Source organism: uncultured Amphritea sp. (assembly GCF_937127095.1).
Taxonomy (GTDB): domain Bacteria; phylum Pseudomonadota; class Gammaproteobacteria; order Pseudomonadales; family Balneatricaceae; genus Amphritea.
Map to the genome: position 1 here is coordinate 1 of NZ_CAKZLP010000060.1, position 115,343 is coordinate 115,343.

Annotated in this window: 116 protein-coding genes and 1 tRNA gene (1 of these 117 running past the window's edge); 48 read left to right on the forward strand and 69 right to left on the reverse strand. The window is 49.9% G+C overall.

What is annotated here, in order from left to right; genetic code table 11:
- Window positions 1-24 precede the first annotated feature (24 nt).
- The 12 genes from Q0499_RS14650 to gltX all read right to left on the reverse strand — a co-directional run bounded on the left by Q0499_RS14650 (window position 25) and on the right by gltX (window position 20,032).
- On the reverse strand, window positions 25-624 hold the full coding sequence (locus Q0499_RS14650) for a hypothetical protein (RefSeq protein ID WP_299200507.1): 600 nt from the start codon (window positions 622-624) through the stop codon (window positions 25-27).
- A 12-nt stretch (window positions 625-636) separates the two neighbouring features.
- The gene (locus Q0499_RS14655; protein ID WP_299200508.1) at window positions 637-2,082 is read right to left on the reverse strand and encodes a hypothetical protein; all 1,446 of its coding nucleotides are present in this window, start codon (window positions 2,080-2,082) and stop codon (window positions 637-639) included.
- A 67-nt stretch (window positions 2,083-2,149) separates the two neighbouring features.
- Complete coding sequence (gene brxL / locus Q0499_RS14660) at window positions 2,150-4,228, reverse strand: BREX system Lon protease-like protein BrxL (protein WP_299200509.1); 2,079 nt, start codon at window positions 4,226-4,228, stop codon at window positions 2,150-2,152.
- A gap of 3 nt (window positions 4,229-4,231) precedes the next feature.
- The gene (locus Q0499_RS14665; RefSeq protein ID WP_299200510.1) at window positions 4,232-6,733 is read right to left on the reverse strand and encodes a PglZ domain-containing protein; all 2,502 of its coding nucleotides are present in this window, start codon (window positions 6,731-6,733) and stop codon (window positions 4,232-4,234) included.
- Window positions 6,734-6,742: 9 nt separating this feature from the next.
- On the reverse strand, window positions 6,743-10,705 hold the full coding sequence (gene pglX, locus Q0499_RS14670; RefSeq protein ID WP_299200511.1) for a BREX-1 system adenine-specific DNA-methyltransferase PglX: 3,963 nt from the start codon (window positions 10,703-10,705) through the stop codon (window positions 6,743-6,745).
- 13 nt (window positions 10,706-10,718) lie between these two features.
- The gene (gene brxC, locus Q0499_RS14675; RefSeq protein WP_299200512.1) at window positions 10,719-14,381 is read right to left on the reverse strand and encodes a BREX system P-loop protein BrxC; all 3,663 of its coding nucleotides are present in this window, start codon (window positions 14,379-14,381) and stop codon (window positions 10,719-10,721) included.
- Between the two features lie 30 nt (window positions 14,382-14,411).
- Window positions 14,412-14,996: a BREX protein BrxB domain-containing protein gene (locus Q0499_RS14680; RefSeq protein ID WP_299200514.1), complete on the reverse strand. Its 585-nt coding sequence runs from the start codon at window positions 14,994-14,996 to the stop codon at window positions 14,412-14,414.
- Window positions 14,971-15,765 (reverse strand): BrxA family protein, encoded by a 795-nt coding sequence (locus Q0499_RS14685; protein ID WP_299200515.1) that lies wholly within the window; start codon window positions 15,763-15,765, stop codon window positions 14,971-14,973. Before Q0499_RS14685 ends, Q0499_RS14680 begins: the two co-directional genes overlap by 26 nt.
- Window positions 15,762-16,256, reverse strand: a complete 495-nt coding sequence (locus Q0499_RS14690) for a BrxE family protein (RefSeq protein WP_299200516.1) — start codon at window positions 16,254-16,256, stop codon at window positions 15,762-15,764. The genes Q0499_RS14685 and Q0499_RS14690 overlap by 4 nt, the downstream gene beginning before the upstream one ends.
- A 381-nt stretch (window positions 16,257-16,637) precedes the next feature.
- Window positions 16,638-17,903: an integrase arm-type DNA-binding domain-containing protein gene (locus tag Q0499_RS14695; RefSeq protein ID WP_299200517.1), complete on the reverse strand. Its 1,266-nt coding sequence runs from the start codon at window positions 17,901-17,903 to the stop codon at window positions 16,638-16,640.
- A gap of 124 nt (window positions 17,904-18,027) precedes the next feature.
- Window positions 18,028-18,103, reverse strand: a tRNA-Ala gene (locus Q0499_RS14700).
- Window positions 18,104-18,538: 435 nt separating this feature from the next.
- Entirely contained in the window at window positions 18,539-20,032 is a 1,494-nt protein-coding gene (gltX, locus tag Q0499_RS14705; protein ID WP_299200518.1) for a glutamate--tRNA ligase, read from the reverse strand.
- Window positions 20,033-20,467: 435 nt separating this feature from the next.
- Between gltX and Q0499_RS14710 the strand changes: the two genes are divergently transcribed.
- The 7 genes from Q0499_RS14710 (at window position 20,468) to Q0499_RS14740 (ending at window position 31,236) form a co-directional block, all read left to right on the forward strand.
- The gene (locus Q0499_RS14710; RefSeq protein ID WP_299200519.1) at window positions 20,468-21,877 is read left to right on the forward strand and encodes a CmpA/NrtA family ABC transporter substrate-binding protein; all 1,410 of its coding nucleotides are present in this window, start codon (window positions 20,468-20,470) and stop codon (window positions 21,875-21,877) included.
- Window positions 21,878-21,983: 106 nt separating this feature from the next.
- The gene (locus tag Q0499_RS14715; protein ID WP_299200520.1) at window positions 21,984-22,967 is read left to right on the forward strand and encodes an ABC transporter permease; all 984 of its coding nucleotides are present in this window, start codon (window positions 21,984-21,986) and stop codon (window positions 22,965-22,967) included.
- A gap of 18 nt (window positions 22,968-22,985) precedes the next feature.
- Window positions 22,986-23,885: an ABC transporter ATP-binding protein gene (locus Q0499_RS14720; RefSeq protein ID WP_299200522.1), complete on the forward strand. Its 900-nt coding sequence runs from the start codon at window positions 22,986-22,988 to the stop codon at window positions 23,883-23,885.
- 369 nt (window positions 23,886-24,254) lie between these two features.
- Window positions 24,255-25,628: an FAD-dependent oxidoreductase gene (locus Q0499_RS14725; RefSeq protein WP_299200524.1), complete on the forward strand. Its 1,374-nt coding sequence runs from the start codon at window positions 24,255-24,257 to the stop codon at window positions 25,626-25,628.
- Window positions 25,625-28,171 carry a nitrite reductase large subunit NirB gene (gene nirB / locus Q0499_RS14730; RefSeq protein ID WP_299200526.1) on the forward strand — a complete coding sequence of 849 codons (2,547 nt, stop codon included), beginning with the start codon at window positions 25,625-25,627 and terminating at the stop codon, window positions 28,169-28,171. Before Q0499_RS14725 ends, nirB begins: the two co-directional genes overlap by 4 nt.
- Before the next feature lie 15 nt (window positions 28,172-28,186).
- Entirely contained in the window at window positions 28,187-28,522 is a 336-nt protein-coding gene (nirD, locus tag Q0499_RS14735; RefSeq protein WP_299200528.1) for a nitrite reductase small subunit NirD, read from the forward strand.
- A 41-nt stretch (window positions 28,523-28,563) separates the two neighbouring features.
- Window positions 28,564-31,236, forward strand: coding sequence for a nitrate reductase (locus Q0499_RS14740; RefSeq protein WP_299200530.1), 2,673 nt, complete (start codon window positions 28,564-28,566; stop codon window positions 31,234-31,236).
- Here Q0499_RS14740 and Q0499_RS14745 read toward each other — a convergent pair.
- Complete coding sequence (locus Q0499_RS14745; RefSeq protein ID WP_299200532.1) at window positions 31,233-31,628, reverse strand: diacylglycerol kinase; 396 nt, start codon at window positions 31,626-31,628, stop codon at window positions 31,233-31,235. The two genes, Q0499_RS14740 and Q0499_RS14745, sit on opposite strands and share 4 nt — an antisense overlap.
- Before the next feature lie 86 nt (window positions 31,629-31,714).
- Between Q0499_RS14745 and Q0499_RS14750 the strand changes: the two genes are divergently transcribed.
- From Q0499_RS14750 to Q0499_RS14765, 4 genes are all read left to right on the forward strand, one after another.
- A complete protein-coding gene (locus tag Q0499_RS14750) occupies window positions 31,715-32,401 on the forward strand; it encodes a class I SAM-dependent methyltransferase (protein WP_299200534.1) in 687 nt (228 codons plus the stop codon).
- 272 nt (window positions 32,402-32,673) lie between these two features.
- Entirely contained in the window at window positions 32,674-32,889 is a 216-nt protein-coding gene (locus Q0499_RS14755; RefSeq protein ID WP_299200536.1) for a hypothetical protein, read from the forward strand.
- Window positions 32,890-33,313: 424 nt separating this feature from the next.
- Window positions 33,314-35,242 carry an FAD-dependent monooxygenase gene (locus Q0499_RS14760; RefSeq protein ID WP_299200538.1) on the forward strand — a complete coding sequence of 643 codons (1,929 nt, stop codon included), beginning with the start codon at window positions 33,314-33,316 and terminating at the stop codon, window positions 35,240-35,242.
- Between the two features lie 154 nt (window positions 35,243-35,396).
- On the forward strand, window positions 35,397-36,149 hold the full coding sequence (locus Q0499_RS14765) for a helix-turn-helix transcriptional regulator (RefSeq protein ID WP_299200540.1): 753 nt from the start codon (window positions 35,397-35,399) through the stop codon (window positions 36,147-36,149).
- Between the two features lie 242 nt (window positions 36,150-36,391).
- Here Q0499_RS14765 and Q0499_RS14770 read toward each other — a convergent pair whose 3' ends face one another.
- Both Q0499_RS14770 and Q0499_RS14775 read right to left on the reverse strand, forming a co-directional pair.
- Complete coding sequence (locus Q0499_RS14770; RefSeq protein ID WP_299200542.1) at window positions 36,392-36,952, reverse strand: AAA family ATPase; 561 nt, start codon at window positions 36,950-36,952, stop codon at window positions 36,392-36,394.
- Entirely contained in the window at window positions 36,930-38,228 is a 1,299-nt protein-coding gene (locus tag Q0499_RS14775; RefSeq protein ID WP_299200544.1) for a radical SAM protein, read from the reverse strand. Before Q0499_RS14775 ends, Q0499_RS14770 begins: the two co-directional genes overlap by 23 nt.
- 469 nt (window positions 38,229-38,697) lie before the next feature.
- Here Q0499_RS14775 and Q0499_RS14780 point away from each other — a divergent pair, with 469 nt between their 5' ends.
- The 4 genes from Q0499_RS14780 (at window position 38,698) to tal (ending at window position 41,823) form a co-directional block, all read left to right on the forward strand.
- The gene (locus Q0499_RS14780) at window positions 38,698-39,138 is read left to right on the forward strand and encodes a hypothetical protein (RefSeq protein WP_299200546.1); all 441 of its coding nucleotides are present in this window, start codon (window positions 38,698-38,700) and stop codon (window positions 39,136-39,138) included.
- A complete protein-coding gene (locus Q0499_RS14785) occupies window positions 39,129-39,485 on the forward strand; it encodes a hypothetical protein (protein ID WP_299200549.1) in 357 nt (118 codons plus the stop codon). Before Q0499_RS14780 ends, Q0499_RS14785 begins: the two co-directional genes overlap by 10 nt.
- A gap of 269 nt (window positions 39,486-39,754) precedes the next feature.
- On the forward strand, window positions 39,755-40,840 hold the full coding sequence (gene dusA, locus Q0499_RS14790; protein ID WP_299200551.1) for a tRNA dihydrouridine(20/20a) synthase DusA: 1,086 nt from the start codon (window positions 39,755-39,757) through the stop codon (window positions 40,838-40,840).
- Between the two features lie 26 nt (window positions 40,841-40,866).
- On the forward strand, window positions 40,867-41,823 hold the full coding sequence (gene tal / locus Q0499_RS14795) for a transaldolase (RefSeq protein ID WP_299200553.1): 957 nt from the start codon (window positions 40,867-40,869) through the stop codon (window positions 41,821-41,823).
- A 63-nt stretch (window positions 41,824-41,886) separates the two neighbouring features.
- Here the strand turns inward: tal and Q0499_RS14800 are convergent, their stop codons facing one another.
- The 3 genes from Q0499_RS14800 to Q0499_RS14810 all read right to left on the reverse strand — a co-directional run bounded on the left by Q0499_RS14800 (window position 41,887) and on the right by Q0499_RS14810 (window position 45,853).
- The gene (locus Q0499_RS14800) at window positions 41,887-43,344 is read right to left on the reverse strand and encodes an NAD-dependent succinate-semialdehyde dehydrogenase (RefSeq protein ID WP_363317808.1); all 1,458 of its coding nucleotides are present in this window, start codon (window positions 43,342-43,344) and stop codon (window positions 41,887-41,889) included.
- A gap of 113 nt (window positions 43,345-43,457) precedes the next feature.
- Window positions 43,458-44,666, reverse strand: coding sequence for a CaiB/BaiF CoA-transferase family protein (locus Q0499_RS14805; protein WP_299200555.1), 1,209 nt, complete (start codon window positions 44,664-44,666; stop codon window positions 43,458-43,460).
- Window positions 44,666-45,853 (reverse strand): acyl-CoA dehydrogenase, encoded by a 1,188-nt coding sequence (locus tag Q0499_RS14810; RefSeq protein WP_299200557.1) that lies wholly within the window; start codon window positions 45,851-45,853, stop codon window positions 44,666-44,668. Before Q0499_RS14810 ends, Q0499_RS14805 begins: the two co-directional genes overlap by 1 nt.
- A gap of 436 nt (window positions 45,854-46,289) precedes the next feature.
- Here Q0499_RS14810 and Q0499_RS14815 point away from each other — a divergent pair, with 436 nt between their 5' ends.
- The 6 genes from Q0499_RS14815 to Q0499_RS14840 all read left to right on the forward strand — a co-directional run bounded on the left by Q0499_RS14815 (window position 46,290) and on the right by Q0499_RS14840 (window position 51,791).
- Complete coding sequence (locus Q0499_RS14815; RefSeq protein ID WP_299200559.1) at window positions 46,290-46,709, forward strand: YbaN family protein; 420 nt, start codon at window positions 46,290-46,292, stop codon at window positions 46,707-46,709.
- 244 nt (window positions 46,710-46,953) lie between these two features.
- A complete protein-coding gene (gene metE, locus Q0499_RS14820) occupies window positions 46,954-49,236 on the forward strand; it encodes a 5-methyltetrahydropteroyltriglutamate--homocysteine S-methyltransferase (protein ID WP_299200561.1) in 2,283 nt (760 codons plus the stop codon).
- A gap of 148 nt (window positions 49,237-49,384) precedes the next feature.
- The gene (locus tag Q0499_RS14825; RefSeq protein WP_299200563.1) at window positions 49,385-49,954 is read left to right on the forward strand and encodes a pyridoxamine 5'-phosphate oxidase family protein; all 570 of its coding nucleotides are present in this window, start codon (window positions 49,385-49,387) and stop codon (window positions 49,952-49,954) included.
- Window positions 49,955-50,014: 60 nt separating this feature from the next.
- Window positions 50,015-50,707: a DUF4336 domain-containing protein gene (locus tag Q0499_RS14830; RefSeq protein ID WP_299200565.1), complete on the forward strand. Its 693-nt coding sequence runs from the start codon at window positions 50,015-50,017 to the stop codon at window positions 50,705-50,707.
- A gap of 51 nt (window positions 50,708-50,758) precedes the next feature.
- Entirely contained in the window at window positions 50,759-51,100 is a 342-nt protein-coding gene (locus Q0499_RS14835; protein ID WP_299200567.1) for a 5-carboxymethyl-2-hydroxymuconate Delta-isomerase, read from the forward strand.
- A gap of 40 nt (window positions 51,101-51,140) precedes the next feature.
- A complete protein-coding gene (locus Q0499_RS14840; RefSeq protein WP_299200569.1) occupies window positions 51,141-51,791 on the forward strand; it encodes a hypothetical protein in 651 nt (216 codons plus the stop codon).
- Window positions 51,792-51,937: 146 nt separating this feature from the next.
- Here Q0499_RS14840 and Q0499_RS14845 read toward each other — a convergent pair whose 3' ends face one another.
- The 3 genes from Q0499_RS14845 to Q0499_RS14855 form a co-directional block, all read right to left on the reverse strand.
- The gene (locus Q0499_RS14845) at window positions 51,938-54,139 is read right to left on the reverse strand and encodes a diguanylate cyclase (RefSeq protein ID WP_299200571.1); all 2,202 of its coding nucleotides are present in this window, start codon (window positions 54,137-54,139) and stop codon (window positions 51,938-51,940) included.
- Between the two features lie 110 nt (window positions 54,140-54,249).
- A complete protein-coding gene (locus Q0499_RS14850) occupies window positions 54,250-54,591 on the reverse strand; it encodes a hypothetical protein (protein ID WP_299200573.1) in 342 nt (113 codons plus the stop codon).
- Window positions 54,592-54,593: 2 nt separating this feature from the next.
- Window positions 54,594-54,947, reverse strand: coding sequence for a NifB/NifX family molybdenum-iron cluster-binding protein (locus Q0499_RS14855; RefSeq protein ID WP_299200575.1), 354 nt, complete (start codon window positions 54,945-54,947; stop codon window positions 54,594-54,596).
- Window positions 54,948-55,155: 208 nt separating this feature from the next.
- Here Q0499_RS14855 and Q0499_RS14860 point away from each other — a divergent pair, with 208 nt between their 5' ends.
- The 6 genes from Q0499_RS14860 to Q0499_RS14885 all read left to right on the forward strand — a co-directional run bounded on the left by Q0499_RS14860 (window position 55,156) and on the right by Q0499_RS14885 (window position 58,990).
- A complete protein-coding gene (locus Q0499_RS14860) occupies window positions 55,156-55,521 on the forward strand; it encodes a hemerythrin family protein (RefSeq protein WP_299200577.1) in 366 nt (121 codons plus the stop codon).
- Window positions 55,518-55,784: a hypothetical protein gene (locus tag Q0499_RS14865; RefSeq protein WP_299200579.1), complete on the forward strand. Its 267-nt coding sequence runs from the start codon at window positions 55,518-55,520 to the stop codon at window positions 55,782-55,784. The genes Q0499_RS14860 and Q0499_RS14865 overlap by 4 nt, the downstream gene beginning before the upstream one ends.
- A 213-nt stretch (window positions 55,785-55,997) precedes the next feature.
- Window positions 55,998-56,555: a hypothetical protein gene (locus tag Q0499_RS14870; protein WP_299200581.1), complete on the forward strand. Its 558-nt coding sequence runs from the start codon at window positions 55,998-56,000 to the stop codon at window positions 56,553-56,555.
- Between the two features lie 227 nt (window positions 56,556-56,782).
- Window positions 56,783-57,115 (forward strand): DUF1840 domain-containing protein, encoded by a 333-nt coding sequence (locus tag Q0499_RS14875; RefSeq protein ID WP_299200583.1) that lies wholly within the window; start codon window positions 56,783-56,785, stop codon window positions 57,113-57,115.
- 259 nt (window positions 57,116-57,374) lie between these two features.
- The gene (locus Q0499_RS14880) at window positions 57,375-58,355 is read left to right on the forward strand and encodes an amidoligase family protein (protein WP_299200585.1); all 981 of its coding nucleotides are present in this window, start codon (window positions 57,375-57,377) and stop codon (window positions 58,353-58,355) included.
- Entirely contained in the window at window positions 58,328-58,990 is a 663-nt protein-coding gene (locus Q0499_RS14885; protein ID WP_299200587.1) for a gamma-glutamyl-gamma-aminobutyrate hydrolase family protein, read from the forward strand. Before Q0499_RS14880 ends, Q0499_RS14885 begins: the two co-directional genes overlap by 28 nt.
- A gap of 10 nt (window positions 58,991-59,000) precedes the next feature.
- Here Q0499_RS14885 and Q0499_RS14890 read toward each other — a convergent pair whose 3' ends face one another.
- From Q0499_RS14890 to nifH, 21 genes are all read right to left on the reverse strand, one after another.
- Complete coding sequence (locus Q0499_RS14890) at window positions 59,001-59,477, reverse strand: NifB/NifX family molybdenum-iron cluster-binding protein (protein WP_299200589.1); 477 nt, start codon at window positions 59,475-59,477, stop codon at window positions 59,001-59,003.
- A 132-nt stretch (window positions 59,478-59,609) separates the two neighbouring features.
- Window positions 59,610-60,818, reverse strand: a complete 1,209-nt coding sequence (nifS, locus tag Q0499_RS14895) for a cysteine desulfurase NifS (protein ID WP_299200591.1) — start codon at window positions 60,816-60,818, stop codon at window positions 59,610-59,612.
- A 2-nt stretch (window positions 60,819-60,820) separates the two neighbouring features.
- Entirely contained in the window at window positions 60,821-61,765 is a 945-nt protein-coding gene (nifU, locus tag Q0499_RS14900; RefSeq protein WP_299200593.1) for a Fe-S cluster assembly protein NifU, read from the reverse strand.
- A gap of 35 nt (window positions 61,766-61,800) precedes the next feature.
- On the reverse strand, window positions 61,801-62,124 hold the full coding sequence (locus tag Q0499_RS14905; RefSeq protein ID WP_299200595.1) for an iron-sulfur cluster assembly accessory protein: 324 nt from the start codon (window positions 62,122-62,124) through the stop codon (window positions 61,801-61,803).
- 180 nt (window positions 62,125-62,304) lie between these two features.
- A complete protein-coding gene (locus Q0499_RS14910; protein ID WP_299200597.1) occupies window positions 62,305-62,727 on the reverse strand; it encodes a hypothetical protein in 423 nt (140 codons plus the stop codon).
- Between the two features lie 47 nt (window positions 62,728-62,774).
- A complete protein-coding gene (locus Q0499_RS14915) occupies window positions 62,775-63,161 on the reverse strand; it encodes a hypothetical protein (RefSeq protein WP_299200599.1) in 387 nt (128 codons plus the stop codon).
- Between the two features lie 50 nt (window positions 63,162-63,211).
- Entirely contained in the window at window positions 63,212-63,535 is a 324-nt protein-coding gene (locus Q0499_RS14920) for a (2Fe-2S) ferredoxin domain-containing protein (RefSeq protein WP_299200601.1), read from the reverse strand.
- Window positions 63,536-63,605: 70 nt separating this feature from the next.
- The gene (fdxB, locus tag Q0499_RS14925) at window positions 63,606-63,908 is read right to left on the reverse strand and encodes a ferredoxin III, nif-specific (RefSeq protein WP_299200603.1); all 303 of its coding nucleotides are present in this window, start codon (window positions 63,906-63,908) and stop codon (window positions 63,606-63,608) included.
- A gap of 79 nt (window positions 63,909-63,987) precedes the next feature.
- Window positions 63,988-64,194, reverse strand: coding sequence for a CCE_0567 family metalloprotein (locus tag Q0499_RS14930; RefSeq protein WP_299200605.1), 207 nt, complete (start codon window positions 64,192-64,194; stop codon window positions 63,988-63,990).
- 49 nt (window positions 64,195-64,243) lie between these two features.
- A complete protein-coding gene (locus tag Q0499_RS14935; protein WP_299200607.1) occupies window positions 64,244-64,714 on the reverse strand; it encodes a NifX-associated nitrogen fixation protein in 471 nt (156 codons plus the stop codon).
- A 126-nt stretch (window positions 64,715-64,840) separates the two neighbouring features.
- A complete protein-coding gene (locus tag Q0499_RS14940) occupies window positions 64,841-65,311 on the reverse strand; it encodes a NifB/NifX family molybdenum-iron cluster-binding protein (protein ID WP_299200609.1) in 471 nt (156 codons plus the stop codon).
- Window position 65,312: 1 nt separating this feature from the next.
- Window positions 65,313-66,698: a nitrogenase iron-molybdenum cofactor biosynthesis protein NifN gene (gene nifN / locus Q0499_RS14945; protein ID WP_299200611.1), complete on the reverse strand. Its 1,386-nt coding sequence runs from the start codon at window positions 66,696-66,698 to the stop codon at window positions 65,313-65,315.
- Between the two features lie 3 nt (window positions 66,699-66,701).
- Complete coding sequence (gene nifE / locus Q0499_RS14950; protein ID WP_299200613.1) at window positions 66,702-68,114, reverse strand: nitrogenase iron-molybdenum cofactor biosynthesis protein NifE; 1,413 nt, start codon at window positions 68,112-68,114, stop codon at window positions 66,702-66,704.
- Between the two features lie 204 nt (window positions 68,115-68,318).
- Complete coding sequence (locus Q0499_RS14955) at window positions 68,319-69,077, reverse strand: 4Fe4S-binding leucine-rich repeat protein (RefSeq protein ID WP_299200615.1); 759 nt, start codon at window positions 69,075-69,077, stop codon at window positions 68,319-68,321.
- Window positions 69,070-69,342 (reverse strand): DUF6129 family protein, encoded by a 273-nt coding sequence (locus Q0499_RS14960; protein ID WP_299200617.1) that lies wholly within the window; start codon window positions 69,340-69,342, stop codon window positions 69,070-69,072. Before Q0499_RS14960 ends, Q0499_RS14955 begins: the two co-directional genes overlap by 8 nt.
- Window positions 69,342-70,049: a dinitrogenase iron-molybdenum cofactor biosynthesis protein gene (locus Q0499_RS14965; RefSeq protein WP_299200619.1), complete on the reverse strand. Its 708-nt coding sequence runs from the start codon at window positions 70,047-70,049 to the stop codon at window positions 69,342-69,344. The genes Q0499_RS14960 and Q0499_RS14965 overlap by 1 nt, the downstream gene beginning before the upstream one ends.
- Window positions 70,050-70,062: 13 nt before the next feature.
- A complete protein-coding gene (gene nifT / locus Q0499_RS14970; RefSeq protein ID WP_299200621.1) occupies window positions 70,063-70,275 on the reverse strand; it encodes a putative nitrogen fixation protein NifT in 213 nt (70 codons plus the stop codon).
- A gap of 15 nt (window positions 70,276-70,290) precedes the next feature.
- Window positions 70,291-70,443 carry a hypothetical protein gene (locus Q0499_RS14975; RefSeq protein WP_299200623.1) on the reverse strand — a complete coding sequence of 51 codons (153 nt, stop codon included), beginning with the start codon at window positions 70,441-70,443 and terminating at the stop codon, window positions 70,291-70,293.
- Window positions 70,444-70,483: 40 nt separating this feature from the next.
- Window positions 70,484-72,055, reverse strand: a complete 1,572-nt coding sequence (nifK, locus tag Q0499_RS14980) for a nitrogenase molybdenum-iron protein subunit beta (protein ID WP_299200625.1) — start codon at window positions 72,053-72,055, stop codon at window positions 70,484-70,486.
- A gap of 126 nt (window positions 72,056-72,181) precedes the next feature.
- On the reverse strand, window positions 72,182-73,663 hold the full coding sequence (gene nifD, locus Q0499_RS14985) for a nitrogenase molybdenum-iron protein alpha chain (RefSeq protein WP_299200627.1): 1,482 nt from the start codon (window positions 73,661-73,663) through the stop codon (window positions 72,182-72,184).
- Window positions 73,664-73,833: 170 nt separating this feature from the next.
- On the reverse strand, window positions 73,834-74,706 hold the full coding sequence (gene nifH, locus Q0499_RS14990; protein WP_299200629.1) for a nitrogenase iron protein: 873 nt from the start codon (window positions 74,704-74,706) through the stop codon (window positions 73,834-73,836).
- Window positions 74,707-75,225: 519 nt separating this feature from the next.
- Here nifH and Q0499_RS14995 point away from each other — a divergent pair.
- Both Q0499_RS14995 and Q0499_RS15000 read left to right on the forward strand, forming a co-directional pair.
- Entirely contained in the window at window positions 75,226-76,071 is an 846-nt protein-coding gene (locus Q0499_RS14995; RefSeq protein WP_299200631.1) for an SIR2 family protein, read from the forward strand.
- 263 nt (window positions 76,072-76,334) lie between these two features.
- Window positions 76,335-76,805, forward strand: a complete 471-nt coding sequence (locus Q0499_RS15000; RefSeq protein WP_299200633.1) for a transposase — start codon at window positions 76,335-76,337, stop codon at window positions 76,803-76,805.
- A 229-nt stretch (window positions 76,806-77,034) separates the two neighbouring features.
- Here the strand turns inward: Q0499_RS15000 and Q0499_RS15005 are convergent, their stop codons facing one another.
- The 16 genes from Q0499_RS15005 to nifL form a co-directional block, all read right to left on the reverse strand.
- Window positions 77,035-77,403, reverse strand: a complete 369-nt coding sequence (locus Q0499_RS15005) for a 2Fe-2S iron-sulfur cluster binding domain-containing protein (protein WP_299200635.1) — start codon at window positions 77,401-77,403, stop codon at window positions 77,035-77,037.
- Window positions 77,404-77,596: 193 nt separating this feature from the next.
- The gene (locus tag Q0499_RS15010) at window positions 77,597-77,917 is read right to left on the reverse strand and encodes a DUF3144 domain-containing protein (protein WP_299200637.1); all 321 of its coding nucleotides are present in this window, start codon (window positions 77,915-77,917) and stop codon (window positions 77,597-77,599) included.
- Between the two features lie 11 nt (window positions 77,918-77,928).
- The gene (locus Q0499_RS15015) at window positions 77,929-78,201 is read right to left on the reverse strand and encodes a BolA/IbaG family iron-sulfur metabolism protein (RefSeq protein WP_299200640.1); all 273 of its coding nucleotides are present in this window, start codon (window positions 78,199-78,201) and stop codon (window positions 77,929-77,931) included.
- The gene (grxD, locus tag Q0499_RS15020) at window positions 78,198-78,518 is read right to left on the reverse strand and encodes a Grx4 family monothiol glutaredoxin (RefSeq protein WP_299200642.1); all 321 of its coding nucleotides are present in this window, start codon (window positions 78,516-78,518) and stop codon (window positions 78,198-78,200) included. The genes Q0499_RS15015 and grxD overlap by 4 nt, the downstream gene beginning before the upstream one ends.
- Window positions 78,519-78,553: 35 nt before the next feature.
- Window positions 78,554-78,970, reverse strand: a complete 417-nt coding sequence (locus Q0499_RS15025) for an ankyrin repeat domain-containing protein (protein WP_299200645.1) — start codon at window positions 78,968-78,970, stop codon at window positions 78,554-78,556.
- 55 nt (window positions 78,971-79,025) lie between these two features.
- A complete protein-coding gene (locus tag Q0499_RS15030) occupies window positions 79,026-79,340 on the reverse strand; it encodes a rhodanese-like domain-containing protein (protein ID WP_299200647.1) in 315 nt (104 codons plus the stop codon).
- The gene (locus tag Q0499_RS15035) at window positions 79,337-80,977 is read right to left on the reverse strand and encodes a nitroreductase family protein (protein ID WP_299200649.1); all 1,641 of its coding nucleotides are present in this window, start codon (window positions 80,975-80,977) and stop codon (window positions 79,337-79,339) included. Before Q0499_RS15035 ends, Q0499_RS15030 begins: the two co-directional genes overlap by 4 nt.
- A 3-nt stretch (window positions 80,978-80,980) precedes the next feature.
- Entirely contained in the window at window positions 80,981-81,586 is a 606-nt protein-coding gene (locus Q0499_RS15040) for a nitrogen fixation protein NifQ (protein ID WP_299200651.1), read from the reverse strand.
- Between the two features lie 51 nt (window positions 81,587-81,637).
- The gene (locus Q0499_RS15045; protein WP_299200653.1) at window positions 81,638-82,051 is read right to left on the reverse strand and encodes a hypothetical protein; all 414 of its coding nucleotides are present in this window, start codon (window positions 82,049-82,051) and stop codon (window positions 81,638-81,640) included.
- A 4-nt stretch (window positions 82,052-82,055) separates the two neighbouring features.
- Window positions 82,056-82,334: a 4Fe-4S dicluster domain-containing protein gene (locus tag Q0499_RS15050; protein ID WP_299200655.1), complete on the reverse strand. Its 279-nt coding sequence runs from the start codon at window positions 82,332-82,334 to the stop codon at window positions 82,056-82,058.
- A gap of 10 nt (window positions 82,335-82,344) precedes the next feature.
- On the reverse strand, window positions 82,345-83,853 hold the full coding sequence (gene nifB, locus Q0499_RS15055; RefSeq protein WP_299200658.1) for a nitrogenase cofactor biosynthesis protein NifB: 1,509 nt from the start codon (window positions 83,851-83,853) through the stop codon (window positions 82,345-82,347).
- 427 nt (window positions 83,854-84,280) lie between these two features.
- Complete coding sequence (locus Q0499_RS15060) at window positions 84,281-84,490, reverse strand: hypothetical protein (RefSeq protein WP_299200660.1); 210 nt, start codon at window positions 84,488-84,490, stop codon at window positions 84,281-84,283.
- A 223-nt stretch (window positions 84,491-84,713) separates the two neighbouring features.
- On the reverse strand, window positions 84,714-84,890 hold the full coding sequence (locus tag Q0499_RS15065; RefSeq protein WP_299200662.1) for a hypothetical protein: 177 nt from the start codon (window positions 84,888-84,890) through the stop codon (window positions 84,714-84,716).
- Between the two features lie 125 nt (window positions 84,891-85,015).
- Window positions 85,016-85,798: an EAL domain-containing protein gene (locus Q0499_RS15070; protein WP_299200664.1), complete on the reverse strand. Its 783-nt coding sequence runs from the start codon at window positions 85,796-85,798 to the stop codon at window positions 85,016-85,018.
- Window positions 85,799-86,256: 458 nt separating this feature from the next.
- Entirely contained in the window at window positions 86,257-87,879 is a 1,623-nt protein-coding gene (gene nifA, locus Q0499_RS15075) for a nif-specific transcriptional activator NifA (protein ID WP_299200941.1), read from the reverse strand.
- A gap of 9 nt (window positions 87,880-87,888) precedes the next feature.
- Window positions 87,889-89,481 (reverse strand): nitrogen fixation negative regulator NifL, encoded by a 1,593-nt coding sequence (gene nifL / locus Q0499_RS15080; RefSeq protein ID WP_299200666.1) that lies wholly within the window; start codon window positions 89,479-89,481, stop codon window positions 87,889-87,891.
- A gap of 316 nt (window positions 89,482-89,797) precedes the next feature.
- Between nifL and rsxA the strand changes: the two genes are divergently transcribed.
- The 8 genes from rsxA (at window position 89,798) to Q0499_RS15120 (ending at window position 96,325) form a co-directional block, all read left to right on the forward strand.
- Complete coding sequence (gene rsxA, locus Q0499_RS15085) at window positions 89,798-90,370, forward strand: electron transport complex subunit RsxA (RefSeq protein WP_299200668.1); 573 nt, start codon at window positions 89,798-89,800, stop codon at window positions 90,368-90,370.
- Between the two features lie 107 nt (window positions 90,371-90,477).
- Window positions 90,478-91,002 (forward strand): RnfABCDGE type electron transport complex subunit B, encoded by a 525-nt coding sequence (locus tag Q0499_RS15090; protein ID WP_299200670.1) that lies wholly within the window; start codon window positions 90,478-90,480, stop codon window positions 91,000-91,002.
- 10 nt (window positions 91,003-91,012) lie between these two features.
- Window positions 91,013-92,479, forward strand: a complete 1,467-nt coding sequence (gene rsxC / locus Q0499_RS15095) for an electron transport complex subunit RsxC (RefSeq protein WP_299200672.1) — start codon at window positions 91,013-91,015, stop codon at window positions 92,477-92,479.
- 5 nt (window positions 92,480-92,484) lie between these two features.
- On the forward strand, window positions 92,485-93,543 hold the full coding sequence (locus Q0499_RS15100; protein ID WP_299200674.1) for an RnfABCDGE type electron transport complex subunit D: 1,059 nt from the start codon (window positions 92,485-92,487) through the stop codon (window positions 93,541-93,543).
- A gap of 19 nt (window positions 93,544-93,562) precedes the next feature.
- Entirely contained in the window at window positions 93,563-94,234 is a 672-nt protein-coding gene (gene rsxG, locus Q0499_RS15105) for an electron transport complex subunit RsxG (protein WP_299200676.1), read from the forward strand.
- Window positions 94,231-94,917: an electron transport complex subunit E gene (locus Q0499_RS15110; RefSeq protein WP_299200678.1), complete on the forward strand. Its 687-nt coding sequence runs from the start codon at window positions 94,231-94,233 to the stop codon at window positions 94,915-94,917. Before rsxG ends, Q0499_RS15110 begins: the two co-directional genes overlap by 4 nt.
- Entirely contained in the window at window positions 94,914-95,180 is a 267-nt protein-coding gene (locus tag Q0499_RS15115) for an RnfH family protein (protein ID WP_299200680.1), read from the forward strand. The genes Q0499_RS15110 and Q0499_RS15115 overlap by 4 nt, the downstream gene beginning before the upstream one ends.
- Before the next feature lie 107 nt (window positions 95,181-95,287).
- Complete coding sequence (locus Q0499_RS15120; RefSeq protein ID WP_299200682.1) at window positions 95,288-96,325, forward strand: IS110 family transposase; 1,038 nt, start codon at window positions 95,288-95,290, stop codon at window positions 96,323-96,325.
- A 593-nt stretch (window positions 96,326-96,918) separates the two neighbouring features.
- Here Q0499_RS15120 and Q0499_RS15125 read toward each other — a convergent pair.
- Window positions 96,919-97,110, reverse strand: coding sequence for a DUF3185 family protein (locus Q0499_RS15125; protein ID WP_299200684.1), 192 nt, complete (start codon window positions 97,108-97,110; stop codon window positions 96,919-96,921).
- 122 nt (window positions 97,111-97,232) lie between these two features.
- On the reverse strand, window positions 97,233-97,634 hold the full coding sequence (locus Q0499_RS15130; protein ID WP_299200686.1) for a GFA family protein: 402 nt from the start codon (window positions 97,632-97,634) through the stop codon (window positions 97,233-97,235).
- 397 nt (window positions 97,635-98,031) lie between these two features.
- Between Q0499_RS15130 and yghU the strand changes: the two genes are divergently transcribed.
- The 5 genes from yghU (at window position 98,032) to Q0499_RS15155 (ending at window position 101,520) form a co-directional block, all read left to right on the forward strand.
- On the forward strand, window positions 98,032-98,904 hold the full coding sequence (gene yghU, locus Q0499_RS15135) for a glutathione-dependent disulfide-bond oxidoreductase (protein WP_299200688.1): 873 nt from the start codon (window positions 98,032-98,034) through the stop codon (window positions 98,902-98,904).
- A 690-nt stretch (window positions 98,905-99,594) separates the two neighbouring features.
- A complete protein-coding gene (locus Q0499_RS15140; protein ID WP_299200690.1) occupies window positions 99,595-100,140 on the forward strand; it encodes a flavodoxin in 546 nt (181 codons plus the stop codon).
- Window positions 100,141-100,285: 145 nt separating this feature from the next.
- On the forward strand, window positions 100,286-100,906 hold the full coding sequence (clpP, locus tag Q0499_RS15145) for an ATP-dependent Clp endopeptidase proteolytic subunit ClpP (protein WP_299200692.1): 621 nt from the start codon (window positions 100,286-100,288) through the stop codon (window positions 100,904-100,906).
- A 6-nt stretch (window positions 100,907-100,912) separates the two neighbouring features.
- The gene (locus Q0499_RS15150; protein ID WP_299200694.1) at window positions 100,913-101,188 is read left to right on the forward strand and encodes a DUF6156 family protein; all 276 of its coding nucleotides are present in this window, start codon (window positions 100,913-100,915) and stop codon (window positions 101,186-101,188) included.
- Window positions 101,189-101,256: 68 nt separating this feature from the next.
- Window positions 101,257-101,520, forward strand: a complete 264-nt coding sequence (locus Q0499_RS15155; RefSeq protein ID WP_299200696.1) for a DUF3144 domain-containing protein — start codon at window positions 101,257-101,259, stop codon at window positions 101,518-101,520.
- Between the two features lie 88 nt (window positions 101,521-101,608).
- On the opposite strand, the gene Q0499_RS15160 is transcribed toward Q0499_RS15155, so the two are convergent.
- A complete protein-coding gene (locus tag Q0499_RS15160) occupies window positions 101,609-102,802 on the reverse strand; it encodes a benzoate/H(+) symporter BenE family transporter (RefSeq protein ID WP_299200698.1) in 1,194 nt (397 codons plus the stop codon).
- A gap of 122 nt (window positions 102,803-102,924) precedes the next feature.
- Between Q0499_RS15160 and Q0499_RS15165 the strand changes: the two genes are divergently transcribed.
- Together Q0499_RS15165 and Q0499_RS15170 are read left to right on the forward strand one after the other, a co-directional pair.
- Window positions 102,925-103,497 carry an XRE family transcriptional regulator gene (locus tag Q0499_RS15165; protein WP_299200700.1) on the forward strand — a complete coding sequence of 191 codons (573 nt, stop codon included), beginning with the start codon at window positions 102,925-102,927 and terminating at the stop codon, window positions 103,495-103,497.
- A 104-nt stretch (window positions 103,498-103,601) separates the two neighbouring features.
- Complete coding sequence (locus Q0499_RS15170; RefSeq protein WP_299200702.1) at window positions 103,602-103,817, forward strand: dodecin; 216 nt, start codon at window positions 103,602-103,604, stop codon at window positions 103,815-103,817.
- A 99-nt stretch (window positions 103,818-103,916) separates the two neighbouring features.
- Here the strand turns inward: Q0499_RS15170 and rluF are convergent, their stop codons facing one another.
- Window positions 103,917-104,810 (reverse strand): 23S rRNA pseudouridine(2604) synthase RluF, encoded by an 894-nt coding sequence (gene rluF, locus Q0499_RS15175; protein ID WP_299200704.1) that lies wholly within the window; start codon window positions 104,808-104,810, stop codon window positions 103,917-103,919.
- A 340-nt stretch (window positions 104,811-105,150) separates the two neighbouring features.
- On the opposite strand from rluF, the gene Q0499_RS15180 reads away from it, so the two are divergent.
- From Q0499_RS15180 to Q0499_RS15190, 3 genes are read left to right on the forward strand one after another with little or no spacing between them, the layout of a single operon-like run.
- The gene (locus Q0499_RS15180) at window positions 105,151-107,154 is read left to right on the forward strand and encodes a hypothetical protein (RefSeq protein ID WP_299200707.1); all 2,004 of its coding nucleotides are present in this window, start codon (window positions 105,151-105,153) and stop codon (window positions 107,152-107,154) included.
- Between the two features lies 1 nt (window position 107,155).
- Window positions 107,156-107,425 (forward strand): hypothetical protein, encoded by a 270-nt coding sequence (locus tag Q0499_RS15185; protein ID WP_205210064.1) that lies wholly within the window; start codon window positions 107,156-107,158, stop codon window positions 107,423-107,425.
- A 29-nt stretch (window positions 107,426-107,454) separates the two neighbouring features.
- Window positions 107,455-107,994 (forward strand): hypothetical protein, encoded by a 540-nt coding sequence (locus Q0499_RS15190; RefSeq protein ID WP_299200712.1) that lies wholly within the window; start codon window positions 107,455-107,457, stop codon window positions 107,992-107,994.
- A gap of 98 nt (window positions 107,995-108,092) precedes the next feature.
- On the opposite strand, the gene Q0499_RS15195 is transcribed toward Q0499_RS15190, so the two are convergent.
- From Q0499_RS15195 to Q0499_RS15205, 3 genes are all read right to left on the reverse strand, one after another.
- Complete coding sequence (locus Q0499_RS15195) at window positions 108,093-109,469, reverse strand: FAD-binding oxidoreductase (RefSeq protein WP_299200715.1); 1,377 nt, start codon at window positions 109,467-109,469, stop codon at window positions 108,093-108,095.
- A gap of 258 nt (window positions 109,470-109,727) precedes the next feature.
- On the reverse strand, window positions 109,728-110,174 hold the full coding sequence (locus Q0499_RS15200) for an adenylyltransferase/cytidyltransferase family protein (RefSeq protein ID WP_299200717.1): 447 nt from the start codon (window positions 110,172-110,174) through the stop codon (window positions 109,728-109,730).
- A 72-nt stretch (window positions 110,175-110,246) separates the two neighbouring features.
- Window positions 110,247-110,900 (reverse strand): CDP-alcohol phosphatidyltransferase family protein, encoded by a 654-nt coding sequence (locus Q0499_RS15205; protein WP_299200719.1) that lies wholly within the window; start codon window positions 110,898-110,900, stop codon window positions 110,247-110,249.
- A gap of 603 nt (window positions 110,901-111,503) precedes the next feature.
- Here Q0499_RS15205 and Q0499_RS15210 point away from each other — a divergent pair.
- Entirely contained in the window at window positions 111,504-112,370 is an 867-nt protein-coding gene (locus Q0499_RS15210) for a metallophosphoesterase (RefSeq protein WP_299200721.1), read from the forward strand.
- Between the two features lie 65 nt (window positions 112,371-112,435).
- Here Q0499_RS15210 and clpX read toward each other — a convergent pair whose 3' ends face one another.
- The 4 genes in view from clpX to Q0499_RS15230 are tightly spaced (at most 6 nt apart) and all read right to left on the reverse strand, a layout consistent with a single transcriptional unit that may run on beyond the window.
- Window positions 112,436-113,728: an ATP-dependent Clp protease ATP-binding subunit ClpX gene (clpX, locus tag Q0499_RS15215; RefSeq protein WP_299200723.1), complete on the reverse strand. Its 1,293-nt coding sequence runs from the start codon at window positions 113,726-113,728 to the stop codon at window positions 112,436-112,438.
- Entirely contained in the window at window positions 113,725-114,603 is an 879-nt protein-coding gene (gene nifM, locus Q0499_RS15220; protein ID WP_299200725.1) for a nitrogen fixation protein NifM, read from the reverse strand. The genes clpX and nifM overlap by 4 nt, the downstream gene beginning before the upstream one ends.
- On the reverse strand, window positions 114,596-115,099 hold the full coding sequence (locus tag Q0499_RS15225; protein WP_299200727.1) for a nitrogen fixation protein NifZ: 504 nt from the start codon (window positions 115,097-115,099) through the stop codon (window positions 114,596-114,598). The genes nifM and Q0499_RS15225 overlap by 8 nt, the downstream gene beginning before the upstream one ends.
- Window positions 115,100-115,105: 6 nt before the next feature.
- A protein-coding gene (locus tag Q0499_RS15230) for a nitrogenase-stabilizing/protective protein NifW (RefSeq protein ID WP_299200729.1) crosses the window boundary here: on the reverse strand, window positions 115,106-115,343 show its 3' portion. 89 nt of this gene lie beyond the right edge of the window; 238 of the gene's 327 nt are visible here — the last part of the coding sequence; the start codon falls outside the window, past its right edge — the gene reads right to left on this strand; the stop codon is at window positions 115,106-115,108.

Genomic DNA, 115,343 nt, shown 5'->3' on the forward strand with positions numbered 1-115,343 from the left:
GGTTTACTGCTTCCTTTTCGGGATTTAAGACAAAACAACGAAGTTAGACCGCATTTGGTAACTTAATCGCAGGTTCCCTAGGCACTCGTTTTGTGATTGTGCGACAGCATATTGACCAAACCATAACTCTCCGTCATCACTTATATACACAGAAGATACGAGCATGTGATCACTCACTTCAGGCTGATCGCCAGGAATGCCTAACTCGAGCACCTCTATCCGTTCTGGTTCAGAGCCTGTCTCATCAGCAACCAGGGTCGCCTTAGACATTGCAGTACCGAAATCTAGGCAAACACGTATCTTGGTTTCTTCGATAGGATATTTCAAGACATCGAGCTTAACAGATGGATGTGAAGTAATTTCGTTAGGATGCTCTTTCACTACGTCAGCCAGCGATTCTTCGAATTTCGTTTCCTCGGCAGAACTCGTTTTGCTAGTCTCTTCTATATCAGGCTCAGGTATTATAAAAGCAACTTCTGAGCTATCGAGAGATATGATCGCTAGTTGCAGAGAGGACAACTCCTTAGACGTTAACAAGCCAGGTAAAGTGTATCGTCCACGATCATCCTCAACGATGCGCTCTAGCAGATTGCTAATAATGACCTTTGCTTCCACTGCTTTCATGACTACTTCTCCTTAGTCTTTAATCGGCTCAACCCACGCTTTCACGAGTGTTTTGATCCGCCCTGAAAAGTCTTTTTGAACCCCTTCTCGAACCACCTTGACCATACGAACACCAGATTGATGTCCACCAAGCATGTCATGTTCCATAGCGTTATATTCGATCCGAGCCCCCTTTATATCAGTGAGCTGAAGTTTGCGCATGCGCGCAAGTTGTTTGGCTATACGGTCAATATTGACGTACCCGTTGGCAGCGCTCTTTACAGACGCGGCTAGCACTGGCTCAGAAATACCCAGAATAGGTACTACAGCACTATTGAGCTTTGCCATTGGGGCTTGAGCTCCGGATACTTCGATCATCAAGGAGCCTATTTGCTGGTCGACAGAAACATCGACCTTATGTTCTGGAGATCCCTCTTCCCTTTTCTTCTTCCCGCCTGATGCCCACCAATCACGTATGCCAGGATCGATGTCTTGTGCCAGCTCAAGTCGCTTTTTGAGAGGTAGACTAATGTTGCTTCTACTGCCATAAACCTCAGACAAAAGTGAGAGAAAGGCATCGTCGGTCTTATTTTGTCGAGCTAGTACAAGAACCGTTTCAAGGAGGCACTCTCGCAGGCCAACAACCTGAGCCGAGCGCCGAATATAAGTATCCCAAATGGAGCGCCCTAGAACACGTTTGAGTACGCTTAGAACAGAGTAAGATTCAGACAACAACGCGAATGAAAAACGAAGCTGAATTACTCTCAGAAGTAGCTCTAAAACGGCATCGGCGATGTCACCGAACACTTGATCTTCGATACTATCGCGCGTTAGCTGTAGCGTGGAAACCAGCTCAGCAAGTTGAGGGCCTGGTGATGCTCCGCATTCTCCTTTCCATTCGTTACAAACTTCAACGAGGGATATCAGAATACGTCGGACACGTTTTGCACGAGATTCAGGGTTCTCAATCAATGAGAGTGACTTGACATACAGAGCCAGAGAAGAGAAGAAATGCGATAGTGTTCCGCTTTCTCTCAGTGCCGCCTTCAAAAGCTCCTTTCGTGCTTTCTCAGCCGTATCAGTATTGATTGCCTCAAAAAAGCAGTATTCTGTTACCCAGTTCGCTGACATATTACTGATAGTAAGTGCAGCATAATAGCGTTCATCGCCATCAGCCAAAACATCTAAAGAAACCGGTGATTTATCACGAAATAACTGTTGTGCACCATTTAAAACGGTTTCAGAGCGTTTGCGGGCCACGTTTGCAAGACGTCCCAACATTGCCAAAGCCAACAACCTATCAGCATCTGAAACCAAAGCTGAGCGTTCCAGAATAGAATCGACAAGGACTTTAAGTTTATCTCCATCAATTGCGGCATGAATACTTCGCTCTGCCATCAGCTTTGTTAGCCTGTTATTGAGCTGTTTAATATCCTGTGCCGAAACCAATGACTCTAACAACTCACTTTCTGAATTCATTTCCCCTCCCTGATCCGTGCTTTTATCGATGAAAATGTCGATACGGACTCTTTGCGAGCTATTTCCTTTACGTTTTGAAAATATCTACTTTAGTTTCCAAACACTTTCGTAGTGATAAATCATTAACCCCTACGCTAAACCAAGTATCAGGCTTTTGAAAGAAGTCTAATCCACGGCCAATTTTCACTGTCCATCCATTATCGATACGAATTTCCCGATCATGTAAGTTTTCGTTCACCTTGATATCCAATTCAACATCCAGTTCCAACAGGCTTTGCTTAACGTCTTGAAGGCGTTCGGCCATTTCCTGTACGTTTGTCTGATCGTCGTAACTGGTAATCAGCTGGATTTTCTTCACCGTAGGCTGTTTTAAGATCGTCTCACAGAAGCGAATGAAATTTTGTACCTGGTGGGTTGCACGAATATAGGGATCTTCAATCACAACTGACTTCGCACCTGCAAGGTACGGCACAATGATGGACTCATAACTGTAACCAGTGGAATCATAGGTGATCGTGTAGTGCTGCTCTTTAAGCTCGGGAAGTACTGGTTCAAAAGCCACAGAAGTATCTTGAGCTGCTACTGGCTGTTCAGGTGCTACTTGAGTCGAGGGGGCCGCTTCAGGCTTATGGCTTTCACCTTCGTCAAGCGTCGTTGAACTAACACCGGGTTTATTCGGATTAAGTGTGGCCTCTGCTCCAATGCTTTCAGGGCAACTAACTACGACTTCCTTACCTGCAGTATTAAAGAACGATAATCCAATATTTATGAACTCATCATCGGGTTTACGCTTGTTCATTTGTTCTTTAACGCGGCGGCGACCTTCTATTGCATACACTACATATTCTTCAAATTCCTCATCCGAGCATTGTCCATGAGGGTGAAGCATTTTTAGAAAAGCAGCCACAGTCTTTTTGATGCCCTTCTCGTCTCGACCTTCAACACATCCACCCAATTTAATGCGCTTATTTGCTTCCTCGTAGCGATTGGTATGTTTTAATTGGTAGTGAAAAGCTTCAGCTAAGTAATCTGTTATAAACCCGTAGTTATCCGTTAGAAATTCAGAGCTGTTTTTTGGCATTTCCCAGCCCGGCATGTACATACAGAAGCGATCCATAACAGCTAAATCAAACTCCTTAGGTAACGGCTGAAACAAATCGTACTCGGTGGAATTAACCACCTGTTTCACACCCAGATCGAGATTACCGATGAAAGCCATACTGGCATCGGCAATAACTTCAGCACCACGGGAAAAACGTCCATTAGCCATAAAGTCTTTCATGATCTGAATGGTATCCGGGTCTTTTACACGCATATTGCCAACTTCATCAAAGGCGATGGTATCCCAGTACCCTACTAGGCCTACTTTTCTCCTGGCATTGTTGTAAAACAAAGATGCGCTGCTGGTCTGACCGCCGGAAATCAACGTGGAGTAAGGGGAGAATTCACTGTAAAAATAAGACTTACCCGTCCCCCTGGGCCCTAACTCTATAAAGTTGTAATTTGCCTCTACTAGGGATGCCAGTCGCGCTAAGAAATGAAACTTAACCCGCTTAGTAAGTTTGGTTGGCTCCAGGCCAACAGAACGCATAACGATATCCAGCCATTCATTACGGCTGTAACTCGCCCGCTTTTCACAATATGCGTCATAGTCAAAACGACTTAACTGAATGGGTCGAAGATCTTCTATGTAGAAAGCATAGTCGTCTTCTTCAATCTCATTATGACAAAGAGTCACTTCCGCCCAAATACCGCCTTCCAGCAGGCGGTCATTGTTTTTATAGAATTTTTCACCAATGGCAATACGTTGTGAGTTGAAGTTCTCTAGGCTTGCCCAATGACGCTTCTCCTTCTCTACATAGCGCACATGTACTTTATCGATAAACTTATGGCGACCTTTGGTGGCTACTTTTGATTGAGCAGCATTGGCTTCATCAGGCCGCACATAGTTGTCGTTAAGAGTTTCTAGAACGGCACTTAAGCCTTCCTGAATTTCATCTTCGTCATCGCTGGCACAAAAACGCGCTAACAAAAACTCCAGCACAAAGGTCGGTACGTTAGTGCCCTTTTTGATACGGTGTAAGAGATCCTTTCTTACCGCCTTACCTTCAAAATGTTCGAGTAACTTTTCGTCTAGTGCGTCCATAAGCTACATATCCAAATAATTTGTTTTGAGTTTAATGTGCGTAAATTCGGCCAACGTGTTTGGATTAAGTGCTTTGATCGTAAACACACCCTCGAAATCATCATCCATAATGATAGTAATTTTCTGGCTATCACCACACTGCAAGCTCACTGTACGAGTTGCAGCATTAACTACACCACCAATCTTCGCTTCTCCAATGACATCACCGGCGTCACTGTGTGCTTCTAGTAAGATCTCAGGTTGAGCAAACATATCATCACTGGTGACAGACAGCTCAACCACGGGCCGGCGGGACGTGATAACTTTAGCGCCATTTTTGTAACTCAAAGACACAACGGCTTGCTGCGCGACTTTGGTCTGCCCTTTCAATTTCACTTCCATCACCGGCACCACGCATTCTTGCAAGGATGCGCCACCGTGAAAATAGAGTTTACCTTTGCTGTAAGCCGCCATGGTGCTGGGGCCTGCCAGATGACTGTAATCTCCTTTGATGCCCGCTTTACTAGCAGGTATTACAAAATGATGATGGTCAGCATTACCACTACCGAGCGCGATACGCTCATGGGTGAGGTACCAATCTCCGGCAGGTTTAGGGCAGACATCCCCCTCTGTTGCTTGGCGGTTCATAAAGAAGCCATGGTCAGTAGCGATGACTACGTGATTAAAGCCCTGGCTTTGCAACATGCTGATCGCCACACGTAGGTTCTTTAATTCTCGTAGAATGACACTGGGGGCTGTTTTAGGCGTATTTTCAAATTGGGTATCAATCTCAACACTACGCAACACGGCCAGTTCTACTGACTTTTTAAACTTGTGGTTATTATCGATAAAGTCATCGGCACGCATTTGAGCAAAACGGCTACCAAAGCGCTTTTCAAAAACACCCATACGTTGTGGTACCGTGCTTACCGGTATTTCACCTAACATAGGCGCCATGCCAGCATCGCCCTTTTTAATAGACAACTCTTTACCTGCACCAGGTAACAGACTGGCCATACCGATTAAGGTAATACTCGGCAAACAAGCATAAGCCGGTTTTAAGGTAATTTCGAATTCATCCTTGAGTTGTTTTTCCAGCTCCAGGCCCAGTTCAAAACGTAAAGCGTCTACCATTAAATAGGCTACACGCTGTCCACTGGTTTGCAGCTTGGGGGCAACTATCTCATCGAAAACATCTGCATTGTATAACCGCCCTTGAGGTGGCCAACCGGTATCGGCCAACTGTTTGGTAAAGAGAATTTGTACTTTCTCTGCAAGCTTACGGTATTCGTGGCGGGCCTTATCGATCACAGGTGTTAGTAAACCCTGGGCATCCCAATAGTCGGTGACCGCCTGTTCAAACTCGCGCTGCAATCGATCAGCTTCGCGCAAGCTGGTGAGGTAATAATCCAGCAACGCCGCTTGGCTGCCACTGTGCTCTGGCAGCTCACGCAATAAGTCGCTACAAGATTCAATTAAGCTTTTAGCCGCCGCCACCAAATCCCACTGGGTTTCATTCTCACCGCGATTACTCCATATAGAGGCTTTACGCTGAGATAGAATATCGTTCAAACTATTCAGATCATTGGATTCAATGGCTTTGATCGCCACTTGCAAGAAGGTACGCTCTTCAAAGGGAAAGGTATCCCTAGCTCCTAAATCGTCAACAGATTGGCAAATCTGCTCTAGGTTTAAATCCCGCTCAATCTGTTCGGCATAGTGAATATAATCTTCCTGTTTACGCAGATCTTGGCGAAGGCCATCACACAAAATTTCGATAATAGGTTTAGCGGCAGAATGGGCTTTGGGCACACCCGCCAAACTCTCGGGTAATTCGCCGGGCAGATCAAACACAAATTCACTGAACAGGACAAAACGCCACAACTCTTCGCTGATGCTTTTCCATTTCTTACCACGAGTAGTGAGCGTTAAACCCAACACCTGATCGAACAGCTGCTTAGCTTCAGCCGCCCAGGCTTCATTGCTATGCAATTCAGCTTTTTGCTTCTCATCGGGCACCATCAATGCGCTGACAATTTCCGGGGAAGATTCAACTTTAAGTAATGCACGCAGGGTAGGCCACTGCAAACCACCACCAATACCATTAATCACAGCAAAGCTTGGATTTGAGTCTTGTTCGAATGCCTTTCTCACTTCAGTTTGATGATCCGGCTTGGCTTTTAAACAAAGGTTTAAATAGCTATCGCCATCACCATTTGGGAAGCCCTCACCGCAGGCACTGTAAACACTGAAAGGGTCTTTCTGTTTATCTTCGTCTGTAACAGGCATACCAGTCGGTACGTAAATCAGTAACTTTTGACCTCCCTGGCCAAAACTAGCCAGGGTTTGCAATGCTTGCTCACGGCTTTCGATACTAGATTCTGATGTATCAACTATAGTTAAGGCCGCTGACGCCATCGATAAACAGATATCGCGATAGCAATGTCCAGCGTCGTAAACCACTAATACACGTTGATCCAGTCGCTTTTCGAATACTTGAGTTGAAAGGTATTTTTCAATATCCATGTTAGCGACTTATCCTTGTGCGATCTTATTTTTGATATAGGCATCAAGTTCAGCCTCAGTCATTTCTTTAGGTTGCCACTTTAGCTTAGTGCCTTTTCCTCTTGCTCCGGACACCTCGATCTCTTCCCAAAGATCATCTTCTACTCCATGAGAAATAGCCATACTCCGATCCTCAAAACAACGCTCAAGCACTCGATTAGGCCAAAAATTGAACGCCATTTTAGACCAATCATATTTACCGTCTTCAAGATCTTTCCACACAGCATGCAAGTTATCTTTCCATGCAGTAAGTTGAAAGTGCTTAAACAAAGGAGCAGCACACAACAGCACGCCATCGTCAAAATTTGGTTTATAAACACCCGCCAATAATTCCAAGCCATCTTTGAAATCTTTTAGCTCCACCTCAAGGGCAATTAAATCAGAAAGCCTTCTCTCTTCTTCCCCTCCCTTACTTTCCATCTTCCTTAAAAGATTTACTTCTTTTACAACACTTTCAATCTTTGGTTCCAGTAAGTTATTAATGCAAAAATAAAGCGTTTGAGAATTAATGCGCGGATAATACACCCATAAAGTGTAGCTACTGGACTTTGTACTTAATGGCCAATATATAGGTGCAGATCTTTTGCTCAGGCTGTATTTTTTTAGATGATATGCAAAAAATCCATTTGGTTTCTGAATGAAAGACTGAACATTTGATATGCCTGCCCGCTCAAACTCCTCCGACGGATCATTTTTGCAGTATTTAGATGCTTCGCACATAACAAGATCTGACAAGTCTTTGCTTACACCAAATCCCATCTCAATAACTGAAGCCCCTTCATCCACACTTATTAGGTTTACTGGGACATCAGGGCAGTCCAACAAGTCGATGATCGATTCAGATATATCAGCCCAACGACCAAATACTTTACCAACAAAATAAGATAAAAAATCATATTGGTTGGGCCTATATTTCATTAAAGTCGACCTGATTGCGCCCTCGAACCTCTCCTTCCATTTGCTCAGCCCAGCATCAGGAAATGAATAAATACTTAGAGAAATTCTGTCAATATCTTTATAGCCCGATATCAAGCTCTCTATCGCAAGATCGAACTGACATTGATATTCCTCCAATTGCTTATCAAAGGACTCATTACTTCTGATAATACCTACAAAATACCGCGATGTTTCTGAAGCAGAAAAACAATTCCTAACAACACTGACTAACTTCTTAGATATTTCAGATAATTCATCCCCCATAAACTTGGGAATTATTGGCAAAGGCGTAGGTGAAATCACGCCGGCTTGATACAGGGATGCGCTATCCATCCTGCCAAGCCTAGTTGAAATTATTTCATTGACCACAGAAGAATTAAGCAACGCTAATATAGAAAACAGGTCAAGATCATCACTTACGTATATTCCCATTCCAGCTACACCGGGGATTGTATTGCGAGGCATAATACCTGGCGAGAACCGGCTGGTTCTATACGAAAATGTATACCCTTCCTTCATGTAGTAAGTCGAATTCCTAGTTACTGAAGATTTATGTGATGAAACCTCATGTCCTTTATTCGCCCAAAACACTTTCAAATGAACATCTGAACAAAAAGGGCTATTATCACCCCCCTTAGAATACGGAACCCAGCTAGGTTTTGAGTCCACTTCAAACCAAGTTCGAACAAACCTAAAGTCATCACCAGACTGTAAACCGACTTTAACATTAATCCCGCTTTCACTTAGGGAGGGGTTATTGTTTATCGCTTTAAATAATTTACGGTGCAGCCAATATGAGAATGGGAAAGCATTTAGAGATAAAAAGCTTCTGGCATCAAGAAGATAGACATCCTCGCTCTTCCGAGTACCATCAAAGCCAACAAGCGAATTAATATTTTTTGAAAACAGCGAGTCTTCGATGTTATCGCTATTCTCAAGTACATACATACTCGTTTCAACCATAGCGTCATCAAGTACTCCAGCCCCCAGCTCCACCCAACTAGAAACTGAGGCATTATTCAAAATATACTCTCGCCAATTCTTAGTAGTTACCCCAAAAAAAATCGCTCTCGATGAAATACATCCGAGTCGCCCACCCTCAAACTGCATCGAGAGGCATCGCTCAACAAATGACGAGCTAATCTCGTGCCCTCCAGATGTAAATTCACTATCAGCAATGACCTTGTGACGCTCAGAAAACTCACCAAATGGTGGATTCATCAACACCACGTCATATTTCTTCCTACACAGATCAATAAAAGCAAATCCCTTTGCAGCATCGGCAGCAAACAAACGTTTTTGACCTAAACCAGACCCTGTAGCGGCTTCTGCGTAAAGCTCAAGTTGCGAAAGTATTAATTGCTCCGCTTCTCCCCAGAAATTTTCGCTAACATCACCAAAGTTGTAATAACGCTTACCTTCACGCACTTCCCATTTATTACCACTAAACAAGCCACCTTGAACTTCCAGTACTTTTTCGTCTTTTTGAGATTTGGCATCATCGATAGCCACTTGAATTTCTTCTTCTATCTTTAAAAGTGTTCCTGCCTCACCTGCCAGTTGCATTTTATCGAAGATTTCTTCTACTAACTGCCCTAAGACTCGTGGCTGAATTTGGCTTGTGAATTCTTTTAGAAGTTGCGTTTCACCCGGCATAGGCTCGGCACAGACAATGTTAGAGCGTTGAATTTTCGGTCGTTGGTTAGGTTTAATCGCATTATCAGACCATGACTTTTGTGCACGAAGCCAAAGGGAAAGGCCTGCAATTTGCGCTGCACGGGGATCGATATCCACACCATGGATATTGTGCTCGATGATTAAGCGAGGAACATCAGCTAAATAATTCTCTTTTGATGAGTAGGCCTCGTGAAGTGCATCCTTTGGTACAGCGCCCTCTTCAATAAAGAATATTCCTCTACCTTTTTCCGCTTCAATATCCCAAGCTTCTGTGTAAATCTGCTCGAAGAGGTCGAATGCATAAAGGCCAAAATGCATTGAACCACAGGCCGGATCGAGCATTCTAATATCACGGGGATCTTTGATTGGACGATGCTCTATATAAACCGTTTGTTGAAGTAACTCTGCCTGGCTAAGCTCGGCTGTATCTTGCTCATCCTGCTTTGGTGCTTGTTCGCCGACCTTGAGAAACATCTCATTGGGGCGTCGCACAAGGTACTGGCAGCTATCTACCAATGCCGTATTGCCCTGAGTCATTTCATACCAGATTCTCCCTAAGGTATTATCGGTAAGAAATTCCACAACGTATCGGGGGGTAAAGAATTGGTTACGAACAGCAAGCTCACGACTATTACGTGGCGCTTGCGATTCGTCGCGCATTTTTTTGCGTTCTTCTTTAGAATTAAAGTATTGATAAATCCAGCCAACTGTCTCATCTTCAGCCCAAAGCATTTCAAGTTCGGCGTGATTAATCAGACCCAGCAACTCCAACAGTACGGTTTCACGGGGGAATAAACGACCTTGATTAGAATAACGATCAAACAATACCGCTAAATCTAAACTCAGCTCATCAAACACACTAAACAGATAGTACTGGTAAGCTTTACCAGTTTCTCCCAGGCTGCTGCCAGCAATACGCTGATATAGCTGAAAACCTTTTGATTGATAGCCCTGGCTAATAGACTCCATCAAAAATTGACGGGCTTCTGCCATACGCAGTGCCGCTAAGCGATTAAGTACGGTAAAGGCCTGCTCGCGCACAACACGATCGAGTGCTGCTATAACTAGTTTTTTATTTCTGTGCGGCTCGGTTTCATGGCTAGCCGCCAGATAGTGCCCTAATGTATCGCGTAATAAAGTAGCGGTCTGTTGTTCACTGGGGCTTAGCGCCGGTAAAGCACTAAGTTCTGCGATAGCACCCGTGACTGGATCTAACCCATAGGTGTTTTGCAACTGCTGGATGAACTCTTCACTCAGTAATTTACGAGCGTCACCAACAAATTTTTGTAAGCGATTTCGGGTTACTTGATCAAATGCCATTTTTTTCCCAGCCCTATTCGTTACTATCAGAAAATTCGAAGATGATATCTATTTCATGAAATCCTTCTAATTTCTGCTTCACTTCTTGCAATTGATCTATCACAGAATCAATAGCGTCTTTGGATTTAAGGCTTTTCGGCACCGGAATTTTTTGACTGTAAACTTTCGGTTTAAAGATCCCTTTTTCTTTTTCCTTCTTTTCTTTTTCAGCAATTTCTTGTTCACGTTGCAGGCGACGATTTTCAGCCGTCTGCTTTACTGATTGCTGCAATTGGCGTAGAGAGGTAGTAATTTCATAATCTCTGTTCAGTAAGGTCTTAATACCGCTCAAGCTTTGTTCGACTTCACCGCTAAATTTCTCCAACTGGCCTAACAAGCTATTACGCTCATCAGCTGTTAACTCTTCCCAACCGGGGCTTCGGGGCAGTTCTTCTTGTTTATTTTTTAAGTTCTGTTCAACATCTTGATTCATCTTGCTAGCCGCATCGGCCACACGCGCTTTGATGTTACCCAGCATGGTGGAAAGATCAGCTTGATATTTATGAAAATCTTCCTGTTGTAAGCGCTGCTGTAGCTGCTCAAGATCACCTGCCAACTCAGACTTCAATTCACCGGGGACGCCTGAATTTGGCAGGCCTTTTATGCCCTTACACTTGGAATCCAGCTCTAATAAGGTGGACTCCAACCCATAATCCAAACTAATTTTAACTTCAGCCGCCCATTTTAGATTGCTGTATAAGGGTGATTCTTCAGCCCCCATACGCTGAGTGGCATCAGAACAATCATTAAACAACACATCTCTAAGCACTTGTTGCAACTCTTCAACTCGGCTTTGACCTGGCGCATTAAGGCGATTGAGTTTTTCGCCTAGTGAGCCAAACTGTTGCTGAAATACCGGAAAGTTTTTCTGCGCGGCTTTGCTGATTTCTTCCTCAAGAGGGATGATCATATTCCCATCGGCAATGACCTCACCCAAGCGCTCAGCAGCCAAGGCACACATTTCATTGGACGGCCTATCGTCACGCAGCGATATCCCCACATTGGCAAAGGATTTGTTAGTCTTGAAGGCATCAATTGCTTGCTGACCCACACTGGTTAACTCGCGCCCTGCGATTTTCAATTTAATCTCGCCAGCGCTGAGCATAGCCGCCAACATATAGCGGGTAGTATCTATAGCCCAGCCAAACTTGGGGCGACTAAAATCTTCACAGATTTTTTTGCCATCGACCGTGCCATAGCGGTCTATGTAGTCACGGATGCTGATCAAGCCTTTATTGTTTTCATCAATAGTGAAGCTACCACTCGCGTCTTTAACGACTAGACCTAATGGATCCGTTTCACTGGTTGCACCACTCAAACCAGCCTTTAAAAACTTTTCAGCCAAGACTGTTTGAGCACGATACGGAGCTTCGTTGTAACGCTCGTAGACGCGATCAGACACTGTTTTAAGATGCTTTTTACTTGATTCCAATAGATCTTGCGCAAAGGTATCCACGGCGGTATTAGTGCCACGAAATACAAAAGAGCCTGATTGCAATGAGCGCTTGAGGATGCGTTGCAACTCGGGCACAAGCTTACCCTGTGCGCGGTCAACTTCCGCATTACAGTATTCTTTCACTTCTTTGTCGGCATCGTTGCGGTGGCGGCGAGCAATTTCTTCGCAACGATAAATATTGGCCAGCAGCTCATCAACCTCTGGGGATTTTCTCCCTAATAAATAAATGGTGTTTTGATTGGCCTTTTCACGAGAGTCCGTAACCAGTGCTGCCATGTTATTGTCGTATTCACTGGGATGAACAAAATCTATAAGCGTTTGTACGGGATTTCTCTCTCCTGCTAGCCCACTGGGTAGGCCATTAGGGTTTTGCAGCTTAAGGCCTGTCTCTACGCTTAAGGAGCCTTCAACTTGAACTTTAGGCAGAGGTGATAAACACCCTCTTAATGTTTCGCTAAGAATTTTACGCAACTCGATAGTTTTGAGGCCTATCTCATTACGCGCACGTTGTATCTCTGTAAGTTTTTCGCTAATAAAACCCAGATAGCCATCTTGCTCACTAAATGGAATATTAGCTTCATTGATTAATTGATCGACCGCCGTATTGAAAGTAGCTTCATCTTGCGTTTGGGTAATGCTAGCTTGCATCAGCGCCATGGTGTTTTGACGTGTGACTGGTAGATTGGTAAGTATCTCCAGAACAGCAACAGTTTTGGCAATGTTGATGTGTATTTCACTATCATAGAAATTGGAGCTTTGTACTTTACCTACGGCTTGATGCTTTGTGGGAAAAGCACGCTTAAGATCTTTTTCAAGTGCATCGTAAAGTGTGACGGTATTCACCAACATGCCAACATTTTCATTGGCTATAGGCTGCCCATTCGCACCTTCTATCAAAACATCTTGAATAACCTTAATCGCAGAACGAAGACCGATACCGCCAGTGGATTTTGCAAGCTGTCCTAATAGGGTTAAAAGTACCTCAAAATGCGCTGGTAAGAATGGGTAAAGATTGATGAAGCTAGTTTTATCAAAGTCAGCTTCATAGACTCTTGCATCTTCCAACTTGGTGGCGTGTCGCAAGCCCTGACCGTGTTGATCGAATAACTGCCCTAGCTGATCTTCACCACTGTGTGATTTTCCCAGTAATCGCCGGTAACAGATCTCTTTAATATCACTGGATTCAAGATTTATTTGAATGGGGAAACGGTCTTTAAGTTTATAAAGTTGCGCTGAGTTTAGTGCTGCTCTTTCATTATCTTCAGTTAATGTTTGCTGTGCTGTACCAATCAACCATACTTTTCCATCACCAATGTTTTTCAGGTTTTTGGCTAAGCCGTCCAGGTTTAAAATGAGGTTATCGCGAGACCCTACATATTGGCCCACTTCATCAACAACAAAGATGATGTGCTCTTTACCTGAGTGCTGCCGTGCGATATCAATCATCTCAGCCACGCGATCATTTTCGAAGCGTATTATTTCGCTTGATTCAGTGGAAAATGCGGTATCTGTTCTGAATAACTGTGGATACATCTCGTGCGCAATGGCAGGAATCAAACCATCCACAACTAGCTCATCATTTTGTAAAGCTTTCCATTCTTCGCCTTCAGTGTAGCTTTTGAATAACTCCAAAAATTCGTCGTATCGCCCTTCTTTTTGCAACTTACGCTCAAAGGCTGCCACCTTGAGATTGCGCGAGTAACCCGCCCATTGCAGTACTTTGTAGTAAAGCACGGTAGCCACATCTTCCATGGTGGCACCGGCAACCTGCTCTGATGCAAGATCTAACATTACTACCGCGGCAGGGAATCGCTTAGATACTGTAGTGAGCAGTGATTTCGTTTGAGATTTGGTTAGACGATCTTTAAGATGATCTATAAAGGGGCGGCCATCAACTTCAACGGAATCATCAAATGCCAAGCCCAGATATTTGGTAAAGGAGCTTTTACCTGAGCCATAGAATCCCGACACCCAGACACCGACCTCATTCTCGCCACCCTGCTCCATAGCTAATTGCATTTTTGAGAGCAGATCAAAAAAGTGCTCTTCGATGCTATCAGTAGCCACATATTCGGTAATTTCCGATTTGAGACGTTTCTCAGCATCAGCACCGTAGGTGATCACTTTTTCGATTGCGCGATCAATGCCTTTCGATGGATCGAAGAGTTGTTTAATTTGCATAGCTATTCCTTGTTATGTTCTTCCACTGGTTCAACCACCAACATGCATGGACCGGTAGTTGCCATCTTCTGGGTAAAAGCCCAGGAACTTTAAGCGGGTTTGCCCTGTGCGTACGCCGGGATACAAAAATACGGTTGGCACGCTAAAGCGGCCCTGCAGTTGACTCTCTACTGAGCCAATTCTCATATATGGATGCAGTGCTTCTAAGTCGGTGACTAGTAGCAATGCTTTTTCGTCACCTTCTAATTCATTGAGCTTTTGCTCTAATCGAATTTGCAGGCCTTTCTCTTTATCATTGAGTGTATTGGCCAGGGAGTTATTAGTTTTTGTCCATTCCTGAGGTGCAGCGGCATCTTGTTTGAGCCATATATTACGACGAAAGGCAGGCACCGATTGGAGGATATCATTCACATGCTCAGCAATGGAAAATGTGTGTACATTCCAACCCTGCTTTTGCAGCATCTGAATCCATGCTTTGGTTTGACGTTTTACCTCGATGATCTGCTTCGGTGAAAACACCAAATAGTAGATAGGCTCAAAACTAGCGTGCTGAAACTCTCTACCCTGCTTGATGCGGGTAACGAGCTCATCAAAGTCCTGTTTCAATGATGACATCTACGACCTCTTCCATGGTTTTATACGCCCAGCTAATAGAGACAACATCAGCGGCAGTCTGAATGATCCAGAATTTATGAACACTCAGACGCTTAAGTTCATCGCGAACGTCTTCTGACTCTAGGCCAAAGAGTTGCCAGTCTGGGTGATTAATTAGGTTGTTATCAGCTATGCCCTGTAGGTGGAGGTCATAGGCAAGAATAATGGTGGCGCAGGGATCTATGCGGATCGGCGTTATTTGGCGCGACATTCGAGTTAATGGCTGCAACAATTGGTAGTCAACACAGACGCTCAACAAGTAGGACGACAAACGCTTGATGGTTGTTTCTGACCAGAGCTTTTTAGTTTTACCGTCATAGGTGGCGCGTTGTACGAACTCTGTTGAGTCTTCGCCGCTAATTTCTGTATAACCCGATGCGTAGCGTTCCCAGTACAGCTGGGTAACGAAATCTCGCAAGATAAGGTTTGCCCTAGAGGTATAGATAAAAAATAATTGATTTAAGGCTCTAGTAGAGATTCGATGGTTAAGTGTCTGAAGCCACTTAACAGGCTGGTGGGCAGAATTTAAATATCGCGGGCCAAAGCACTCCGCCACTATATTGCGAAGGCGACGAGCAGTAACATTGGGAAATTCACCCGAATCTAGGGCAGCATTAAACAAGTCTTGGGTACCCATGTCTAATTGCCACAGACCTAACAGTGTTTGGGTTTCTTCAATAAGTCCTAAACCTGCTTGTAGCTGTGTTGTGTAATATACCTGTTCCGTCACGCCTGACCTCGGTAATAAGGATAAACTGCCTGCTTATTTGTAAAGCCACTTAAATACGCTGCAGCCATGTGCCTCATCACTGATTGGTTGATCTCACCCTGATCAAGTAATAATGGTCCTATACCCTGCATTGTATCTCCACAAGCAAGCTCTTGTAGGAGTATATAGGCATCATCTTCTGACCCTATACTCTCTATAATGGTTGCATCTTTTATCAGCGACTGACTAATATCGTGCTCAACATTTTCAGGCAGCCGAAATAGATGAAAGACATCCCCGACACCAATATGCTCATCATGAGTAACTTGTGCCGCCGCACTCGCTCCGCTAACTCGCGCTAAAACGGACGTTTTGGGGAATACGGGATTGAGAAACGCCTCACCTGAACGAGACAAAAAAGTGCTTAGCCACCAGCTGTGCCGGCCCTTTTCACCTAGAAACGCTACACATGTACGTAGTCTAACAAGGTTGTTAGTTAAATCCGGTGTCATATATTGTCCTTAATTGCGGTGCAGCACCCTGATTATTCTACAGATTACCCAAGCATTACACTCGACAGCATCATCTATCAGATGTTGCTGGCCTGACAAATCGCGTCATCAATGATTAATTACTTTCTATCTTAGGAAAAAAACTATTCCCAAGACAACTCAGTCACTTCCGATTGAAATTTAATAAGTTACTGAAATAGTACAATAATGCGCAAGAACATCCCACGCTAGATCAACGCTATAAAGGAAAAATACTTACAATGGGAACTAATCCCCCCAAGTAACCGTTAAATTTGATCCGCTATAGCTCGATACAGGCCTTAACTGCAGCTTCCACTAGATAGGGTAGCTAGATTATCTCAAGCTACTAGGGAGGGACAACTACCCTGCCTTTGCCCTTAACTCATCAAGATAGTCCGCCCAGCGCTGCATCATCTTCGTCCGTTGCGGCAAGTGAGCTGTACGATTGTAAGCACGGCCTAGTGGATCTTTTACTGCATGGGCGAGCTGGTGCTCTATCAACTCCACTCGCTCTTCTAAGACCTCATCAAGCAGGGTACGGGCCATTGCCCTAAAGCCATGGCCCGTCATTTCTTCTTTACTGATCCCCATATTCCGGAAAGCTGACAATATGGCATTATCACTCATAGGACGACGAGGACTTCTTGCTGAAGGGAAAACATACCCATCCCAATGACCGGTCAAAAGCTTTTGCTCTTCCAAAATTTCAATCGCTTGACGACTGAGTGGAACTATATGGTCTACCCCCATTTTCATTTTCACTGCGGGTATACGCCACACTGCTTTTTCTAAGTCTATCTCTTGCCATTCAGCGTGCCGCAACTCTTTGGGTCGAACAAAGACTAAAGGAGCAAGCTGTAGCGCTGCACGCACCGTTGACGTTCCTTCATAGCTGTGTAGCATATTTAAAAACTTACCTACCTTGTCAGGCTCGATAATTGCGGAAAAATGCTGTGTCTTATGCGTCGCCAATGCTCCTTTCAAATCTGGAGTGATATCTCGTTGCGCTCGCCCTGTCGCAACGGCATAACGAAACACCTGGCCCGTGACCTGTTTTATCCTGTGTGCACTTTCCGTCGCTCCACGATTTTCTACACGACGCAGTACAGCCAACAATTGTGGAGGGGTAATATCATCCAGGGGCAGGGTCCCTATATAGGGCAGAAGATCTCGCTGAATAGCACGTAAAACCTTATCGGTATAGCTAGGCGACCAATTGGCAGCTTGTTGCTTATGCCACTCTAGCGCAATGTTCTCAAAGTTATTCAGCTGCGCTTCTGTCTGAGCAGCCTTCTTAGCCTTTTTCGCTTGAGAAGGATCTATGCCCTGCTCTAACTGGTCTTTCGCCAAATCAGTCGCTTTACGAGCTTCCTTGAGTGTAATTCTCGGGTACATGCCTATCGATAGGCGCTTCTCTTTACCGGCAAAGCGGTATTTGAGTCTCCAGCATTTTGAACCAGCAGGCGTTACTTCCAGATACAATCCTTTGCCATCACTCAGCCGGTATGCCTTCTCTCTAGACGTCGCTTGTTTTATTTGCATATCAGTCAATGACATACCGCCTCCATTATCGATAGTGGGGGCATTTTTCATGAGCATCGAGTAATTTTGAGAAAATGCCCCCATTAATGCCCCCTAAATACCCCGGATGTGGGGGCACTCTATGGGACTACTCTGGACACAGTATAAACGAAAAAGCCCGCAATATGCGGGCTTCTAGGACAATTTGGGACTTTCTGGAATAGGATTTTGGTGGAGCCTAGCGGGATCGAACCGCTGACCTGTTCGCTGCCAGCGAACCGCTCTCCCAGCTGAGCTAAGGCCCCAAAACCAAGTGGCGGCTATATTAATGGCGACGCTATCGGGTGTCAAGCAATGACGTTGACTATTTTTCGGGTCAAATTTTGTTGATTATTAAGCGGTTATTTAAGCCTGCATTATATTGTTAAAAAGGATTCATCTCAGGTTTCGGTGGAACAGAGAATACCCCGTGGTTTTAATAGAACACCGCGTGCAGATAGATAGTGTTTGAGCCGGTAATGCTAACGCTTTCTGTAGGAAGTGCGCAGGCATGCCCTTTGGGTACCTCGTGCCGAGGTCAATCGCGACGAGGTACCCAGAGGGCATGCTAGCGTCACTCCTACAGGAGATACTGATTTATCGCGACGGGTGCGTCGCTCCCACAGGGGAATGAGGAGGTTAGACTTTTACTATTAAAAAAGCCCTGCGAGGCAGGGCTTTTCGTGTACAGAGGAGCCTGATCAGTTCAGGGTTTCAGCCAGCGCGCGGTACTCTTTTTCCCAGACTTTTGCTTCTTTCTTAGACGGGCCACCGACGACGCCCTGTGCATGACGTACCCGGGCACGGCTCATGTCCGCACCGAGGATCTGCATGGAATCCACTACCGAGACACTGGCACTGGTGCCGGCGATAGCGACAAACAGCGGAAACAGGAAGTCGCGAACTTTATAGCCCATCGCGTCACCCAGCGCTTTACACTGGGCAAACAGGTGGTCTTTATTCCAGTTCTGCTCAGTGTCCAGCATCCAGGATGCAAACTGCAGGATGCGGCGGATATCGTCTTTCTGCAGGCTCTTGTGGGTAAAGCTCTCTTCAGTGATCGGCAGCATACCGGAGAGCAGAAAACCCGCCACGGGCGCCACATCGGAGAACTTCTCCACCCGCTGTTTGATCAGCGGAATAATCTGCATCAGATATTCCGGGTTCAGCGCCCACTGCTGGAACGCCGCAGCAAACTGCTCATCAGTCAGCTCTTCACGAATCCACAGACCGTTCAGCCAGCTGAGTTTTTCCTGATCGAAAATAGGGCCGCCCAGGGAGACACGGTTGATATCGAAGTTTTCGATCATCTCTTCAATCGAGAACTTCTCACGCTCATCGGGCATCGACCAGCCCATGCGCGCCAGATAGTTGATCAGTGCTTCGGCCATATAGCCCATGCGCTGATAGTAGATGATGCTGGTCGGGTTCTTACGCTTGGACAGTTTTGACTTGTCCGGGTTACGCAGCAGCGGCATATGACACAGCTTAGGCATCTCCCAGCCGAAATAGCTGTAGAGCAACTGATGCTTAGGCGCAGAGTTGATCCACTCTTCACCGCGCAGTACGTGGGTGATCTCCATCAGGTGATCGTCGACCACGTTAGCCAGGTGGTAAGTCGGCATGCCATCGGATTTCATCAGAATCTGGCAATCAACCTGGGCCCAGTCCACTTCGATAGATCCACGCAGCATGTCGTCAAAGACGCAGACGCCCTCTTCCGGCACTTTCATGCGCACAACATAGGGTTCACCCGCCGCTTCACGCTTCGCCACTTCATCAGCTGGCAGTGCCAGATCGCTCTCTTTCAGCGCGCTTTGCAGGCCCTGTTCACGACGCTGATTACGCAGCTGATCCAGCTCCTCTGCGGTACGGTAGCATTTAAAGGCACTACCGTTGTCCAGCAGAATCTGGGTGTACTTCGCATAGATCTCGCCCCGTTCGCTTTGACGGTAAGGGCCATGAGGACCCGGCTTGTCCGGGCCTTCCGCCCATTCCACCCCCAGCCAGCGCAATGAATCCAGAATCATCTGTTCAGATTCAGCGGTGCTGCGGGTCTGATCGGTATCTTCAATACGCAGGATAAACTCGCCACCGTGCTGACGGGCGAAAGCCATATTGAACAGGGCGATGTAGGCGGTGCCTACGTGCGGATCACCGGTTGGAGACGGTGCGATACGGGTACGTACGGTCATCAGAAAATATGCATCCAGACTGATTAAAAGGAAGTTACAACGGAATTGCTGCGCATTATACCTGCTCGACTGGTATGCGCCTACCGTAATCAGTGTTCTCGGTTATCGATGTAAACAGCCCGGCAAGCAGCCTTCTGTTTTGTGCCATCAGAGCGCAGAGCAGCGCACTGCCCCCCAAAAGCAGCACCGTTAAAGTGCACTTTAACGATCCAGATTGAGATTATTTTAAACCGTTAAATTTTAACCCACTGTTTTATATAATCTTTATAAACAGCGGCATGTTATCTGCTTTAAGGTTGGCAACAAAAACAATTTTCAGGAATCGGCTGTTGCCGGTTTCACACATGACAACGACGTCTGCTCTTACCGATAGTTTTATCGGCAGGGGCAGGCGTTTTTTTTTTGAGCTTTTTACGCAAATCCAGGAGCCACACTATGACTCACACACTGCTTTCTAACATGATAAAGCGCCGCACACTGCTGCAAAACGTGGTTAAAACCTTGGGGGCGGTTGCGGTCGGCAGCCTGCTGACGCTGAGTTCTGCCCAGGCAACCGTGGGCGAACCGGAAAAAGAGGAGCTGAAGTTCGGCTTTATTAAACTGACCGATATGGCCCCCCTCGCCATCGCCTATGAAAAAGGTTACTTCGAGGATGAAGGCCTCTATGTGCAGCTGGAAGCTCAGGCAAACTGGAAAGTGCTGCTGGACCGGGTGATTGATGGTCAGCTGGATGGCGCACACATGCTGGCAGGCCAGCCGCTGGGGGCAACCATCGGTTTCGGTACTCAGGCACATATCATTACCGCGTTCAGTATGGACCTGAACGGCAACGCCATTACTGTTTCTAACGACATCTGGGAACAGATGAAACCCTATGTGGATAAAGATGCCGATGGCAAGCCGGTGCATCCAATCAAAGCGGACGCGCTGAAGCCGGTGGTTGACGCTTATAAAGCCCAGGGCAAGCCTTTCAAAATGGGCATGGTGTTTCCGGTATCCACCCATAACTACGAGCTGCGTTACTGGCTGGCCGCCGGTGGTATCCACCCCGGTTATTATGCGCCAATGCGCGGCGATACGGCCGGACAGATCGATGCGGATGCTCTGCTCTCTGTGACGCCGCCACCGCAGATGCCCTCCACCATGGAAGCCGGAACTATTTTCGGCTATTGCGTTGGCGAGCCCTGGAACCAGCAGGCGGTGTTTAAAGGCATCGGTGTACCGGTCATCACCGATTATGAGATCTGGAAAGACAACCCTGAGAAAGTGTTTGGCGTATCCAAAGCCTGGGCTGACCAGTATCCCAACACCCACATCCGCGTGGTTAAAGCGATGATCCGCGCAGCCAAATGGCTGGATGACAACAACAACGGCAACCGCCCTGAAGCGGTCGACATTCTCTCCCGTCCGGAATATGTCGGTGCGGATTACGATGTTATCGCCAACTCCATGACCGGTACCTTTGAATATGAGAAGGGTGATAAGCGCGAAGTCCCTGACTTCAACGTCTTCTTCCGTCACAACGCCACCTACCCTTACTACTCAGACGCTATCTGGTATCTGACCCAGATGCGCCGCTGGGGCCAGATCGCTGAGCCCAAGTCTGATGAGTGGTTTATGGAAACCGCGAAAAAGGTTTACCGTCCGGACATCTATGCGATAGCGGCCCAGGAACTGATTGCTGAGGGTAAGCTGAAGGCCAGTGAGTTCCCTGATTTTGCCACTGAAACCGGCTTCAAGACACCGCAGACCGGGTTTATTGATGGCGTGACCTACGACGGCCATCAGCCGAATGATTACCTGACTAAATTTAAGATCGGCCTGAAACCTGATAGTAAAATTTAAAGTACGGCGCGGGCATTCCTGCATACGCTGAGTGCCCGTCTACAGCATCAACGCCCCCGAAAGAAAACCAAAGGGTCGCGGGTGAGCGACCCGTTGGAGAGTAATTATGAGTAGCATCGCACTGAAACTGTTAAAGCCATTAGGCTTACCCGATAAGCTGAATCTGGCGTCCCTGATCAAAGCGCTGGTCGTGCCTATGAGCGGTATTCTGATCTTCCTGTTTATCTGGAATGTCGGTGCCCGGAATATCCATACCTCACTGGGGGAGTTTCCTGGCCCCACACAGGTATATGAGCAGGGCCTTAACCTGCTGGATGAACATAACAGAGAGCGTCAGAAAGAGGCAGACTTCTACCAGCGCCAGGATGATCGCAATGCTAAAAAGCTGGAGAAAAACCCCGAGGCAGAGATCAAAATTCGTGGATATACCGGCAAAGCGACCTTTATCGATCAGATCGGCACCAGCCTGATCACGGTGTTAGCGGGCTTTTTTGCAGCATCACTGATCGCTATCCCGGCGGGCATTGTGATAGGCCTGAATAAAACTCTCTACAGTGCTTTTAACCCGGTGATTCAACTGTTCAAACCAGTGTCCCCACTGGCCTGGTTACCCCTGGTGACGATGGTGGTCAGTGCCGTATATGTCAGTGATGATCCGATGTTTGCGAAATCCTTTATTACCTCACTGATCACCGTTTCGCTGTGCTGCCTCTGGCCCACTCTGCTGAACACTGCTGTCGGTGTCTCTACCATCAGCGCCGACCTCAACAATGTCAGTAAGGTGCTGCGGCTGTCGTGGTTAACCCATGTGATCAAGATTGTTATCCCCTCCGCTATCCCGATGATTTTCACCGGTCTGCGGCTGTCACTGGGGATCGCCTGGATGGTGCTGATCGCCGCCGAGATGCTGGCGCAAAACCCGGGGCTGGGTAAGTTTGTCTGGGATGAGTTCCAGAACGGCAGTTCCAACTCACTGGGACGTATTATGGTGGCGGTGCTGGTGATCGGCCTGATCGGTTTTATGCTCGACCGCATCATGCTGATGCTGCAAAAGAAAGTCTCCTGGGATAAGACCCAGGAATTACGTTAACCGGTAAGGAGAAAGATCATGGCAACTAAAACACATCTGGAGCTTACCGGTGTCGATATCGATTTTCCGACGCCCAGCGGCCCGTTCAAGGCACTGAGCAATGTTAACCTGAAGATCGAACGGGGCGAGTTTGTCTCCCTGATCGGTCATTCCGGTTGTGGTAAATCCACCGTACTGAATATCGTTGCCGGTTTGTATCAGGCCACCCAGGGCGGCGTGCTGTTAGATGGCAAAGAGGTGAATGAGCCCGGTCCGGAACGGGCCGTGGTGTTTCAGAACCACTCCCTGCTACCCTGGCTGACCGCGTATGAGAACGTTGAACTGGCGGTAAAGCAGGTCTTTAAAAACAGCAAATCCAAAGCGGAGATGAAGGAGTGGATCGAGCACAACCTGCATCTGGTGCATATGGATCATGCGATGCATAAACGCCCGGATGAGATCTCCGGCGGGATGAAACAGCGGGTGGGTATCGCCCGGGCGCTGGCGATGGAACCCACCGTGATGCTGATGGATGAACCGTTCGGCGCGCTGGACGCCCTCACCCGTGCGCACCTGCAGGACTCGCTGATGGAGATTCAGGCCGACCTGAATAACACCGTGATTATGATCACCCACGATGTTGACGAGGCAGTATTGTTATCTGATCGCATCGTGATGATGACCAACGGCCCGGCGGCCACGGTGGGTGAGATACTTGAGGTGAAACTGGAACGCCCACGACATCGTCTGGCGCTGGCGGATGATCCTGAATATAACCACTATCGCGCTGCGGTTTTGAGCTTCCTCTATGAGAAACAGAGAAAGCCGGTTGAAGGCAATGCAGCTCCGGTGGCAACGGACACGAAGCAGAACTCAGTTGCAGCGACCGCAGAGGAAACCGCGGCAAAGACGGTGCTTGCGGATGAACAGGCCGCCTGACTAAAACGCTTTGATGATCAATTTCAGCCCGGCAACTGCCGGGCTTTTTTTCGACTGGCTGTTTACTGCACTTATCTCGTTCCCACGCTCCTGCGTGGGAATGCATACGCCCCCTGAAGTTACCTTTCTGTGCACACAAAGCAACAATCGCCCCAACACAGTGCAATAAACCGGGGGGATTTGATTAGAAAAACAACTTAAATAAATTAACATATTGATTTATATATGATTTTAAATTTCAGGCACACTCCCTGCTATATACAGAGAGCCTATCTTAGGCTTCTCATATTTTTTGGACAATGGTGTTCATCCTCCAGTACTTCGCACTCGTACTGGTCGGTGAATGCCATTTTTTTTTGGATTTTTTTTATGCCCAAAGCAGATCTTATCATTATCGGTAACGGCATGGCCTGCGGTCGGTTGCTGGACGAGATTCTGAAGCGTGATGCGGATCGCTTCCGCATCACCGTCTTCGGCGCCGAAGGCTACGCCAACTACAACCGCATTATGTTATCTCCGGTACTTGCCGGTGAGATCACCGCAGAACAGATTGTCACGCACTCAGAGCAGTGGTATCGGGATAATCAGATTACCCTGCACAGTGACGATCCGGTGATTGAGATTGATGCAGAAAACCGGACGCTGACCTGTCAGAGCGGCCGCCTGTTCAGCTATGACGCACTGGTATTAGCCACCGGCTCTGAGCCGATCATTCCTCCGGCGGCCCGCAACTGTGATCTGGACGGCATCCTCAGTTTCCGTAATCTGGCAGATATTGACCGGATTATGCAGAAAGTCAGTCAGATTCGTCATGCAACGGTGGTCGGTGGCGGATTACTCGGTCTTGAAGCCGCCTGGGGACTGCGTCAACAGGGGCTGGAAGTCACCGTCATTCATCGTGGCGGCTGGTTGCTAAACCGGCAGCTAGACCCGGCAGCTGGAGAGTTGTTAAAGCAGTCACTGGAATCACGGGGTATCCGCTTCCACCTCAATGCTGAAATCCACCAGTTTGATACTAACCCGACAATATCTTCTGATGAGAGCTCTGCCCTGCGGTCCGCAGGCTCAAAAAGCAAAGCATCTCCACCCCCTAAAACCCTGCAGAAAATCACCCTCAGCGACGGCACGGTGATCAACACCGGGCTCGCCGTGATCGCCATCGGTATCTCCCCCAACCACCAGCTGGCAAAGATCAGCGGACTCGATTGCGACAGAGGGATTCTGGTTAATGACCGGATGCAGAGTTCTCATCAGAATATATATGCCCTGGGCGAATGCACCCAGTTTGGCAACCATACCTTTGGCCTGGTCGCCCCCCTGTGGGATCAGGCTGCGGTACTGGCTGACCAGCTGTGTCTGACAAACGATAGCCGCTTCAGTGTCCAGCCCTGCGCCACCAAACTGAAGGTGTCCGGCATCGACCTGTTTTCTGCTGGCGAGTTTCTTGACTCCCCTGAGACTGAATCGGTGGTCTGTCAGGACAGCAGCAGCGGTGTTTACCGCAAACTTATTTTCCGCAACCAGGTACTCACCGGTGCTGTGCTTTATGGCGCAGTTAACGACGGTAACTGGTATTTCGAACTGATTCAGCAGTCGCAGCAAATACAACATCTGAGCCCGGACCTTATTTTTGGCCGACGCTATTGCGACGCTGAATTAATCACCCCATTCACCCCTGCCGGTGTCGAAGAGATCCAGACTTCAGCACCTGAATTACGTCTGGCAACAGGAGCAACCCTATGAGCAAAACAAAACTGGTTATCGCCGGAAACGGCATGGTTGGCCATCAGTTTCTTCAAAGCCTGGCAGACAGCGGCCGCTTACATGATTTCGACGTCACCGTCTTTTGCGAAGAAACCCGGCTGGCCTATGACCGGGTGCATCTGAGCGCTTACTTCTCCGGTGCAACCGCAGAAGATCTGGCGATGGGGAATGCTGACACCTACCGTAACTGGGGACTGACTGTACTCACCGGTGAAACCGTCACCGGGATCGACAGAGAATATAAATCGGTAACCACCGATAAAGGCCGCGAACTGAGCTACGACAAGTTGGTGCTGGCAACCGGGTCCTATCCGTTTGTGCCTCCGGTTCCCGGTCATGACCGCCCGCAGTGCCTGGTGTATCGAACCATTGATGATCTCGATGCCATCGCCGCCGCCGCAAAAAACTCTAAAATCGGCACCGTGGTTGGGGGTGGTTTGCTGGGTCTGGAAGCGGCTAAAGCGCTAACCGATCTGGGACTGGAAACCCATGTGGTGGAGTTTGCTCCACGTTTGATGGCCGTGCAGCTGGATAACGGTGGCGGCGCGATGCTACGGCAGAAGATCGAAGCACTGGGTGTGAAAGTGCATACAGAGAAAAATACTCAGCTGATCGATGCTGGTGAGCAGTGTTTCCACAAGATGAACTTTGCCGATGGTGAAGTGCTGGAAACCGACCTGATTCTGTTCTCTGCCGGCATCCGCCCCCGTGACGAACTGGCGCGTCAGAATGGTCTGGAGGTCGGTGAGCGTGGCGGTATTGTGATCAACAACGTCTGCCAGACCTCTGACCCGTCTATCTACGCCATTGGTGAGTGCGCCCTGTGGAACAAGCAGATCTTCGGCCTGGTCGCACCCGGCAATCAGATGGCGAAAGTGGCGCTGTCTCATCTGCTGGATGGCAGCGATAGTTTCACCGGCGCCGATATGAGCACCAAACTGAAACTGATGGGGGTTGATGTCGCCAGCATCGGCGATGCCCACGGCAATACGCCGGGATCACGCAACTACACCTTTGTCGATGAGCGTGCCGAAGTTTACAAAAAACTGGTGGTGTCAGAGGATGGCAAAATTCTGCTGGGCGCTATTCTGGTGGGCGAAGCTGAACAGTACGGCACCCTGCTGCAATATATGCTCAACGGTATTCACCTGCCGGAATACCCGGACACCCTGATTCTGCCCAACCGGGGCGACGACAAACAAACCGGCCTGGGGGTTGCCGCACTGCCAGAAACCGCGCAGATCTGTTCCTGCCATGATGTCAGCAAAGCCGATGTCCGCATGGCGCTGGATAGTGGCTGTTGCACTCTGGCCGATGTCAAAGGCGCCACCAAAGCGGCCACCGGCTGTGGCGGTTGCTCTGCCCTGCTAACCGATCTGGTGAATCACGAACTGGAAGAGATGGGTGTCGAAGTTAACCGCGACCTGTGCGAACACTTCCCCTATACCCGTCAGGACCTCTATAACATCATCCGCATCGAAGAGATCCACAGCTTTGATGAACTGCTGGAAAAACATGGCCGTGGTCACGGTTGTGAAATCTGCCGTCCAGCGGCGGGTAGTATTCTGGCCTCCTGCTGGAACGATTATATCCTGACGGAAAACAACGTCAGCCTGCAGGACACCAACGACACCTTTATGGCGAATATGCAGAAGGATGGCACCTATTCGGTGGTGCCCCGGGTGGCGGGCGGCGAAATCACCGCCGATAAGCTGATCGTGCTGGGTCAGGTAGCGAAGAAATATAACCTCTATAGCAAGATTACCGGCGGCCAGCGGGTCGACCTGTTTGGTGCCCGGCTGGAGCAACTACCGGATATCTGGCAAGAGCTGATCGACGCTGGCTTTGAAACCGGGCACGCCTACGGTAAATCGCTGCGTACTGTTAAATCCTGCGTTGGCAGTACCTGGTGCCGCTTTGGTGTGGATGACAGTGCCGGTCTGGCGATCGATCTGGAGAACCGTTACAAAGGTCTGCGCGCACCGCACAAAATCAAATTTGCGGTGTCCGGCTGCACCCGTGAATGTGCTGAAGCACAGAGTAAGGATATCGGCGTGATCGCCACCGAAAAAGGCTGGAACCTCTACGTCTGCGGTAACGGCGGCATGAAGCCCCGCCACGGTGACCTGTTTGCCACCGACCTCGACCGGGACACACTGATCCGTTACATCGACCGCATCCTGATGTTCTACATCAAAACCGCCGACCGTCTGCAGCGCACCTCCGTGTGGATGGAAAACATGGAGGGTGGTCTGGACTACCTTCGCCAGGTAATTATCAGTGACACGCTGAACCTAGCCGAAGAGCTGGAGCAGCAGATGGATCATGTTGTCGATACTTATCAGTGCGAGTGGAAAACCACCCTGGAAGATCCGCAAGCACTGAAGCGGTTCCGCCATTTCGTTAACTCCGACGCCCCTGACAGCAACATTGTATTCGTCGAAGAACGCCAACAGATCCGCCCGGCGACCCCCCAGGAAAAAGCTGAAATCCAGGCTGAACCGATCAAACTGGTCAGCTGAAACGAGGACGATAAGATGACTACACACGCCCACTGGACTGCCGTATGCAGCCAAAACAAACTGGTGCCCGATTCAGGTATCTGTGCCCTGATAGATGATCAACAGGTTGCCCTGTTCTATGTCAAAAAAGAGCAGGCCGTGTTTGCCATTGCCAACCATGACCCGTTCAGCCAGGCGAATGTGCTGTCACGGGGCCTGATCGGCTCTAAAGGGGATAACCTGTTTGTCGCCTCACCGGTTTATAAACAGCATTTCTGTCTTAAAACCGGTCGCTGTCTGGATGATGAAACCACCCAGATTCAAACCTGGCCTGCCCGGATTGAGAATGGGCTGGTCGAAGTCTTTTTCTAAAGCTCTTTTTTTCAAACAACGTCACCCAGGAAATCGTATCAATGACCACGGCAATCAGCCCGGAAACCTGCGAGGTAAAAACCACCTGCCCTTACTGTGGAGTGGGCTGTGGTGTTAATGCCAGGGTCAGTGATAACCGGCTGATTGCAGTCAGCGGCGACAAGCACCATCCGGCCAACCTCGGCCGTCTCTGCGTCAAAGGCTCAGCCCTGCATGAGACCACAGACCTGCAGGGAAGATTGCTGCAACCACAGATTAAGGGACAACCCGCGTCATGGGAACAGGCAATCAATAAAGTCGCCCAGTGGTTTAAGGAGATCATCGCAGAACATGGCCCCGACTCAGTAGCGTTGTACCTTTCAGGCCAGATTCTCACCGAAGATTATTACGTCGCTAATAAGCTGATGAAGGGCTTTATCGGCTCGGCTAATGTCGATACCAATTCCCGCCTCTGTATGTCCTCCGCAGTGGCGGCCCACAAGCGGGCATTCGGTGCCGACCTGGTGCCCGGTTGCTATGAAGACCTGGAGCTGACCGATCTGTTGCTACTGGTCGGCTCGAATACTGCCTGGGCACATCCGGTGGTCTATCAACGGATTGTGGCGGCCAAAAAAGCCCGTCCAGAGATGAAGATTGTGGTGATCGACCCTCGTCAGACCGCCACCTGCGATATTGCCGATCTGCATCTGTCACTCAAACCCGGCAGCGACGGTTATCTGTTTACCGGCCTGCTGAGTTATCTGGCGGACAACAGTGCCCTGGATGCCTCCTTTATCAACAACCACACTGAAGGCTTTGACAACGCCCTGCTGGCGGCGAATCAGCTGACCGGCAGTGTGGCAGAATCCGCCCAACTATGTGGTCTGAATAAGACCGATCTGGGTCAGTTATATGACTGGTTTAGCCGCACTGAAAAAGTCGTCACCCTGTTCTCTCAGGGGATCAATCAGTCCTCCTCCGGCGTCGATAAGGGCAATGCGATCATCAACTGTCATCTGGCCAGCGGCAAGATAGGCAAACCGGGTGCAGCGCCCTTCTCCATTACCGGGCAGCCGAATGCGATGGGTGGCCGGGAGGTCGGCGGGCTGGCCAATCAGCTGGCGGCACACATGGATTTCAGTGATCCCGCCAATATCGAACTGGTTGAGAGCTTCTGGGAAGCACCGCAGATCGCCCGTAAAGAGGGCCTGAAAGCGGTGGATATGTTTCAGGCTGTCCATGATGGGCACATCAAAGCGATCTGGATTATCGGCACCAATCCGGTGGTCAGTATGCCGGACGCCGATTTCGTCCGCGAGGCGCTGCAACGCTGCGAGTTAGTGGTGGTGTCCGATTGCATGGAGAAAACCGATACCACCGCCTGCGCCGATGTACTGCTGCCCGCCACCGGTTGGGCAGAGAAAGATGGCACTGTAACCAATTCCGAACGGGTGATATCCCGGCAGCGGGGCTTTCTTAAACCCGCTGGCAACAGCCGCCACGACTGGCAGATTATCACAGCAGTCGCCAGAGCGATGGGCTTTGAAGCAGGCTTTCGCTTCAGTTCACCCGGGGAGATCTTTGCCGAACATGCTGCATTATCCGGCTTTCACAACAACGGCAAACGCTGCTTTGATATCTCGGGCCTGTCAGCACTTTCAGAACGCGAGTATGACCAGCTGAAACCGGTCAGATGGCCCTGTGTTAAAGGTGAAAAACACAATCCCGTCAGATTATTCAGTGATGGAGAGTTCAACACCCCCTCCGGCCGGGCGCGGATGTTGCCGATCATGCCGGCAGCACCGCTGAATCAGACCTCACCAGCGTACCCTCTGATTCTCAATACCGGTCGTATCCGTGACCAGTGGCACACCATGACTCGCACGGGCAAAGCCAGTCGACTGCTGAATCATATCGACCAGCCCTTCGTCGAGTTATCAGCGGATGACGCAGAGACATACGGAATCATTGAGAATGATCTGGTCGAGGTCGCCAGCACACAGGGGCGCTGTGTGGTTCGCTCAAAGATAGCCAAAGGACAATCAGCGGGCTCACTGTTTATGCCGATCCACTGGAACGCGCAGTTTGCCTCTCAGGCACGGGTAGACAGTTTGTTTGCCTCGATAAAAGACCCTATCTCCGGTCAGCCAGAAGCTAAGCACTGCCCGGTCACTCTCCGTAAACTGAATACGGCTTGGCAGGGGGTGCTGATCAGCGATAAAGCGCTGACTGAGCTACCCTGTGAATATTGGTGCAAAGTGCCGCTGGAAAAGGGATTTCGATATGAACTCGCGGGCTTAACCCTGCCGCAAAACTGGCCCTCATGGCTGGAGAGTCAGCTTGAGATTGGCACTGACCGGATAGAACTGAACTCATCAAATAACTACCGTCTGGCCTGCTTTAACGCGCAACAGCCACAACTGCTGTTTTTCGCCTCCAGCGACAGGGTATCAACACAAGCACTGCCAAACAGCGCCTGGCTGAGTAAGCAGTTTACTCAGATCACCGGCACAGCGGCTCAACGGATGTCACTGCTGGCCGGAAAGCCAGTGGATAGCAGTGATGACGCTGGCGCTATCATCTGCAGCTGTTTTGAAGTGGGGGAAGACACCATTCGCCGGGCGATCAGTCAGGGAGCCAACTCCACCGAGCAGTTGGCAACGCAGCTGAAATGTGGCAGTAATTGCGGCTCTTGTCTGCCGGAGATCAGAGCGCTGCTCAGCTGGTTTCGTTAAAACAGCGCTTTGACGACATCCAGATAACCATTATCCCAGGCGACACCGGCCCACACCACCCAGGTCATATTGAGCATCATAAACACCGCAGCAGACCCCATATCTTTGGCCCGCCCCGCCAGTTCGTGGTATTCCGGCCCCCAGCGATCCACCACCGCCTCTATCGCTGAGTTAACAATCTCAAACGCCAGCACCAGAAAACAGCAGGACAACAACAGTGCCAGCTGAATACCGGACTGAGCCAGCCAGAAAGCCGCGGGCAGCATAACCACAAGCGCACAGACCTCATAGCGAAAAGCAGGCTCTTCCTGCCAGGCCGCTTTAATCCCCTGCATGGAATATTTCGTGGCAAAATAGAAACGTTTAACACCGGTACGCTTAATCTGATGCATCTGAATAGCAACTTTTAGTTTGCGAAGTCGGCATTAAAACATGAAAATAATGACACTACTATGGTCAGCGGGACACTGTAACAAAGATGCAAAAAACCACTGAATATCTGCGCCACCACCACGGTGGTGATGGCGATAAAGCCGCCGAAAAAACCGTTCAAAGCTACGCTAAAAATCATGATGCGGATTTTCGGCAGTTCTGGGACCGTCATTGCGCCGCGCATCTGTCTGATCAGGCATCAGTGATCGATCTCGGCTGCGGCACCGGCCTGTGGCTCAACGAACTGGCACAAACCTATCCACAGGCAAAACTGACCGGTTTTGAGCTGGCCCCCTACATGCTGAAGCGGATGGACAATCTGGCAACCAATGTAGAGATCATCAGTGATGACCTGAACAACCCTACAACCGAGTTGGCGGATAACTCGGTGGATATCGTTCTGGCGAATCTGTTAATACATGAACTGCACCAGCCGGTTACGCTGTTCTGTAAACTGCGCCGCTGGCTGAAACCCGGTGGCGTTTTCATCCTCTGCGATATGGTGCGCCAACCTTTGGCGGATTATCTGCAACATCAATATGCCGATATCGACCTGGCGAGCCAGACACCCGACTACGACGTATTAGTGAACGCCTTTCAGCATTTTCAGGAGCATAATCGTTACCATCCGGACGATCTCATACAGTTGCTGCAGCAGTGTGGATTTAAAATCGCCGCCGCCGATACCTTTAAAAATGGCCGTGCGGTCAGAATTGCTGCAATATCAGTTTAAAAACAAATGGTTTGAGTGCTATAGTTAGCGTCTGCGCAACCCGATCAGAGACTATTTTCAGCGCTGATTCAAGAGCTGGCTCAATTACTGACTTAAGAGCTGACTTAAGAACTGACTTAAGAACTGAATTAAGAACTGACCTTAAAAACTAGCAACAATAAACACCTCTCTGACAAGCTGTTGCGCAGTCTACCAAGGATGTATTTTTGATCTGCAACCACTGCAGAAGCGTATGGAATAGATCGTTTCTCTCAGGAAAGTTAAAATATCCGATGCTTAGTAATGAAGTAGATGAACAGCTGAGTCATCTCAGTCTGGAACAATTAAATAATCTGCTGGAAAAAGTTAAACTGAAAACCGCAGAAAAAAAGCAGGCCATCAAAGCTGCCAGTAAAGCGCCTCCCCGTACCCATAACGACATTCAGAAACTTGCTGAACTGCAGGGCCTCGATCTGAGTGGTCTGATGCGGGAAATATCAAGACGTTAACCGCCAACCAGGCCTTGTAACTGACCTTGTAACTGACCGCTGATAAAAATACTGCTCTACATAACTAATTTCTCAGTATGGTCTTGATGATAAACACGATAGACCATCAAACAACGACTTGATTTAATTAGACTCATTAAATCAAGTCGTAAAATCGTAGCGACTCAAAAGCACAATACTGGCCGTCCGGACAGGGCATACCTGTGCCCGGAATAAATGATTGATGCCCTGCTCTGATCGCGGCCTCGCCGCTCGCTCGAGCGGCCCTGTTGATAGTCATCACTCAAGCGTCCCCATTTTTAGGGGACAAGCTCACTGAACTTATCCACGTAAACTCTCCATCATCAACAATTGATGAATGCCAACACCCGACATACAAAAACAATACTGGCCAGCGAATACGCCGAGCTAAGAGGATTATGTGATGCAGTATCATCTCAATGGGTTTAAACCCGGCAACTACCAAATTGCAGACTCAGCCCGGCAACCCGCCGCTGCGCCACCGATTGTAAATATGCCCAAAGAAGTGGACGTTTTAATTGTCGGCTGTGGGCCTGCAGGCCTGGCGTTGGCAAGACAGCTATCAGAGTTCACAGACATTACAACCTGTATCGTTGAGCAGAAACCCGGGCCGCTTCTATTTGGCCAGGCTGATGGTATCTCCTGTCGCACAATGGAGATTATGGAAGCCTTTAACAGCAGCGAACTGCTGGTTAAAGAGACCTATCAACTACACCAGAATGCATTCTGGGAGCCGGATGCCCAACACCCCGAGAACATTAAGCGTACCCACAAAGTGCGCGATGCACGACTGGGTCTCTCCGAATTTACTCATGGGGTTGTTAATCAGGCACGGCTACACGATATCTTGCTCGAAGGCATGGCGAACTCGGTAACGCACCTTATTCCACATTATAACCGTCGGCTGCTTGAGCTGGAGGTTGATAAAAGTCTCACCCAGAATTTGAGTGCACACCCCATCAAGGCCACCTTTGAACGCAACGATGCAACGCAATCATCCAGCGTCGAGACCATTAAAGCACGCTATGTTGTCGGTTGTGATGGTGCACGCAGTGCAGTGCGTAAAAACCTGGGAATTGAACTACAGGGCGACTCAGCTAACAAAGCCTGGGGCGTGATGGATGTTCTGCTGGTCACGGACTTCCCGGACATCCGGGTGAAGAGCTTTATCCAGTCCAGAGACAACGGCGCGGTAATGATCGTCCCCCGCGAGGGTGGCTACCTGGTCCGCCTCTATGTCGAGCTTGATCTGCTGGACAAGGGTCATAGAGCGTCCGAGCTTAATCTGACTGTCGACAATATTATCGCCAAGGCGAAACTGATCCTGAACCCTTATCAACTGGAGGTTAAGGAAGTTGCCTGGTGGTCAATCTACGAAGTGGGTCAGCGTGTTGCTGAGAGTTTCGACGACACCCCGGCGGGTAACCCACAAGGCCTGATTCCGCGTGCGTTTGTGGCCGGAGATGCCTGCCATACACACAGCCCCAAAGGGGGTTGGGGGTTGAATACGTCGTTGCCTGACACCTTTAACCTGGGCTGGAAACTGGCCGCTGTGTTGCAGGGCAAGTCTGATCCACGGTTGCTGCAAACCTATGAAGCAGAGCGTCGCAAAGTCGCCTTTATGCTGATCAATGCCGACCGTGAAATGTCAGCCCTGGTCGCCACGCGCCCAACGGCAAACAAGGATTCACAGCCGGTCAAAAAGAGCACGGCAGATATTGAGCAATTCGTTGCCCGCCAGAATGGATTTATTGCCGGGACATCGATTAGCTACGATCAATCCTATCTCTGTACCGGTCACGAAAACCAGCACCTGGCAACCGGCTTTCATATTGGTGAACGCTTCCATTCAGCCGTTGCGGTTCGGGTGGCGGATGGCTGCCCGGTGCACCTGGGCCACCTGAATAAAGCTGATGGCCGCTGGCGTCTCTTTATCTTTGGCAATCAGCAATCTCCTCTGGAGGCAACCTCCGACTCAGGCAGATTGGTCGACTTCCTGGCAAACGCTGAAACCTCACCGGTGCAGAAATATACGCCTGCAGGTTCGGACATCGACTCGGTGATTGATGTTTATGCAGTATTCCAGCAGCAAGATCTGTCAATCGAATCGATGCCTGAATTCCTCTGGCCTGCCAAGGGCAGGTATGGTTTGAGAGATTACGAAAAGATATTCCGCACTGACCAGGGTATGGATATTTTTGAGCAGCGGGGTATCGATCGTGCCAGCGGTTGTATGGTGGTGCTGCGACCCGATCAGCATATTGCCACTATCGTCCCGCTGAATGCTCATGATCAACTGAGTGCGTTCTTTAATGGTTTTATGATTTCATAAGGTGACGACTAAAGCGCCTCTCAAGCAATCATTTCGGAGGCGCCAACCCACTCACGAAGAGACACTGTAATCAAAAGGTTGATCAAGCCCTGCTGCGTGAGTTAATTCAGCTGTAGCACTATACTTGGCTTTATTTCAGCTATCAGAGGTCAACATGCACAGCTCTCGAGATATTTGGCCAGATATAGCTGTGCAGGTTGCCGGCTGCATAGACCGGCTCGGCAGCGGTGAGTTTTATCCCCGCTTCTTTCAAATGATGAAAACCCTCGCCCAGATCGATCAGTATATGGTGTTCGAATTCTCCCCCAATGGGGATTACGCGACCTGTCGACTGGCGCATAATGTCGAGCATCCGGATCTGGGACTCCAGCTGGCTTCCCTCTACCTGGATGGCGCCTATCTGGATGACCCGATGTTAAAAGAGCTGAAGCAGTCCGTCCTCTCTCAAACGGACGCAGCACCCTACCGCTTGTTGGCGAAACGGCAACTGCCTCCCGTTTATCGCCGACGTTTTTTTAACGTCCCCAACTTCGATACCAAGTTCTCATTAGTCGTACTGGACCGAACAAGCCAGCATATCTTTTATGTCAACTTTTACAGCAAGAAAGAGGATGGCTTTGCTGAAGGTCAGCTTGACTCGCTAAAACAAATATCCTCACTGATAGGGTCGTTACTGTTAAAACATTTTCGTGATGAGCGTAAACAGCGCGGCATGATTAAATCCCTGCTCGCCTCGGGCCTTTCGGAGCGGGAAGCTCAGATCTGCAATATGATCCTGCAGGGCCATACCGCGAAATCAATTGGCAACGAGCTTGAACTGTCAGAATCAACCGTCATCACCTACAAAAAAAGAGCGTTCAAAAAGCTAAAGATCAATCGAAAATCCGACCTGGTCCGGTTTGTGTAATGAGAGCCGGACAATATCTTGCTTCCGGTGTGACAATACCATGATGTAATCATAGTTTAGTCTGAACTAATGTAGCTGAGACGCCAGATTTATCAATAGAAAACCTGAAACAGATCATTGAAGTTCTTACAAAATAATAATATCACCAAGAACTATTGACGATCCGGCCTACCCCGATTTTTCGGGATAAGCCAGCAGGAATTTTGACGTTAAGGTTTTCCTAAAAAATAGTACTTAATAAATTAGCTTAGATGACTTTGAATACATGCATAAACCTGCGCAAGAGCCTCCTCTTCAGTCAACCCACTCAAATCTAGCTCCGTATCAATACGTTGCCGTAACTCAACTAACACCCGTTGACGAAAAATAGGATTCAATGTTTCCAAATCTTCATCGCTTGCCCCCCTCTTAATCAGGCGACTCTGGCGCTCCTGTTCGTCCAACGTCAGTAAAATAGTTAAATCAGGTTTTATAGATTTAGATAAGGACGCATCCAGGTCCATAGCTATACCTCGCGCTACGGCATAAGCAATTGTCGAAGCACTATAGCGGTCCATTACTACGTTTTCTCCGACTTGCCGAAAACTTGAAGCCTTTTCTCCTTCAGCTTGCACGGTAGCAGCATAGAAAAGCGCTCGTGCTATTTGGGATTGGCCCAACCCCTTGATGATTTTCTCTCGAATAAGCTGAAGCTCTGATCCAGGAGTGCTCATAAAGTTATAGTCATAATGATGGGCTAGCATCTTTGCCAGAGTTGTTTTGCCGACACCATCTAGTGCTTCAAGCACGATAAAAAATGCCATAATTCGATCCCTCCGGCTCATCAATAATACAACGTATGTTCGAAGCGTCTGCCAATGCTTTCATTTGTAGATACTCAGCGTGATTAAAGCTATTACTGGCGATGACATGTGGAATAGTTTCGTCTGTGGACTCCACTAACCCGAAACATTCTCTCTGTTTATCGAGCTCTGTTCCTCGCAAAATCATGAGAGGCCATGCGCGAATTTCTGGCACACCCTGACTCCGGCACCAGGCCAAAGAGCGCCCAAAGCTCTCGACAGTTTGTTCAGGTAACCCGTATATCAATGAAATTTCGAATGGGATGTTACGTGCTTTGAGTTTGTGAATAACTTTCTCGGCTATATCAAGTCGATTTGGCCTACCTATTAGCTTCCCCTCCTCTTGAATTGCAGTTTGTAAGCCAAACTCCAGCACAACTTCCAGTCCTTCAAGAGCATCCAGAAACTCATCTTTTACAGATTCAAACCGGCATTGGAGAGCAAGCTGAGCTGTCAACCCGACATCTCGAAATTGATTAAGAAGTTCAACGGTTCTAGGAGTGTCCAGATGAAAAATAGGATCCAAAATAGATATTCGTTTAACACCCGATTTAGCAAATAAATTCACTTCGTTCTGGATCCGAATAATATCTAATTGCTGCTCTTTAGTTTTAAAACGGCTTCCCGACTCTCTGTGTTGACAGAAGGAGCAACGGAATGGACATCCTCGCATTGTTTCCCAGCGTATGCTCTTCCCTGGGATCAGAATTCCTGTTAGCCACGGTGATGGTAAATCATTTAACGAATGCTCCGCTTTTTCGCCAAGGTCTTTTGTTCCAGAAAAATGAATACCTGCACTCGAGTGTATGCTTTCTGTCGCTAAGGAGACCATCGCTTTTTCGCCATGACCTCGAACAAATATATCGGCATAAGGGTAGTTTAGTTCCAACTGCCCTACCTCCATGTAGGAAATTTGTGGTCCTCCCAATACCTGGGTTGCGTTAGTTACTGTCCGTACAGACTTCGTCAGTTGTTGTGTCTGCTGTTCATTCCAGATAAAAGCACCGATACCAACCAAGCATTCATGACCTAAAGACTCCAATTCATTGATGGTTTCTAATACTCGCCGTTCCAGCGATAAATAGTCAAAATCAGGACTGTTAACCGCATCTTCAATGACTTGATACGGAATTTCTGCTGCTTTCAAAGATGCAGCAATTGATGCGATTCCAAGACTAGAACGCCCGTCCTGTGGACGTTCCCAATCTAATGAAACAAGAACAATATGTTTTTTCATGATCGCACCTCACCACGCATCTGCTTTGGTTAGATGCCAACCATAGTTATGGCAGCATTCGTAGACGCTTAACCGCGCACCACGCTCGTCATAGATACAATTAGCGCGTTTAATCGCCGCTTTATAGGAAAGATACAATTGCTTAGGCCGCCCATTACGATCTTTACAAGAATTACAGGTTTGACTAGGTGTATGCCGACTTTCAGGACATAAATGCCAGTGACCACAATCCTCACATGTATATGGAACCATAGAGTTTTGGTAGGTATTCAGTGCATAATCAGCAGCATGCACTGCTTCACTCTGAGTGAAGTAGGTTTTTAATGGATCACCAGTACGTTTGCTGGTGCAGTTATTGTAAGTCATTGCGTTATCTCCAAAGATTCAATCAATCTGTTTTGTGAAGTACAGATTGATATTGCAACACCCTTTGGGGACATCGTGGGACAGCAGAACAGGGACAAGTTTTATGTCTGAAGTTAGTAATGATTGCTTAACAATCACCTGTCCATCTTGCGATGGGGAAACTCGTATTCGTGCTATTGGAAATAATGCTGGCATCTGCAAAAGCTGCCAGACGAACTTATATGGCCGCAAATTCAAGCAAGTCAAACAACTATCGCAGGGCTTGATTGCTTTAGGTTGTCTTCTTGGTGGTGCCGGTATCAATGAGGTAATGACAGAAACTAGATTACCTGCGTTAGCGGAATACCGTTTGATGGATCTCTGTGTTAATGGTGATAGCAGGGTTTTGAAAAAGTCTATATATTCCAACAAACAGGAAATATGCAGCTGCATTGTCACAAAGGCAGTTGAAGATATAGATCTTACCTGGAAGGTTGTTTCCGCAGAACGATATACAAAATGGCTATTTGATTCGATGAAAGAGGCAGCCCCTCAATGTCGATAATTTCCAAAGAATCAGAGCGCGCTTCACCCGATGATATGAATGAACTTAGATCAGCACTGAAACATGCTGGTATCGATATCAGATCCTTTTGTGAATATTTAGCTGAGAGACTTGCCGAAGTTGGCCATGAAGAGGAGTCGATAGGAGAAAAATATCGAGGTTGGTTCAAGTCTGGACGATTTCCTGAAAAACAATTGTTAAAACAAATGTGGGAGCTTTTGTCTGAGCATGATGACTTCATAAAGTCTCAACAGGTTAAGCCTAATTATGTAAGAGGTATCATTGACAGTGAATTGGAACATGCATTAACCGAGCTTTCTAAAAATATTACTACTCAGTTAAAGTAGTCTTTTCTGAGGTTGGATATTCTCCAGACGACTGATCTTCTTGTTTATCAAAATATGCCTGCGACCCGCCCAAGCCTCACACCTAAACCCCATGCTCAGCAAGCCGTCGTTTATCGAATGTTTTGCTTTCCTGATATATAATCCGCCCTTTCCGCAGATTAAGAATCTGAGTTTTATATGCATGAGATTCTTCCACTGCGGCATGGGGTGTCAATAGTCAGCACTTAGTGCTCCACGAGCCAGTGCTCCATAAAAAAATGGCGCATTTAATGGAGCATTTAATGGAGCACTGCATCCCCCCAAACACCCTAAAACAACCCAATCAGACCAAAAACAAGCCATTGAAAACACCAGCCAAAACAAGCCACAGCCCAGCAACCCCGGGGATTAAGCCGGATAGACGCTTTACCGTTGCGCCCATGATGGAGTGGACGGACCGGCATTGCCGTTATTTCCACCGGATTATCAGCCAGAACGCGGTGCTTTATACCGAGATGGTGACCACCGGCGCGCTGATTCATGGCGACCGGGAGCGGTTTTTGCAGTACAGCCAGCCGGAGCACCCACTGGCACTGCAACTCGGTGGCAGTAATCCCGACGACCTGACTACCTGCAGCCAGATGGCCGAAGAGTTTGGCTATGATGAGGTTAACCTCAATGTGGGTTGCCCCAGCGACCGGGTACAGAACAATATGATCGGGGCCTGCCTGATGGCCCACCCTGCTCTGGTTGCTGAGTGCCTGGAAAAAATGCAGTCAGCCGTGAGCATTCCGGTGACGGTGAAACACCGGCTGGGCATTGATGATATGGACAGCTATGAAGAACTTCATCATTTCGTCTCAATTGTCCGGGAATCCGGCTGTAAGACCTTTATAATCCATGCCAGAAAAGCGATACTTCAGGGGTTAAGTCCGAAAGAAAACCGGGATATACCACCGTTGAACTATGACTGGGTCTACCAGATAAAACAGGCGTTTCCCGATCTGGAAGTGCTGATAAACGGTGGCATCAAAACACTGGATGAAAGCAAAGCACATCTGCAACATGTTGATGGTGTCATGATCGGCCGGGAAGCCTACCACAACCCCTATATGATGGCTGAAGTAGACAAACTCTATAACCCGGACGCGGCAGTGAAAACCCGCTTAGAGATTATTGAACAGATGTACCCCTACATTGAGGAGCAACTGAGTCAGGGTTGCTATCTGGGCCATATTACCCGCCATCTGCTGGGCCTGTTTCACGGCCAGCCTGGCGGACGTCAGTTCCGCCGTTATCTGAGCGAAAATGCTCACAAGGCCGGTGCTGATGTCGACGTTTTGAAACACGCGGTTGCTAAAGTAGCTGCGTTCTAAAAGATTATGGAATAAGGAATATAACAATGGAAAGCCAGCTGGATCAGCTTAAAAAGATGACCACCATTGTTGCCGACACCGGCGACATTAATGCGATCCGCGATCTGAAACCGGTGGATGCAACCACCAACCCCTCCCTGCTGCTGAAAGCCAGTCAGGACCCGGCATACCGCCCCTATCTGGAACAGGCCAAAGCCTGGGCGCTGAGCCAGGGTGGCAGCGATGCCGAACAGCTGGCCAACATGACCGACAAGCTCGCGGTGCTGGCTGGCTGCGAAATACTCTCGCTGATTCCGGGTCGTATCTCCACCGAGGTGGATGCACGCCTGTCGTTTGATACCCAGGCAACGATCATTAAAGCGAAAAAACTGATCGGTCTGTATAACGAAGCGGGTATCGCTAATGAGCGAGTGCTGATCAAGATCGCCTCCACCTGGGAGGGGATCGAAGCGGCCCGCCAGCTGGAAAAAGAGGGTATCAACTGCAACCTGACACTGCTGTTTGGTTTCGCTCAGGCGGTGGCCTGTGCCGATGCCGGAGTGTTTTTGATCTCGCCTTTTGTCGGCCGAATTCTTGACTGGCATAAAGCCAACAGCCCTGAAGGCACTGATCTCAGTGGCCCGAAAGATCCCGGCGTACTCTCCGTCAGCCGGATCTACAACTACTACAAGCAGCACGGTTATAACACCGTGGTCATGGGTGCCAGCTTCCGTAACAGCGAAGAGATTCGTCAGCTGGCGGGCTGTGACCGTCTGACGATCAGCCCCGGGCTGATCGAAGAACTGGCAGAAACCAAGCTACCTCTGGATCAGAAACTGTTTGCCAGTGATCCGCTATGTAATGAAGCGAAAGTTGAAAACAGCGAACAGGCGTTCCGCTGGGCGATGAATGAGGATGCGATGGCCACCGAGAAACTGGCTGAGGGTATTCGCAATTTCGCCGCCGACCAGGTGAAGCTGGAGCAGTTGCTGAGCCAGCTATAACCTGGCCGCTATAAAACGAAAAAACGCATCCGATGGATGCGTTTTTGTTCACCGGCTTGCGTCTTACAACCCGCCCACCAGGGTGTATTTGATCTCCAGGTAGTCATCCATGCCGTACTTAGAACCTTCCCGGCCGGTACCCGACTCTTTGACACCACCGAACGGTGCCACCTCGGTTGACAGAATGCCATCGTTAACAGCGACCATGCCGTACTCCAGCGCTTCAGACACGCGGAAGACACGGGCATAATCGCGGGTAAAGAAGTACGCCGCCAGACCAAACTCAGTGTCATTAGCGATCTGCACCGCTTCCTCTTCAGTGTCAAAACGAAACAGCGGCGCTACCGGGCCAAAGATCTCTTCATGGGCCAGACGCATATCCTGGGTGATATCGGCAACAATGGTCGGTTCGAAGAAGTTGCCACCCAGTGCGTGGGGTTTGCCTCCGGCAATAATGCGCGCGCCTTTCGCCACCGCATCATCAACCATCGCGGTCACTTTATCCAACGCAGCCCGATTGATCAGCGGCCCCTGCTGGAACTCACCTTGCGAACAGTTGCCCACCTGCAGCTTAGCCACCTCTGCCGCATAGCGCTGAGCGAACTCTTCATAGATACCACTCTGAATCAGCAGACGGTTAGCGCACACACAGGTCTGACCGGAATTACGATATTTAGAGGCGATTGCGGCGGGAATCGCTTTATCCAGATCCGCATCGTCAAAGATGATCAGCGGTGCATTACCACCCAGTTCCATCGAGGTTTTCTTCACCGTGTCGGCACACTGACGCATCAGCTGTTTGCCTACCGGTGTGGAACCGGTAAAGGACAGTTTGCGCACCACTGAGCTATCGGTGAGGGTTTTGCCCACTTCGATTGGACGCTTAGTCGTTACAACGTTGATGACGCCTGCTGGAATACCAGCGCGGTCTGCCAGCTCCATCAACGCCAGCGCCGATAGCGGCGTATCTTCAGCGGGCTTGATAATCATGGTGCAGCCCACCGCCAGTGCCGGCGCACATTTACGGGTGATCATCGCATTGGGGAAGTTCCAGGGGGTGATCGCTGCCGTTACGCCAATCGGCTCTTTGGTGACGATAATGCGCTTGTCCGCTGCATGGGACGGGATAACATCACCGTAGGCCCGTTTGCCCTCTTCCGCATACCATTCGATAAACGATGCGCCATACAATACTTCACCGGCGGATTCTGCAATCGGTTTGCCCTGTTCAGCGGTCATCAGAATAGCCAGATCGTCTTTGTTGGCAACGATCAGTTCAAACCACTTACGTAACAGCACTGAACGCTCTTTAGCGGTTTTCTTTTTCCAGCTTTTAAAGGCGATGTCAGCGGCCACGATGGCGGCTTCGGTTTCTTCCGCTCCCAGGTCTGGCACGGTGGCGATCTGCTCACCGGTGGCTGGATTCAGTACCACATTGGTTTCGCCGTTCAGTGCATCGATCCACTGACCGTTTACGTAGGCTTGTTGCTTTAACAATGAAGGGTCTTTAAGGGTAATCATATGTGACTCCAAAAACAGCAATGCCGCCCGATAGTGATATCCGGGCGAGCATCAGAATACAGAACTATACAATTTAACTATAAACAAGCATCTTAACGGTCATTCACTGAGTATCAAGCGACAACCTTTTGTGCTTTTAATTGTGCGATCTCTTGTTCAGACAACCCCAGTCCGGCCAACACCTTATCGGTATGCTGTCCCAGTGTGGGTGGAGCCGCGTTGTACTCTATCGGGGTGTGCGAAAATTTCACCGGACTGGCAACACCCGGCACACTTCCACAGTCTGGATGAGGCAGATCAACCTGCATCTGCCGATGTTTCACCTGCGGATCAGCAAACACTTTATCCAGCGTATTGATCGGCCCGCACGGCACACCGTGTAGCCCCAGATTTTCCAGCCACCAGTCACTGCTATGACTGCGCATCATCTCAGCCACCAGCGGCGTCAGCTCGGCACGATTTTCAACCCGCAGCGAGTTGGTGGTAAAAGCCGGGTTATCCGCCAGCTCCGGCGCACCTGCCAGCGTACAGAATTTGGCAAACTGACCGTCATTGCCCACCGCCAGAATGATGTGACCATCAGCTGTCGGAAACGCCTCATAGGGGACGATATTCGGATGGGCATTCCCCAGACGTACCGGCGGCTTGCCACCCACCAGGTAGTTCATCGCCTGATTCGCCAGCGTCGCCACCTGTACATCCAGCAGTGCCATATCGATATGCTGGCCGATACCGCTCTCGTTCCGATGCAGCAAAGCAGCCTGAATAGCATTACAGGCATATAAGCCTGTCATCACATCCACCAGGGCGACGCCGACCTTCATTGGCTGACCATCGGGATCTCCGGTGACGCTCATCAGACCGCCCATCGCCTGGATCATAAAGTCATAACCGGCCCGTTGCGCATAGGGACCGTCCTGACCAAAACCGGTGACAGAGCAGTAGATCAGCCCGGGATTAACCGTTTTCAGGCTGGCATAGTCGAGACCATATTTTTTCAGGCCACCGACTTTATAATTCTCAATAACAACATCGACCTCAGCCGCCAGACGCTTAATCAGCGCCTGCCCCTCAGGGCTTGTCATATCAATCGCAATCGAGTGTTTGCCCCGATTCGCCGCATGAAAATACGCTGCGTCCGTGGGGTTACCATCCTGGTCCTTCACAAACGGAGGCCCCCAGCCACGGGTATCATCACCGCAGCCAGGACGCTCCACCTTAATCACTTCGGCTCCGAAATCTGCCAGCATCTGGCCGGCCCAGGGGCCTGCCAGAATACGACTGAGATCGAGTACTTTGATATGACTCAGCGCGCCAGCCATCAGAAGAACGCCTGAATGCCTGTCATCGCACGACCCAGAATCAGGGCGTGAATATCATGCGTACCTTCGTAGGTATTCACCGCTTCAAGGTTCATCACATGACGAATCACGCCAAACTCATCGGAGATGCCGTTACCGCCGTGCATATCCCGGGCAACCCGGGCGATATCCAGAGACTTACCACAGTTGTTGCGCTTCATCAGCGAGATCAGTTCAACCGGGCAACGATTGTCATCCATCAGACGGCCCATCTGCAGACAGCCCTGTAGACCCAGAGAGATCTCAGTTTGCATGTCAGCCAGTTTCTTCTGCACCAGCTGGTTTGCAGCCAATGGACGCTGGAACTGAATCCGGTCAAGGGTGTACTGACGGGCAGCGGTCCAGCAGAACTCAGCCGCACCCAGTGCTCCCCAGGCGATACCGTAACGGGCTTTGTTCAGACAGCCAAACGGACCGGCCAGTCCTTCAACATTCGGCAGCAGGTTTTCGTCAGGCACAAACACATCCGCCATAACGATCTCACCAGTCACAGAGGCGCGCAGAGAGAACTTACCCTCAATCTTAGGCGCACTCAGTCCCGGCATACCTTTTTCCAGAACAAAACCGCGAACCACGCCGTCCAGCTTCGCCCAGACGACAAACACATCGGCAACCGGCGAGTTGGTAATCCACATCTTCGCGCCTTTGAGGATGTAACCACCATCCACTTTGGTTGCGCGGGTTTTCATGTTATTTGGATCAGAACCCACATCCGGCTCGGTCAGACCAAAACAGCCGATCCACTCACCTGATGCAAGTTTAGGCAGATATTTCATGCGCTGTTCTTCACTACCGTAAGCGTAGATCGGGTGCATCACCAGTGAAGACTGCACCGACATAGCCGAACGATAACCACTGTCGACCCGCTCAACTTCACGGGCAACCAGGCCGTAACATACATAGTTAACTTCTGAACCACCGTACTGCTCTGGTAGCGTAGATCCCAGTAAGCCAAGTTCACCCAGCTCCTGCATAATTTCGGTGTGGAAAATCTCGTTACGGTTTGCTTCAGTCACCCGCGGTAACAACTGACCCTGACAGTAATCACGAGCGGCATCACGTACCATGCGCTCCTCTTCGGTCAGTTGAGTTTCCAGGGAGAACGGATCTTCCCAGTTAAATGCAGGCTTTGTAGAAGATTTGCTCATGGAACACGCCTCTTGCTTCTCGTTGTGTGCAGCCACCGCTTATGACAGCGATTTCCAGCAGCTTTCATTGGAATAGTGGCAGCATAATGTTCATTATTTTTTACAAAATCAAGTAGCGTAAACCACTATAGTGATATCGATTTTGTCCTTATAACGATATTAACGCTCACTGTTATCACAGGTATATGCCCCAACCGGGGGAGGTCTGAAAATCGAACTCAATCATGCCTATCTGCCATTCAGTATAGCGGCTGTGAAAGGCGAACAGGTACGATACGCTGTGTCCGACACTGCCTGGGCTTATGTTTAAAATACCGATCGCTGTCACTACGCCGCGAGAAACCATAGCTAACAAAGCATCTGACTAAATGACAGCATAGATCTGTTATGAGCAGATCTGCTAGGATGAACCTATTGAGGCCATTGAGAGTAACCTGTGCATCAGACACTGATCCGAGCGTTTTACCTGATAGGCGGCTTTATTTTCGTTCTGTTAGGCATCATAGGGGTATTACTGCCACTGGTCCCGACCACCCCTTTTCTACTGCTTGCGGCATTCTGTTTTTCCCGCAGCTCGGAACGTCTGCACCAGTATCTGCTCAACCAGCGCTGGTTTGGTCACTATATTCGTGACTGGGAAGAGCACGGCGTGATACCACTCAGAGCTAAACTGTTCGCTACCAGTATGATGCCGGTGATGATCAGTTACCCACTACTGTTCCTCAGCTTTCACCCCGGTTTAAAAGCGCTGGCTGGCGCCACCGTTGTCTTTGCCCTCTGGTATGTGTGGAGCAAACCATCAGAACGACCGATGACAACGGAGAAAAAAACGGATACTCCGCGGAATACCTCTTAACCAGTATCGTTACAATGACGCTCAATACAGTCATTGATAAAACAGTTGTCTCTAAAGCGATTGCTGACAACACTATTGGTTATAAAACTGCTGGTTATAAAACACACTGTATTAATTATATTCAATAATTTGTGATTTTATATCAATTTACCTCATATTAAATCAACCCCATACTCCTCTCCATTGTCAGGGCAACACATGTCATGACAGATATATCTAAAGACCGAACTATCAACAGGAGAAGATGGTGAAAACACATATTCCGGGCTTTCCCCGTATTGGCGCGCAGCGTGAACTGAAATTTGCGCTGGAAGACTACTGGCATGGAAAATCAACCCGCAGCCAGCTGGTTGAAGTGGCTAAGACGTTGCGAATGCAAAACTGGAATATACAGGCCGACAGCGGTATGGACTTCGTCACCGTCAATGACTTCTCCCTGTATGATCAGATACTGGATCACTCCGTACTGCTGGGGGTGGTGCCTCAGCGTTTCAGGGATGGCAGTTGCGACAGTTTTGATAACTACTTCCGCATGGCCCGAGGGCGCGCACCCTCCGGTAGTGCAACCCGTGCCTGCGAAATGACCAAATGGTTTGATACCAACTACCACTACCTGGTACCGGAGCTATCCGCCAATCAGCAATTTATTCTCAATCCGGAAAAACTCCTGGCAGAGATTGCCGAGGCGCAGCAACTGGGGCATCGGGTTAAGCCGGTCATCCCTGGCCCGATAACCTATCTGTGGCAGGCAAAATGCGCTGACCAGGCGTTTGACAAACTAACGCTGCTGCCTGCCCTGCTGGACAGCTATAAAGGCCTGCTGCGGTTGCTGGCCCGCAAGAACATTGACTGGGTGCAGATCGATGAACCCGCGTTGGTGCTGGAACTGTCCCCTAAATGGCAGGAAGCCTATCGCGAGGCGTACCAGACACTGAGCACCTGCGATACCGGTCTGAAACTGCTGCTGACCACTTACTTTGGCGCACTGGAGGACAACTTTGACCTGACGGCTTATCTACCGGTAGATGGCTTCCATCTGGATGCGGTGCGTGGCGGTGATGAATTTATTCGTTTCAGCGAGCGGCTGCGTTCTGATCAGGTACTCTCGGTGGGAGCCATCGATGGCCGTAATATCTGGAAAGCCGATATTACCGCGCTGGCCGAGCGCCTGGCACCGGTAGCCGCGCGCTTAGGGGAAAACCTCTGGCTCTCCAGCAGCTGTTCACTACTGCATGTGCCGGTGGATCTGGAACAGGAAACCGGTTTTGATACTGAACTGCGCAGCTGGCTGGCCTTCGCACGGCAGAAGCTGAATGAGATCAGCCTGCTGCAACGGACTTTACAGGGCGAGCACTCCGATCAGTTAGCGGAAAATCTACGGGATGTCACCGTGCGCACGAAATCCCAGCGGGTTCATCGTATCGAGGTGAAGCGCCGGGTTAACGGACTGAGACCGCAGGATGGTGAACGAGGTCTGCCCTATGCTGAGCGGGCTATCAAACAGCAGCATAAACTGCAGCTGCCCGCGTTTCCGACCACCACTATCGGCTCGTTCCCACAGACGGCGGATATCCGTTCGGTCCGGGCCCGTTTCCGCCGGGGCGAACTGGATGAGATCGCCTATACCGCCATTATGCAAGCGGAAATTAAGGACTGTATCGAACGGCAGGAGCGCTATGGCCTGGATATGCTGGTGCACGGTGAACCGGAACGTAACGACATGGTGGAATACTTTGGCGAACAGCTGGAAGGCTATACCACCAGTCAACTGGGCTGGGTGCAGTCTTATGGTTCCCGTTGTGTTAAACCGCCGATTATCTACGGCGACATTCTGCGCAAAGCAGCGATGACCGTCAGTTGGAGCCGTTATGCACAGTCGCTGAGCAACAAGCCGGTTAAAGGGATGCTCACCGGTCCGGTGACCATGTTGCAATGGGCATTTGTGCGCGATGATCAGCCCCGTTCGGAAACCTGTCTGCAGATCGCCCTGGCGCTGCGGGATGAGGTGGTCGATCTGGAACAAGCGGGCATCGCTGCGATTCAGATCGATGAACCGGCGATTCGTGAAGGCCTGCCGCTGAAGCAGTCTGAGTGGGATTTCTATCTGCAATGGGCGGTCTATGCGTTCCGCGTGTCTGCCAGCGGGGTACAGCCGCAAACCCAGATCCACACCCATATGTGCTATGCCGAGTTCAATGACATTATTCAGGCCATTGCCGATATGGATGCCGATGTCATCACCATCGAGACCAGTCGCTCTAATATGGAACTACTGGAGGTGTTTACGGAGTTTAACTATCCCAACGAGATCGGTCCGGGTGTCTATGATATTCATAGTCCGAATACCCCCACCGTGGAGCAGATTCAGTCACTGATTGAAAAAGCCGCCACCCTAATTCCGGCGGAACGGCTCTGGATCAACCCGGACTGTGGTTTGAAAACCCGAGGTTGGGAAGAGGTTGCCACCAGCCTGATCAACATGGTCGCGGCAGCTAAAATCCTGCGGGAACAACGACTGGCGGCATAGTCAGGTCCCGCAAGCAACAACCTCAACACAAGGCTGGGAAGCGATTCCCGGCTTTTTTGTTTCACATCCCTTTTCTGTTTCACATCAGCGCAATCATCTGATATTAATCTGCTAACAGCCTGCAAACGCGGTGTTAAAGGAGAACAACATGGGTCAGCAATTCTCAGAACTATCGGATAAACATAGTGAGTTTATCGCTGCACAGAAAATCTACTTTGTCGCAACCGCGGCAGCAACCGGACATGTGAACCTGTCCCCCAAAGGCGGAGATTCCCTGCGGGTGATCAACTCAACCACCCTTGCCTGGTTAAATCTGACCGGCAGTGGCAATGAATCTGCAGCTCATGTGCTGCAGAACTCGAGAATGACCCTGATGTTCTGTGATTTTGCAGGTGCACCGCTGATTCTCAGAACTTACGGCGACGCCCGGGTGTTACATCAGACTGATCCTGAATGGCAGCAATACTGCGAGCTGTTTCCCACTACAGTTGCCGCCCGACAGATATTCGTACTGGATATCAGCCTGGTCCAGTCATCCTGCGGCATGTCAGTGCCCTTTTTTGCTTACCAGGGCGACCGTGATGCGTTAGCTAACTGGGCGGAGAAAAAGGGCAAAAGCGGGATCGAGGCTTACTGGTATAACCGCAATCAGCAGAGTATTGATGGTTTCGACACCGGGATTGTCGAGCGCTCCGGGATCAGCGCACCTGAAGAATAGGGGTGCTCTCGAGGGCGTTTCTCAAGGGCTTGTGTCCGGAGCTTATGTCAGGAGCGAAATGTGATTAAAGTCGGTAATAACATTTGGATTTTTGAAGGTGCGGCCGTGCCGTTTTTTACGCTGCCCTACAGCACGCGGATGACTGTGGTCAGGCTCGCCGATGATGAGCTATGGATACACAGTCCAATCGCCTTGACAGATGAGCTGATCCGTCAGATTGACCAGTTGGGAACTGTTAAATATCTGATTTCACCCAACCCGCTGCACCACCTGTTTATCCAGGCCTGGCAAGATCGCTATCCCGAGGCACTCACCTTTGGCACAAAAGCCCTGCAGCAAAAACGCCCGGAGATCTGTTTTGAAGGAATTTTCACCCCACATTTTAATGCCCCCTGGGCAGAAGATATCGCACAACTGTTGTTCACCGGCTCCCCTGCTATGGAAGAGTGTGTGTTTTTTCATAAACCTTCGGCAACACTGATTGTCACCGATCTGATCGAAAACTTTGCCCCCGAGTCATTCACCCCACTGAAACGCTGGGTGGCCTCTGCCGCAGGCATTTTAGCCCCCAACGGCAAGATGCCCCTGGACTGGCGACTGAGCTTTATGTTCAGCAAAACGAAAGCGAAACAACATCTGCAAAACATCTTAAGCTGGCACCCCAAAAAAATCGTTATGGCCCACGGACAGATAATCAACAGCGACGCAGAACACTTTTTAAAACGTTCTTTTAACTGGCTGAATATCGACTGAGACTCATTGCGCTCGCTTGTCACGCCCTGATTTTATCCGGAGATTAACCCCTTGCCACACTGTATAGTTGAATATTCAGACACACTCAGATCCCGGCTTTGCCCATCGACGCTGATGCAAACCGTTTATGAAGGCGCGCTTAAATCGGGGCTGTTTGAAGGGCCTGATATTAAAACCCGGGCACTGGCCTACGAAGATTTCCTCACCGGAGCAGAGCCCAGACCGTTCATCCACGTAACAATACGTATGTTAAGCGGCAGAACAGATGCGCAAAAACAGCATTTATCTTCTACAGTATTAAAGGGGTTAGCAGGTCTGAATCTAACTGGAATATCGTTAACAGTGGAAGTGGACGACATTCACAGAAATAGTTATGCCAAATTGCTTGTCTGACGTTAGTAGCGCCAGACTTTGCTTACCCTGAGAGGTCTGTATGTTAGCAGGTCATATTGGTGCAGCGCTGGCCATCAGCCATCTGGATCGGCGCGTTAATTTAGGTGTACTGGTCGCGGCATCACTGCTGCTCGACCTGTTGCTCTGGAGCTTTATTCTGTTTGGCTGGGAATCGGTCATGGTTCCTGATAATTATGCCGAACAGCATCAACTGAAATTCAATTTCGCCTATTCTCATAGCCTGTCTGCTGCGGTTATCTGGTCAGCAATGGCGGGGGCCGCCTCGTTTCTGTGGTATGCCGAACATAAAGGCTTAGGCTTTCGTGCCGTCTTTATGGTTTCGGTAGCAGTATTATCCCACTGGCTTCTGGATTTTACCGTGCATAATCCCAACATCCCGTTATTGGGTGAGGCCTCTTTCAAAGTCGGCCTGGGGCTCTGGGATAACATGCCGCTTGCGCTTTTATTCGAGGGAGGCATACTCGTCAGCGGACTTTTCCTGTTCCTTTTCGCTGCCAATATCTCAGCCCTTAAAATGAGCGCTATCACCATTATCTGCTTGCTGGTACTTGCGACCACGGTAGTTAGCATGACGATTGCCCCGGCGCCCCCGTCAACGGTCACATTAGCGGAAAGTTCGCTGGTGATAATCCTGGTTACCTGTCTGCTGACCGGGTGGCTGGCGAAGTAAGCTATGGAAGTAAAGCTATAAAACCACGTGTTATCAGACGCTCGGTGCTTTTTATTATAAGCACTTACATAAGCACTTACATAAGCACTTACATAAGCACTTATATAAGCACTGTTATCAACACTTTTATCGACACCAGGTCAGTACTAAGTTGCCAGGTCTCTCTCGCCCTGTAACCCCTGATTGGTCTTCAATTCAGCGGAATAAAAGCACAGTGTTTCAGCGTTCTTTTTAGCAGCATACATAGCGATATCCGCTGCAGCGATCAGCTCAACCCGGTTAGCGCCATCCTGTGGAAAGAAGGCTACGCCGATGCTATTTGATAGCTCTATTTGTGTCCCCGCTAACTCAAACGGATCGATCAGTGACGCGGTCAGTTTTTTTACAATAGCCGTTACATCATCGTCACTGGGACTGCCTGGCAATAACAGCGTAAACTCATCGCCACCTAATCGGGCCAGGGTGTCACTGTCGCGCAGCACCCTGCTAAATCGCTGACTGACCGCCTTTAGCAGCTGATCACCGACCTCATGACCTAAACTATCATTGACCGCTTTAAAACCATTCAGATCCATATACAACAGTGCCGCAGTGGAGCTGTTGCGCCGACACAGCGCTAACGCATGCTCAACCCGGTCAAGAAATAAACGTCGATTAGGCAGCCCGGTCAGTGCATCATGAAAAGCAAAATGCTCCAGCTCTGCGTTGGCCTGTTTCAGCTCATCGGTACGCAGGCTCACCAGTCGGCTCAAACGTTCATGATAACCAAAGGATGACAGTACAATCAGCACTGAGAGAGAGCCAAACAACACTTCAGCAAGTAGAAAATTCAGACTATCGCCAACCTGAAGTGCGGTCACCTCACTGGTACTGAGATGCAGATTAAAGGTCCACTGGTGATTTGCGAAACCCATGTCGAACTGATGGTTCAACCCCACCCCGGCAGCAATATCTTTCATGATAGCTGCGTTGCCAAACACTCTGTCTGCCGGGTTATCATTTTCGTATACATAGAGATCGATATAATCCAGCCGTTGACGGATCTGTGTATTGTTAAGAATTTCAGACACCAGAAAGACGCCGACAACAAAGCCTTTCAGAGACTCAAGCCCTCCGAGTGAGCTACCCCCCGGATCAACCTGCTGAACCACCGGAGAGAAAATCAGAAACCCCTGCTTATCATTTTTAGCCTGTACCAGCTCAATAATATCGGTCGCGGTATCTTCCCGGGTCACCCTGGCCTGCAACAAGCTTTGCTTCCGGGATTCATCGGAAAAAACATTGAAACCTAATGCCGGATTATTGTTTCGGAACGGTTGAATATACTCAACTACCACCAGCGGGTCCGTTGGCAACAGAGGTTCACCTTTAATCTTAAATGCCGGATCGACCTCCAGCTGTGCATGCTTTTCAAACGCAGCCACGCTGTCCTGGTCGATTACAATATTCCAGGTGATCGCTAGAAAACCGGGAAACTCATCAAGATAAGGCTGGCTATACTCGGCAAATACCTGCTGATCTATCTCGTCGGCCTGCGCCAGCCGACTGCCCAAACGATTCAGGGCATTGATATAGCTACTCATATGCTCTTTCAGGGTATTTTCAAGCGCTTCTGAGGTGAGTTCAAAATTATTTTCTGTCTTCGCCACAACAGCATCTTCAATATATTGCTGCATCATCTGAAATACGGTGATCAGGGTAAACAGAGGGATTGATAGCGACTTCAGCTGGCGAAACCAGATAGTTTTAGTAGGCTGACGGATAAACATCGCCAACAACAGTGGCGTGACCAGAATGACACCGAGAAAATCACCGATCCACCAGACCAGCACGTTATTCAAGTAAACCTGAGTAGACTCCGTACTTTGACCAAAGCTCAATGCAGCATTACCCACCACGGCGCTGATCAGGCAGGAGATCAGGGCGATGCCGATAAACCCCACCACCTGAGCGTATGAAGGCGCATCGAGTATGTTGATTCGCCGACGTCGCAAAATCCGTTCATTGGCCCACGCCTGAGTCATCGACCCCAGAGCGATAACCCCTGAGGTGAGAACAACCTGCAGCCCCAGTTCACCATGATGCCAGAAATAGTTGACTGAATTAAACAGCAGAGAGCCTAGCAGAATGACAGGCAGGAAACGTTTGCCATAGATCAGACACCCCGCCAGCGCCACACCCGCAGAGGGCCACAAAGAAACGATCTGTGCCTGTGGGCTAAAGTTGGAAAAAAAGAATGCTAATCCAACATAGAGTAAGATAAGAATAAGATAAGTATTTCGGCCTACCGAAGAGCGCTGAACGTTCAAAATGCTGACGATGCTCCATATAGCTTGGAAACGAGCCATTCTATAGCTACCCCATAGTACGTCTATGGCTCCGGAATAGCCCTCATACTATCGGATACAAGAAACCAAAATGGGTAATGTAAGTCTATAAAACTTAAATATGATACGGTTTAAGCGCCACCCAGTAGCCCAAGTTGGCGAATTCGGGCTTTAAACGCCTTCATCACCGGACGGGAGATCATCGTTTCAGCCAGTAACCGCTGTTCATACACCTGCAGCTTAACCGCTTCATCCTCACTGTGTCGGGCGGTTGCGATCAACCTATGCACGTCAGGCTCCAACAGTGTGTGATGAAACGCTTGAACCCCGTCATAAAGCGCCGCCATGACGGTTTTTTCCTGCTCCGCCATCTTGCATTTACCATCGATAATTTTCAGCATCACCGTAATAGCACAATCCACTTCAACCGGGCTGAGTTGATGCTTCGATAGCCAGTGTTCTATATCGGTCATGGTCAGCTCCAGTCAGACGTTTGTACATAGTGCAGCAGCGACGCTTCAATCGCTTCATGCCCGTAATCGCTCACAGAGTTGACTCCGATCCGCTTTAACTTCTCCTCCGGCCCGTCGCCGATCTTAACCACGAACACCGCATGACAATCTTTAATCGTTTCCAGAATCAGCTCCATCGCGGATCTGTCGCCGGTATGCCCCTGACAGTAGTGGTCTACCGCCCGCCGCTCAACAAACTCACAGTGATCTGCGGATACACGATAGATTAAAAATGCCTTGGTATGACCAAAATGCAGATTGATCGAAACAGCATCTTTGCTGGCGACGGCCATGAGTACGGGTGACGATTTCAGCATCGGCTCAAACCTCTGTGACTGAGTTGTTTTTCAGCTGCGCTAAAGCCTTTATAACTAAAGCCTTTATAAAAAGCGCATGGGAAAAGAGTATTTGCAAAAGCTATACCAGCCATCCCTTTATTGGCGTGCAAATTGCTGAAGTTGTCTGACTAGCGATTAAAACTAACAATTCAGACGACAGACGATGTCAGGGTTAAAGGTTTACCTCATGCAACATTTGAATCATGCAGAAATTGACCGTGATCATCAGCACTTTGCTGACATCACTACCCGGTTGAAAACCTCAAATACCGACCAGTTCAAAACACTGTTTAGTGAACTTCTGAGTCATACGGAAAGCCACTTCAAACGCGAAGAGCAGTTGATAGAACAGTACCGTTACCCCGGAAAAAGCGAGCATTGCGGAGAACACAACCGCCTGCTGACTGAGTTGCGTCAGTTCAATCAACGGGTGCAGCAGGGCCGTCTGAGCCTGGCCAGAGCCTATATAAATGAACGCGTTGATGCGTGGTTACAGCAACATATTAGCAATATGGATGCCGCGCTGGTTAAACACATAGAGAGCCATTCATGAATACCGTGCTGAACACCGAGCTTAACCGGATTATTCAACTTGAGGATGGGCTGGTCGCATTAGCATCGCTGTACCACAACCCCATGACCGGTGACCGGATTCTGAAGCTGGAGCTGAACTACCACAACCAGATTATCGGTGCGAAAAGCTTTACCCTGCAGGGTTTCAGTTTCGAAGAAGCGGAGCTACTGGTGAAAGAGTTGCCGAAAAATCACTACATTATGCGCGAAATTGATGAGTTTCTGGCGGGTGATATGGATTAGAGATTGTCATAAACATAACAAACTTTAAAACGAACGGCTGCAGTGAAAACAACAAAATGTGGTGGTTTTGCGCTCCATTATGGAACAAAACCAAGTTGGAAAATTTTTCCTCATATAAATCATAAAGTTAAACACAGAACCACCTTAGGTACGCTAATTGCAGATTATAGAAAAATTCTATGAATACGGTTTTATATACTCTGGAGTAAGCAAATGTTACTTGATCAATATAAGCAAGATGGCCTGTTCTTTAACGTAAACTTTCTCGAATCAACGGATACACCGATGCAAGCCTATCGGGGTGAACTGATTCTGGTCGAAGGTGAGATTGGCGATGACAAAGGCCACTCCAAACCGCCCGTTGATGTTATGCGGGGTGTTTTTATACTGGCAGACGACAAGATCAGAATGATCGGCGGTGTCGTTGACTCGATGGACTCACTCCCCTCCCTGATGGAGAAATACAGTGCCGATTTTGCCAGCGATATCAGTGCACTGATCTATGTGGTCAATCTGGAAAAGCCGGTTGTGACCGAAGTTTCCGGCTTTAACCTTATCCTGATTCCGTTGGTTCAGGGTGTGCCATGGAACGAGACGATGGAAGAGCTGGCGATCGAGAAAAGCGATCTGAAAGGTCAGTCTGCAGGTAACAAGCTGATCACAGTCTACGAAGAGCTGAAAGGCTATAAACCCAAATTCCCCAGCGTGGATTTTGAAGCAGCGATGGCGATGATCACCGATGCCAAGCGCGAAGGCTGGGGTGCGGTTTAACCATCAGCACAGGGTTTTATGTTCTGATCAATTCAGCAGACGTTGCACCGCGTCAGCCCTGATCGGAACACCTTCAGTCATCAGGTGCTGCGCTAGTAGTCTGCCTGATATTTTTACCATCGCGCTGAAACAACGTATCTCAACGAGATAAAACGTTAAACAGACGATTAATCACCGCGTGTCCCATCGAATCAACTATAGTGTTCCTATACTCAGAGGAACTCATTATGCTTATTACCTTTTCATCGCCTGCCTGCGCCAACATAACGATGTTTGAAAAGACTGCACTCAACCTGCTCAGATTGATGGGTCACAGCACCCGGGTACCCGGCGCGATCCTGGCAAAGGATATCCCGGCTGCGCTAGCCCGGTTAGAAACAGCGCTGGCTAATAACAAAGAGAATCCAGAATCAAAGGGTTCAGATGCAGATGATTACGATGAAGCGCCTGTCACACTGGCTAACCAGGCTTTCCCGATGATCAGCTTCCTCAAGACGGCCGATAAAGAAGCGACTGACATCATGTGGGATATCAGTAGTAAGCATACTATCGGCATCTGACCTTAACGCGCACCTGAGCAGAGTCTGAGTGATATTTACAACGCTGGGCTGAAGAGGGTTAGGCTACACACTATCGGCTATAACCTTTCCGTTGGCCCCCTGCCATGCCAATCCGTTGGTTAAATCCTTTGTTATAATTCTCATTGCACGATTTACTCACAATCGATGACTGATCTGATGCAGGTATTAACCCGTAAAGATGAGTAAGCCCCTGATGAGTAGCCCCCGATTAAAAACAGGAAAACAGGAATGTTAACCTATGGAGAGAACAATCACTTATAAATTACCCCCCTGCACCACCAACGCTGAAGGGGCTGAGCGCCGGGTCGGCTTCGAACTGGAGTTCTCAGGTCTGACGCTACAGCAAACCTCAGATATCGTCAAAAAGACTCTGGGAGCAACCCTGCAATCTGCAACGGCTGCAGAACATAAGTTACATGCGCAGGGTCTTGGCGACTTCAACATAGAGCTGGACTGGAACTATCTGAAGCAAAAAGCAGCAACGGCCGGTGAAGAAAACCGCGAATTACTCGATTTGATCAGCGATGCCGCCAGCCTGCTGGTACCCATTGAGGTTGTCTGCCCCCCTATTCCCCTATCCCGACTTAGTGCCCTTGATCAGCTGGTGACAGCGCTGAGAAACGCGGGCGCAATCGGCACCGAGGAATCGATCATTGCGGCTTACGGAGTGCATATCAATGCCGAGATACCAAGGCTGGATGCGGCGAACCTGTATGCCTATCTACGGGCATTCTCACTGCTACAGTGGTGGCTGGTCGAGGCGCATGAGGTCAATACCAGTCGCAAAATCAGCCCCTATATCGATCTCTATCCGGAGAAATATGTCATTAAACTCATCTCGGGGCCTCCCCCGGATATGGATACCCTATTTTCTGACTACCTGAAGCACAATGGCTCCCGTAACCGGGCACTGGATCTGCTGCCACTGCTGGCTGTGATCGACGAAAACAAAGTTCGCAGCCGGGTGGACGATCCAAAAATCAACGCCCGGCCAACGTTTCATTACCGTTTGCCCAACTGCAATATTGAACACCCGGACTGGTCTTTGGCGCTCTCCTGGAACACCTGGTGGATCATTGAGCAGCTGGCAGCCAGCCCTGAGCTTCTGGACAAGCTGAGCCGCGCATTTCTTGAGGCCGGGCAGCCACTGTTCGGTGTCAGTCGTAAACAGTGGACAGAGTATATTGATCAATGGCTAACAGACCACGCATTGGTGTAACCGGCACTGCCCGGTTCTGGTCCCCGGGTTGGTGGTGTGCCGCGCTCGCCCTGCGACTGGCAGGAGGCATTCCCGAGCGGATCAGCGTACGCCACCCTCCCACTGGCAAACCGCTGGATGGCCTGCTGGTCGGCGGCGGCAATGATATCAGCCCGGAGCATTATCAGGGCGATATTGAGAAACCGGTCAAAAGCGACCCGGCGCGGGATGAGTTAGAGATCCGCTGGATCAAGACCGCGCTGGATAACGATATTCCGCTGATGGGTATCTGCCGGGGGGCTCAACTGATCAATGTCGTTTTAGGCGGTACCCTCTACCAGGATATCCGCAACATCAGACAGCATACCTATAACCGTCCCGGATTATTGCCAACTAAACAGGTGAAAATAGCAGCAGAATCAAAACTGGCGAGTATATTTAAAACGCAGCATCTGAGAGTTAACAGCTTGCATCACCAGGCGATAAACTCCACCGGTAAAGGGCTGAAAGTCGTGGGATATGACCTGGATAAGATCACCCAGGCGGTCGAGTCAGAGCAGCATAAAATCATCGCGGTGCAGTGGCACCCGGAATATCTTATCTATCTGCCATCCCAGTTCGCCCTGTTTCGCTGGCTGGTTAACAACTCAAACTGAGGCCAGTGTTCTACTCGTCCCAATCATCATCTGCCATGGTCGCGAAGCTATCGCTACTCTGCTTATGTTTCTGATTGATGATATTTTGCAGCCAGAACGCTTTCTCGCCAGCCAGTTGCGCCTGAATCGAATCAAGCAGTTCATCGACATCCGGGCCGCCTTTCACCTGCACCGGGGTGATCCCCAGCGAGATCAACTGACGGGTGGCGGAACCGCCAATCGAACCGCAGTAGACCATATCAGCACCTACCAGCCACTTCAGTTTCGGTTTGAGCTTATCCTCATTACCATCCTGAGCAGCGGATGCAAAACTCTGGCTGGCCAGCAGGGTCGCCGAGTGGCTATTAACCGAGTAGACGAAGAATCCCTGCGCTGAGCCGAAATGCTGATCGACCATATCACCCTCCATGGAGGCAAAGGCGACAATCAGATCTTCATAGTGAGTGACAGCGTCAGCAATACTTGAATAAGAGAGACACGCAGTCATGATGACCTCCCGCTAAACGCAGCGCACATCTTAATTAAAATGCGCTTAGTTAAAATGAGTCTGGTTAAAATGAGCTTAAGTTGAATATTGAGTTAAGCAGGGAGGGTTCGAACCCCTCCCTCAACCAAACCGTCAGGCATAGACAGGTGCAAACGCCTGTTCAGGGTTTTCAGCCGGACCATCACCTTCCCAGTAAGGGGAAAGCTTACGCAGCTTGGCAACGATCTCCGGGACTTCAGCTATAACCCGCTCAACCTCTTCCATGGTGTTGTAGCGAGAGAAAGAGAAGCGCACCGTACCGTGTGCAGCGGTGTAGGGAATCCCCATCGCCCGCATTACATGGGAAGGTTCCAGAGAGCCGGAGGTACAGGCAGAGCCACTGGATGCGGCAATCCCAACCTTGTTCATCAGCAACAGAATCGCCTCACCCTCGATATACTCAAACGCGATACTGGCGGTATTGGGCAGTCGATTATCCACGTCCCCGGTCGCAAAACTGTAGGGAACAGCAGCCAGGATGCCCGCTTCCAGACGGTCCCGCATCGCTTTAACGGTGGTGTTTTCAAACGCCATATGCTGCATCGCCAGTTCACAGGCTTTGCCCAGTCCGACAATCGCTGCGGCATTTTCGGTGCCTGCACGACGTCCACGTTCCTGATGACCACCGCGCAGCAGCGGACGGAAACGGGTGCCTCGCTTAAGGTAGAGCACACCGATACCTTTCGGCGCATGCAATTTATGGCCGGACACGGAGAGCATATGAATATTGCTTTCCTGCAGATTAATCGGCAATTTACCCACCGCCTGCACCGCATCGGTATGGAACATAATACCGGCCTCATGGGCCATATCGGCCATTTTTTCGACCGGGAAGATGGTGCCACTTTCATTGTTGGCCCACATCACACTGACCACCGCAACGTTATCACTCAACAGACTGGCATACTTATCCAGATCGAGACGGCCTTTGCTGTCCACTTCCAGCTTATGTACGGTATAGCCTTCGGTCTCAAGGTATTCACACAGAGTCAGCACCGCCGGGTGTTCAACCACCGTGGTAATGATCTCTTTACGTTCCGGTTGCGCTCTCAGTGCTGAGAGAATCGCAGTGGAATCCGATTCGGTACCACAGGAGGTGAACACGATTTCGGAATCATGCTCGGCACCCAGAAGTGTCTGCACCTGCTGGCGGGCTTTTTTCAGCGCAAAGCCGACCTTATTACCAAAATTGTGCAAGGAAGACGGGTTGCCAAACTGCTCACAGAAAAACGGCAGCATCTCCTCCAGCACCTCGGGAGAGACCATAGTGGTGGCGTTGTTATCCAGATAGATATCATTCATGGTTAACCTCCTATACCGACCAGTTTGTCAGCCTTTTTCTCAACCTGAACCAGACGTACAAACTCACCCAGTTCCTCAATCAGTTGCTGCTGGATACCGCCCAGGGTCATCGACGCCATCTGACATCCCATGCAGGCACCGGTCAGGTTGACATAGATAGTGTTGCCATCAATGTCCATCAACTCACAATCGCCGCCATCGGCCTGCAAGCGTGGACGCACCGCTTCAAGCACCCGCATAATGGTGCTGATGCGCTTAATATCGGTTTTCGGTGCAGCTTCAACAGGCGCCGCCGCAGCAGGTGTTGCTGCAACAGGTGTCGCTTTGCTCTTCGCCGCAATCGCACTGCCCACGCCACCGGCAACAAACGCTTGACCGCTCTCAGCCATCACCCGGGTGAGAACGTTCTCAATCCCTTCATGACAGGCAGAACAACCGCCACCCGCTTTGGTGTAGTTAGTCACCTCTTCAACGGTGGTCAGGCTATTGGCCCGGATGGTGTCTTCGATCATCACTTCATCGATGGCAAAACACTTACAAATCAGTGCGCCCTCTTCGTGGTCATCGCTCCACACTTCACCCCGATAATCAGCAACAGCCGCCTGCAGCGCTTCACGTCCCATCACGGAACAGTGCATCTTCTCAGGTGGCAGACCATCAAGAAAATCAGCAATATCCTGGTTGGACACTTCCAGCGCCTGATCCAGTGTCATCCCTTTGATGATCTCTGTCAGTGCGGAGGAAGATGCAATGGCAGAGCCACAACCAAAGGTCTGGAAGCCGGCATCGAGAATAATCTCAGTGTCAGGATCCACTTTAAGGGTCAGCCGCAGTGCATCGCCACAGCTTAATGATCCAACTTCACCGGTCGCATTGGCATTTTCAGCTGCCCCGGCATTCTTGGGGTTGTAAAAATGTTCTTTAACTTTTTCAGAATAATCCCACATATCGAATTCCTCTTATCTCTGTTACCGGTCAGTTGTTAACCTGCGAAGGATTTACCACAGTTGCAGCTTTCTGTTGCGTTCGGGTTTTCAAACTTAAACCCGGACCCCTCAAGGCCATCCAGAAAATCAACCGTTACACCGCTGAGCAACGCAGCACTCTCGCCATCGACAAGAATTTTTACACCGCTACACTCAATAATCTGATCCTCTTCAGAGCTCGCCTCTTCGAGTTTCATACCGTACTTAAACCCGGAGCAACCTCCTCCGTCGACCCGGATACGCAAACCAAAAACATCTTTATCGGCCTGGTCTATAAACCGGGAAATAGCACTTATTGCGCTCTCTGTTAGCTGAATCATGGTCTCGTCCTCATCAATCCGAGTGTTCAGTTATAAGCAGTGCAAGCCGAATGCCACCGAGGATAAAAAATAAAAATCCTTGTTTTTCAAATAGTTGATCTAGATCAAAAACAGATGGGTTAGAGGACAGTATGACAATTGAGGGGGTTTTGTAGGAAGTACGACAAAGCAAAACAGGGTTTAGTCACCCAACAGACACTCATAGGCTTTTTTAAACAACAGACGCTCAACCACCGGCACCTTGAGTAACTCCATCAGCGAGATGAAGCCGCCATTCGCCTTAGGTTGTGGCAGGTCGGTGGTCATTATCCGTACCAGCGCCACCGGCAAGGGCACGTCAGGTGTTTCAATCCAGGCCAGTTCCGGTGTTACCACTTCAAGTAGCGTGGCGTCGACACCGAGATATTCAGCCAGCTTCTGCAGATGCGCAGCCGGATGCGGTATCACCGTTGCGGGTGTTTCGCCAGCATCAATCAACGCAGCCAGTGCCGGTAAACCGTTGGGCAGGCAGCCGAATGCCTGTGGCTCTGACCGGTCGATCCAGAACGACAACCGAGCACTGAGAGGATTCAGATGCACCAGAATAATTTTCAGTTCGGTCATAAAGTCCCTGCTATATCCATATTACACACTGTTTCAGATGTACTAACTCAGAGCATCGGCAGCGGCGTCACTTCCGCACGAAGGCTTTGCGGGTCAGAGCCCCACACCGACACTGACTCCGCCCAAAGCTGGTCTTTGCCAGGCCAGGGGCAGATAAGATCAATTTCCAGCATCATCGAACCGTCACAGTTGATCACCAGCCAGCCACGCCGCTGGCTGGAGGTATCAGCCCAGCGACCATTAAGGGTCGCTGTGCCGTTCAGCGGCTCAGGCTTAGTTTCCAAGGGCTTAGTTTCAAAGCTGAACTGACTCAACGGCGGCAGAACAGCACTGTCAAAGCCCGCAGTCGTGAGAGTCTTCACCGCGGTTTCCATAGATGAATCCAGCAGCTGACCATAGTCCACTAACAGTTGTGTTACCGTCGATTCGCTCATCTGTATGACCTGAACCCTAATTGCTGATCAAAACCCCTGACCGGCATCGGTTACCACAGTTCTTCCGGTGCCAGCAGCGCGGTAACCGGCTCGCCGGCAATCAGGTGCTGCTCAACAATCCGGCTGACATCCTCAGGTTTAACCCGGATATACAGGTGCGATCCTGGATAGACCAGCACATTAGGGCCGCAATCACAGGGTCCCAGACAACCGGTTGCCGTCACCGCCACTTTGGTGAACAGATTCCGTTTTGCTACCTCTTCTGAGAGCATCTGGGTAATCTGTGCAGCACCTGACGCGCCGCAACTGCCCCGGGGGTGTCCCTCGGGCCGTGTCTGGTTACAGACAAACACATGAATCTCTGGTTTTGGCATGACACCACTCCTGTTTTAGTGAACCACTGACTCAAACACTCTGATCAAACACTCTGATCAAACGCTCGGATCAGGCCGCTGCAGCCTCATGACTGTGACATTTTTTAGGACACACACGCAGACATGACATGCAACCAATGCAATCATCCGCATCCGCGATGGACATCACTTTCATCTCGTCATCATCATCCCAATCGTCATCATCATCTTCAGCCAGCGCTTCAGAACGTTCCACCAGTTCAAAGACATCCCGGGGGCATACCTTATAACAACGGCCACAGCCAATGCAGGTTGCCTGGTTGATCTCGGTAATAAAATTGGGCGTCCATTCGCTCCCTCCCCGGGTGCGGCCCTTGATAAGATCTGCTGACATCCCTTCTCTCCTCAAAATTAAAAGCGCCTATTAAACGTGCTTATTAAACGTGCTTATTAAACGTGCTCATTAAATGTGCTTATTGCTGCACAGCGTCCAGCTTCTCCTGAGCCTCTTTCCAGGCCAGGCAGGCGGCTAAGGTTTTATCCGCCAGTTCGGGTAGACGCTCATAATCGGTCCAAAGCTGATCTTCAACCAGGTCATGCATCTGTGATGCCCACTCAGTGGCTATTCGCTTTGCCTTACGCGCATCTTTTTGCAGACCTTTCAGCGCATCATCTGTCATTGTTTCTGCTCCTGTCACGATACGAGCTACCGTAAAGTAGCTCTGCCTGTTATGCCTGTGCGGCCGCTTTAAAGGTTTCGATTGTCGCCAGCGCTTTATCGATCAGTTTGTTAGCTTCCTCATCGAGTTTTTCCAATGACTCGAAGCCAAACCGGTGAACATCGCGCAGCACCTTATCCGCCACCACCAGCTTACCGACCATGATCAGTGCCCGGCCAAAACCTTCATGGCTGAGGTTGATCATCGGCGCTGCCATCATGCCGCACTCCTGTTCAATCCGAACAGACAACGCGTTGTAGTACGCCTTCACCCTTGCGACCACGATCTCATCAGGATCGCCAACCACCGGAATCTCGCGACGGCGGGCTTTAGTCAGAATCATCGGATCGAGCACTTTCTCATCGCTCCAGTCATCGTAGGTGCCATAACTGTCAACAGCCCGCAGCTGAACAATCATCTGCCTGACGAAAGGGCTGCTCATCAGTTCATTACCCGGCTCAATACACAGCGCTTCATTCATAATATTCTCCGAAAATTTCAGTGTTCGTTTGCAGCTGTTAGTCAGCCTTTTCGATCGCTTGTTAACGCCGCTTTCGCAGCTTAATTCTTGCCCGCTTGACTCTTACGAGCTGTATTTTTACGAGCTTTATTCTTCCCAGCTGTCCGCTTCTGAATAGCCGGGGGGTGGTTTCAGCAGTAGCTGCTGCCGGGCAATCGCCTTTGCCAGCCAGCTACCCGGGCCCCGTTCAATCTCCCGTTGTAACGCGCCCAGCAGTTGCGAAATATACGCCTCTTCCGATACTCTGATCGGTTGAATCCCTTTCGCAATCAGCCGCAGAATCGCCGCGGCACCACAGGCATAGCTGTAGACTGCAGCGCAGCCTGAAAGAAACTCAATGCGCGCCTGCAGGCGATCCTCTTCACTGGAATCCAGCGTAAACTCCGCAACGGACAGCAGATCACACCGGTCTGTGGTTACCCCGTAGATTGAGAAGGATCGTGCCGAACCAAAATGCTCGTTGACGGTTTCCCCATCGTTTGTCGCAAACGCGACACGAATCATATAGGGTGTCTTTTCCTCCCGGATAACATTCAGATGGCGGGACATGTGAACCATGTCAAACTCCCTGCTGCTGCGGTCTTTTACTGTGTTCTTCATCACGTTTCTGCGATAAAGGCGAATAGTAAGTGGGGATCTCTTCGTGCTGACTCAGGCGCATATTGGCAATATCAAACAGCGCTTGCTGAATGCCCCGATATCCAATCCAGACCCGGTTAAAACCACCCAGATAATCGTACTGGGGAAAACCAATTCTCAGGTGCGGCACATGCAGTCGCTCAGCACACTCATGCAGATGGCTGTTACCAATAAGGAACTCAGCGTGATGCTCCCGTGCCTGACGTTCGAGATCTTCAAGGTCGCCTTTCTTCACGGACTCCAGTGCGAGCTGATCCAGTGCCGGGCCTTTATCCGGGGTGACCGCGGCCACCACTTCGCCGCCCATTGCGGCAATCAGATCATGCATCGCCAGTAACAGATCAGGATCAGCCGCAATACCGACCCGCAGCTGTCCGAGCATAAAGTGGGTGTCCAGCATCGCATCCTGTAACTGACGACGCTGACGACGCCAACGATTGGGCACCGGTAAACCAGAGAGTTCAGACAGCGCCATAAACCAGTTATCAACCTGCTTCATAGTATGCAGATGAGGGAAAACCTGGCTGGGAACCGCCGTTTTCTCCTCCAGTTTTTTACCCGCCAGGGCCAGTGAGGCGCCGATCACCAGAGTGGCGCAGCTCTCGCCGGCTAACGCCAGCTCATCCATAGTGAGCCCACCGGTGGTTAGCGCGCTATATTCAGCTTCCGGCAGATGACCATCCAGCGAACGGGATAGATCGGGGATCAGCAATGGTCGCAGACCAAAGCTTTCAATAGTGTCGATAATAAATTCAAGATCACCCGGCGTCAGGTGGCAGCCACACAGTACATTCACCTGACGGGCACGGCTGCCAGCCCGTTCAGAGGGTTCCACCAACTGATCGATAATGGCACTCACGGCAGCGGCATAACCGGTTTCAAAACAGCCGCTAAAATCCGGAGTATTTACTTTAACGACGGCAACTTTTTCATGCTCAGGGAAGCGGCTTCTGAACTCGTGGATCGCCAGCCCCATGTCACAGCCCTGAGTTTCTGCCAAACCGGTGGAACAGACGCCAATAATCGCAGGAGACTGTTTTTCGGAGATCGTCTTCAGCGCTTCAACCACATTTTCATCCGCCCCCATCACCGAGCTGACCTGATCCATTGCGGTGGTTTGCAGCGGGATCGGCTCGCGAAAATGGCGCACAAAGAACACCTTGGCAAAGGCGGTACACCCCTGACTGCCATGCATCAGCGGCATCGACCGACTGAAGCCGAGAAACGCCAGGGTTGCCCCCATGGTCTGACTGGCTTTCAGTGGATTGACCGACATCGCTTTTTTGCGTTTTTCCAGAATAGCCATGGCCTACACCCCCTCTGCGATTAACAGTTCAGCCTCACTGGGCATCTCATCCCAGGGTGCCGGGTCGCGGACGGCGGACCAGATAGGGCTTTCAATGGTAATGGCCAGCTGTTTAACCAGCTCCAGCATTCCGGAATAACCGGCATAGCCAAACTCCCGCTCCTGATTAATATCCAGAAACGGAATCCGCGCTTTCAGGGCGGTATAGAGGTTACGGCCACCGGCAATAAGAATGTCAGCTTTGTATTCATGGACGATACTGATCAGTTCCTTCGCACCACCCTCGTCGATCATCTTGGTGTCTTCACCCATCAGTTCACGAATGCGGGCTTTATCCTCTTCGGTGGATTTCTTGGTACCGGTAGCCACCACCACCATGCCCAGATCCTGCAACGCAGACACCACTGACCAGGATTTAACACCGCCGGTATAGAGCAGCACCCGCTTGCCCTGTAACCGTTCACGCCAGGGTTCCAGCGCGGTTCTGACTTTCGCCTCCTCCCGCGCAATCAGCGCTTCGGTGCGTTGGCTCAGATCGGGGTCATCAATAAAACGGGCAAAATCACGCAGCGCCTGGGAGGTATCGGAGATGCCATAAAAACTACCTTCAAACCAGGGCGTGCCATATTTGTCCTGCAGTTTGCGCGCAACATTCACCATCGCCTTGGAACACACCATCATATTCACTTCGGCGCGATGCATCGACTGCACTTCATGAAAGCGGGCATCCCCGGACAGGATACAGAGCACGCGGATTCCCAGCTCATCTAACAGCGGCAGTACATGCCAGAACTCACCGGCGATGTTGTACTCACCGACCAGATTAACGCTGTGAATTTTAGTGCCAGGGATAAGCGGTTCGGGGTCGGGCTCAGGCTCGCGGGTGCCGATCACATGTTTTACCATCGCCTCGCCCGCAATACGGTTGCCGAGATTTTTGGTGCCATAAAAACCGGCCCCATCGACAGGAACCACCGGCGTGCCCCACTGTTCGGTGGCGGCTTTACAGACAGCATCAACATCATCACCCACCAGCGCGGGCACGCAGGTGTTATAGACAAATACAGCGGCGGGATTATGTTGTTCAACGGCCTGTTTAATCGAGTGGAACAAACGCTTCTCGCTCCGTCCCATAATGACGTCCTGTTCGGTCAGATCGGTGGTCATACCGATGCGATACAACTGTGGACCACTGGAACGGGTGCCGCGGTTATCCCAGGAACTGCCGGCACAGGCGATCGGCCCATGGACAATATGCGCAACATCGGCAATCGGCAGCAACGCGATCTGGGCACCATCAAAGGCGCAACCACCCGCCGACGCACCGGGCATCGGTTTAGCACAACCCGACTTCTCTTTTTTGTTGTGCTCACAGGCCGGCTCATCAAGTAGTTCGGCAATATCTTTTGCTTTCATTTAAACCTCCGGATCTGTACAGGCACACTGCTAAAAAAATATTCTATATAGAGCAATGCAACAGGCGTACCACAGATAACCTATTGATTTTAAAAGACCCGAAAAACGCATTGTCATAAACACGACAAAACACACACAATTCTGCTGTTGCCCTGAGAGCCCTGCACTGAGAGCGCTGCCCTAAGAACGTTGACCTGAGAACGGTTAGTCCAACAGTGCCTGATCAACATCCCGGCCAGCCAGACGATCCTGCACCAGACAGCGAACCTCCTGATCCGGGTCATCGACCAGCCCGCAGAGCATCTCAACCGGCGCACGCATGGCGGCGGTAAGCCGTACCGTCCAGTCGGAATCTTCCAGCAACAGCTCCATCTCATCCGGGGCCAGATGCTCGGCAACGATGCGTCTGACTTCCGCTTCAGGATCGCTGACCATCAGACCCAGGCTGACCTCTGGCAATCGCTTAGCAACAATTTTTCGCACCTGTCGATCCGGATCACGAATCATCCGAAACAGACGCCCTACCGGCATCCGTTGGGCAACATAGGCACGCACCAGATAATCTTTGTCATCAGCCATCAGCTCCAATTGATCAGGACGGATACGATCGGCAACGGTAATCCGTACTTCACGATCCTCATCATCCATCAGCCGGTATAACTGATCCCGGGGTAAGCGATAGGCCACGGCCCGTCGCACCGCTTCATCGGCATCATCGATCATCTTTTCCAGATAGGGCAGCGGCGAGTAACGCACCGCAATCGCCCGTCGTTCCCAGAAGTTGTCCCGCAGAAAAGTCACTGCCAGTTCAGGATTGACCCGCAAAAACCGGTCAATCTGGCGGCCGCTCTGGGCAACCACACAGATATCTCCCGGAACACAGCGGCCACTGAGCAGCAAACTGGCTTTAAAACGACAGCTACGACAATCCGCCAGGGGTGTCTGATCACCGTCTTCAATCATCGTCAATCACCTCTGCAATCACCACGCCGCTTGAGCTGTCAGGATCGTTACTCAGGCAGGAACAATGATTCTCGGAATTCACCAGATAGAGATTAAACTTACGGCTCTCGCGGTAAGGCTTTGCGGTCGCACCAATATCATCCTCAAAACACCAGCTGAAATGGAGCCCAGGGTGTTTCACTTTCAGAGCAGATATTAGCTCTTCGCCAATATCTGACTCACTGACATAGTCGAAGATTTGAGTTAACTGCTCCTGGGTAATCATTATTCGACCTCCTCACTCTGAGCAAACCGAATCCGTTGTTCAGGCGCAACACCCATCACCTTCGCCAGCCAGGGCGGAGGATTACCGGCAATCACCGACACCAGATTTGTCATCATCGCGGTACAATCACCCCCATCCGGCATCTTGATAGGCAGCACACCGGTACGGATCACTTTTGCCGCAGCGGGACCACCCACCGACACTGTATATAACAGCTGACAATCTTCGATCAGACCCGCACGGATAATGTTCTTATCTTCAGCATCTTTAGGAATAATCGCTTCCCGGACTTCAACCAGTCGGTACTCTTCACCTGAAACCTGATAGATAAGATAGCGGGAGCAGGAGCCAAAGTGGCCATCCATCGCGGTCGCGTTGTTTGATGCGCAGGCAACCCGTATTGAACCGGGCATATCACCTTCGCTATAAGGAGTCGTTTCAGGTAACGGTTCTGCGTCAACGGAGACGCCGATACCCTTCAACAGATTGACGGCCTTTTTCATAAAACTGACCTCAATGTCATCCAGTTCACCTTCGGATGCCATTCGCAGTTTATTGACCTTCAGCCGCGCCAGTTTAGTCTCTGTGATTGGCATACCAACCGCGTCGATCAGAACTGTCATCAGGCGCCTGGCATCCGTATCGGGCAAAGCCCGTGCTGCCAGACCTATTCGTAGTGCAACTTCATTTGATATTTGAGCTGACATGTTAACACCCTCCTCAGCCTCTTCGAGCACGCAGGGTGATCGGAAGTTTAGGCATGGCATCGAGTGGTTCTATGAAATATTTTGTGCCATCGGTCATCTCAATTAATCCGCCCCATTTGTCGGCAGATTCAAATTCGATTGTTGAGATCTCATCTTCCTGATCTTTTTTAGCAACATAGAGGGTCATCTTTCCCTCATTATCCTTTCTTATCATCACACTAGGCATCGTTACTCTCCAATATCAGACGGCCCGGGGCAGCACCTGCCCCGGAAAGGATGGACTGATTGAATATGAATGCTTCACGCGCTTAGGGGAAATACCAACCGGATGACCCGGATTGCGCTGGGCAATCCGGGTCACGTTAATCCCGGTGAGTACAAGCCGTATCGACATCAGACTCGCACAGGCCATCGACGATCAACATAACCCGGGCTTAACGTACCAGGTCGTAGTTGAAGTCAGTGGTCTGCATACCACCGGTTTCATGGTCAAGACGGTCGAGTACAGCGTTAACAATGGTTGTTAACATCTGCATTCCACCTTCATAACCCAGGGTAGTCTGACGATGCAGGTGATGACGGTCGAAGATCGGGAAGCCCAGACGGATCAGCGGCACCTCGAACTCTTTACCCTTGTACAGAGTATCCCGTGTGATCTCCTTGCCATACGAGTTACCGATCAGGAAGTCAGGCTTGTTGGTAAAGCACAGCGAACGCAAGTGCCACAGATCTTTACCGATATGAACTTCACAGTCAGCGCCGAACGGAGATTCAGCAAGAATTGCTTCCACTGCTTTCTTCCAGCGTTTGTTCGCATGGTTACACAGAATATGTGTTGGTTCAGCACCCAGTTCCAGCAGGAACTTGGTCAGACCCATAACAAAGTCAGCGTCGCCGTACAGAGCAAATTTCTTACCGTGCAGCCAGGTGTGAGAGTCGGTCATCGCATCAACCAGACGGCCACGTTCGATCTCCAGAGTCTTGCTGATAGGCTTACCTGTCGTCTTAGACACAGCCATCAGGAACTCATCAGTCCAGTCCAGACCCATTGGAATATTCAGTGCAGGCACTTCATGTTTCCAGGTCAGGGTGGCCAGCTTCTTAGTCTTAGTCAGTTGCCATGGCTGAAGCAGGATAGTGTTACAGGCGTTAGGTGCATCCTTGATCTCATCCTGAGTGGTACCACCGGAATACATGCGGAATTCACCGTCTGCAGGGGTGTCCAGTACTTCAGTCGGATCAGACAGCAAAGAACAGTCAACATCCATATCAGCCATCATGCGCTTCATCACCCGGAAGTTACCCAGGTAGGTTTCAAAACCCGGCACCAGGTTGATCTTACCGTTGCTACCCACAACCTTGTCTTCCATGTAGTTGAGGGTGAAGTAACGTGCAATCCCTTCAAACATGTTGTCCCAGCCGGTAGTGTGGCTGCCGACAAAGCTTGGTGTGTGAGCAAAAGGAACCGGGAAATCTTCGGCAATATGACCCTCTTTACGGGAGTTCCCGATAAAGGCGTTAAGGTCGTCACCGATAACTTCAGCCATACAGGTAGTCGATACTGCAATCATGTCTGGCTTGTACAATGCCTGAGCATTTTCCAGACCGTCATACATATTTTTCTGACCACCAAATACCGCCGCATCTTCAGTCATAGAGTCAGATACGCAGGATACCGGCTCTTTAAAATGACGGTTAAAGTAGCTGCGGAAGTAAGCAACACACCCCTGAGAACCGTGTACATAAGGCAGAGTCTTTTCAAAACCCAGTGCACAGAGTACTGCACCCAGTGGCTGACAAGCTTTAGCAGGGTTAACGGTCAGCGCTTCACGCTTGAAGTTAAGTTCCTGATACTCTTCAGTCGTCGTCCACTGAAACACTTCATCGATCTTGTCCTGAGGATGTTTTTCCTCAAAGTTATCGCGCTTTTTAGCCAGCATGTCCTGGTAATCATCTTCCAGGAACAGCGGATAACTTGGTTTGATATTATCAACTGATTGACTCATTTGAATCTCTCCTCCCGCGCCACTAATCTGTGAACATACGGGTTAACATGGGGTAGACGGTTCACGGCGCTAAGTATAAGAATGGATCGTTATATACCGTCGCCACCGCGAACCTCTGATATCAACTTAAGCGCTTGCAGCGACTGCTTCTTCAGTAGTCTCTTCAACCTGCCAAGGCGCCTGAAGCTTCTTCCAGCAAGGGTTATTCAGGGTCATATCCATATCGCGGGCAAAGATAGCGAAGCCATCATAGCCGTGGTAAGGACCGGAATAATCCCAGCTGTGCATCTGACGGAAAGGAACACCCATCTTCTGGAAGATATACTTCTCTTTGATACCTGAACCGATCAGGTCTGGCTTAACCTTCTTAACAAACTCTTCGAATTCGTAACCGGTTACGTCATCGTAAAGCAGTGTCGCGTTGCCCATCTCTTTGATGGTGCGGTCGTAGTCATCGTTATGAGCGAACTCATAACCCGTACCCACCACTTCCATACCCAGATCTTCATAGGCTCCGATAACGTGACGCGGACGCAGACCACCGATATAAAGCATGACGCGCTTGCCTTCCAGGCGAGGACGGAACTTCTCGATGATGGTGTCGTACTGCAGTTTGTACTTCGCAATAACCTCTTCAGCTTTCTGCTGAATAGACTCATCGAAGAACGCAGCAATCTTGCGCAGAGACTCATCAGTCTTAGTCGGACCGAAGAAGTTGTACTCCATCCATGGGATGCCGTACTTCTCTTCCATGTGACGAGAGATGTAGTTCATAGAACGGTAGCAGTGAACCAGGTTCAGCTTAACCTTAGGCGTCAGTTCCATCTCAGCGATAGTACCGTCACCGGACCATTGAGACACAACGCGAAGACCGATCTCTTCCAGCAGGATACGGGAAGACCAGGCATCACCACCGATGTTGTAGTCGCCGATAATCGCTACGTCATACGCAGTTTTCTCGAAGCTATCGTCATCGTCACGCTTATCCAGCGCCCAGTCACGTACCGCATCGTTAGCAATGTGGTGACCCAGAGACTGAGACACACCACGGAAACCTTCACAACGGACAGGGACCACGGTTTTACCGGTTGCAGCCGTCGCTTTCTTCGCTACCGCTTCGATGTCATCACCGATCAGACCGATAGGACACTCAGACTGAATGGATACACCCTTATTCAGCGGGAACAGTGTTTCCACCTCTTCCAGAAGCTTAGACAGCTTCTTGTCACCACCGAATACAATGTCTTTCTCCTGGAAATCAGAGGTAAAGTTCATGGTAACGAAGGCGTTGATACCGGTCGTACCGATATAGTAGTTACGACGACCGTTACGGGAGTACTGACCACAGCCAACAGGACCGTGAGAGATGTGGATCATATCCTTGATAGGACCCCAAACCACACCTTTAGAACCTGCGTAGGCACAACCACGAACGGTCATAACACCTGGCAGAGACTTCTTGTTGGAGGTGATACATTTTTTAGACTGCTCAACTTCGTGATCGTTAACCGCAAGATGCTTTTCACGATCTTTCTTAGCTTTAGCAGGATAGACTTCCAGCACTTCCTGAATAAGCGCTTCAGTCTCGTCGCGTGACATGGTAGACATATTCTGTCTCCTCAACATTTGGAAAGCTCGAATAAGTTCAATGTATTCTCTGCAGATACAAGACCAGCCAGAGACACCAGATACTTATTCGCTCCTTCCATTAGGTTTGCGGGTAGAAGCTAATCCGCTCCATACCCGTCAATAGCAAAACCACGACTCAGAAAAGTGAATTACTCTTCTGTAGCGGTTTTACCAATAATGCTTTCGTCTTCTTCATCCATCAGACCGAAGTCCATCAGCAGATCCTCAAGTGAATCCATAGTGATCGGCGTAGGAATAACGAACTTAGTGTTGTCGATGATCTTCTGAGCCAGTTGACGGTACTCGTCAGCCTGCTTCGCATTTGGATCGTATTCGATAACAGTCATACGGCGAATCTCAGCACGCTGTACAACGTTGTCGCGGGGAACGAAGTGGATCATCTGAGTGCCCAGCTGACGAGCCAGCTCCATAATCAGCTCGTCTTCACGGGCTGTATTACGGCTGTTACAGATCAGACCAGCCAGACGTACGCTACCGGAGTTAGCGTATTTCACGATGCCTTTAGAGATGTTGTTAGCAGCGTACATCGCCATCATCTCACCAGAACAAACAATGTAGATTTCCTGAGCTTTGTTTTCGCGGATTGGCATCGCGAAACCACCACATACCACGTCACCCAGTACGTCGTAGAAGACAAAGTCCAGATCTTCTTCGTAAGCACCTTCTTCTTCGAGGAAGTTGATAGCGGTGATTACACCACGACCCGCACAACCCACACCTGGCTCAGGACCACCGGACTCAACACACTTGATATCGCCGTAACCGGCTTTAAGTACATCTTCCAGTTCCAGATCTTCAACCGTACCTGCCTCAGCAGCCATCTCCATGATGGTGTTCTGCGCTTTAGAATGCAGAATCAAACGGGTAGAATCCGCTTTAGGGTCGCATCCTACGATCATTACTTTTTTACCTAATTCAGCCAGAGCTGCTACCAGGTTCTGGGTAGTAGTCGACTTACCGATGCCGCCTTTTCCGTAGATTGCACATTGACGCATAGCCATAATCTTGCTCCTCAGCGTTAGAACTTAGATTGCCTGAGCCAGACAAAAAGCACCTGACTCGAAAACTCACATCCACTGTTGCGAAACTTGTACCAACCGACCAAAAAACATTTAATTTATTGATTTATAAGAATTTAAATAAAATCAAGGCGCTACAGTCTTTGTTCTAATACTGTGAAAGTAACAACAATTGGCGGATTTACTGTTGTAATGCCAACAATAAAAATAGGGTTTTGTCAGACTCTGTTATGTCAGATTTAAAACATTCACCATCAACAGACACTCAGATAAAAGAAACAACAGCGGCTAAAATTCACTAAGCCACGGTTTTATAACGTCAGAGTAAAAGATATCACTCAAACAACCCGGTTCAGCCTCACTGAAAGCCCACGGTTTCCCTGCTGGCCTGACAATTGCAGTAGCTCTGGTTAACTCAATTTCTCTTCATCAGGCTCTGTATCTGTTGCACATATAAATACAGAGCAAAGAGATTCAATTAATCAGCCACGGGTGAACATTATGTACAGTGAATTAATAGACGGACTTAAATCGGGAAAGATTGTCCCCTACCTCGGGGCGGGCGCCCTTGCAGATGTAACTAATGTCGAAAACCACACACCGATGCCTGCCGACAGTGACAGTCTGATTCTGGCGATGAACGGTGGTCAGCCGATGGCCCCGCGTCTGATGTATGAATTCCCACGCGCGGCGATGAACCTGGAAAACAAAAAGGGCCGCAGTTTTATCACGCGCTTTTTTAATGACACCTACCTGAATAAAAAATGGACCACCGCCAGACTCCATCAATGGCTGGCAGATATAAACCCAGGCTGGGTGGTGGATATAAACCGAGACACCCAGTTAATCGATCTCTATCAAAATCGTCAGCACATCCTGATACAGGGTCTCTCCCGCGTAGCAGGCACAGACTACCGCTATAAGATATTTAACTTTGATGGTGAGACATACACCGAGATCGAACAGAGCAAAGTGATGGCCGGCCTGCCTATTCTCTTTAAACCGCTGGGCTGTCCGGTGCCCGAAGCCAACTTCATCGCCTCCGATGCTGACTTTGTTGATTACATTACCGAACTGATGGGTGGTTTCGCCGTACCAGAATTTATTAAACTCTACCGGCAGAACAAACAGTACCTGTTTCTCGGCATGCGCTTCACCCGGGATACGGAGCGGATGGTGATGGGTGACATCATCTACGCCGCCGATAGTGAACAGGCGGGCTGGGTATTCATTGAAGAACCGACCGATAAAGAACGCCGTTTCTGTAAACTGAAGAAAATTCAGATTATCGAAGAGCCCTGGGAAAACTTTCTTGAAGCCGCGATGGGCGAAGCTGAAGTTGCCTGACAAATATCCTGGCCCGGGAAAAAAATCTATGTGACCAACTTCAGTGTTCTCTGTGTAAATCTACTTCGTGCATATAATGATTCACCACAGAGGACACCGAGGGCACAGAGATAAAGCGATCACGGATAGTGGAATAAATACCCTCTGTGGATAATCTGTCTCGTTCCCACGCTCCCGCGTGGGAATGCATAAGGAACATGCATAATGGGTCGAAGCCGCTATAAAGTCACCGAACCTAAACAACCCCACTTCGTCACCCGACGGTGTTGCACTGGATTCCCGTGTTCACACGCCCTGACACCGTCAATGTTCTGCTCGATGCCCTGCGCTTTTTAAGTAAAGATGACCTCAACGTTTATGCCTGGGTAATTTTAGAAAACCACTGTCACCTTGTTCTGCAAAGCAATGCATTGGATCATGACATAGCACGACTCAAATCATGGACAGCGAAACAACTGATTCAATATCTTGCAGAGCACAATGTCAGGCAAATTCTGGATCAACTGGCTTTTTATAAAAAACCCCATAAAACTGACCGGGCTTATCAATTCTGGCAGGAGGGCGTGCATCCAGAACTGATTCAAAATGAAGAGATGATGCGGCAAAAGATCGAATATATTCACCAAAATCCGGTCAAACGAGGTTATGTGGATGAAGCCGTACACTGGCGATACTCCAGCGCAAAAGATTACGCCGGTGCTGCTGGATTATTAGAAATTTGTCGGGCATGGTAGCAAGGTATGCATTCCCACGCGGGAGCATGGGAACGAGTGAACCGCTTTTTCTAACCTAAGCGCTATCGAAACCATCTTACAAGCTCGTTTTCACCCGGTTAATAAAGAAGGCTTTTTCTAACCACTAGCAAGCGAAGCGTCTAACCACTAGCGACTCTTCCCCCCTGCCCATAAAAAAATCGGAAGAATGCCTCCTTCCGATCTTCTTATATGACAACTAACCGTTAAATCAAGCGCCGCCGGGCTCGCCGGTAAACTCTATCAGCAGGTCTTCATCGGTCACGATGGTCTGGCACGCCAGACGGTAGGTTGGAGGCAGGTCTTTCACCTCTGCACGCTCCTGTTCTGACTTTGGCAGTTTGCCGATCGATTTCAGTACGTTTTTCTCTTTGTCAGTCAGTGCCATACCTTTGACACGGAAACCATCAAGGTGAGTCACCTTAACCAGGCAGGAACCGCACTGGCCATCTTCGCACTCACGTGGGATTTTAACATTGTGTTCCTTAGCAAGCCCCAGCAGGGTGTTACGCTTACCGGCAACCGCTTCTACCTTCATGTTTTTCGACATAATCGGTGACGTGAAATAAACATTGGCCATAGGATAGCCCCTCATATATATATTAATGGAGACTGGTGTACAGCAAGAAACGAACCATAGATTAATCTATTGATTTTAAATGAATAAAAATTGAGCAACACTGAAATTGGCGGGTTTAAGACATTGTTTTTTGTAGCAGAAAGCACTTCAGCGCCAACCTCTGGCTGGCGCTGAATGTAGGACAACTAACAAATCAGCCATTGGCAGCTGAGGTGTCCTCTTTCGCTTTACCCATATACTCTTCAAAGTTAGCGACATACTCCTGCAGGTTGCCATCATAGAGTTGACGGAAACGGTCGGTAAAATACTCAACCGCTTTCGGGCGTTTTGCCTCTAACTCATCGGCACTGGTGACACTGCTCGCGGCAATGTAACCGTTGTAGCGGGCTGCCGCATAGATAAAGGCGACACTCGCCTTATGCTCGCCGTATTTTTCGCCCATCTCATTGGCGATCTCGATCAGTTTATTGGTGACATCCAGAAACTGCTCATCAAACAAGTTTTCATCATTCATTAGATCTCTCCTCAGTCGTTTTCCAGTTGCACCAGAAACTGATTCTGCAGATCAATAAACTGCTGCAGGGTGTAAGCTTTAACGGTTAGCGCATGCAATACGCCGCTTTTCAGTTGCTGTTGAAACAGTTTTAACACGCGCTTCTGTCGCTCAACCGGAGACACCCCGGCAAAGGACTCACTGATAACCCGCAGGGTCAGATCGCACTCTTCGCCGCTGATATCCAGCTCAGCATCGGGAAACTCAGCCATGACAATCTGACTGACCTGCTCTTTGCTAATCATGCCGGTTCCCCGACCTGATCAAGCATCGATTTCAGGCTGCCATCCGCTGCCATTTCGCAGACCACATCAGAACCACCCACCAGCTCACCCTTGATGAACAGCTGCGGAAACGTCGGCCAGTCGGAAACAGAGGGCAGCTTTTCGCGGATAAAGGGTGATTCCAGAACATTGATATAACTATAGGTTGCGCCCAGCTCTGCCAGCGCGTTTACCGCATTGCGGGAAAAGCCGCATTTTGGCTCTTCCGGGGTGCCCTTCATATAGAGTAAAACCGGATTCTCGGCTAACTGTTTACGAATTTTCTCTTCAGTATTCATCGGCTTATCTTCCTCTTACTCGTAATCAAAAATCGTTATTTAACATTATGCTGACGTAGCAACTGCATGATCTTCCTATTGGCGGCCAGCTCCAGCGCGGTGAAATCATCCAGTGTCATCAGTGAGGTATCGGCACCGGCGTTTAATAGCAGCTCAACCACCTCGGCTTTACCCGCCGAGGCGCTGTAAATAAGCGCGGTCGCGCCATTGTCATTCTGGTTATCAATATCAATACCTTCATTGATGAGAAACTGCACCGCCTTCGGGTTATTACTAAAGCAGGCAAACCAGAGGGCGTTATTACCATCGCTGTTGCGGGCATTGATAGCGGTGTCAGGTAGTTCTTCCTCTAAGCCCACCAGATCGCCATAACGGGCCGCTTGCATCAGCAGGGTTTGCTGACTGCGTGGTTCGGTATTAAACGTTTGAAAATTTACGGCTAAATCATTCATCTTCCCTCTCCTGTTCAGATGCTTCTGGTTAGGTGCTCCTGGTCAGATAGTTTTTTTAGACCTCAGTCGTGAGCTGTTTTTTCCAGGCGGTGAATCCACCCTCGACGCTGTAACACTGCTTAAAACCGAAATCAGCAAACATCTTCGCTTTCTCAATGCTGGCATGACCGAGATAGCAATAAACCATCACCGGGCGTTCTTTCGGTGTCTTCATCAGCAGATGTTCCTGGTTATGCTCACCCAGTAGCATCGCTTTAGGATGGTGGCTGCTCATGTAATCCCGCTGATCTCTTGAATCCAGTAGCAGCACATCCTCATTTGCCAGCAGCGCTTCAGCTTGCTGAATTGAAATCTGTTGAATCTGTGTCATACAAATCGCTCCCGCAGATGGTAATAACCGGATAATTGAGTGATCCGCTCATCGCGCAGCGGCTCACCCACCGCAAAGCCATATAGCGCCTGTAAGCTTTGGCTTTTCAGACCGATCAGTTCATGGATAGCGTCATCGAAAAAGCATCCGATGCCGGTACCGCTATAGCCCTGAGCGGTCGAGTGAAGATAGATCTGCTGCCCCAGCATTCCGGTCTCTTCATAGAGCTGGGGACAGACTCGGCCCTGACTGTTGTTCATCGGTGAATCAAATTCCGCCAGAAATATCAGGGTAAAACTGCTGCCCGCAGCAATCGCTTGATTACAGCAGAGCTGCCCTGCGGCTTTACGGGTATTGGCGGTTTTCATCCGCCAGGCTGTTGCGATTCCGTTAAGCTCAGCATCGTCCCAGGGCTGCCAGCGTTGCAACTCCCGGAGAAACAACCGGGCGCCCTCTTCCGAGCGGGGAATCAGATAGATTCCCGGCGCCAGCCCCTCGACTGAGTGGATAAAGCAGAGCAGATGCACCTGTGGCGAGTCCGGCAATAGACGGCTGCCTCCGGATTGCAGCGCGGCCATCATCTGTTCAAATAGCTGACGCGGATAAGCACTTTCTGCGGCATAGGCCTGACCACTGCGACGTGACAGGATCAGTTTCCAGGGGTCCGCTTCTGCCCCGATAAAATCGCCAGGCAGATCGTCACTCTGGGGAAAATGCCGCACAGCGGTCACGGCAACCTCCAGTTGCTCTGCGATGGCAAACGGCTGTTTCCATGTTTGCAGCGGCGGCGGTGCCAGTCGGCTTGGCTGCCCACTCCAGTTAATCGCTGCGCTGCTGGCGAGTTTTTCCAGCACCGTTGCGGCAGCGTTTTCTGAATAGGTAAAGTGAAGCTGACACACCCATTGAGGATATTCCTGCTCGACCTCAGCATATTCCGGCCGGTTGAGTCCGCAGAGCTGCGATAACAGGGTGCGGGCAGTCGAGATATCCACCAGACTCCAGCCCAACAAACCCGCAACCGCCTGACATTGAGCCCGCTGATGCCCGGCATCCAGCCAGCAATAACGCAGTGATCTGACGCCATATTTCCAGGCTTCCCGTTGTAAAACGCTGGTCTGGATCAGATAGACCGCGCCTTCAACATGGTCAGGCAAAAGTGATCGTAGCGTCAGCCGGTGATGAAAAACGTCGTAGTGATATAGCCCGGCTTTGCAAAAACCGGTCGATGGCAGTAACAGGTAAAGCTCTCCCGGATGCAGATTGCCACTGGAGGGAACCACCCTCAGGGACCAGCGATCAATACCGAAGGTTTTCCACGCTGACAAACCGGCGCTAAAGCACAGAAACAGTGACAGCGTTTCCAGTGATAACTGCTGTGACGGGGCATCCCCGCAAAACAGATGGCTCACGTTAACGTTTAGATAATCCGCATCCGCAAACGGCAGATCGATATAAGTGGCCTGTGCGAAATGTCGAAACGGATCAGGCTGATCATCCCAGTCAAGGGTTTCCGGCCCGGCCGCATAGCCTTGCAGGTGATGTTTCGATAGCTGATGGTAGGCCAGCAGGGGTTCTGACAGATCATCTAAAAGATCATCTGTCTGCATTCCGGCGGCGCCCTGCATCAGGCTATCCACTGTTCAGGCCTCGGGTCCGAAACAGTCCGAGTAAACAGCACACTCTTCACAACTGGGGGCGCGGCAAACATAGTTGCCGCCGGTTTCACACAGCTGCTTATAGAGAAACCGTTTCCACTTCATATCCTTTGAATTTTTCGCCTTGAGTTGTGGATAGGCAAACGCCATCATCTCTGACAGCCAGTCACGATTTTCAAAGCCCAGGTCACGCCAGAGATGATCTCCACCTAAACAGCCGGTGGCAATAATGACCGACAGCACCGGATCAACGTCCGGATTGCGCCAGCTTTCGAGTAACACCGTCAGCTCTTGCTGTTCATCCAGTCGCAGGCTGAGTAACTCACTGCGGGTATCGCTGCGCTCAACGACGGCAGCGGGTACTTTGGTATGCAGAATAAACCAGCGCTGCATCTCAGAAAAAGAGCGCTCGATCAATGCCTCAAAACCGCGTTCTCCCAGACCCAGATGCAACGGCAGACAACCCCGCCCCTCCCGCGCAGCCAGTATCAGCCTGACCAGATAACGGTCAGCTTCATCGCTGGTCGTGACACCCAGCAGCTCTGTATAGAGTTCCTCAGACACCTGAGATTGGGCTGCTTGCATTGACATATCCCACCTTTCTTTTCACACGGGCTGATTTACACGCCCTTTTTACTCGCCCTATTGACACGCTGTGGCGTGCTGGCTGCGGGGGCAGGTTTCAATATCCCCATCGGGCATTTCGCTTAAACCGATCAGTTGATCCAGCAGCGCTGCATCAAACCCCTGCAAACAGCGACCGTCGATCTCCATCAGCGGTCGTCGAATCAGCAACGGGTCGCGACACATCGCCGCCAGTATCTCGCCGGGCCGGTTCAGATCCAGTTCCACATCCCCTGATTTCAGCCCCGGATGGGTCTTGTTTAGCCAGCTATCCCGAGTTTCAGCGTGCAGAAAACGGCTCAGACTGACTGTGTCCCAGGGGTGCGTTAACAGATTGCGCTCATCAACCTGATGACCGGCAGCCTGCAACAGTTTTTTCTGCCGGGTGTTGTTAATACAGCCCGGCTTTTCGTAGAAGATTACCGTTGCCATAGCGTTAGCGTGCCTGAATCTCTTTCAGCGCATCATCCTTCAGCTCTGGCTTAATACCTGTCAGAGAACCTTCCGGATTGATCGGGTCGCCAAAAGAGTTGAGAATCGCCCCCTCAATCGGGCAGATACTGGCGCATTGCGGATCGGCATAATCACCTTCACACTCGGTGCAGTTTTTACTCTCGATCAGGAAGTGCGGTTCAGCACTGACGATCGCATCACTGGGGCAAACATCAAGACAGGCCCAGCAGTTAACACAGCTTTCTACAATACTTAAAGCCATCGTAATCTCCTTACACTTCTGCCCGTTTCAGCTCGGTTTTATCGTCCAGTTTGCCTGCGGTGATCATCTCCTGATACACAGACATCACCGCCTCTTCAATCGGCTCCATCGCGTACTCACCGTTCGGTGCAATACCGGCGTCTTCCAGCAGACCCCATGGTTCATAACCGATCTTCGAGCAGAGTACGGCTTCGCATCCGGACAGCGCACGGATGCTGCCAGCCAGAGCACTCTCTTTCTCGCCGCAGGTATCATTGCCGATACAGTACTGATCCACCTTACGATGACCGATAAAGCGCACACCGTTACCGGAAGCTTCATACACCAGAAACTCAGTCGCATGACCGAAGTGCTGGTTAATCACCCCACCACCGCTGGTCGCTACAGCCATCAGCACCGGACGGAAACTCTTGTTCGCAGCAACCGGACCGGACGGCACTTTAACCCCCGCCAGTCTTTCACGCTTAAGCTGCTTCTCCGCCAGTTCAGCCTCAATCCCCTTATGCACAATCGCGCGGGTTTTCATGGCGGCATCGTAATCGATATCCATCGCATCGATCTTATCCAGAGTAAATTCAGAGCCCCGGTCTTCACCGAGCATGCCCACCGCGTCCGCACGACACTGACGACAGTGACGCATCATATTCATATCGCCGGAACAGGCATCCTGCAGATCCTGCAGCTCTTCATCAGAAGGCCCACGCTGTCCCATCACCCCATAAAAGGTGCCATGCTCCTCTTCAGAAATAAGCGGCATCACGTTGTGCAGGAAGGCCCCTTTCTCTTTAACAATTTTACTCACCACCTTCAGGTGTTCATCGTTTACACCGGGAATCAGCACCGAGTTCACTTTCACCAGAATCCCTTTGGCCACCAGCATCTCCAGACCTTTCTGCTGCTGCTGAATCAAAATTTTGGCCGCGGCTTTACCGCGAATACGACGGTTGTTCCAGAAAATCCAGGGATAGATTTTTGCCCCGACTTCCGGATCGATACAGTTGATGGTGATGGTGACGTGATCGATGTTATGTTTGGAAAGCTCTTCCACATGCATCGGCAGCGTCAGACCATTGGTCGAAACGCAGAGTTTAATATCCGGCGCTTCTTCACTGAGGCGGCGGAAGGTCTCAAAGGTACGCTCAGGGTTCGCCAATGGGTCGCCAGGGCCAGCAATTCCTAACACAGTCATCTGCGGAATATTCGCTGCCACAGCTTTGGTTTTCTTCACCGCCTGATCCGGGGTTAACAGTTCAGAGACAACACCGGGACGGGACTCATTGGCACAATCATATTTACGGTTACAATAGTGACACTGAATATTACAAGCGGGCGCCACAGCCACATGCATACGGGCAAAGTAATGATGCGCCTCTTCTGAATAACAGGGATGATTTTGCACCTTCTCACGGATTGAATCAGGAAGGTGGCTCATTTGATCATCACTACTACCACAGGCACTGGCGCTACAACCTTCAGCGGTAGCCGGGGCTTGATCAGCATTTAAGACGTTCAATTCCATCAGTGTTTCTCCTCTGCAGCCTGAAGGCTATCAATCAGATTCAGTTACTATGGGGAGACCACTGCAAACCGCGCGCCATTCACTACATCATTGAATTTAAAAGAATTTAAGCTAAAGGGAAGAGAGTTTTTTTGTCATAATCTGGACAGATCAGAGCTGATTGTCGGGTCTGCTACATTCACTTAAACAGGACGGCAAAGCCCTCCCCCCGACAGCAAAGGTTTTCTGTTATAAGTCTGGACTTCCCAGAAGACCCGGAAGGTCAGGGATGGGCGAACAGGCCTCCAGCAGAGCCATCGCGGTGATAAAGAAGAGATAATTCAACGGATACACAGATCAAAATCTTGAGCAAAAATTAGAAAATAGCTTTCTGGCAGCAATGCAGCCTAGGGTAAGAAAATTATCTGCAGTGACGCTTTAGCTTAAATCAGGCCATTGTCCGGTACTGTAAAATCAATGCGATAATATCATGGTCACTGCATACCGCTTCCATTGCATCATTCATCGTACGCCGCTGTGGTAGTGATATGTTGAACTTATTTCGCAGGACTTCATTAACCTGCTGGTCGGAATTCGGATCGAACTCTTTGCCAGCAAAATTACATATCCGCTGCAGGGTAAACGCTTTAGTCGTCATTAATACAATATCCAATCGTGTGGGTGTGAATCGTTGAGTGTGTGAAGATAATCGCCTTACTCCGACAGAAATCATAAGCAGCAGACAGGAAGTCGTTGCCTCAGGGAGAAGGATAAACAGATATAAAACGGGTTAGATCTAAATCTATATTAGCAGGATATTTATAAAATGACTGCGCCCTGTTTTACTGGGCGCAAAAAAATGTCAGCTGCTGATGTTGTTGTTACCTGGCCTGCGGTTTTCCTAATACTATATGACGCGGGCCGCCGTTATTCTCACGACCAGAAACACCTTTATCGATTTTCTGGATCTCTCCACCGGCCTTAAGAAAGGCAGCAGTCTGCTCCGCAATTGAATCATGGGTCTGGTTCGCCGCTGCTTTTTTAGATTTAACTGCCATAAGAAGAGCTCCGTTTGAGTGGTGGCGGAGCATTATACCATTCTTTAGCCCACTCAGGGGATCTTTATGCCAGACCATACCTTTCGGGATAAATAAATCTATTTTACAGGATGTTAACCGCTTTTTTATTTGTCACTACACGAGATCGATTGGAAATTAACAGCGGGTAAACTTTCAAAGCCGGGTTTAGCAAGCAGATACCCCTGCATCAGTTCCACACCAGCATCCTGTAACCAACGATACTCTTCAACGGTTTCAATGCCTTCGGCCAGTGGCGTGATGTTAAGATCACGGAAGATATTTAAACAGTGGGTAATAATTGACTGCCGTACTTTATCTGTGTGTATATCCCGAATCAGAGCCATATCCAGCTTAACGATGTCGGTCTGAAAATCGGCTAATAAATTGAGCCCGGAATATCCTGAACCAAAATCATCTGTCGCGGTTTTAAACCCGAGTGATTGATAGTACTCAACGATACGCTTGATATGGTTACTATCTTCTATCTTTTCCACTTCGGTAAACTCAAACATAATCCTTTCAGTGGGAAAATTATATGTCTTGGCGGCCTCAAATGTTGTGCGAATACAACGTTCCGGCTGATAGATAGCGTTGGGCAGAAAATTGATACTCAGCATCGACCGGATATCCAGCTTTGCAGCCAGGGCGATCGCCTTTACCCGGCACAGCTGGTCAAAGATATAACGATTGTCATTATTTACTCTGGAGATAATTGAATAGGCTGACTCGTTATTCAGACCACGGACTAACGCCTCGTAGCCATAAATACTCTGATCGCTACAATTGACTATCGGCTGAAACGCCATGGTAAAATCAAAATCCAGGCAGAGTTCATCGGCACATTGGCTGCAGGGTTTTCGCTCACTGGTTTGGGGTTGTTCTGCCATTTAGATCACCTTTAAACACGTTCAACATTAAGCCTAGTAGCACATCGCTACCGTTTCAAATGGCATAACTATATGAAATATATACGCTCGCTATAACCTTCAACCTTCGTGATTTAACAGCAACTAGCAAAGCCTGTTTTTGCCAAGCATACAGAGACCTTACCGGCAAATATATAAGCAAAAACATAACTTTCAGAGATCGATTACAGCGACTAACAGAATACCTGTAAAAGTGGATTCTACCTGTAATAAAAAGAAGAAGGTTAGATTGCATGTCGCATAATGGTTACAGATTAGTGTAATAGTAAGAGAGTGTGCTGAAGCTGCCGTGTTTAATGCAGATAAGCTAATGTATCAGACATTGATAAGACAATTTAGATAAGTCCCTGTATGAAAGCTTTGGCAGGTAAACCAAAGCTCTGATACATCGCATAGTAAGCGGCGCAACCCGCTATGTGCTAAAGCTTTCTCACCTCAATATTCATGGTCTGAATCCGATAGGCGATCTGACGCGGAGTCATATTCAGCAACCGGGCGGCTTTTGCCTGCACCCAACCCGCTTGCTCCAGAGCAGCAATCACCTGGCGTCGCTCATCCATATCCGTGTCATCCCCTGAGTCTGTGAACTCAGTGAAAGACTCCTCTTTTGGCAGATGCGCCACCGGAGGAGCAATGTGTGGTGCCACCTGAGAGGCCATCGGCGTGTAGTTGCCGCCCATCAGTTCGGCACTATTAAAGGAGAAATCATTCTCTTCAATGACCCCCTCCTCCGCCATAATTGAGGCGCGTTCCAGGGTATTTTCCAGCTCCCGAACGTTACCCGGCCAGGCGTGTGTCATCAGTTTGCGTACCGCATTATTACTAATATCCAGGGAACGACCCTGTGATTTACCAATTTTATCCAGCAAAAAGTTCACCAACTCGGGAACATCTTCAATCCGCTCCCGCAGTGGCGGCAGATTGATCGGCATAATATTCAGACGGTAGTAAAGGTCTTCCCGGAAATGGCCATCACGCACCTCCTGTTCCAGATTGCGGTTGGTCGCAGCAACGATGCGCACCTGCACGGAGATGGTTTTATTACCGCCGACCCGCTCAAACTCCCCCTCCTGCAATACGCGCAGTAGTTTGGCCTGAAACATTGGCGAGATCTCACCAATCTCATCGAGAAACAGGGTGCCCTTATCAGCCTGTTCAAACCGCCCCTGACGGGTGCGGGTCGCACCGGTGAAGGCACCCTTTTCATGACCAAACAGCTCCGATTCCAGCAGGTTTTCAGGCAGTGCCGCACAGTTGAGGCGGATAAAACTGTTGTGTGCCCGCGGCGAGTTATAGTGAATCGCACTGGCCACCAACTCTTTACCGGTACCCGACTCACCCCGCAGCAGCACGGTGGTATCCCATTTGGACACCCGACGGATCTGCTCAAACATCCGCACCATGGTCGGCGTATGGCCCACCATCAGGTTCTCAAAGCCAAATTTACCCCGGACACGCCGCCTTAGCTCGTCACGTTCATCGGTCAGTTGTTGCTGTTGGTGTTCCACCTCGCCCAGCAGGCGCAATAGCTGCGCCAGCAGGTTGGCGATCATGTTGAGAAAGCGGCACTCTTCAGCGAGAAAACGTTGCGGGTCTGAGGTTGGTTGCGCAGCCAGCACCCCCACCACGTCGCCTTTATGGTCTTTAACCGGTACACCGATAAAGGGCAGACTCAATTCAAACAGCTCCAGCCGGTCCATAAAGCGCGGTTCATTGGCCAGATTGGGCAAGACTAGTGAACTTTGTGATTTTAGGATTGAGCCAACCAGCCCCTCTCCCTGCTGATAACGGGCCGCTCCTTTGGCCCGCTGAACCTCATCAGAGTCACTGTGTACCGCACTGATAAAGAGATGTTCCATCTCATAATCCTTGAGTGCGATCAGGCCGTTTTTCATCTCTGCTTCGTTATGCAGGATTTTCAATACTTCATCTAAACTGGGATTCAGGTCTAATGAACGGGTTAACGTCCAGCAAATTTTATCCAGCACACACAGCTGGCGCTCAAATAGTTCTGTTCGGGTGGCGGCACTATTCAAAATCATCACTCCCCATTAACCTTCCAGGTCATCAATTGGCAGATGCACCAGAATCCGACAGCCATCCTTGTATTTCGGATCGATCGAAACCGTCCCACAATGCTCAGTCACCACCTCCTGCGCCAGGGTAAGCCCCATACCCCGCCCGGATGTTGGTGTGCGATTACTCTTGGTACTGAAAAAAGGCTCAAACACTTTAGTGATCATAGAATCCTGAATACCCGGCCCGGTATCAGCGACACTCACAACAATCTCATTTCTTTCAACCCGGGTGCTGATCTCAATCTCACGACGGGATGGACGTTCCATCTCAATCACATCAATGGCGTTATCCACCAGCTGTTTAAACATGCTGTGCAGACGGCTTTCCCGACCATTTATCGCGGGAACATACACCGACGGCAGCCAGACCACCTGGATGCCGTTGCGCAGCAAGCGGGAGGTCGAAAACTCAAGCACATTGCGCAGCACTTCGTTAATATTGATCGAGCCAAACGAACGGGGCTGCCCCTGTGGCACAACACCTTCGAGCATATTGCAGGTGTCCTGGCCAATCTGAATCGCCTCTTTCAGGACATCAACGATCTTCTCTGCAGAGAGTTCAGTACCCGAGGCGCTTTGCTCCAACATCCGCACCGCAGCAGACATCAGGTTCAGCGGCTGCTGAAACTTAAACATCGCGCCCGATAACGCTTCACGCAGGTGATACACTGATTCCTCTTCAGCGATCAGCAGCTGCATCGCATTCATATGCTCCAGCCGCTCCCGATGACGCATCTCGGTAATATCTTTGATCACCAGCATCTGGTAGTTCTGTACCGGATTGGAGAAAAAACCGTCGGCGCTTTCATCACCAATGCCAACAATACTGTAGTCACAGGAGAAGATTCGATGCTGCTTGCCTTTACCCACTTCGAGGGTGACTTCGTGACCAGCAACCGTCTGTCCGGGCTTGAGTTTTTGCGGGTTAAATTCCGGGCCAAGGTCCTCTTTCAATTTTGACAGAAACAGCGCACCGGGCTCGATGGGAGCGATATCGGTCGCCAGGGTTTTATACGCGATGTTATCCAGCACAACCTTGTTTGCCTGATCCATCAGCACAATTGAGGTATGGGCGGCATCCAGTACTTTTTCGATCATCTCTTTCTGGTTCTGCACCCGTTGCTGCAACATATGCAGTTCGGTAACATCCCGGTGCATTCCCAGATAGTTGATGGTTTTGTTATTCTCATCCAGCACCGGCGCCACCATAAGCTCTGCCAGATAACGTTTACCGTCGCGGCGACGATTTACCAGCACACCCTCCCAGGGTTTCTGCTGCGTTAGTCGTCCCCAGAGAGACTCATAGACAATTCTCGGCGTGTTATGGTTGGAGAGAATCGACTCATTGCGTCCCAGCACATCCTCTTTCGCGTATTCGGTTTCCCGGCTGAAGGTCTGATTGCTGTAAATGATATTTGCACTGAGATCGGTGATCGAAATCGCGATGGGGGCATGTTCAACAGCCTGAAAGAATACGCTGCCGGGTAAGCCGGAAAAAATAGCCTGCTCATCGGTATTATCAACGTTGTCACACTCATGAACATTATTACTGACATCTTTAGTCATAACCGCTCCTGTGATTCAAACTGCATAATTCTATTTTGCAATTTCTAAGCCACCCCCTCTGTTTGTCGTTATAGCGCCGTTTGCAGCCAGCCCTCTTTAAATAACCACACAAAAAACGCACCATTAAAGGTCAAATTTTAACCAGAATGTCGCAAATACGACAAATACCCGGGCCGACAAAACCGATGTAATGTTTTTAACAATGTTGCTAATCAAACAGAGGGATAAAACAATAATTCTTTATATTTCAATAACTTAAAAATGGCATATTTAATGCAGCCGTCCTAACAGCATATTTTTTGTTGAGGTTGCATAGATGGAATTAATCACGCTGATGGTCGGCACTGTGCTGGTGAACAACGTAGTTCTGGTGAAGTTTCTCGGGCTATGTCCGCTGATGGGCGTGTCCAATAAATTCAGTACCGCAACCGGTATGGGAGTGGCAACAACCTTCGTCCTGACACTCTCATGTATGTCCGGCTGGTTAATTGAGCACTACATTCTCGAACCTCTGAATCTGCAATACCTTCGAATCATCTGTTTCATTCTGGTAGTCGCGGCAGTGGTTCAGTTCACCGAGATGATGATTAAGAAAAGCAGCCCTTTGTTGCACCGGACGCTGGGAATATTTCTGCCACTGATAACTACCAACTGCGCCGTACTCGGGGTCGCACTGATCAACATCAGTGAAGGGTTTTCCTTTATCGAGAGTATGACCTACGGCATCGGCGCCTCAATCGGCTTCTCTCTGGTACTGATTATGTTTGCCGGACTCAGAGAGCGCCTGGCGCTGTCAGAAGTGCCGAAAACCTTTGCCGGAACACCGGTAGCGCTGGTCACCGCCGGTATTCTTTCGATGATTTTTATGGGGTTTGGCGGACTTGTCTGAGTTCACCACACCTGTTTTACCGATGTTCAGGTTTTAAATTGATCGTTTTTTAATGGACCGCTTGTTAACGGATCGTTTTCAAACCATAGCTTAGAAGGGTAAATATTATGTTTCTGACTATCGCTGTACTGACCTCCCTTGGATTGATGCTGGGATTTATTCTGGGTTATGCGGACAAGATTTTTGCCGTGGAAGAAGACCCGCTCATTAAAGATGTTGAGTCGATGCTACCTGGCACCCACTGCGGCCAGTGCGGTTTTACCGGCTGCGGTAGTGCGGCTGAAGCGATGGTTAATGGTGAAGCTGATGTCACCTGCTGCCCTCCGGGTGGCCAGGTGCTGGCGAAAAGTCTGGCGGACAAGCTGGGTGTGAGCGCCGACCTGAGCAATCTCACCTCTGTCCCGCTGACCGCCTCGGTTGAGGAATCACTCTGCACCGGTTGCTGCCGCTGCTTCAGGGTCTGTCCGACCGATGCCATCGTCGGTGCCAACAAACAGCTCCATTATGTTTTTAAAGACGCCTGCACCGGTTGCGGTAAATGCGTCACTGCCTGCCCTGAGAACTGTATTGCACTGCATCAGGAAGAGGAGACTCTGGATAACTGGCACTGGCCTAAACCTGCTGTGGTATAAGACGATGTTGATGAAATTTAAAGTGCGCGGTGGTGTTCACGCTGATGAGCGCAAAGAGCAGAGCACCGACAAACCGATCCGGGTGCTGGGGATTCCACCACTGCTGTCGATTCCGCTTAGCCAGCACGCCGGTCTGCCAGCGAAGCCGATTGTCACAGAGGGCCAGCATGTCCTTAAAGGTGAGCTTATTGGCGCCACTGCCGGTGACCGCTCGGCGTCAATCCATGCCCCGACCTCTGGAAAAGTACTGGGTATCGGCCGGATTCAGGCACCACACCCGTCACTGCTGAGTTACGATGCGATCCATATTGAGCCGGATGGACTGGATACTGTCTATGTTCCTGAGAACCCCATTGACCCGCAACAACTGAGTGCTGAAGCGATTGCCGATCTGGTAGATGGGGCCGGTATTGTCGGTCTGGGTGGTGCGACCTACCCAGCGGCACTGAAACTGAAAGCCGGATCACGGCAAAATGTCCACACCCTGATTCTGAATGGCAGCGAGTGCGAGCCCTATCTCACCTGTGACGATATGCTGATGCGCGAGCGCGCCGCAGAGGTTATCAGTGGTGCTCAGCTGATTCTCAAGGCGATTAACGCCAAACAGATTATCGCCGGTATTGAAGACAATAAACCGGAAGCGATCAAGGCGATGCAGGACGCCGCTCAGGCGCATAGCAATGTTGAAATCAGAGTGATCCCCACCCGCTATCCGATGGGCTCAGCCAAGCAACTGATCAAGGTAATCACCGGTCGTGAGGTGCCCACTGGCGGGCGCAGTTCTGATATCGGCGTGCTGGTTCACAACGTTGCTACCTCATTTGCGGTGCACCAGGCGATCTATCAGGCCCGTCCACTGATCTCCCGGGTGGTAACGCTCTCAGGACAAGCACTCGAAACCCCGCAAAATGTCGAAGTCCTGATCGGTACCCCGGTGCAATGGCTGTTAGAACAGTGTGGAGGACTACTGTCGACACCCACCCGGATGCTGATGGGTGGACCGATGATGGGCCAGATTCTGCCCAATACCGGGGTGCCGATCACCAAAGGGGCCAGCGCGATTCTGGCGCTCACTGAAGAGGAGATTAACTCCGCACCGGTTTCCCCCTGTATCCGTTGCGGTAGCTGTGTCCAGGCCTGCCCCATGGGACTGCTGCCGCTGGAGATGGCACGCCACTCCCGGGCAGACGACTATGACGGTGCCAATGAGTTTGGTCTGAAGGACTGCATCCTGTGTGGTTCCTGTGCCTATGTTTGCCCGTCCCATATTCCGCTGGTGCACTACTTCCAGTTTGCTAAAGGCAAACACCGGGAAAACCAGATCCAGTCAAGGAAAGGGGAATATACCAAATCACTGTCTGAGGCACGCATGGCCCGGCAGGAAAAAGAAGCCGCCGAAAAAGCCGCGGCTAAAGCCGAGAAAGCAGCCAAGGCCGCTGCACGCAAGAAAGCGTCCAGTAACGTTGAAGAGGTGTGAGCATTATGATGATTTCATCCCCCCATGCGCATGATCGCAGCTCGGTTGAAAGGACCATGTATCTGGTCTGTTTCGCACTGTTGCCCGCTACACTCCTGGGGTTTTATCTGTTTGGCTGGCCCGCGATAAACCTCTGGCTGCTCTGTATCGCTGCAGCATTAGCCGGTGAACTGCTGTGTTTATCACTGGCGGGCAAACGCCTGAGTTTTGCCCTGGATGGCTCCGCCATACTCACCGGCTGGATCATCGCCATGACACTGCCCCCCTGGGGACCCTGGTGGCTGGCGGTTACCGGTACGCTGTTTGCGGTTGTCATTGGCAAACACCTCTACGGCGGGCTGGGACAAAACCTGTTCAATCCGGCCATGCTGACCCGGGTCGGGTTGCTGATCTCATTCCCCCTGGAGATGACCACCTGGGCCAACGTCAATCCGATTACATCAGCGACCGCCCCCGGATTTATAGAAGGCCTGCGGATTACCTTTGTCGCGGCACCACTGACCGACGCCCTCACCGGCGCCACCGCACTGGGCCATGTAAAAACCGCACTCACCGCATCAATCCCTTCCAGCGTCTCCGTGGCAGAGATATTCACGCTCAAGGATGCGCTCACCGGTTTCACCCGGGGCAGCCTGGGTGAAACCTCGGCACTGCTGATGCTGGCAGGGGGTGTGTTCCTCATCTGGAAAAAGATTATTCAGTGGTATATCCCGGTTGCCCTGATCGTCACTGTCGCGGTGATGGCAACCCTGTTTAACAGTATTGATTCTGAACGCTATGCTCCGGCGATCTATCATCTGTTGTCCGGCGCACTGATGTTTGGGGCCTTCTTTATCGCCACCGACCCGGTCACCTCCCCGTCCAATGTCAAAGGCCAGCTGATTTACGGTGCGGGCATCGGCCTGGTCACCTTTACCATTCGCACCTGGGGTTCCTTCCCGGAAGCGATCGGTTTTGCGGTGCTGTTTATGAATGCGCTGACACCGATAATTGATCGTTACTTCCGTCCGAGAATCTACGGCTACAACTACAAGGGTACGCCCCTTAAAGCGGCGAAAGAGTAGTGATAAAGAGGAGTAAACGATGAAGCCTACCAGAGCGGTTGCAGTCCCTAGTTTTACCCACCGGATCGGCTATCAGGCCGGGCTGCTGGGGGGTATGGCAACCATTATCAGCCTGCTGCTGATCATGGGCGATCAGAGTACCCGGGACGATATTCAGTTACGCTTGGAGGAGGATACCCGGGCCATGCTGGATCAGGTGCTCCCCGCCGACCTGTACGACAACAACCCGCTGGAGCTGCGCTACCCCCTCAAAGACAGCCCCTTCCCCGGTCACAATGTCGCCTATCTGGCAACGACCAACGGTCAGCTGTCCGGCCTCGCCATGGAAGTAGTCGGCAAAGGCTATAGCGGCGATATCGTGCTGCTGCTGGGGGTCAACGAGAAAGGCGAGATCACCGGCGTACGCACCATCAGCCATGCGGAAACCCCGGGGCTGGGCGACAAAATTGAGATCAAAAAGAATGACTGGGTCACCTCCTTCAATGGTTATTCGCTGGAAAACCTCTCGGCGACCCAGTGGCAGGTGAAAAAAGATGGCGGTGATTTCGATCAGTTCACCGGCGCCACCATCACCCCCCGGGCGGTGGTTAACGCGGTAAAAACCGGCCTCATACATTACAACCAGCAACGCGCCACTATCGAGGCTCAGCTCAGTATTCCGGTTAATCCCGATAAGGAGGGTTCACAATGACACAGCAATCCTATACAGAGATCTGGGCCGACGGGCTATGGAACAACAACGTGGTACTCGGGCAGATGCTGGCGCTCTGCCCGCTGATGGCGGTCACCACCACCGCCAGTAACGGATTAGGTATGGGGGTTGCGACCCTCGCCGTCATGCTGGCGTCGAATATGCTGGTCTCGATGATTCGCGGCATTATTACACCACAGGTACGGATACCGGTCTTTATCCTGCTGATCGCCGCGATGGTCACCCTGGTGGATATGTTCCTCAACGCCTGGATGCACGAACTGTATCAGGTGCTGGGCCTGTTTATTCCGCTGATCGTCACCAACTGCGCCATACTCGGCCGGGTAGAAAGTTTCGCCTCGAAGAACAATGTCGGCCCATCGATGATCGATGGACTGGCGATGGGGATCGGCTTTACCTGGGTGCTGGTATTGCTCGGAGGGATGCGGGAGCTGTTTGGCAGTGGCACCCTGTTCGCTGATGCGTCACTACTGCTGGGAGAAAGCTTCTCCTTTATTGAGCTGACTATCTTTCCCGATTACGGCGGTACCCTGTTGCTAATCCTCCCTCCTGGCGGCTTTATCTGTCTGGGACTTATTCTGGCAGGCAAGCGGGTCACTGACCGTAAACTGGAAGCCCGCAGAAACACAATGACCACCACTCTGCAGGAGGGATCCGTATGAAAGTATCGATCGCCTATGCCGGTGAAAACAAACAGCTCTGGTCCAATATTGAGATCGACGACAGCGCCACAGTAGAGACCGCGATTGCAGCATCTCAGATTCTGGAGCAATGCCCGGAGATCAACCTGAAAACCCAGAAGATCGGCATCTTCGGTAAGCTCACCCGGCTGAACGCACCGCTTGCAGAGGGCGACCGGATCGAGATCTATCGCAAAATCATCCGCGTGTTTGACGAAGATGATGACGATGACGACGATGATTAATTCCTGAAGGGATCAGGGCGTTTTTACCACAGAGATGTATGGACTCCCTCCCCCAAGGGGGGATATACGTAATAAGTGAGTAAACTTCTACCAACGGGAGCCCATACATGGCCAAGCTTAACGTTATCGCAATTGATTTAGCAAAGAATAAATTTCAGGTTTGTAAAGTAGCGCCAGACGGCACGGTAATTTACAACAAGATGGTAAGCCGAAGTCAGCTCAAGAAGCTGTTAGTCACAGAGCGTAAATCGTTAGTCGCGATGGAGTCCTGTGGGGGCGCCCATCACTGGGCACGTTATGCCAAGCAAGAGGGTCATCAGGTAAAAGTCATGTCGGCCAGGAAGGTTAAGCCGTTCTTACAGGGACAAAAAACTGACAAGAACGATGCCGAGGCGATAGCCATCGCCGCCCTACAACCCCAGGTCAAGGCCTGTCGGCTGCTGACAGTAGAAGACCAATGTCAGCAGGGCATTGTGCGTATTCGGGATTTACTGGTGAAGCAGAAAACGGCGTGTGCCAAACAGTTGCGCGACCTGTTGTTGGAATTCGATAATCCGATAGCCAAAGGGGATGCGGCTTTGATAAGAGCCGTGCCAGAGATACTGGAAGACGCAGAAAATCAGTTGCTGGGTGACTTCAGAGCAGTGCTTCACGAGCAGTGGGAGCACCTTAAGGCATTGCTCGAGCGTATAGCAAAAGTTGAACAACACATGCTCCGCCAGATTAATGGCGATGAAGACTGTCAACGTCTACAAGCACTCGAAGGGATAGGGCCGATTAATTCCATTGGCTTAAAAATCACCCTGAGCAATACTGAGCACTTCAGAAATAGCCGTGACGCGTCGGCCTGTATTGGCGCCACCCCTGTTCAACACAGTAGTGGCGGGAAAGAGACGATTGGCTCAATATCGAAAATATCGGGGCATAAAATGTTGCGCAGCACTCTGTATGAAGGGTCCATGGCGGTCATACGGTACCTGGATAAACGAGAAGCCCGTACCGTCAAAGAGCAATGGCTGAAACAATTAATAGCCAGGCGGGGAAAGAAAGTGGCCGCCATCGCCCTGGTCAACAAGAATATTCGCACCGCCTATGCCATGCTGAAAAACGGTACCGAGTATCAGCCAGTGATGTTAGCGGCATAATGAATTAACACGATTGAAATGTATAACCTTATTCACGAGTTCGTCACCAAGAGCGTAAGTTAAACCGGTAAGACCAACCTTCAAGAGACTGTTTTGTGCCAAGGTAGTACGATGCCGCCACAGAGAAAAAGTCATGAAGGTGCGAAGACATCAAAGGGCCAGAGTTAGCTACTCAAATCAGAGCCCGTATATAAGTCCGCATCTGACCAAGTTTTAAACACTATCTCGTTGACAACGTAGAGGGAGTCCATATAAGGGCACAGAGGACACAGAGAAAAGAATTACTCGTTCCCACGCCCCCGCGTGGGAATGCATACCTCGCTGACCATACTCCGCAAACCTTAAATACTCCAGGCCTCCGGCATAACCTTTTCACTGGAGCATCACCAATGCAGAGCTTCATCCACATTACCTCGCTGGATGAGGGCGACCGGATTGGGATCTATCGCAAAATCATCCGCGTTCCTGACGACGATGATTAAGCCACCAGGGCGTTTTTACCACAGAGAGCACAGAGGACTCAGAGAAAAGAATCTGGAGAGATTTAATTTGTCTCCCTTCCCACCTCATTTAAATAAACTCAATGCTTGAGTTTATTTAACTTTTAACACGCCAACAGCGATGCAAATGGCTCCACCCACCATTCCCGCCCAAGCCTCAAGTGGAGTATCACCACTTAATGCCCTGCCGATTTGAGAGCTGGCTGAGTCATAAATGTTGTAACCCCATACTGTTAAGGCAGCACCGATGATGATAAGTACAATACCAATAACCTTATTATTCATGTTAATTCCTCAGCGAAAATAAATGTGAGTAAATAGGCACATAATGCCTTTGCGCTGCGACGAACGTAGCGAGTCCGGCGCCGATAGGCGCGAACTGCCACAGTCTGTTATGTGATAGCTGCTCACTCTGGCAGTCCCTCGAATTCTTGCAGCTCACCTAAACCTTTTTCCCAAGCAGCTTTCCTGGATGTAAAGATGTGAGCTGTTGGTGACATAGAGACTTCCGTATCCAAACACCCGGCGGGAATGACGAGCAGACCTACCTCATGAATGCCTGGCAATGCCGAACCGCAGAACTTACAAAAACTTTTCTTATGGCGAGTGCCGGGAAGCGTGAAGGTAGTCACAGAATCTGACCCCGCCAACCAGGTCAACTTAGCTGACTTCGAAAATAAATTAGCCGCATGAGCAGACCCGGTATCTTTCTGGCAAAACTGACAGTGACACATGTAAAAGCTGTCGAACTCCCCTTGCACTTCAAATATCGTAGTGCCACACAGACAAGAACCCAAGTAATCAGTCATCAATCCCCCTTCTTATATGGCATGTAGGTGACGCACTCAGTCGTGGTAGAGCACCCCGTTACCGAGGCGACCCCACACAGATCCGGACGTGCGGAATTACCGCATCCGGCTCTTCAATAAGATCTTTGCCCGTGTAAAACTAAGCCCTAATTGTACTCCACCTTCCTCACGGTTAGTGCACGTACATTAAACAATCTTAACAGCTGTGCGAACCCACTCCAGTTGTAGCTTCGCCGCTGACTACCTCGGTTTAACCATTTATACAGCGTCCTCACTGTCTGATAATATAGATATCCTTCATCCAGAGTATTATTTGTTTTCCTCATTAAGATAAAGCACACTCAGACATCACTTACAGCACCAACAACAGCAATAACGTCACGATCAAGGAGGTCCTATGAGTGAACAATACATCCCCCCTGCAGTCTGGGTAGATGATACTGCCGGTGGCAACGAATGGGCGAACATCAACAGTCCAGTGTCAGGGGCACGTTACCAACAGGATCTGCCAGTGGGTGATCACCCTTTCCAGCTGTATTCGCTGGGCACCCCCAATGGTCAGAAAGTTACCATTATGCTCGAAGAGCTACTGTTGCTTGGCATAAAAGAGGCTGAATACGATGCTTATCTGATTAATATAGGTAAGTCGGAACAGTTCTCTTCCGGCTTTGTCGGCGTTAACCCAAACTCAAAAATTCCCGCACTGGTCGACAGATCGGGGGAAGAGGATGTGAATGTCTTCGAATCGGCATCGATTCTGGTTCATTTAGCTGAGAAGTTTGGTCAGTTCCTGCCACAAAGCGGCCCCAGCCGGACAGCGGTATTCAACTGGTTGTTCTGGGCCCAGGGTTCCGCTCCCTTTCTCGGTGGCGGCTTTGGCCATTTCTACGCCTATGCTGATAAAAAACAGGAATACCCCATCAATCGCTATGCCATGGAAACTAAGCGCCAGCTGGACGTGTTAGATAAACAGCTGGCAAAACATCCCTATGTGGCAGGCGATCAATACAGCATCGCGGATATCGCCATCTGGCCTTGGTATGGCAATCTGGTTCTGGGTCGATTGTATGATGCCGCAGAGTTTCTGCAGGTTGAAAGCTATACCCACGTGCTGCGCTGGGCACAGATGCTGGAACAACGCGAAGGCGTCAAACGTGGCCGCATCGTTAACAAGTCCTCGGGGGAGGCATGGGAACAACGGCGCGAACGTCATTCAGCTGAAGATATTGATGAGGTTTTGGCTTTAGGCTCGCACAAAGCGAGAGAGTAGTTAGAACGGAAACTTCGTTTCCTGCTAGTGGTTAGACGCGACTGCGTCGCTTGCTAGAAAAAGCGGATAAAGAGCGCTCAGATCTTACATGTTGCAAAGCTGCACAATTACAGTCCTGGCACTAATCTCTCCCTCTGTGTTCTCGGTGTCCTTAGCATGCCCTCTGGGTACTGTGGTGAACCGCTTTTTCTAACCCCTAGCCCGTGGCGCAGCCACGTCTAGAGTAGTTAGAACGGAAACTTCGTTTCCTGCTAGTCGTTAGACGCGACTGCATCGCTTGCTAGATAAAAGCCGTGGCTCGTCGCTCGTCGTTCGTAACAGCAAAAAGGCTGCCGGGTTGTTACCTTTAAGAATGCATGAAATACCAGAAAGCTCAGTATCACTACCGGGCTTTTCGCTTTTTCTAACCACTAGCAAGTGGCGCAGCCACGTCTAACGGCTAATCTTTCCCTCCTTGTAGCAAACCCCACAACAGCCAGAATCGATCAAATACTATCAATGTAGGCTTTCTAACAAACGCCGGGGATAGTCATACGTAAATAATTTTTACTCATATTTATCAATCACTTATTTTTATAAAAATCATGGTACGTTAACTGCAATATTGCCTGTACGCACGTTTAATTCGCATTGTTTATTTGCGCACTGCAGTCCAGTTTTTTACGCACTTTAGTGCAAAAGGAGATTGATATGTCACGTATTGGTTTGTTTTTTGGCACCGACACCGGTAAGACCCGTAAAGTAGCCAAAATGATCAAAAAGAAGTTTGACGATGAGGTGATGGCCAGCCCGTTAAACGTTAACCGTGCAGAACCCTCTGCTTTTGCAGACTACGAGTATCTGATTATCGGCTCTCCAACACTGGGCGAAGGACTGTTGCCTGGCCTGTCTGCAGACTGTGAAAATGAAAGCTGGGAAGAGTTTCTGCCTGAGATTGATGATGTTGATCTGAACGGAAAAACCGTCGCCATCTTTGGTCTGGGCGATCAGGTAGGTTATCCGGACGAGTTTCTTGATGCCATGGGCGAGCTTTACGATTTTGTCACCGAGCGTGGCGCTAAAGTTGTGGGTTCATGGCCAACCGATGGCTATGAGTTCGCACACTCTGAAGCGGTCGGTGAAGATGGTAAGTTTGTCGGTCTGGCACTGGATCTTGATAACCAGTCAAACCTGACGGAAGAGCGCCTGAATGCCTGGTTAGCGCAGATTGCGCCTGACTTTGATCTGCCGCTCTGAGTGCCGGTCTGATTTTTTAATACGTTTTCCTATTAGTTACGGTATTCCCTGCCGTACGCCTTTTACGCGTAGCTCTCAGGGCTACGCTTTTTTTTCCGGCAGACAGCCTGTTGCGCTGGCTGGCGTGTTCATTTGAGGTATTGCGATGATCAATCCCAACGGTTCCGGAACTGACATACTCAATGCACTTGTCCCGATGGTGGTGGAACAATCCGCCAAGGGCGAGCGAGCCTACGATATCTATTCGAGATTGTTAAAGGAGCGGGTCATTTTTCTCATCGGCCCGGTCGAAGACCACATGGCCAACCTGGTTGTTGCCCAGCTGCTATTTCTGGAAGCGGAAAACCCGAGTAAAGATATCCACCTCTACATCAACTCACCGGGTGGCTCCGTCACCGCTGGGATGTCTATTTATGACACCATGCAGTTTATTAAACCGGATGTCAGCACTATGTGTATGGGCCAGGCCGCCAGTATGGGCGCGTTTCTGCTGGCCGGTGGTACCCAGGGCAAACGCTTCGCCCTGCCCAACGCCCGGGTGATGATCCATCAGCCATTGGGAGGGTATCAGGGGCAAGCATCTGACATTGAGATTCACACCAAAGAGATTCTCAACATTCGCCACAAGCTCAACAGTTTGCTGGCCAAGCATAGTGGGCAGTCGATGGAGACCATCACCCGGGACACCGACCGCGATAACTTTATGACCGCGGATGCTGCCAAAGCCTATGGCCTGATTGATGAAGTGTTGATTCAACGGGGTTAATAACCGATGGCAGATCTTCAGCAATTTAACCATTTTTATCTCAGTTACAGTGGCATCAAACTGCCGCTGAAGCTGGTCGGCCCGATAGAACCGTCAGAGATCGAAAACCGTAACACTTTTTTTGCCTCGAAGGTTGATGATCAGGGCCGGGTGACCGAGATCGCTAAAGTGGTCTACAACGAGATCGAATTACACCACCACTACCGCTATAACGATGATGACCAGAGCCTGATTCAGGCGGTCATCATCGCTGACGGGGAAACCCATACCATTCAGTATTGAGGTCAGGGGCAACCCTGTTCCAACGCGGTTGTCATACCGGACTGCCGCTTATTATCGGAGAGAAGATCATGCTTGAATCAGACTTTTTTGAAGTGTCCGATGAATTTATCAACCTTGCCAACGATCTCGGCAACGAGTGGGCTCAGCCGATGCTCAGTGCGTCGATTATGCATGCAGCGGCGCGTTTTAATGCGTTTCACCTGATGTCTCAGGATGATAAAGGTGATATCAATACCGCTATCGATTTTCTTACCACGCAATACAAACAGATGCTGATTGAGAACCTGCGCGAACTGAAAAGCGGCCAGCCGGATATGCTCAATCACAGCTGACCTGTTCCCGGTGCCCTCAGCAGTAAGATAGAGAGCACCACAGCGAACACAGAGGCGTGCAGGTATAAGTACCCTCTGAACACAATGGCTAGCGGCTGAGGCTGACACTCTTCTGTACATAGTAGGCGATCAGGCCGATACACAAACCCCAGAACGCACTGCTGATGCCCAGCAGGTTCAGCCCGGACGCGGTGACTAAAAAGGTCAGCAACGCCGCTTCTCTTTCGCCGGGGTCAGCCAGCGCAGCCGACAGACTGTTGCCAATGGTACTTAACAGCGCCAGCCCTGCTATCGCCATTACCAGCGCCGTTGGAAAAGCGGTAAACAGTGAGGCAATCGTTGAACCAAATAGCCCGGTTAACAGATAAAAACCCCCGGCCCACACCGAAGCCATATAGCGTTTTGAAGGGTCCTGTCCGGCTTCATTGCCCATACAGATCGCCGCCGTGATCGCCGCCAGGTTATATGAGAACCCGCCAAAGGGTGCCAGCACCACCCCGGCAAAACCGGTCCAGGTGAGTAGCGGCGAAACCGGCGTTTCATAACCATTGGCCCGCAGCACAGCGACACCCGGTACATTCTGCGAGGCCATGGTGATAATAAACAGTGGCACACCGACGCCGATAATGCTTTGCAGGTTAAACGCCGGCGTCACCCAGACCGGCGTCGATAGCTGCCAGCTGAGCACGTCTATATTCAGCTGGCCCTGAAAAAAAGATAACCCACTGCCCACCAGCAACACAATGGGAATGGTATAACGTGGCAAGAGCGTTTTAACGAGGATAAAAACACCCAACATCATCCCGACCAGTAGCAGGCTGGACTCCATCACATTGAACAGATTGATACCAAACTGCAATAACACCCCGGCCAGCATCGCCCCGGCCAGCGGCATCGGCACATGATGCATTATTTTTTCAAACCATCCGGTGATGCCACACAACAGAATCAGGCTGGAGCTAAAGATAAAAATACCGATCGCTTCATTGATCGGCACACCGGACAGCGCTGTCACCAGCAGTGCAGCCCCCGGCGTCGACCAGGCAGTTAATACCGGGGTGCGAAAATAGAGTGACAAACCGATACTGGTGAGCCCCATGCCGATCCCCAGCGCCCACAACCAGGAACTAATCTCAGCCGCGGAGGCCCCGGCTGCGCCAGCAGCCTGAAAGATAATCACCGCGGAGCTGGTGTAACCGACTAACACCGCCACAAAACCCGCCGATACATGTGACAGGCTGAAAAAACTTTTTATCCCTTGCCGATCCATTATTGATCCCATGCTGACAACCTCATACACTCGGGCAACCGAAGTGTGCGCTATAACGCTCAAAGCAGAAAGAGTAGCATTGTGCGCTATAGCGCACAACAGAAAACTCTGTGTCACCCATGATGGAAAAATCTGTGCAGGAAATTAATCAGTATCTCGCGAAAACCTTAAAAGTGTTGCGTCAGGAAAAAGGCTGGAGCCTTGACCGTGCCGCCAGTGAAACCGGGGTGAGTAAGGCGATGTTAGGCCAGATTGAGCGGGGAGAATCCAGCCCGACCATCGCCACGATGTGGAAAATATCAAAAGGATTTCATCAATCACTTTCCAGTCTGTTAGAGCCGCCCGCTGAGGCCAGCAGCAACACCCTTATTCGCCCCCCCTCAGGACAACCCACATCACTGGCCAGCGACGGCGCCCCGATTGCGCCGATCTTCCCCTATGAGGAACGGTTTGGTTTTGAGATGTTTGAGTTAACCCTGCTGCCGGGCTATGAACGACTTTCAGAACCCCATATTCAGGGAGTCACAGAGCACCTGGTTGTGCTCAGTGGAGAGATGGAACTACTGGTGGATGGTGAGTGGCTGCAACTGACTAAAGGCGCATCAGTACGCTTTGCCGGAGACACGCCTCACGGCTATAGAAATCGCAGCCAGGCCCCGGCAACCTTTCACAACATACTTCACTACCGTCAGGATCTCTGCGAGTAGAATCTGGCAGATGAGCTTTGACCCTCGCCATCCCTACCCGGTCGCCATTTTTAAGCTACGCTTAATCCTGTACTTATCATGATCTATCAGAACAGGAGTTAAAAATGTCTGATCACCATACTTACAGGAAGATCGAAGTTGTAGGTTCATCCCCAACAGGAACCGACGACGCGATTCGTAATGCGCTGGCTCAATGCAGCAAAACGATTAAAAATATCGACTGGTTTGAAGTGGTCGAAACCCGCGGACATGTGGTTAATGGAGAGGTGGGACACTTTCAGGTCACCCTGAAGGTTGGCTTCAGGATAGAGAACAGCTGACGACTGACAGGAGAGCATACTCTCCTGCCCTCTGCGTCTGAGCTGGCAGTCGTTGTCAGCTCGGACAGATGGACGTTACGTTTGAGGGTAAAGCAGACCTTAACGACGCCGCGCTTTTCGCGCAGGGCGACCCGACTTACTGCGAGGGCTTTCACCAGATTTCGGCGAATACCCAGAGCGCTCACCCGCTTTGGCTTTCTGTTGATTACGGGGTGGGGTTTTCTTTTTACTCTGACCGCCAGGTTTTTTCTTCTGTCCCGCAGGCGCTTCTGAGGAGGATGCCGCAGCGGCTTTTAAAATCACCTTCAGTTCACCCTCTGTCAGATCCCGCCATTCGCCCACCGGCAAACCTTTGAGATCGACATTCATAATCCGTACCCGCTCCAGCTTTGTGACTTCATAATTGAAGTGTTCACACATCCGGCGAATCTGGCGGTTAAGGCCCTGAATCAGGGTGATACGAAACACCTTGGGCGACTCTTTGGTGATCTTACATTTCTTGGTGATCACACCGAGCATCGGCACCCCGGCACTCATACCGGCAATAAACTCATCGGTGATCGGTTTGTTAACCGTCACCAGATACTCTTTCTCATGCTTGTTACCCGCACGCAGTATCTTATTCACCAGGTCGCCATTGTTGGTCAGAAAAATAAGCCCCTGAGAGTCTTTATCCAACCGGCCAATGGGGAAAATCCGGGTACTGTGATTGACAAAATCGACGATATTGTTGCGCTCACTGCCCTCAGTGGTACTGACCACCCCCACCGGTTTATTCAACGCGATAAACACCAGATCTTCCGCTTCTTCCGGATCGATCGCCTGACCATTCACCTTCACCAGATCGCCGGGAGAGACCCGGTCACCAATCGCCGCACGCTTACCATTGATAAACACATTGCCCTGTTCAATAAAACGATCCGCATCCCGGCGGGAGCAGATACCACTGTCACTGATATATTTATTTAAACGGGTCGATGTGTCACTCAACATAGATTCATGTCTCAATAAGGTGGGGCTGAAATAACTTAATAGAAAGCCACAGCGAAGGGCCGCTATCTGATGTACGCGTATTCTTGACCAAATGACCGGCATGCGCCAGCCCTGTCGTAAAATTAAGAGCAAAATTAAGAGCGATGTTAAAGCAGCCGTCGGTAAGCGCTGTTCTCTGTGGCACCACTGGCAACTATTAAGTGTATGGAGAGGCTTTACCACAGATGAGACTAAATAATATCTGGAGTCTGCGGTGCGCACTCACTAAAGATTTCCACTTCACCTCAAAATCGGTTATCTTCTTCACTCCTCAAAAATCACCCTCACAAGGACAGTGAGTATGTTACACCCCATGGACAGGGCTCAGTTATGCAGTGGCAACGATCTCACTGCCGAAAAACTCCCCTATGTTATTCGCCCGCAAGAAGCCCTGAACACCGCTCGAAGGATGTGGACCAATGACTTCGAGCGCTCGAAACTGATACGTTTTAGCCCGAAGCCCCGGCATACGCGCCATAATCGGCGTCTACCTTTTCCCCCGTCGCTGGAAAATTCGATTCGTACCGGTCAACTGATATTGCTCCGGGCTGATGCCCGTATGGTCACCGCCCCGGTGGTTAGCCAGCAAAATGGTGAGCTACAAGCTTCCGCGTTAGAGCGGGAGTCACTGATGTTTCGCACCACCATCGAACGGGCGATCAAACGCAGCAGCTTCAGCAATGGCCGTGTCACTACCCCAGATACAGTCCCAGAAGCACCAATGAGTTTTGCCGACAGCATCGCCGCAAACAACAAGTATCTGCTGGGCGAAGATAAACAAGCCAAAGAGAAACAGTACTGCGTAGATCTTCAGTGTGTCTGGGATAACGGCCAGTCAGTAGGTGAAATCCCCATACTACTAACCTTTGATAACGGTGAAGTGCAGCGGCACACTCTACCCGCCAATGGTCACCTGGTCGTAGAGGGAGCTCCCTCCGCCAGTTATAAAGCACAGCTTAAACCTGAGGAGGATGACACATCAGCACTTCGTACCTCGATTCAGGAAACCCTCACCGCCATCATTGAGCAAGAAAAAGCCGAAGCGGCAAGGCATCAGTCATTGCAAGATCAGATGAGTATTGTTGAAAATGTTGTGGTGCATAGCGGCGCAATGATGTGGGGGGTGTGGAACTGGGCAAAAGATACGGCCGAAGCACTGGATGCTACGGCCAGACTGGTAACACCTGCTGGGAACTTAAGCAGAGCGTTGCAAGCATCCTATGCTGCCAGCCAGGCCGGGCCAGAATCCACATGGCAGGAAACATTCCTTAAAAGCTATAGTGACCAGCAACACGAAGACTTTCTAAAAGCCTTAGGTTTTGATCCTTTACAGATCAAAAAAGAACAGTTGGCAGAAGCCTATGAAATTGCCAACTTCGTGTATGAAGATGATCCTACACGAGCCGCGCTTAAACAGTTTTCAAAAAACTACGTTACTGCACAGGATAGTATTGAACTTGCCGAGTCACTGGCACCGACAGTAGCAGATACGATTCTAACGGCTGTACTGACAGCGGTAACAGGTGTTGGAGGAGCCTTTATCGTTGCCAGAGCGGGACAATCGTTGTTCAAAAAACTGGGCAGATTATTAGTCAGTCTTGGTAAGGCCCTGAAAAAGTCTGAACTTTCAAAACGCATCGTCAGTAAGCTGAGTAACAAGCCTGAGAGATTCGAAATTCGGCGACCCGAAGCTCAGAAAGTGGCAGAGCCGAAGCGGGTTGATGGGAATCGAAATGATGGTACGATGCGGGGTGGGAGTGTTGCTCCAAACAAGGCGTTAGTATCTCCAGCAGAAGTTAGCTGGAATACTTCAAGAGCCTTAGGCATGGAAATAAGCGACCCAAGAGATTATGCAGTTGGTAAGCAAATGTTTGAGTCCTTGCAGCAAGCAGGGGTGTCCCCAGATAGGGCATTGCGTATGTCACGGGATATGTTGGAATCCGGCGCTGATTTACCATCTACAGTATCACTACAACAGGGCGACCAGTTATTTAAGCTAGTTCCAACAGGGGCACCACCGAGTGGCTCAACTCCATATTTTGTGACTGGGGATGTACTAGAGCGTTTGCCTAATAATCCTCAAACTATTGGGGAAATACTCGGTTTGCCACAAGTCCCCAATAGCTTTGAATTATATTCAATAACAGCGAAAAGCAATGTTGATGTTTTCCAAAGTCAGATCGCAAAGTTCTCGGTTAACAATGGAGAGTATTTGAGAAGCGGCGGAGAGATTCAAACGTTAGTGACAAGGCGTGATTTGTTTACGGAAGCTCAATCTATGAATCGTTACATAACGGGGCAATGAAATGTCAGAAGACAAACTTAAAAGACTAAAAACTGAGGCAAAGTCACTAGAACAGCTTCTTAAACAAGAAGCTGTTTCTAGCGAAAATGCAGTTGTAGCTTTGAATGAGCTTGAAGTCATATTCAACCAAGTTAAGAGCATGAATCAGTATGCGGTATTGGGGCGCATAAGGCTTGATCGTTTATTCATTGAAGGTGATTTGGCAAACAATATGGAGCTATCCGATTGTTATAGTAGATTTGCAAATTTAGCTGAGGGTCTTGAGGTGTAGTTCCCAACCAATTGGCCGGACGCTGGACTATGAATCAAACACTGAAAATAACGCTTTTGAAACGCAAATTTCAGAGCCTGGAATACATTGAAGAGTTTATTACAAACTACCAGCAATTTATTCAAACCGGGCTGGATGCTTTTGATGCTTACAAAGCGTACCGTCAGCGACACCCTGAATTTAAACCAAATGATGTGATGGCCTTTGAGGAATCGTTTTGGGAGAACCAGGTTAAGCCCAACTTTCATGGAATGCTTCAACGCTCAACAGAAGCATTGAGTAGTGCAAAAAAGGGGAAAACAACCACCGCTCGCTCATTAGCAGGCAGTTTTCGCGGCCTCAGCCGAGGTTTTGATGGTGTAGGTGAAACCTTTATGGAAGTTGTTCAAACAGGGCTCGAAGATAAATTTTTGAGACAATGGAAGCAAACAAGTAGGCAAGCGACGGTTATTGAGTCAACGATAAACTCTTGGTGGGAAGATGATGAAATACTTGACGAGGAAATCACTGGACCCATTGATGAAAGTGAATTGCTGAAGTATCTCAAAGCAGGTGAATCTATGAGCTAAATTGCATTCGTTCAGCTAAGGGAGCTTTGACTGCCCCCAAGACGATCTCTCTGGGATCTATTTGGTGTTATTGACCACAGAGAACACCGACTATTTTATTAAATAACCCGGCCACTGTTTAAGATCCCTTTAGGATCTAAGGTGTCTTTAAGTTTGTGCATCAGGGCGATCTCTTCCTCTGTTCTGGAGTGATGTAAGTACTTTCTCTTTAGCACACCGATACCATGCTCGGCAGAAATCGAACCCTGATATTCACCGACAACCGCCATCATCCTGGCAGAGATCGCCGCTAAATCGTCTGCTGATCCCGTGCCGGCACAGATATGCAGATTACTGTCACCGATGTGACCAAAAATACGCAGTTTGATCTTCGGGAATGTGGCATAGAGCATCGGCTCTAAATGTTCCATAAAGGCCTGCATTCGATTGATTGGCACGCTGATATCGGTGTTAACAACCGGCCCCATGACAGATAACAGTTCGCCAATACTATCGCGTATCATCCAGAAAGAGTCCGCATCGGCAACGGATTGTGCTACGACGACATCGGTGGTCATCCCCTGCTCCATGGTCTGAAATAACACTTCGCTAAACATTTCACTATCGTGCTGATAATCCTGACCGCTGTATTCAATCAGGACATAAAAGGGATGGGCTTCCTGAAAAGGACTACGGGCCTGTTCTACGGTTTCTATCACGTCGTTATAGTAGTTCGCCCACATCACCTCAAAAGAGCTAAGCCCTTCCCCCAGTGATGCATAGGTGTATTTCAGCAGTTTCAGAATAGTCGGGAAGTCCGGTGCCGCGCAGAGGGCCGTCTGAACAGATGTCATCTTTGGAAAAAGGCGCAACACCACTTTTGTCACGATCCCCAGGGTTCCTTCGGAGCCGATCAGCAACTGCTTCAGATCAAAACCGGCATTATTTTTTAACATCTTATTGAGTGAGCTGATAATGGTGCCGTCGGGCAACACCGCTTCCAGCCCCAGTATTAAGGCACGTGCCGACCCATAGCGAATAACCTGATTACCTCCGGCGTTGGTGGCGACATTACCACCGATAGTGCAACTCCCCCGTGAGCCCATATCCAAAGGGAAGCACAGCCCAACCGCGTCGGCCGCTTCCTGAATCACCTGCAGAGGCGTTCCGGCATAAGCGGTCAGTGTCATTGAGTCCACATCAACCTCTATTACACCCGTCATTCTTTCCAGGGATATCGCCATCTCTTGCTCTTGTGGAACAGCACCGCCACTAATACCGGTCATGCCCCCCTGAATAACAATCCGCTGTTCTACCGCATTACACAGCTTAACAGCGGTGGACACCTCTGCTGTGGTCTTCGGTCTGACCACAGCCAGCGGCAGCATCCCCTCAACGCCACTCCAGTCGGTCTTACATCTGTCACCCATCGATGCACCGGTAAGTACCGCTTTGGGGCCGAGGTTTTCAGTCAGTTGTTGGAGGATATCGCTCATGAATTCACTTCTGCAGAGATAGTAAAAACACAGATAATACACAAACATAAACAGGGAGGCCCATTATGTTGTCATTAATGGCTAGATGAAAACAGAACCGGGGCACTCTCTGGTTGAGAGCTATTTTTCAGATACGCTCTTTAGACAAGCTTTTGAGATAAGCATTTAAAAAACCAAGCAGGATACTCAATCGTTAACAGAGTTCAAAACAATCAATTACGGGGGTTTTACTCCCCCTGTTTTGCTCTACTGACGATATCAGGACGCAAAAACCAGATTTGAATCGTTTGATTTATAGGGCTGGGTCATCACATTTTGCTTTATCGTCGATGAGGATGTGCGCGGGTTGTAGGCCACTTGCCTGATCTGCTTGCCTTCCGATTCCAGATAGGCTTCTACCGCGACATTGTGAGGCTGGCTTCCCCAGTCTTCGCCAATCACGAAAATATCAGCACTTACCTCTTTGCAGCCGGATACATATTCAAGTTCATAGTATGGCAGCACAATATCAACACAACGCAACGCCCTAAGCATCTCCATCCGTTGTTCCAGCGGAATAACCGGCACATTGGGTTTGTAAGAGCGGACAACTTCATCTGAAGCAACGCCAACGGCCAGCACAGCCCCTAATGACTTACAGTATTCGAGTAACGCAACGTGGCCTACATGCAACAAATCAAACGTACCTACGGTATATACAATCATGGGTAGTTTATCCCCTCTTTGAATTATTTTAAGTGCCGTTGGTAACGACACTGCTGCCAGTACTGTTACAGGCTATAGAAGCTGCCAACTGTAAATACTGGTGATTCCGAGCGTATAAAACGCCAGTAAAAAAACGTTTCTGGGATTGCCAGACAGTTTTGGGGTTTTAATTTGAGAAACATTCAGCACAGCAAGCCCTACGGCACTGACATAGAACAGCACAGCGAATATCTCCCGGGGAATAACGCCCTCCAGGAGAAAGATAAACACCAGCAAAATGCTGTTGTTATCCATGGCAAGGCCGGTGTATCTGGACTGGTCTGACAAACCATAGGTACTGAAGTAACTCAGGCGTATCGCGCTGGCAGCAATGACAATGAAAGCCGCAGGCAGAAAGACAGGATCAAACTGTCCATAACTCAATAAAAGAATTGCGGGGGTGACGCCATAGCTGACAATATCTATTACCAGATCCAGCTGACCACCAAAAATCCGGTCATTGCCGGTACGCCCCTTCATGCGTCGCGCCACCAGACCATCGGCCCAGTCGAAGGCAACGGCCCATATCATGCCGATCATCGCGGCTTCATACACGCCGAGAATACAGAAATAGATCGCAGATAGTGTGCAGGCCAGGCCCGCAAGTGAGCAGAGATTAGGCAGGTCTTTCACATAGGAAAGAATCGCGGGTTGTAGTTCATGAACGTCTTCAGTAGTGGTAGTCATGGTGCTCCTGAGAGAAAAGGAAAAATCAACAACGCACCATCACTCGCTGAAAAATCATGGGCAGCAGCTGCTCAACATCAGAGATATGCGAACAATCGGGCCATTCCCATAGGTACTGAGAAGCACTGATAGTCGGTGCGAAAATCTACTCTATTTGCGTACAGGCAAATAGGTGAAAAAGGGTCGAAAAATGCGCTTTGAAAAGGCTCTTAAAGAAAGCTAAGAAAACAAGCTCTGGAAAAAGTCAAAAAAGCCGTGTCGAACAATAAAGCTAACAATAAGAAGAATAGCGGCGTGCTGGCCAGTAGGCCCGATGCAGGGGAAACTAACTCGTACACTATACCCGCTATTAGGTCGGGCTGACAGCGATAAGATGGAACTGCCGGTTTAATCGCTTATTCAGCGATTAAACCGCTAAGGAAAATCAAATAAACCTGCCCATTTCCTAATCGCTTTTTATATCGCTGTTGTTTGTCACAGTATGTTGACATACTCAGGGGCTATTGGTGGAAGCTCTGTGCAACTGAACCCAGATTACTCGCCTGAATGCTGCTTTATTGGCACAACTCACCTGCTTAGGCAAAGGGTTTTACCCGACACAAAATGAATCTACTACACATCTCAGATATGCATTTTGGCCCCCGACACTGGTTGGGGAAAAGTGAGCTGTTGCTGGAAAAACTGAACAGCTATGCTGCCGATATTGTCATCAACACCGGCGATAATACGACCGACGCTCTCGAAAGCGAGTTTGAAGCCGCTGGTAATTTTTTAAAGGCGATTAACTGCCCGCATATCGTCTCGATTCCGGGCAATCATGACAAACGCAATATGCGCAGTGCTGATTACTTTCGTCAGTATATCGACGATGTAGATGTCCTTCGCCCCCTGAATCGGAAGAATTGTAAGAAGAATAATATTTTTCTGCTTGGCAGTACCAATGGCATAAAAGACCATTTTACCGATATCAATTTCCTGAAAAACATCAGCATCAACGGTGAATCGATTCTGCTGGTCTGCCTCGATGCCAACTCGCTCTATGACGATAACGGATTTGTCGATAAGGAGATGCTGAGAACGCTGTCTGATGCTATTAGCAAAGCCAGTTATGATCGCATACTGCTGCTGAATCACTACTCCATCCTCGATACTGATTCAGATCCGCTGTTCAACTCAAGAATGGTTGTCGAATTTATACGCGAGCATAAAATAGAACATGTTTTCTGCGGCCATACCCATCAACTGTCGATTATGCGGTCAACCGATCTGTACCACCGGCACACCTTCACTCAGTATAAGAATGGATCACTGTCCAGCAGTAATACCCCCAACGATACCAATATGTTCCTCTACTACGAGAATTTTGGCACCGACGCCATGGTTATCCATGTCGTCAGAGGGACGGTAAAAAACAGATCGCTGACGTTCAAGGAGGAGATAATCCCCTATTTTCCAGTCGCAGAAAACTGAGATCTGGGACAGTCCTCAGACTGTCCCGCTTTTTCGCGCCACGAACAACGAGCAACGGCTTTTAGTTAACCGTCCGCAGCTTCTGCAGTAGAAAACGTCTCTTCAGAAGGATCTAGCAGAACCTCTCTGACGATCAGCTCGCTGGCATCATCAACCCCTTCACGGTCAACAATCACCTGTTTCAGCTGTGGATTCGATGGCATCTCGTACATGCTCTTACGCAGCACAGATTCCATAATCGAACGCAGCCCCCGGGCACCGCTGCCACGGGCGCAGGCCAGTTCCGCTATCCGTGTCAGAGCATCATCGGTGAACACCAGATCAACCCCCTGATAGGAATACAGCTGTCGATACTGTTTCTGCAGCGAGTTTTTCGGCTCGGTCAGCACCCGCACCAGCGCTTCGGCATCCAGCTCATGGAGGAAGGTGACCACCGGGAAACGCCCGACAAACTCTGGGATCAGACCAAATTTCTGCAGATCTTCCGGTTTCAGCTCGGCCAGCAGTTCATCATGGGTGTGCTCTTTACCCGCCACAAATGCGGCCTGAAAGCCAATACCTACACCATCTGGACGTAACCGCCCTTTGACATGATCCTCCAGACCGGGGAACGCGCCGCCTACGATAAAGAGAATATTGGTGGTGTTGATCATCTCATCGCCGTTATCACCACGACGCCCACTTTTCGGCAATTTGACATCATGGCCTTCGACCATTTTTAGCAGAGCCTGCTGTACACCTTCACCGGAGACATCGCGGGTGGAGGCAGCCCCACCACTTTTATCCGCCAGCTTGTCCACCTCGTCGATGTACACGATACCCCACTGGGCGCGTTGCACATCGCCATCGGCAGCATCCACCAGCCGGCGCATAATCACATCAACATCTTCACCGACATAACCCGCCTGAGTCAGGGTGGTGGCATCGGCCACGACAAAGGGTACACCGATCACCCGGGCCAGACTTTTCACCAACAGGGTTTTACCGGTGCCGGACGGGCCAACCATCAGCACGTTGGATTTTTCAAGTTCGACGCCGCCATCGATATCGGTAATCGAATCGTTGCTGTTAAGGTTTAGCAGCCGCTGATAGTGGTTATAGATCGCAATGGAGAGAATCTCTTTGGCCCCCTCCTGATCGATTACATACTGGTCCAGATGCGCTTTGGTTTCTTTAGGCGTCATCAGCGATTCAGACAGGTCATGTTGCTGCGCCTTCTGTCCCCAGCTGCTGGAAACTTTATAGGCCAGTTCAACACAGGCAGAACAGATAAAGCCTTCATTACCGGATATCAGCGGCACTTCGGCAGACTGCTGCACACCACAAAAAGAACATTTGATTTTTTCTTTATCACTCATGAATTCACCACCTGTGGCATCTCTGTCTGATGCGTAAGTTGTTCTTTAATCCACTGCCGCTGATAGATCGCTTGCTGTCGATCACGCAGTGATGCTTTGAGTTTGGGCATAACCTCTTCAAGTGGGACGGTGCGGGGCGGATTAACCTCGGTGCAATACAGCAGATGAAAACCGATCGACGACTGCACCGGTTCGCTGATCTGCCCTGCTGGCAGCGTAAACAGCACCTCATCCAGCTCCGGATAAAGCTGTCCCCGTTCAACCTCGCCTATCTTTCCTCCATGCAGTGCAGTCGGACATTCGGAGTGTTTTTGCGCTTGTTCTTTAAAGCGCGAGCGCTTCTTAAACACCCGGTCACGAATTTCACAGATACGGGCAAATGCCTGATCCGCACTGTTTTCAGCATAATCATCATTAACCGTAATCAGAATGTGGTGCGCTGTGCGCCGCTCTTTGACAGCAAACCGGTCCGGATGAAAGTAGTAGAACAGCTCAGCTTCGGCATTGCTGACCTCGGGAACGCTGGCGGAAACCCGCTCAAGTGTGGCCTCGACCAGAAGGTCCCGACGAATCCCCTCGCGGAGAAAATCCAGGGTCAGATCCGCCTGTTCAAGCGCATGATCGAACGCGATCTCGTTTTCATAGCGTTCCATGATCTCTTCAATCGATTTCTTCACCTGGCCTTCGGAGATAATCACCCCCTGGCACATGTCAGAACTCAGCACCGCCCGTTCGATCTCCATCTGATTGGCGATCAGCCGGGCCGCTTCTCTTTTCTGTTTTGCATCCAGTTGGTCAGGTGCGCACTCAAACTGACTCCACGACAGTTTGAACAGCGCATAAACCGCTTCTGTCTTGCCACCGGAATTAACCATAGTCTCCTCCTCGTGCCGCTTCGGTGCCTGGGTCAACAGAATCATCTGCATCCGCCCTTGCCGGTGCTGCTTCCAGCGCCCGTTCAGGAATGCAGATACTGTGGCCGTTGATATACAGGTTGTACTGAATATCACTCTGGTCTTCCCGCAGAACGCCCTCAATCTCACCCTGATCACCTTTACTCGCAATCAGTTGCTCACCCATGCGCAGATCGCACAGAATCAGCACTTTATCCCTGAACTCAAAGCGGTTCTGAATCCATTCGGCATCGGCAGCAATCAACTCCTCTTCACGACACCCGACGGTGCGCCCGGCCTCTAAAAAATGAACCCGGTAGATCAGCTGGTCCTGCAGGTATGTACCCACATCGTAAACACAGCCCACTTCACCCCGGCGCATCAGTAGTTCACCCACCTCTGTTCCCGGATAGGTACCGTCATTACGCACATTTCGGATTAATCTGACTTCACTGCCGTATTCATATTTAGGCCGCATAAGGCATTACTCCAGAATCTGATCGAGCGGCACAAAAGTGGTTTGCGGGCCTTTCATATGGAACACCCGAAATACCTTTTCAGTCAGCGCATCGGAGCTGACAAAATCCTCATAGGCTTTTGTCAGATACTCTTTATACGCCGCTTTATAGCCGTCCATATCGGCGACCTGATCCGCGTCGGGCAGATCTTTAAGGTAATCGTGGAAACGCTGCATAATGTGCAACCGGTTCACCTGTACCACG

Bases quoted from the DNA above. Each gene is read 5' to 3' on its own strand.
- Q0499_RS14745 (WP_299200532.1), bottom strand. From the start codon at position 31,628: ATGCATCAGATTAAGCGTACCGGTGTTAAACGTTTCTATTTTGCCACG.
- Q0499_RS14965 (WP_299200619.1), bottom strand. From the start codon at position 70,049: ATGTCAGCTCAAATATCAAATGAAGTTGCACTACGAATAGGTCTGGCA.
- Q0499_RS15115 (WP_299200680.1), top strand. From the start codon at position 94,914: ATGAAAGTATCGATCGCCTATGCCGGTGAAAACAAACAGCTCTGGTCC.
- nifL (WP_299200666.1), bottom strand. From the start codon at position 89,481: ATGACTAAAGATGTCAGTAATAATGTTCATGAGTGTGACAACGTTGAT.
- Q0499_RS14655 (WP_299200508.1), bottom strand. From the start codon at position 2,082: ATGAATTCAGAAAGTGAGTTGTTAGAGTCATTGGTTTCGGCACAGGAT.
- Q0499_RS14910 (WP_299200597.1), bottom strand. From the start codon at position 62,727: ATGACCGAACTGAAAATTATTCTGGTGCATCTGAATCCTCTCAGTGCT.
- Q0499_RS14690 (WP_299200516.1), bottom strand. From the start codon at position 16,256: ATGACACCGGATTTAACTAACAACCTTGTTAGACTACGTACATGTGTA.
- Q0499_RS15090 (WP_299200670.1), top strand. From the start codon at position 90,478: ATGTTTCTGACTATCGCTGTACTGACCTCCCTTGGATTGATGCTGGGA.
- Q0499_RS14720 (WP_299200522.1), top strand. From the start codon at position 22,986: ATGGCAACTAAAACACATCTGGAGCTTACCGGTGTCGATATCGATTTT.
- Q0499_RS14740 (WP_299200530.1), top strand. From the start codon at position 28,564: ATGACCACGGCAATCAGCCCGGAAACCTGCGAGGTAAAAACCACCTGC.
- nifT (WP_299200621.1), bottom strand. From the start codon at position 70,275: ATGCCTAGTGTGATGATAAGAAAGGATAATGAGGGAAAGATGACCCTC.
- Q0499_RS15110 (WP_299200678.1), top strand. From the start codon at position 94,231: ATGACACAGCAATCCTATACAGAGATCTGGGCCGACGGGCTATGGAAC.
- fdxB (WP_299200603.1), bottom strand. From the start codon at position 63,908: ATGTCAGCAGATCTTATCAAGGGCCGCACCCGGGGAGGGAGCGAATGG.
- Q0499_RS14885 (WP_299200587.1), top strand. From the start codon at position 58,328: ATGGCTAACAGACCACGCATTGGTGTAACCGGCACTGCCCGGTTCTGG.
- brxL (WP_299200509.1), bottom strand. From the start codon at position 4,228: ATGGACGCACTAGACGAAAAGTTACTCGAACATTTTGAAGGTAAGGCG.
- metE (WP_299200561.1), top strand. From the start codon at position 46,954: ATGGTGAAAACACATATTCCGGGCTTTCCCCGTATTGGCGCGCAGCGT.
- nirD (WP_299200528.1), top strand. From the start codon at position 28,187: ATGACTACACACGCCCACTGGACTGCCGTATGCAGCCAAAACAAACTG.
- clpP (WP_299200692.1), top strand. From the start codon at position 100,286: ATGATCAATCCCAACGGTTCCGGAACTGACATACTCAATGCACTTGTC.
- Q0499_RS14915 (WP_299200599.1), bottom strand. From the start codon at position 63,161: ATGAGCGAATCGACGGTAACACAACTGTTAGTGGACTATGGTCAGCTG.
- Q0499_RS15100 (WP_299200674.1), top strand. From the start codon at position 92,485: ATGATGATTTCATCCCCCCATGCGCATGATCGCAGCTCGGTTGAAAGG.
- nifS (WP_299200591.1), bottom strand. From the start codon at position 60,818: ATGAATGATATCTATCTGGATAACAACGCCACCACTATGGTCTCTCCC.
- Q0499_RS15050 (WP_299200655.1), bottom strand. From the start codon at position 82,334: ATGGCTTTAAGTATTGTAGAAAGCTGTGTTAACTGCTGGGCCTGTCTT.
- Q0499_RS14875 (WP_299200583.1), top strand. From the start codon at position 56,783: ATGCTTATTACCTTTTCATCGCCTGCCTGCGCCAACATAACGATGTTT.
- Q0499_RS15225 (WP_299200727.1), bottom strand. From the start codon at position 115,099: ATGCGGCCTAAATATGAATACGGCAGTGAAGTCAGATTAATCCGAAAT.
- Q0499_RS14995 (WP_299200631.1), top strand. From the start codon at position 75,226: ATGTACAGTGAATTAATAGACGGACTTAAATCGGGAAAGATTGTCCCC.
- rsxA (WP_299200668.1), top strand. From the start codon at position 89,798: ATGGAATTAATCACGCTGATGGTCGGCACTGTGCTGGTGAACAACGTA.
- nirB (WP_299200526.1), top strand. From the start codon at position 25,625: ATGAGCAAAACAAAACTGGTTATCGCCGGAAACGGCATGGTTGGCCAT.
- gltX (WP_299200518.1), bottom strand. From the start codon at position 20,032: ATGACCGTACGTACCCGTATCGCACCGTCTCCAACCGGTGATCCGCAC.
- nifH (WP_299200629.1), bottom strand. From the start codon at position 74,706: ATGGCTATGCGTCAATGTGCAATCTACGGAAAAGGCGGCATCGGTAAG.
- Q0499_RS15045 (WP_299200653.1), bottom strand. From the start codon at position 82,051: ATGGCAACGGTAATCTTCTACGAAAAGCCGGGCTGTATTAACAACACC.
- Q0499_RS14855 (WP_299200575.1), bottom strand. From the start codon at position 54,947: ATGCTGAAATCGTCACCCGTACTCATGGCCGTCGCCAGCAAAGATGCT.
- Q0499_RS15010 (WP_299200637.1), bottom strand. From the start codon at position 77,917: ATGAATGATGAAAACTTGTTTGATGAGCAGTTTCTGGATGTCACCAAT.
- Q0499_RS14840 (WP_299200569.1), top strand. From the start codon at position 51,141: ATGTTAGCAGGTCATATTGGTGCAGCGCTGGCCATCAGCCATCTGGAT.
- nifB (WP_299200658.1), bottom strand. From the start codon at position 83,853: ATGGAATTGAACGTCTTAAATGCTGATCAAGCCCCGGCTACCGCTGAA.
- Q0499_RS15120 (WP_299200682.1), top strand. From the start codon at position 95,288: ATGGCCAAGCTTAACGTTATCGCAATTGATTTAGCAAAGAATAAATTT.
- nifK (WP_299200625.1), bottom strand. From the start codon at position 72,055: ATGAGTCAATCAGTTGATAATATCAAACCAAGTTATCCGCTGTTCCTG.
- Q0499_RS14845 (WP_299200571.1), bottom strand. From the start codon at position 54,139: ATGGCTCGTTTCCAAGCTATATGGAGCATCGTCAGCATTTTGAACGTT.
- brxC (WP_299200512.1), bottom strand. From the start codon at position 14,381: ATGCAAATTAAACAACTCTTCGATCCATCGAAAGGCATTGATCGCGCA.
- nifA (WP_299200941.1), bottom strand. From the start codon at position 87,879: ATGATTTTGAATAGTGCCGCCACCCGAACAGAACTATTTGAGCGCCAG.
- Q0499_RS15125 (WP_299200684.1), bottom strand. From the start codon at position 97,110: ATGAATAATAAGGTTATTGGTATTGTACTTATCATCATCGGTGCTGCC.
- Q0499_RS14780 (WP_299200546.1), top strand. From the start codon at position 38,698: ATGTCTGAAGTTAGTAATGATTGCTTAACAATCACCTGTCCATCTTGC.
- Q0499_RS15190 (WP_299200712.1), top strand. From the start codon at position 107,455: ATGAATCAAACACTGAAAATAACGCTTTTGAAACGCAAATTTCAGAGC.
- Q0499_RS15030 (WP_299200647.1), bottom strand. From the start codon at position 79,340: ATGACACAGATTCAACAGATTTCAATTCAGCAAGCTGAAGCGCTGCTG.
- Q0499_RS15210 (WP_299200721.1), top strand. From the start codon at position 111,504: ATGAATCTACTACACATCTCAGATATGCATTTTGGCCCCCGACACTGG.
- Q0499_RS14935 (WP_299200607.1), bottom strand. From the start codon at position 64,714: ATGAATGAAGCGCTGTGTATTGAGCCGGGTAATGAACTGATGAGCAGC.
- Q0499_RS14890 (WP_299200589.1), bottom strand. From the start codon at position 59,477: ATGACTGCGTGTCTCTCTTATTCAAGTATTGCTGACGCTGTCACTCAC.
- Q0499_RS14800 (WP_363317808.1), bottom strand. From the start codon at position 43,344: ATGATTACCCTTAAAGACCCTTCATTGTTAAAGCAACAAGCCTACGTA.
- Q0499_RS14760 (WP_299200538.1), top strand. From the start codon at position 33,314: ATGCAGTATCATCTCAATGGGTTTAAACCCGGCAACTACCAAATTGCA.
- Q0499_RS15150 (WP_299200694.1), top strand. From the start codon at position 100,913: ATGGCAGATCTTCAGCAATTTAACCATTTTTATCTCAGTTACAGTGGC.
- Q0499_RS15015 (WP_299200640.1), bottom strand. From the start codon at position 78,201: ATGATTAGCAAAGAGCAGGTCAGTCAGATTGTCATGGCTGAGTTTCCC.
- Q0499_RS14770 (WP_299200542.1), bottom strand. From the start codon at position 36,952: ATGGCATTTTTTATCGTGCTTGAAGCACTAGATGGTGTCGGCAAAACA.
- dusA (WP_299200551.1), top strand. From the start codon at position 39,755: ATGGAGCATTTAATGGAGCACTGCATCCCCCCAAACACCCTAAAACAA.
- pglX (WP_299200511.1), bottom strand. From the start codon at position 10,705: ATGGCATTTGATCAAGTAACCCGAAATCGCTTACAAAAATTTGTTGGT.
- yghU (WP_299200688.1), top strand. From the start codon at position 98,032: ATGAGTGAACAATACATCCCCCCTGCAGTCTGGGTAGATGATACTGCC.
- Q0499_RS14880 (WP_299200585.1), top strand. From the start codon at position 57,375: ATGGAGAGAACAATCACTTATAAATTACCCCCCTGCACCACCAACGCT.
- Q0499_RS14870 (WP_299200581.1), top strand. From the start codon at position 55,998: ATGTTACTTGATCAATATAAGCAAGATGGCCTGTTCTTTAACGTAAAC.
- Q0499_RS14975 (WP_299200623.1), bottom strand. From the start codon at position 70,443: ATGTCGATACGGCTTGTACTCACCGGGATTAACGTGACCCGGATTGCC.
- Q0499_RS14850 (WP_299200573.1), bottom strand. From the start codon at position 54,591: ATGACCGATATAGAACACTGGCTATCGAAGCATCAACTCAGCCCGGTT.
- Q0499_RS15005 (WP_299200635.1), bottom strand. From the start codon at position 77,403: ATGGCCAATGTTTATTTCACGTCACCGATTATGTCGAAAAACATGAAG.
- Q0499_RS14680 (WP_299200514.1), bottom strand. From the start codon at position 14,996: ATGTCATCATTGAAACAGGACTTTGATGAGCTCGTTACCCGCATCAAG.
- Q0499_RS14715 (WP_299200520.1), top strand. From the start codon at position 21,984: ATGAGTAGCATCGCACTGAAACTGTTAAAGCCATTAGGCTTACCCGAT.
- rluF (WP_299200704.1), bottom strand. From the start codon at position 104,810: ATGTTGAGTGACACATCGACCCGTTTAAATAAATATATCAGTGACAGT.
- Q0499_RS15155 (WP_299200696.1), top strand. From the start codon at position 101,257: ATGCTTGAATCAGACTTTTTTGAAGTGTCCGATGAATTTATCAACCTT.
- Q0499_RS15070 (WP_299200664.1), bottom strand. From the start codon at position 85,798: ATGGCAGAACAACCCCAAACCAGTGAGCGAAAACCCTGCAGCCAATGT.
- nifD (WP_299200627.1), bottom strand. From the start codon at position 73,663: ATGTCTACCATGTCACGCGACGAGACTGAAGCGCTTATTCAGGAAGTG.
- Q0499_RS14695 (WP_299200517.1), bottom strand. From the start codon at position 17,903: ATGGGGGCATTTTCTCAAAATTACTCGATGCTCATGAAAAATGCCCCC.
- Q0499_RS14955 (WP_299200615.1), bottom strand. From the start codon at position 69,077: ATGATTGAAGACGGTGATCAGACACCCCTGGCGGATTGTCGTAGCTGT.
- Q0499_RS14810 (WP_299200557.1), bottom strand. From the start codon at position 45,853: ATGAGCAAATCTTCTACAAAGCCTGCATTTAACTGGGAAGATCCGTTC.
- Q0499_RS14725 (WP_299200524.1), top strand. From the start codon at position 24,255: ATGCCCAAAGCAGATCTTATCATTATCGGTAACGGCATGGCCTGCGGT.
- Q0499_RS15065 (WP_299200662.1), bottom strand. From the start codon at position 84,890: ATGGCAGTTAAATCTAAAAAAGCAGCGGCGAACCAGACCCATGATTCA.
- nifN (WP_299200611.1), bottom strand. From the start codon at position 66,698: ATGGCTATTCTGGAAAAACGCAAAAAAGCGATGTCGGTCAATCCACTG.
- Q0499_RS15040 (WP_299200651.1), bottom strand. From the start codon at position 81,586: ATGTCAATGCAAGCAGCCCAATCTCAGGTGTCTGAGGAACTCTATACA.
- clpX (WP_299200723.1), bottom strand. From the start codon at position 113,728: ATGAGTGATAAAGAAAAAATCAAATGTTCTTTTTGTGGTGTGCAGCAG.
- Q0499_RS15205 (WP_299200719.1), bottom strand. From the start codon at position 110,900: ATGACTACCACTACTGAAGACGTTCATGAACTACAACCCGCGATTCTT.
- Q0499_RS15180 (WP_299200707.1), top strand. From the start codon at position 105,151: ATGTTACACCCCATGGACAGGGCTCAGTTATGCAGTGGCAACGATCTC.
- Q0499_RS14860 (WP_299200577.1), top strand. From the start codon at position 55,156: ATGCAACATTTGAATCATGCAGAAATTGACCGTGATCATCAGCACTTT.
- Q0499_RS15200 (WP_299200717.1), bottom strand. From the start codon at position 110,174: ATGATTGTATATACCGTAGGTACGTTTGATTTGTTGCATGTAGGCCAC.
- Q0499_RS14940 (WP_299200609.1), bottom strand. From the start codon at position 65,311: ATGGTTCACATGTCCCGCCATCTGAATGTTATCCGGGAGGAAAAGACA.
- Q0499_RS15140 (WP_299200690.1), top strand. From the start codon at position 99,595: ATGTCACGTATTGGTTTGTTTTTTGGCACCGACACCGGTAAGACCCGT.
- Q0499_RS14775 (WP_299200544.1), bottom strand. From the start codon at position 38,228: ATGAAAAAACATATTGTTCTTGTTTCATTAGATTGGGAACGTCCACAG.
- Q0499_RS15160 (WP_299200698.1), bottom strand. From the start codon at position 102,802: ATGGGATCAATAATGGATCGGCAAGGGATAAAAAGTTTTTTCAGCCTG.
- Q0499_RS15170 (WP_299200702.1), top strand. From the start codon at position 103,602: ATGTCTGATCACCATACTTACAGGAAGATCGAAGTTGTAGGTTCATCC.
- Q0499_RS14665 (WP_299200510.1), bottom strand. From the start codon at position 6,733: ATGGATATTGAAAAATACCTTTCAACTCAAGTATTCGAAAAGCGACTG.
- Q0499_RS14960 (WP_299200617.1), bottom strand. From the start codon at position 69,342: ATGATTACCCAGGAGCAGTTAACTCAAATCTTCGACTATGTCAGTGAG.
- Q0499_RS14710 (WP_299200519.1), top strand. From the start codon at position 20,468: ATGACTCACACACTGCTTTCTAACATGATAAAGCGCCGCACACTGCTG.
- Q0499_RS14865 (WP_299200579.1), top strand. From the start codon at position 55,518: ATGAATACCGTGCTGAACACCGAGCTTAACCGGATTATTCAACTTGAG.
- grxD (WP_299200642.1), bottom strand. From the start codon at position 78,518: ATGAATACTGAAGAGAAAATTCGTAAACAGTTAGCCGAGAATCCGGTT.
- Q0499_RS15060 (WP_299200660.1), bottom strand. From the start codon at position 84,490: ATGACGACTAAAGCGTTTACCCTGCAGCGGATATGTAATTTTGCTGGC.
- Q0499_RS14785 (WP_299200549.1), top strand. From the start codon at position 39,129: ATGTCGATAATTTCCAAAGAATCAGAGCGCGCTTCACCCGATGATATG.
- Q0499_RS14905 (WP_299200595.1), bottom strand. From the start codon at position 62,124: ATGATTCAGCTAACAGAGAGCGCAATAAGTGCTATTTCCCGGTTTATA.
- nifE (WP_299200613.1), bottom strand. From the start codon at position 68,114: ATGAAAGCAAAAGATATTGCCGAACTACTTGATGAGCCGGCCTGTGAG.
- rsxC (WP_299200672.1), top strand. From the start codon at position 91,013: ATGAAATTTAAAGTGCGCGGTGGTGTTCACGCTGATGAGCGCAAAGAG.
- Q0499_RS14750 (WP_299200534.1), top strand. From the start codon at position 31,715: ATGCAAAAAACCACTGAATATCTGCGCCACCACCACGGTGGTGATGGC.
- Q0499_RS14755 (WP_299200536.1), top strand. From the start codon at position 32,674: ATGCTTAGTAATGAAGTAGATGAACAGCTGAGTCATCTCAGTCTGGAA.
- Q0499_RS14920 (WP_299200601.1), bottom strand. From the start codon at position 63,535: ATGCCAAAACCAGAGATTCATGTGTTTGTCTGTAACCAGACACGGCCC.
- Q0499_RS14825 (WP_299200563.1), top strand. From the start codon at position 49,385: ATGGGTCAGCAATTCTCAGAACTATCGGATAAACATAGTGAGTTTATC.
- Q0499_RS15195 (WP_299200715.1), bottom strand. From the start codon at position 109,469: ATGAGCGATATCCTCCAACAACTGACTGAAAACCTCGGCCCCAAAGCG.
- Q0499_RS15025 (WP_299200645.1), bottom strand. From the start codon at position 78,970: ATGAATGATTTAGCCGTAAATTTTCAAACGTTTAATACCGAACCACGC.
- tal (WP_299200553.1), top strand. From the start codon at position 40,867: ATGGAAAGCCAGCTGGATCAGCTTAAAAAGATGACCACCATTGTTGCC.
- Q0499_RS15130 (WP_299200686.1), bottom strand. From the start codon at position 97,634: ATGACTGATTACTTGGGTTCTTGTCTGTGTGGCACTACGATATTTGAA.
- nifM (WP_299200725.1), bottom strand. From the start codon at position 114,603: ATGGTTAATTCCGGTGGCAAGACAGAAGCGGTTTATGCGCTGTTCAAA.
- rsxG (WP_299200676.1), top strand. From the start codon at position 93,563: ATGAAGCCTACCAGAGCGGTTGCAGTCCCTAGTTTTACCCACCGGATC.
- Q0499_RS14765 (WP_299200540.1), top strand. From the start codon at position 35,397: ATGCACAGCTCTCGAGATATTTGGCCAGATATAGCTGTGCAGGTTGCC.
- Q0499_RS15185 (WP_205210064.1), top strand. From the start codon at position 107,156: ATGTCAGAAGACAAACTTAAAAGACTAAAAACTGAGGCAAAGTCACTA.
- Q0499_RS14930 (WP_299200605.1), bottom strand. From the start codon at position 64,194: ATGACAGATGATGCGCTGAAAGGTCTGCAAAAAGATGCGCGTAAGGCA.
- nifU (WP_299200593.1), bottom strand. From the start codon at position 61,765: ATGTGGGATTATTCTGAAAAAGTTAAAGAACATTTTTACAACCCCAAG.
- Q0499_RS14650 (WP_299200507.1), bottom strand. From the start codon at position 624: ATGAAAGCAGTGGAAGCAAAGGTCATTATTAGCAATCTGCTAGAGCGC.
- Q0499_RS14805 (WP_299200555.1), bottom strand. From the start codon at position 44,666: ATGGCTGGCGCGCTGAGTCATATCAAAGTACTCGATCTCAGTCGTATT.